Raw genomic sequence first — 111,840 nt, 5'->3', positions numbered from 1 at the left:
AAGCACGCGATGGTCTTTTCGACCGGCTATCAGGCGAACTTGGGCGTCGTGTCCACGCTCGCCGGGCGCGGCGACTATGTCATCCTCGATGCCGACAGCCATGCGTCGATCTACGACGGCTGCGCGATGGGCAACGCCGACATCGTCCGCTTCCGCCACAACTCGGTCGAGGACCTCGACAAGCGCCTCGGCCGCCTGCCGCCAGAGGCCGGCAAGCTCGTCGTCCTCGAAGGCGTCTATTCGATGCTCGGTGACATCGCGCCGCTGGCCGAGATGGTCGCGGTGGCGAAGCGCCACGGCGCGATGGTCCTCGTCGACGAGGCGCACGCGATGGGCTTCTTTGGCGAGCACGGCCGCGGCGTTACCGAGGCGGCAGGGGTCGAGGACCAGGTCGACTTCATCATCGGCACCTTCTCTAAATCGGTCGGCACCGTCGGCGGCTTCTGCGTGTCGAACCATCCGAAATTCGAAGCACTGCGCCTCGTCTGCCGCCCGTACGTCTTCACCGCGTCGCTGCCGCCGTCGATCGTCGCCTCGTCGGCCGTGTCGATCCGCAAGCTGATGCACAACAGCGCCAAGCGCGCGCGGCTGTGGGAGAGCACTCGCGCGATGCACGCCGGGCTCAAGGCGCGCGGCTTCACGCTCGGCACTGCTACGGCCGAAAGCGCGATCCTCGCGGTGATCATGCCCGACCAGATGACGACGCTGGCGATGTGGCAATCGCTGCTCGAGCACGGCGTCTACGTTAATTTCGCGCGCCCCCCGGCGACGCCCACCGGCACCTACCTCCTCCGCTGCTCGCTGTGCGCCGAACACACGCCCGAACAGATCGCCGAAATCCTGCGCCAGTTCGACGCGGCGGCGACGGCGGTCGGATTGAGGTTGCCCGCAGCGGCTTAGCGCCGCACAGGTCCCGCCGAATGAAGTAACGCCGGATCGTCGCCTGAAATCGCGGGTCGCGACGTCGGTAACTGCCGGATCGCAAACGGTGCAAACTAGAAGTTAGGGTTGGCACCGTCTCCGGGACAATGCCCGGTCGGGCTATCCGCGCCCGGCAGCGCCCACCGGTCGGGCTGGTGCCGCGGGCGATCGGGCTTTGGGCACGGGACGTACCCGCGTTGCCGGGCAAGCGAGTCGACGACTTGATACTGCACCACCGGCGCGATCATCGCGGCGACGATACTGACCGCCACGAAGATCATGTAGCGACTGCTCCACTTCATCGTCCGCGCCGACGCGTTCTTCATGTCCTCGGACGTCGCCTGCTTGCCGACGAGCAGAACGAGCCCGACGCTGAACGTCATCGGAGCGAGCAACAAGCTCGCGACGGTATATTGCGCCGAGGTAATGACCTCGTGATGGTTAGAAAACCCGCTCAGCAGGTATAGAAAATCCTGCCCGACCAGAATGACAATCAAACCCGCGATAATGAAGCAGATTGCCGCGACGCCGACGGCCTTCAAGCGCCATGCTGTCGGCGCAATCATATCAATGACTGCAACATGTAACGCGCACTTTCGCCCCCTCCGATCCTCTGACTGAAATCATTGAACCTCTTCTCGATGCTGCGACGGTACTACTGCTGATAAATAGTTGCCAGCCTACATACGCCTGGGTGCCGACTTCCCGCCACCGACATTGAAGTTTGTCCAGTGAGCGTTTGTAGGTGGCGGTCACCTTTTCGATAAGTGATTGCCGCTGCGTATGTCACGATCGGCCGAGACCCGTGTCGCGATGTTTTGGCGGGTGACCGCGACCCTCGTGCCGGTTATATCCCGACTTCGAGGTCGACCGCCCCCGGTCCGACACGAGATTGAGGCACAAGCGGCTTTGCGTTTCCTTACCGGCTTCGACCGCTACCTCGCCCGGCTGATCCTCGTGCCGCTGCTCGCTTGCCTGACGATTGCGGCGATGCTGCTGCTGCTCGACAAGATGCTGAAATTGTTCGACTTCGTGATGAACGAAGGCGGGCCCGTGTCGGTCGTGTGGAAGATGCTCGGCAATCTCGTTCCCGAATATCTGTCGCTCGGCATCCCGATCGGGGTGATGCTCGGCATCCTGCTCGCGTTCCGCAACCTCGCTTTGTCGAGCGAGCTCGATGCGTTGCGCGCTGCGGGGGTGTCGTACAACCGGTTGATGCGCGTGCCGATCCTGCTCGCGATCGTATTCGCCGGCGTTAACTTTGTCATCGTCGGCTTCCTCGAGCCCTATTCGCGCTATGCTTATGAAGGGTTACAATTCGAATTGCGCTCAGGCGCGCTCGGCGCATCGATCAAGGTCGGCGAGTTCGCCAAGCTCGCCAAGAACACGACGCTGCGAGTCGAGGAGAGCCACGCCAAGGGCAGCGACCTGCGCGGGCTGTTCGTGCGAACCGAGGGCAAGAACGGCCAGTCGGTCGCGGTCACCGCCGAGCGCGGCACATTCCTGTCGACCGACGATCCCGACGTCATCCTGCTCCGCCTGACGAACGGGACGATGGTCCACACCGCGTCGAATTTCGTCGTGCCGCGCGTGCTGACGTTCAAGCAGCAGGACCTGCCGGTCAACCTGCCGTCGATCGGTAGTTTTCGCGCCCGTGGCGACGAGAACGCCGAGCTGACGCTCCCCGAACTCGCCCGCGCCGGCAAGGCCGATGTCGCACGTATTCTGCATCAGCAGAGCATCGCCGCGTTGAATCGGCGGCTGGTGCTCGTTCTGGTGATGCTCGTCCTCCCGTTCCTCGCGGTCGCGCTCGCTGTACCGCCAAAGCGGTCGACCTCGGCACTCGGCGTGTTCCTGTCGATCATCCTGCTGGTAACTTTCCACAAGACCAGCCAGTATGGCGAGGCGATGGGCGGTGCCGGGCGGGTCGATCCGGTGCTCGCGCAATGGGTACCGTTCGCCGGCTTCTCGGCATTGTCATTCTGGCTGTACTACGTCCTCGCCTATGTCCCCGGCGGCCAGCCGATCGGCGCGCTCGACCGCTGGTTCGGCAAGCTCGCCAGCATCGTCGCCGGGATGATCAAGCGCCCTGCGCCGTGGCATGAGAGCAAAGCTCCCGCAGCCGCCGCGGGCAGTGAAGTTCCCGCCGAATGACGTTGTTCCCGTCGCGAACGATCGCGCTCTACACCGCCCGGCTGCTGCTGACGCGCACGTTTGCCTTTCTCGGCGGGCTGGTCGTCATCTTGATGACGCTCGACCTGCTGGGTGAATCGAGCAAGATTCTCATCGTCCCGGGCAACACCGACGCCGACCTCTGGCATTACGTTGCGCTGCGAGTACCGCAGATCATCGCACTGTTCCTGCCGTTCGCGGTGTTGCTCGGCACGCTCGTGACGCTAACGACGCTCAACGCCAATTCGGAGGTGGTAATCTTCAAGTCAGCGGGGATTTCGGCGCACCAGATTCTGGCGCCACTGATCGTCGCGGCGCTCGGCATTGCCGCGATCAACTTCGTCTTCAACGAGAGCGTCGTGGTCAAGGCGAACAAGTCGCTCGCCGCGTGGCAGGCGGTCGAATACGGCAAGCTCGCGCCGATCACCACCGCCGCGACCGATGCCTGGGTCAAGGGCGGCGACGACCTGTTCCACGCCGGCTCGGTCAGCGGCGGCGGCGACCAGACCGTGCTTCACGACGTCACGATTTACGACCGGACCAAGGATCGCCTCGTTTCGGTCGTCCGCGCCGCGACCGCGCGGCCGATGCGCGGCGGCTGGGCATTGCGCGACGTTGCCACGTTCGATGTCGCCAAGGGCACCGAGGCGAAGTCGCCGAGCGCCGATTTCCCCAGCCCGGTCATGCCGGCGCAATTCACGACGACCGTCGTCACCGCCGCGTTCACGCCGTTCTGGGACTTGCTCCCCGAGATCAGCCAGCAGCGCGCGGCGGGCAAGCGAGTGACCTCGCTCGTCGCGGCGGCTAACCACAAGATTTCTGGGCCATTGTCGGCAATTCTGATGCCGCTGCTCGGCGCGGTCGCGGCGTTCGGGCTGGCCCGGTCGGGGCGGCTGTTCGTCCGCGCCGTGATCGGCATGTTCCTTGGCTTCGCCTTTTTCGTCGCCGATAACTTCGTCGTCGCGATGGGCAATTTCGGCACGGTGCCGCCGTTGCTAGCGGCATGGTCGGCTTTCCTGCTGTTTTTCCTGATCGGCGAGGCGGTCCTGTTCCGCTCCGAAGAGTGACGCCGCGACATTCAGGCTTGCCCATGCGTCCTAAAAGCGCCGCATTGCGTTCCTACATCGCTTGGCCAAGCATGGAGCACGACCAGTGAAAGCTGTCGCCGATACATCGACCGCAATCTGGAGCCGGTCGCATTACCTCAACAAGATGACGTTGCGCGAGCTCGTCGTTGCCTACTTTCAATATTATACGATCCGCACTTACCTCGTTATCGCCGCGCTCGCGATTGGCGTGGCGCTGTTGCAGCCGACGACGCTGGTCCGCGGTGCTGCCGCCGCCGGGTTCGTCATGCTGGTCTACCCGCTCGTCTGGTATTGCCTCCACCGCTGGGTGCTGCATAGCCAGTGGATGTGGAAGGTGCCGTTCCTCGCGTCAACGTGGAAGCGGATCCATTACGATCACCACCAGGATCCCAACCACCTCGAAATCCTGTTCGGCACGCTCAAGAGCGAGCTGCCGCCGGTGTTCATCATGACGCTGCCGTTCGGTTATGCGATCGGCGGGGTCGGCGGTGCTGCGGTCGCGCTCGCGACCGGAGTGCTAACGACATGCTTCTACGAATTCTGCCACTGCATCCAGCACTTGTCGTACAAGCCGAAGAGCAAGATGCTCGTGGCAATGAAGGCGCGTCACATGGCGCATCACTTCCACGACGAGACCGGCAATTTTGGCATCACCAACTTCGCGTGGGACCGGCTGTTTGGCACGTTCTACGAGCGTATCGAGCGCCCGACGCGCAGCGCGACGGTATTCAACCTCGGATATACCGGGGACGTCGCAGCAGTATATCCGTGGGTCGCCGACCTGTCGGGCGGAGTTGCCGCAGGCCATCCGCGCCAGCGCGATCGCGTCACCACCAAAGAACCGGAGCGTAAAGCAGCATGAGCAAGTCGGGGGGCGAGCTCAAGATCGTCGAAGCAATCACCGCCGCAGATCGCGGCAAGTTCATCGACCTGATTTATACGCTCTACAAGAGCGACCCGAATTGGGTCCCCCCGCTGCGTGGCGAAGCACTCGAACTGATTACCGGTATCGAGAAGAATCCGTGGTTCGGGCACGGCTACGCCAAGTTCTGGATGGCGATGCAGGACGGCAAGATCGTCGGCCGGATTTCGGCGCAGGTCGATAGCCTTGTGCTTGAACACATGGGCAAGGGCATCGGCCATTGGGGCATGTTCGAGTCGATCGACGACCAGCGCGTCGCCGACCTGCTGCTGAACACCGCCGAGACTTGGCTGCGCGGCGAGGGCATGACCAGTGCGATGGGGCCGTTCAGCATCTCGATCTGGGATGAGCCCGGCTTGCTTGTCGACGGCTTCGACCGCCCGCCGACGGTGATGATGGGGCACCATCTCAACTATTACGCCAAGCTGATCGAGGCGCACGGCTATGCCGGGATCAAGGATCTCCACACTTACGAGCTCCAGATCGACAAGCCCTTCCCCGACATCGTCCAGCGGATCGTCGCGGCGAGCGAGAAGAGCGGCAAGATCAAGACCCGCATGGTCGAAAAGTCGAAGTTCGCCGAGGAAGCGGCGATCATCATGGACATTCTTAACGACGCGTGGTCGGCGAATTGGGGCTTCGTGCCGCTGACGCCGCTTGAGGTCGCGCACGTCGGGGTTAAGCTCAAGCCGATCGTCTACAACGACATGATCCGTATCGCCGAGATCGACGGCGAACCGGTGGGCTTCTTGATTTCGCTCCCCGACCTCAACGAATTCACGGCCGACCTTGGCGGCAAGCTGTTCCCGTTCAACTGGGCCAAGCTGCTGTGGCGGCTGCGCAAGCCTAAGGTCCGTCGCATCCGCGTGCCGCTGATGGGGGTCCGCAAGTCGCTTCAGGGCAGCCGGCTGGCGTCGATCATGGTCTTCCAGATGATCGAATATATCCGCCGCACCGCAGTCGAGAATTACGGCGCCAAGCGCGGCGAGATCGGCTGGATTCTCGAGGACAACGGCCCGATGCGCAGCATTGCCGACGTCATTGAGGCCGAGGTGACGAAGACCTACCGGATCTTCGAGCGCTCGCTGGTTTAAGCCGGAAGTCCACGAAGTCCACACGATGTGAGGGTGGTTTTCCTCTCCCATTTGAGGAGGGGAAGTCGGCGAAAGTCTAAGAAGTCCACACGATGTGGGGGTCGTTCAGCCCCGCAATTCGACCCATGCCGGCACGTGGTCCGATGCGCGCTCGCCGCCGCGGACCGCGCGGTCGATGCCCGCGTTGACCAGCCGGTCGGCGGCAGACGGCGAGAGCAACAGGTGGTCAATGCGCAGGCCGCTGTCGCGCGGCCATGCCCCTGCCTGATAGTCCCAGAAGGTATAGGCGCGGCCCGTCGGCTGGACACTGCGGATCGCGTCGGTCCAGCCAGCGTGACACAGCGTGCGGAACGCGGCGCGAGTTTCGGGCTGGGTCAGCGCGTCGTGCGACATCGCGACCTCACTGAAGACATCCTCGGCGGTCGGGATGACGTTGTAGTCGCCCGCGAGCACGACCGGCCGCTCGAGCGCGCTCAACGCCCGCGCACGCTCCGACAGCCGCGCGAACCATGCGAGCTTGTAATCGAATTTCGGACCCGGTTGCGGATTGCCGTTGGGGAGGTAGATCGACGCGATGCGGACACCCTCGACTTCGGCTTCGAGGTAGCGCGAATGGTCGTCGGCGGGGTCGCCGTCGAGGCCGCGCTTGGTCTCGACCGCCTCGGCGCGCGACAGGATCGCAACGCCGTTGAAGCCCTTCTGGCCGTGGACCAATGAGCGGTAGCCCGCAGCGGCAATCTCGGCGACAGGAAATTTCTCGTCGACGGTCTTGATCTCCTGGAGACAGACGACGTCTGGGGTCGCCTCGGCGAGCCAGTCGAGCAGACGCGGCAAGCGAGCGCCAATGCCGTTGATGTTGAAGGTCGCGATCTTCATGCGGGATCGCCTCGCAGTTTCACGAACGGGTTAGACCGAAAACGACGACCCGCAGCCGCAGCCGCTCGCCGCGTTCGGGTTGGTCACCTTGAACGCCGCCGCGCCCATCGTCTCGACATAGTCGACTTGCGCCCCGTCGAGGAACGGCAGGCTGATGGGGTCGACAAGCATCGCGATCCCATCGGTCTCGACGACGAGATCGTCGTCCGCCGCAACGCTTTCGAGACCGAACTTATATTGGAAACCGGCACATCCGCCGCCGTCGACCGCGAGGCGCAGCTTCAACCCGGGCTTGCCCTGCTTCGCGGCGATCGCGGCAACACGGGCGGCGGCGGCGGACGAGAGGAGAACAGTGCTCATCTAGTCGATGTAGGACGTCGCGGCCGCCGGCACAACGCTATCAGAGCGCGGAGGTCACCATCGGTCCGACGGCGACGTTGGTGCCTGCCCCGTGCTGCGCCGCGAGGACATACTCCGACGCGTCGAGATACGGGCGCGGGTTGACTGCGCGGCCGTCGATGCGAACCTCGAAATGAAGGTGGGTACCGGTCGATCGCCCGGTCGAACCCATCCGCGCGATGACCTCGCCCTGCTTCACGACTTCGCCTGGATGGACGAGAATCGCGGACAAGTGGCCGTAGCGGGTGGCCAGGCCCTTGCCGTGGCTGACTTCAACGCAATTTCCGTACGCGCCCGACCGGCCGGCGGTGGTCACCGTCCCGGCGGCGGCGGCGTAGATCGGCTCGCCCATCGATCCCGCCATGTCGAGCCCGGCGTGCATCGCGCTCATGCCGGTGAACGGGTCGTAGCGGACGCCGAAGCCAGACGAATAGCTGTAGCTTTTCACCGGCACGAACGACGGGATCACCGTCAGTGCGGCCTCGAGCGACTGGAGCTTCTTCCAGCTGAGGAACAGGCCCTTGAAGCGCGGCTCGGCATCGACCGGCGCGTGGACCGGAATGTACGGACCGCCCATGCCGCCGATCGCGCTCCCGCCGAAGCCCGCGGGCGCGGCGTCGAATGCCGACGCCGACATCAAGCGGTCGGGATCGAGCCCGAGGCGGCGAATTAACGACTGGGTATCGCGCAACCGCGCGTCGGCGGCGGTGGTCGCCTTGTCGACGAAGGCGAGCTGTTCGGACTCGAGCTTGCGGAACGGCTCGATCACCGCCGCGGCGGGGGCGGCGAGCAGGTCGCTCGCGGTGGCGATATCGCCCGACCGCGGCAGCATCGCGGCGAGCTTGGTCAGGTCGTGGTTCGGCAGGAGCAGCGCGGCGAGGAACGCCTGGCGCTTCTCGATCGCAGCGGCACGGTCAGCGACGACGCCCTTTAGGTTCGAACTGTCCGACTTCATCGCCACCAGCCGCGCCTGCATCCGCGCAAGTTCAGCCGATTTCGCGGCGATTTCGCCGGATTGTCCCGACATCATGTTCATCGTCGCCATGCCGAGCCAGGTCGCCACAAGTGCCGTGCCACCGATTGCCATAAGCTGCGCTGTCGTCCCTACCCGGATGTTGGAGACCCCGCTGGTGCGGTGCCAGACGATGAAATGCTCGGGTAACCAGCGTTGTACGGTCGACACTACCGTGCTGCGGACAGCGTCGAGTCGATTCATGACGGTGGCAACCCCCGAGCTTTTCGCGATTATTCCGGACAAGCACCGCGTCCCCGTGTCCCCCGGTGGCCGCGATCCCGTCCGCTTTGTCCCCAAGGCGGGTTTGACCACCCGGCGCAGCGGCTGCCAAGCGAACGGAACGAGACTCTGGGCCAAGCGGGCTTAAGGCGCGGCGAACCGATCGCCGAAGCGATGAACGACGGCTTAACTTATGTCGGTCGAGCCGTCAGCGCGGCCAGATGCGAACCGAAACCGAATCAGGGGCGCCGGTGTCGCCACCCTCGCAGCGGTCAGGACGGCCAGCGAGAGTGAGGCAGACGCGCACCTCGGTAAGCCACTGATTCTTATCGGTCGCGACGAACAGCGCCTGACGCGGCATCGCCGGATTGGCGGCGACAAACGCATCGCGGATCGAGCCCGCAGTCGCTTCCTTGCCCGGTGCATCGATTTCGGGGAGCGAGATTTTGGCGGCGATACTCCGCGCCTGGGCGAAATATGCGGACGACGTCGCCCAGTTGCAGGTGCCGTGTTTCGCCCATTCGTGCTGGAGCAGCGACGCCGACGGTGTCAGGCAATAGTTGCGCTTGACCTCGAGCAGGTCGAGCGGGGTCGGCGCGCGGCAGAATTGCGGATAGGTCTTGCCCGCGCCGTCGGGCCACAGGCCGTGGACGCGAAACCCGAAGCCGCTCGCGCACCCCTGCGTGCCGGTTGCCTCACCGCGGCGGCATTCCTGCGGCCACCAGTAAAATGCGAGGACGAGCTTGGTCACCGGGACGATCCGGCTCTCCTCCTGCGGCTGCGCCGGAGCGGGGGTAAGGTCGGCGGGGACCGAGCACGCGGTGGTCGCGGCGAGCGCAAGGCTCAGGAACAGGTCAAGCATAGTCGAGCCCTATGTCCGCCGCCGGGGCCGACTGGGTCAGCCGTCCGACCGAAATGAAGGTGACCCCGGTCTGGGCGATCGCGCGGATCGTGTCGAGCCGGACGCCCCCGCTCGCCTCGGTGGGCACGCGTCCGGCGATCAAGGCGACTGCCTCGCGCAGCGTCGGCACGTCCATATTGTCGAGCAGCAGCCTGTCGGCCCCGGCGGCGAGCGCGGGCTCGATCTGGTCGATCCGGTCGACCTCGACGACGATGCCGACGTTATCTGGGCCGACGCTCGCCGGATCGGACGTCCGTCCGAGGCCAGCTGCTTTGGCCGCCGCGACGGCGGGAGTGATGCCCCCGGCAATAGCGACATGGTTGTCCTTGATCATCACGCCATCGTCGAGCCCCAGCCGATGGTTTGTCGCCCCGCCCATCCGCGTCGCGTATTTCTCGAGGAGCCGCAGCCCGGGCAGCGTCTTGCGCGTGTCGAGCAGGATCGCGCCTGTCCCCTCGATCACGTCGACATAGGTCCGCGTCATCGTCGCGATCCCGGTCAGGTGCTGGACGGTGTTGAGCGCCGACCGCTCGGCGGCAAGGAGCGCGCGGGCATTGCCGGTCAGACGCAGCAACGCGGTGCCTGCGGCAACGCGGTCGCCGTCGGCCGCGAGATGCTCGACGACGACGCCCGAATCCAGTGCACGGAAGAATGCCTCAGCGAGCGGCAGCCCGGCGACGACGACCGCGTCGCGGCTCGCCATGATCGCGGTGAGGCGCGCGTCGGCCGGGATGACGGCGGCGGAGGTAATATCACCCCCCTGCCCCAAATCCTCGGCAAGCGTCGCGCGGATGAAGGAGTCGAGGTCGAATTTGGGGAGGGAAAAAGCCACGGCGTTGGCTTAGCGCCTTCCGATTTCACGGCAAGTGGGCATGACACGGCTCAGTGAAGAAACCTGAAGTCTCGATGTACGCGCGGAGCTGCTGGCGCAGGTCGGCTAATCGCCACCTGCTGGCACGGGCTTTGTCCGGCTTGACGTCTTACTGTCGAGCCCATCGAGCCACCGAACTTCGGCAATTCCGGCTGCAGGCGCATAGGCCAAGCCGTGACCTACGCCCGCGAACACCAAGAGAAAGGTCTTGCTCGCCAATGCCAGGCGTTGGCCGTGCGCTATCGGGATGACCTGATCATCGTCGGCATGAAGGACTACGATTGGTATGGTCGATCCGGTCAGCTTCGCAGCGTTGTCGTATTTGTCCCAAATAAGCGGCGCGATCGGCAACCCCGTTGCATCCGCAGCGGCCGCGGGCAGGCTGGTGAAGCCGGAGACGATCATCAGGCCGCCGAGCTTCTCACCGGTTGCGACCTCGGTCGCCGGACCCGAGCCGAGCGAGTTGCCGATGGCGACGATGTCGCCCGAGGCGACGCCCCGCCGGCGAAGGAACGCGGTCGCCGCTCGCGCATCGGCGTAAAGGCCGCTTTCTCTCGGTGACCCCGGATTACCGCCGTAGCCGCGATATTCGGGCACCAGGATGCCATAGCCGGCAGCGGCGATCGCCTGTGTCGCGACTATCGATCCACGCAGACTGTCGCCGTTTCCGTGAAAGAACACGACAGTCCGGCGTCGGTGGCCGGGCCGATATAGTGCGCCGAGGTCGAGGCTATCCGCCGTGTGCAGGACGACCCGGCTAAACCCGGGGGCTGAAATTTCTCCGGTCGCTCTCGGCGCCGGGTAAATGAAGCGACGTTGTGCGACGACTGCGACGACGAGGAACGCGACGGCTAGTCCGACGACCACCGCGCCGATCGCAATCGCGATCCTCAATCCCCCGTCACCGGTACCGGTGTCACTGCGCTCGCCATCTCGAGCATCCGGTCCAGCGGCAGCTTTGCGCGGACCCGGATCGCCTCGGGGACCTCGATCACCGGGGTCAGGTCGCGGAGGCAGAGGTATAATTTCTCGAGCGTGTTCATCGCCATGAACGGACACATGTTGCAGCCGCAGTTACCGTCCGCTCCGGGCGCACCGATGAAGGTCTTGTGCGGCGCGCGGAGTTGCATCTGGTGGATGATGTTCGGCTCGGTGGCGACGATCAGCGTCGGCTCGGGCGACTTGAGCGCGTAATCGAGAATGCCGCTCGTCGCGCCGACATAGTCGGCGAGGTCGAGGATCGCCGCCGGGCATTCGGGATGCGCGAGGACCGGCGCGGCGGGGTTGAGCGCCTTTAATTTGAGCAGCTCGGTCACCGAGAATCGCTCGTGGACGATGCACGTCCCGTCCCACAGCAGCATGTCGCGCCCGGTCTTGCGGTTGAGCCATGCGCCCAAATGCTTGTCCGGGGCGAACAGGATCTTCTGGTCGCGGGGAAGCTGGTTGATGATCTTTTCGGCCGACGACGACGTCACGATGATGTCGCTGTACGCCTTCACTGCCGCCGAGCAATTGATGTACGTCAGGCTGATGTGATCGGGGTGCGCCGCGCGGAACGCGCCGAACTCGTCGGGCGGGCACGAATCCTCGAGGCTGCACCCGGCCTTGAGGTCAGGGAGAACGACGGTTTTCTGCGGCGACAATATCTTCGCCACTTCGGCCATGAACTTGACCCCGCAAAACGCGATGACGTCGGCGTCGGTCGCGGCAGCCTTGCGGCTGAGGTCGAGGCTGTCGCCGACGAAATCGGCGAGATCCTGGAGCACGGGGTCCTGATAATAATGCGCGAGGATGACCGCGTTGCGCTCCTTCCGCAGCCGCGCGATCTCGGCGTGGAGGTCGATGCTTGCGGGGACCGACTGGCTGAACAGGTTGAGGCGGGCGTCCATGCGCGGACTCCTTAGGGGAAACGAACGACGACGGCGGCGTCGAGACCGGCGGCAGCGAGCGGCAGCTTGAAGGTGCGCTCCACGGCAGCGCGCGTCGCATCGCTCGCCATCTGGACGAGTAGCGGGGCCTTCGCTTCTTCGAGCAAAGCCGACTGGACGCGCGCGCGATTCGCGGTGTCGAGCGCCGCCTCGGCATCAGTCAGCGCAAGCAGCAGCGCGCCGTCCTTGAACTCGCGGATACGGGTCAGGTCGATCTCGGGACCGGCGATCGCCGGGCGCGGGATAGTCACCGTCAGCGTCTTGGTCGCGGCGTTCCAGTCGAGGTCGCGGCGCGTCACCCGCTTCCAGTCGAGCTCGTAGCGGACGGTTCCGGGAACGATCAGCGTCTTAGTCGCGTGGAACAGCCCGAGCCGCGTCTGCTGCGAGGTCACCGCGACAGTGAAGCGCGCGGCGAAGGCGGTCAGCTTGTTCTGCGCCTGGACTGCGTTCAACGACACATCGGCGATCGACACCGGGTCGGGACCGCGGAGGAGCATCGCGACGAGCGGCGCGCGGAAGACGCCGACCAGCGCGGCGCTAAACAACAGCCCGGCGATCAGGCCCCACAGGACGGCGTAGCGCTTCACGCGACCAGCGCCCACGCGTCGCCGTCGTTGGCGACGATCCCGCGGGCGCGCAGGTCGATAAGGTGCGCCGTGACCGACAGGCCTGCCGCCGGATGGAGGCGCGGATCGACGCTCGCGTACATCGTCGCGACCATGTCGGGAACCGACTTCGGCCCGTCGCCAAGGCTTTTGACGATCTGGTTCTCGCGCTGCTTGCGGTGGGTGATGAGGCCGCGGACCAGCCGCTGCGGTTCGGTCACCGGCGCGCCGTGGGTCGGGTAATAGACCGCGTCGTCGCGGTCGAGCAGCAGGCGGAGGCTCGCCATGTACGCCGCCATATCACCGTCGGGCGGCGAAACGACGGTCGTCGACCAGCCCATGACGTGGTCGCCGCTAAATAGCGCGCGCGCCTCGGGCAGCGCAAAGCACAGGTGATTCGACGTGTGGCCGGGGGTGTGGAGCGCGGTCAGCGTCCAGCCCGGGCCGCTCACGCTGTCGCCGTCGGCGAGGACCGTGTCGGGATCATAGGTCCGGTCGAACCCGGCATCGGCGCGCGGCCCGGCATCGTCGAGCACCAGCCGCGCGCAGCCGACGACGATCGCCCCGGTCGCGGCTTTGACGGCAGGCGCGGCGGGGGAATGATCGCGGTGGGTGTGGGTGATGACAATGTGGCTGACCGTCTCGCCCGCGACTGCGTCGAGCAATGCGGCGATATGATCGGCGTCGTCGGGGCCGGGATCGATGATCGCGACGGTCCCGGTGCCGACGATGTACGTCCCTGTGCCGGTGTACGTGAACGGCGACGGATTGCGCGCGAGAACCCGGCGCACGAGCGGCGCGAGGGTTTCGACCCGCCCGTAGGGAGCCGCGGCGACTAGTTCGGCGGGATCGCTCATTATTGCTCATGTGGCAGCGCGGTGCGGCGATGTGAAGGGGGCGACGCGCGACCGCCGATCCCGTAGCGTACCGCAAAACCGGTTTGGGGGATGGCAAGATGCTGCGCCAATTGATCTATATCTCGCAGCCGTTCGGCTATGATGCGGCGACGCTCGCGAACATCCTCGTTGCCGCGCGGCGCAACAACAGCCGCGACGGGGTGACCGGCGCGCTGATCTGCCGCCACGATATCTATCTGCAGTTGCTCGAGGGGCCGACCGACGCGGTTGTCGCCGCTTTCGAGCGGATCGTCGCCGACGACCGCCACCTCGATATCACGGCCTTACGGACGACCGACGTCGCGACGCGCATGTTTCCGCGGTGGGACATGCTCGACGATCCGGCGCGGTCGTGGCTATGGTCCCCCGCAGCGGTTGCCGCAGGCGCAGTCGCAGAAGCGGGCGCCGACGGCGTCGCCGCGGTGTTCGCGCGCGTCGCCGCCGAACTCGGGAGTGCGACCACGGCTTGCCCGGACGGCCCGAACGCCTAGACTGGCTCGCGAAGCTCTGGGGAGGGCTCGCATCATGGCCGATAATTTCGACTTCATCATCGTCGGCGCGGGATCGGCGGGGTGCGTTCTCGCCAACCGGCTGTCGGCTGATCCAGCGACACGCGTCCTGCTGCTCGAGGCGGGCGGGCGCGACAATGGGACGATGATCAACATGCCCGGCGGGATCGCGCAGATTATTCCGCCCGACAAGGACAGCCCGCACGACTGGGGCTTCTGGACCGTCCCACAGGCCGAACTCAACGACCGCAGGCTCTACTGGCCGCGCGGCCGTGTGCTCGGTGGGTCGTCGTCGATCAACGGCATGGTCTATATCCGCGGGCATGCGAGCGACTACGATCGCTGGGCGCAGCTCGGCCTGACCGGCTGGGGGTGGAGCGACGTCCTCCCCTATTTCCGCCGCTCCGAGCATAGCGAGCGCGGCGGCGACGATTTCCACGGTGAAGGCGGCCCGCTCCACACGAGCACGCGCTGCCTGCCGCACGTCTTGAACGACGCCTTCATCGATGCGGCAGTCGAGGCGGGCTATCCGCGCACCGACGACTTCAACGGACCTCAGTTCGAGGGCGCCGGGCGCTACGATTGCACAATCAAGAACGGCAGCCGCTGGTCGGCAGCGCGCGCGTATTTGACCCCGGTGATGAAGCGCCCAAATCTCGAGGTCCGTACCGGCGTCCAGGTCGAGCGCGTCACTTTTGCCGGCACCCGCGCGACTGGCATCGCCTATGTCCGCGACGGCAAGGCGCAATCGGTCACGGCACGCGAGGTGATCCTCTGCGGCGGTACGGTCAACTCGCCGCAATTGCTGATGCTGTCGGGGGTCGGTCCAGCCGAGCATCTGCGCGCGACCGGGATCGAGGTCGTCGCGGACCGCGCCGACGTCGGCGGCAATCTCCAGGACCATCTCGACCTTATCGTGCAATGGGCGTGCACCCAGCCGGTCACGCTCAATGCTAATGCGGCAACCTTCAACAAGGTCAAGGCGCTGGCGTCGTGGCTGTTCGCGAAATCGGGACCGGGAAGCTACATCCCGACCCCGACCGGCGCGTTCGTTTCGACCCGCCAGGGGCTGGCCGCGCCCGACATCCAGATCCATTTCATGCCGTTGCGCGGCAATGCCCATGGCCGCGGGACGATGTCGCCCGAGCACGGCTATCAGATGCACGTCTGCCAGCTCCGCCCCGAAAGCCGTGGGACGATCCGCCTCGCCGGTCCCGACCCGCTCGCACCGCCGCTGATCGATCCGCGCTACCTGACCGCGCATGAGGATATCAACACGCTCGTCGCCGGGGTCGCGATCGCCCGCAAGATCGGCGCGGCACCGGCGTTCGATGCGTTTCGCGGCGCCGAGACGTGGCCCGGCGCTTCGCTGCAATCGCGCGATGCGCTCGTCGCGGCAATGCGTGACTGGGGCGAGACGATCTACCACCCAGTCGGCACCTGCCGGATGGGAGCCGACGACGCCTCGGTCGTCGATGGATCTCTGCGCGTGCGCGGAGTCGAGGGGTTGCGCGTCGTCGACGCGTCGGTGATGCCGTATCTCGTCTCGGGCAACACCAACGCGCCGACGATCATGATCGCCGAAAAGGCCGCCGATTTGATCGCCGCGACGGCAAAGCAAAGGCTCGCAGCATGAGCACGATCGAGCCGTTCACGATCCCGGTCAATGCCGACGAAGTGGCGTGGATTCGCGACCGCGTCGCCGGCTACCGCTTCTTCGAGGAGCCCACCGATGCCAAGTGGGATTACGGAGCGAACCGCGCGTACATGGCTCGGCTGCGCGACTATTGGCTCGACGATTTCGACTGGGCGGCAGCGGTTGCCGGGCTCAACCGCCACCCGCATTTCCGCGTCGAAGTCGAGCCCGGGCTAAAGCTTCACTGTATTCACCGCCGGTCGACGCGCCCGAACGCGCGGCCGTTGCTGATCGCGCACGGCTGGCCGGGGTCGATCGTCGAGTTCGACGCGATCGTCGATCGCCTTGCCGAACCTGAGGTGGAGGATGGGCCTGCCTTCCATGTGATCGCTCCTTCGCTGGCGGGGTATGCGTGGTCGGACAAGCCAGCGTCACCGATCGGGCCGCGCGCGATGGCGAGGCTCTACGACCGGCTGATGGCGGTGCTTGGTTACGACGGGTATCTGTATCAGGGCGGCGACTGGGGCTGCGTCATCGGCGGCTGGATCGGGCTCGACAGCACGACAGTCGAGGCGATCCACCTCAGCGGCTACGGGCTGCGCTCGGCCGACATGCACCCCGATACGCCCGCCGAGGTTGCGTGGCTGATGAAGGCGCAGAAGGTGCGTGACCGCGAGACCGCCTATCTCCAGCTCCAGGGAACCAAGCCGCAGAGCCTCGGCTTCGCGATGATGGATTCGCCGATGGGGGTCGCAGCGTGGTTCGCCGAAAAGTTCGTCGGCTGGTCCGACACCGGCGACGGGCGCGACGGTTATGTCGACCCGCCGTTCAGCCTCGACCAGATGCTGACCAACATCATGATCTACCTGACGACGCGCAGCTTCAACACCGCAACATGGATATACAAGGGCATGTTCGAGGAGGGCGGCGCGGCGATCCCGCAAGGGCGGCGGATCGAAGTGCCGACCGCGGTCGCGGCATTCCCCAAGGACCTGCTCGCCTTCCCGCCGCGCGCGATGGTCGAGCGCGGCTATAATGTCGTGCGCTACACCGAGATGCCGCGCGGCGGCCATTTCGCCAGCCTCGAGGAGCCCGAACTGTTCCTCGCCGACGTTCGCGCGTTCGCGGCGTCGCTGTGAGCAAGGCTTGACCGACACCATCGAATGGCGCGTCGAACCGGGGCTGCTCGATTACGCCAAGGCGGTCGCGGTGATGGAGGACCGCGTCGCGGCGATCCGGGCGGGCAACGCGCGTGAATTGATCTGGCTCGTCGAGCATCCGCCGCTCTATACTGCGGGGACCAGTGCCGATGCCGCCGACGTCCTCGATGCGCGCTTCCCGGTTCACGCGACCGGGCGCGGCGGGCGACACACCTATCATGGCCCCGGGCAACGCGTCGTGTATGTCATGCTCGATCTCAACGCGCGCGGGCGCGACGTCCGTCGCTTCATCACCGCACTCGAGGCGTGGGTGATCGACGCACTTGCCCGCGAGGGGGTAGCGGCTTTCACCGATCCGGCGCGTGTGGGCGTTTGGGTTCACACAGATAATCACGACGCCAAGATCGCGGCGATCGGCGTTCGCATCCGCCGTTGGGTTACGTTCCACGGGGTTGCGATCAATATCTCTCCAAATCTCGCGCATTTTGACGGAATCGTGCCGTGCGGCCTCGCGGAATCGGCGGTAACGAGCCTCTTGGCACTGGGCCAACCTTCGACGATGGAAACAATCGATGCTGCGCTGCACACGGAACTGTCGCGGTTCATCGGTCGTTTAACCGTTACGGAGATGCGCAATGACGCTTGAGGGGGAAGAAGTTTCTGTCTAATGTCCACCACGGTTAGGGGATAAGGGCTGAACCGAAACCGCCGCTATCATGCTCGCAAACGATGAACAGGAGTCCAAAGATGGGTGATCTCATGACGAAGATTAAGACGGTTACGCTCGTCGCCGGCCTCGCGCTGGCAGTCGTCGCTTGCGGCGAAAAGAAGGCCGACACGACGTCGACCACGACCACCACCGACACCACGACGCCTGCTTCGGCGCCGATGGCAACCGACACCACGACGATGGCCCCCGCTTCGGGCGCTGCCGACGCGATGGCGACCGCTCCCGCCGCTGGCGATGCGATGGCACCGGCTTCGGGCGGCACCAGCACGACGACGACGGATTCGACGAGCACCACCAAGCCGTAATAGCTTCGGTCGTCACGATCTCGGAAGGGCCGCCAGTCAAATGGCGGCCCTTCTTTTATGGCCGATCGGTTTGCGTGAACTTAGTTCATCGCAGAATGTTCGGTCCGGGCGACACCACGTAATCCGCTGGGGAGAACATCAATGAGCCTTGAACAGATTACCGAGGGCATGCGCACGCGCGTCGGTGCGAGCGCGGGTCTCAAGAAGTCGGTCAAATTCGATTTCGGCGACAATGGTGTCGTCAGGATTGACGATACCGCGACGCCGGCTGTCGTCGACAATCAGAACGTCCCGACCGATTGCACGGTCAAGGTTTCGATGGCCGATTTCATGGACATGGCGAGCGGCAAGCAGAACCCGCAGATGGCGTTCATGATGGGCAAGCTGAAGGTCGATGGCGACATGTCGGTCGCGTTGCAGCTCGGCAGCCTGCTCGGCTAACGACATCTGTCCAGATCGATCACCGTGTGACGGCCCATCCGACGTTATATTACAACAGGATGGTGCCGCACCGCGGTAAGCTGCAGCATTGCGGAAACAGACTCTAGCGGCGCGCGATGTGCGGCGGTAAGGCTGTCGGGCGCCGAGTTCTGCGCCGGAGACAGTCGCAATATGCTAAGACAGGCCTTCATCTCGCTCTCCGTTTTGGGCGTTTGCGGTGTTCCCATCGCAAACGCGGCCGCAGCTCCAGCGAAAAAGCCGGTTCGTGCGCGACCGAAGACCGTAGATGCAGCACCCGCAGCAACTCTGCCTGGCGAGGAAGTCTTTACACGATCGGCAGACGGGATGATGACGCCGAACGCCGTCAAGCTGCGGCCGACAACGCCGGCGGAAGCCGAGGCTAACGCGGTGTGGAGTGTCCGCGCCGCACTCAACATCGCTGCTCTGCAATGTCAGTTCTCGCCGTTCCTTGCGACGGTGCGAAACTATAACGATGTGCTCCGCCAGCATTCGGACGAGCTCGATCGTGCCCGAGCGACGATGGTCGCGCACTTCCGCCGCTATGACGGGGCGCAGGCGCAGAACAGCTTCGATCGCTATACGACGCAGACCTACAACAGCTATTCGACGCTCGATGCTCAATACTCGTTTTGCGAGCGGGCAGCGGTCGCTGGTCGCGCGGCGCTGACGCTACGCAAGGGCGACCTGGGCAAGCGCGCTGCCGCATTACGCGATGATGTTCGTGCCGGGCTAACGCCGGTCTCGCACAAGGCGTTGCTCACCCCGATCGAAGTGACAGGGGTCGACCTCCCGCCTCTTTGACGTCCGGCTGAGATCAGCCGCGACCGGATGATCTTTCATCCCGGCACCAGCGACGCACTTTTTTGAAATATCGTCACCGTCACGTCCGGTTTCTTTCCAGGCCAGGACGACGTGCGCGATCTCGCAAGATGATAAGGACGATCGCGCGCATCGGCGCAAACTGCCTCGGTCTGACAGTCGAACTCATCGCAATCGCGCAAAAAAAGGCCGCCCTTTCGGGCGGCCTTTCCTTTTTCGTGATCCGCTTACTGCGGGGTGCAGGGACCCGCGGAAGCCGGAGCCGGAGCACCACCGAAGGTGATCTCGACGCGGCGGTTCTGCGGTTCGCGAACACCGTCGGCCGTATCGACCAGCGGACGGCTCTCACCGAACGCTTCGGTTGTGATGACGCCAGCGGCGACACCCTTGCCGGTCATGTAAGCCTTGACCGCGTCAGCGCGGCGCTGCGACAGCGCGACGTTGTAGTCCGGCTTACCCGACTTGTCGGCGTGACCGGCGAGCGTGACGCTGGTCTGACCCGTCGAGGCATACTGGTCGGCGGCACGATCGAGGATCGCGGCGGCTTCCGGCGTGATGACCGAACGATCCCAATCGAAGAAGACAAGGAACGGCCCGGGGGTGACAGCAGCCGGCGGGCACGGCGGCAGCGGAGCCGGCGGCGGGGGAGGAACCGGGATCGGAGCCGGCGGCGGCGGCGGCGGAGCCTCGCCACCGAAGTTGTACGTCAGACCAACGAGCAAGCTGTGCGAACGAACGCGGGTGTTTGCCTGGTTCCCGGTGAAGGTCAGCGTGTTGACGTTATCGACGTTGAAGTAACGATACTTCAACGAAACGTCGACGTGGTCGGTCAGCGGCTTGTAAACGCCGGCGAGAAGCTGCCAAGCAACATGCGTGTCGCTATCGTCGAGATACGGAGCACCGCCGGCAGCGAAGCCGTAGCCCTGCTGCTTGACGCGCGCGACGCCGACGCCGCCACCGAGGTAGCCGCCAACGTCACGACCCTTGCCGCCGAAATCGACGAGACCGTTGACCATGAACGACAGGATGTTCTGGTTGCCGGGAGCATTGTTGTAGTTGCCGGTCGCGGGAACACCGGCAACGCCGTTCGCGAGAGTCAGCGGCGGGGTAACGCCGTTGACCTGAACGTAATCGACGTTGTTGCGCTTGTAGCCAACCTCGAACTCGGTACGGAACATACCGAAGTCGTAGCCGAGGATTCCGTCGATGTCGTAGCCGACGTTATAGCTGTTGCGCAGCGGTGCCTTGTAGGCGACGCCAGCGGTCGTCCGCAGGTCGAACGACGAGGCCTGCGAGATGATCCCGCCACCCTCGATGCCGACATAGAACGAGTCGTCTTTCGCCAGCGCCGGGCCGGCAAGCGCGGTCGAACCCAACGCTATTGCTACGGCAAATTTCCGCATCATTATTCCCTTCACGGTTTCGATAGTCCACTGAACTGCTCGAACGCTCTAACGCAGCAGTTATACCAGCGCAAGTCGAGATTCAGATGGTGTGTTGCATAGAAACAACAGCTTTCCATGAAGTAACGTTCGGCATTCGCTACGCAACCGCAACGAGTCCCATGGCACGCATCGCGCTGGTTAGCGCCGCCAATTCCGCCCGCGCTTCGGTGTCGATTATCGTGCCGCCAGCCGCTCCGGCAAGCGCGATCGGCGTCACGGCGAGCATCGTTCGCCCGTTAACCGAAAGTGCCCGCACCGGCCATGCGGCACCGTTCCAGACGCCGCCGACACACACAGCATAGACGCCTTCGTCGCGCACGTAGGCGAGGCAGCCATCGCGCGGCACGACGAACGACCAGCCGCCGGCATCGAGAATGGCGATCTGGCCTGCGCGACCAGACCATGCGCCGGTCGCAACACTGCAGACGATCCAGCTTGCCGGTGACGTCGCTCCTGCGGGCGGTGCCGCAAGGGTCCGGCTTTCGACGGCGAGATGGAGCAGCGCATCGATTGCCGCGATCGCGCTGTTGTGGGTGATTTCCTTCTGCGCCTGCCCGCTTTGGAGCAGCGCAAACGCGTAGCGTGCCGATACCTCAGCCATGATCGTCCTTCCAAAAATGTGAGTTAATGCAAAGTTATATCGCGCATGTCGCTGCACTGCCGGGGCCGACGGCGGCCCCGAGTTGAGCGACGGCGGCGGTTAGCGACCCGGCGGTGTCGCCACCGTCGGCCACGAACGATGCAGCCGGGTAGGTCCACGACGTTCCACCGACCTCGACCGTGCGAACGACAGCTCCGCCGAACGCGATCGTAACCCGATACCGCTCGGCTTCCTCTCCCAGCGGTGCATCTGCCCGGTCGATCCACGCGAACCCTGCCCGGCTGCGGCGGATCCAGCTGATCAGCCGATCGCCATTGGCGAGCGTCGTGACCGTCAGGGCGACCGGCGACAACGGACAGAGCGCAACCCCCACGGGAACGACGGCGATGCCGGGAACCGTGACGATGTCTTCTCCGGGGCCGAACGCCTTGAAGATCAGCGGCGACCCGATCGCGTCGATCGGCGGATCGAACGCCGTGACGCTGCCGGCATCGAGCATGACGAAGCGTTCGCCTGCGGCATGGGTAGCAATCGCCGCCTCGGTTCCGCGCCGTCCTCGCAGAAGTACGCTGAGGCGATAACGCCCGGGCGCGACGGCTTCGGCGCGGGTGAATTGGAACACCTCGTCGCCGGCGAGCGCGAGGTTCGCCCCGGCGAGGACTGCCGCCTCGCTTGCGCTCTCGAGCGTCATCGCGTCTTCGAGCAGGTCGACGTCAATCGTCGATAGCCGGTCCCAGCAGTCGGTCGTTCCGCCCGCGAGCATGCTCGCGGCGACCCCGAGTGTCGCAGCGCCGGCAACCGTCGCGACCGTCGCATAGCTCGCGCCGCCGTCACGGCTGACGACGACGTCGGCGCGCCGCCAGCCGCTGCTTGGTCCTGCCGCGGCGAGCAGCAAGCGAGGCGTCGTCGCGACGCCGTCGAGCGACGGCAGGTCGAGGACGTGGAGGACAGTCGGGCCGTTCGGCACGTCGCCGGGGTCGTAGACGCGCCCCGGATCGACGGTCGGCAACGGAGTTCCAGCTGCGGAGGCGACGCGTTCGACCTCGCACTCTATTACTGCGCCGGTGATCGTCGTCCGGCGGATCCGCCACGGGTCGGAGTCTCCATCGACCATGACGGTGTCGCCCGGACGCAGCGCTGCATAGCGCCACGACATCGCCAGCACCGCAGTCGAGCGCTTGGCGATCGCGCGGCGGAGGAGGCTTTCGGCGAGCTGCTTCGCCGTGGCGGCGGTCACGGCGACGGGGAGATCATGCGCTTCGCTCCGCAGCACCGGGCTGCGCCGGACCGCACGCTGCTGCCCCGGCTGGAAGTCGCGCGCGGAATCGCTGAAACCGAGGACGAGCACGTCGGGGATGCTGTCGCCGGCCTCGCGGCTCGCATGCCATGCCGGAGCCGCCCCTGCTTCACTCGCGCCGAGGGTATCGGCCGGGATCGTCGTCGACGTGCCCGGCCCGAGGACGAGCCCGGCGTCGCCGTCGCGGACGACGAGGTCGCCGATCTCGGCAAGCTGGGTCATCGTCGCGCGGATGCTGCCTGCGCGCGCGGCGGCAAAGCCGAGCAGCAGCGGACCGGCAGTGTCGCCGCCGAGGCCGGGACCGGCAATGTCGCGGGCGATCGCGTCGACCGCAACGCCGGCGTCGTCGGCGACGACCTCGAAGGTCAGGTTCGGGATGCGGTTGCCATAGTCGGCGAGCGGCAGGTCCTCGAACACGACGTGCGCGCGGTCGCGGTAGGCGGGCGCGGCGCCGATCCCCTCGGCGGCGGCGATCAGCGGGTCGACGCCCTGCCCTTCGCCCCCGGTGTACGCGCGGATCGTTGCCGGATAGATCAAAGTGCCGTCGGTCGCGCGGAGCAGCTTGCCGTCGGCTCATATGCGCTCGACGCGGACGATCGCGCGCGCCGCGACGATCACCGCGAACGATGCCGAATAGCTATAGCTGCTCGTCGCCGTGCCGCGCTTGCCGCCGCCCGACGTCGACCGGCTCTCGACGATGCCCGCGGTCCAGACGAGCGCCCCGGCGACGCGCATCCGGCCGTAGATGCGCGGGAGCGGCTCGCCGTACGCCGCGCTCTGGACCGCGAGGTTGGCGACGCGCGGCCCTTCGCGGGTCGAGCCGCTGCCGAAGATGCCGCGGTCGAGCGTGCTGCCGATGACGGTCCCGACGAGGCCGCCGAGCGGGCCGCCGAGCGCACGCCCGACGGTGCCCAAGATCAATGTCGCCATCGGCTCACTCCTGTTCGGGCAGCCGCCACGCGGCGACGATGGTCCAGCCGGGGTCGAGCGGCCCTTCGACGACGCGCCCGAGCCCGGCGTGGGCGTGGACGATGCCGCCCCCGGTGACGACGGCAAGGTGGCGACGGCCGGGCGAGGGCGCGACGGCGAGCAGGTCGCCCGGCGCGGCGACGACGACGCGGCGGCACCCGGCGGCAGCGATCAGGCCATCGAGCGCGGCTTCATGGTCGCCGCCGAGCGCATAGGCGGGCGGCACGAGCGCCACCCCGGCGGCGGCGGCGGCGATGAGCGCGACCCCGACGCAGTCGAGGCCGATCCCGGTCACCCTGCCCTGCGCGCGGAACCGCGTGCCGACGCAGGCGCGCGCGGCGGCGACGATCGCGGCGCTGTGGCGATGCGCGGTCATACGCCGGGGAACCGGGTGAGGACGTCGCCGCCAGGGACGTGCGGCTCGCCGCGAAAGTTGATCGCGTTGGCGAAGCGCGCGCTGCACGTCGCCAGCGTCTTGTCGCAGCCCTCGCGGAGCTCGACCCGCGTTCCCGCCGCGACCGCGAACGGCAGCGCCTCGAACAACAGCAGCGCGTCGCCGTCGACTCCCGCGATCCGCGCGTCGAGCCCGGCGTTCGGCCCCTCGAGCGGGCGCACCCGCCCCTCGGCGAAGCGCTCGATCGCGATCACCGCAACCCCGATCCGGTCGCGCGTCGAGGCGTTGGTGCGCGCGATGGCCGTCAGCGGCGCGAGGTCGACGCGGCAGCGCCGGTCCCCAAGTTCGGCGCGGCAGTCGGGCGAGCAGGTCTCGATCGCGATGGCCTCGAACGCCGCGGTCGGCCCGCGCACCGTCGCGGTGAAGCTGCCGCCGCCCGGCCCGGTGCGCTGCTCGATCGCGCCGATCGTACCGCCCGCCAGCCGCAGCGTGCCCGCCGCCGGATCGTCCCAGTCGGCCATGAACACCGTCAGCGCGGCGGCGTCGTAGCGCCCCGCCGCGAGGTCTTCGCCGGTGATCGCCGCCGCCGACAATGCCCCGGCGAACTCCATCGTATCGACCTCGAGCCCATCGCCGAGGCTGATTGCCGACGGCGTCATCCCCGGGGCGGCGGCATAGCGCAGCCCGCCGATGTCGAGCGGGCGGTCGTGCGTGGTGAAGCCGAGGACGACGCCGTCACTCCGGGCGACGCGCCAGCACAAGGCGATCGTCGTCAGGTCGCGGGCAAGACTGTCGGAGAACGCCATCTAAGCCTCGCGGATTTCGATGAGCGGGACCGACGCGGCGTCGCCCGACCGCCAGCCACCGGGCGAGACGTCGAGCCGGTCGTCAGCGAAACGCACGGGCACGTCGAAGGCGAAGCCCGCAGTGACGATCGCCCCGGCGGGCGGGGGCGCGGCGAGATCGACGACGCCGCCTTCGGCCAGCTGCCAGCCGGTGACGGCGGTCCCGGCGACCGCGACGACGACGCTGCCCGCGACCGGGCGCGTGATCCGGCGGTCGTGCGGATCGTCGGCGGTGCCGTAGCGCTTGGTCAAAGCAAAGCGCGTCGCGATCCCGTCGCCGATGCCGATCGGCTGGTCGAGCGCGGTAATCGTGTCGCCGTCGCCCGAAGAATGGTCGAGCGGGTCGGTGAAGCGGAAGCCGCTCGCCTGCCCGCGCCGCGCGCGGAAGAACGCGAGAAGCAGCCGCAGGTCGGCTTCGGAGCGGACCCCGACCCCGGCGTCGTAGTGGAGCCGCGCCTCGGCCCAGCTGCTGTTGCGCTGTTCATACCCCGAGCTCGACGTCGAGATCTGCGTCGAGAATTCGGGGCCGCCGCTCGCGTGCAGGCCGATCGCGAGCGGAAAGCAGACGTCGTCGAATGCGGCCACGGCCTCGTCTCCCATGATGTCGAATGCGACGAAGCCGTCGCGTGCCACTTCGGGCCATGCCCAGACGAAGACCTCGGCGACGCCGCGATCCTGCGCGGCGGCGGCGGCCTCGGCGATGCGCGGCCATTCCCCGCGATCCTCGGCCCGCTCGACGAACCCGGCGAAATAATGCTGGGCGGCGGGTGGATAGCCGAGTCGGCTCGCGACCACCGCGCGCGCCGCCGCCTGCGCGGCGAAGTTGCCGCTCGTGACGAACTCGTAATCCTCGAGCTGGAGGACATCGAATGCGGGGTACGCCCATGCCGCCGGCAGGTTGGCGCGAACCAGTTCTGGCGAGGCTGAGCGAACCACCTGCGGAGCGTAGAACAACAGGTATGTCGTCACGGTGGGAGCGATCCCGCGTACCGCGTCGCGCAGCACCATCGTCGCCGCGCCGAGCTTTACGCCGAGCCAGTCGGCGAAGGCGCGGTTCGGCGCATCGAACGTCCCGCGCGCATCGAGCACCAGCGGCGGTGGTCCCCCGCCCTCGCTGTGATACGCCGCAGTCGTCGCCGCGTCGTAGAAGCACGGGCGGTGGTCGGGCCCGACCCACCACCACGGCTCGCCGATCTGGAAATGCGGCGCGTGACCGGCCGCGACGGTGATCGCGACGAACGCCCGCGCGACCGCCTGGAGCCACGCCATCGCCGGGGCGCTGCATGGCGACAACACGGTCGACGGCGGCGTGTAACCGGTCAGCGCGGGTGCCCCCGTCGCGTCGCGCTGGTTCCACGTTGCGGGGGCGTGCTGGGCGAGCAGCTCGAACGACTGCGACACGATCAGCGTCAGCCCTGCCACGTTCGCCCGCTCGGCGAAGTCGCGGTGCCACGCCGCCGCCGGGGCGCACAACGGCCGGGAGGGGTCGACCTCGTAGCGCGCCGACGCCGGGTTCCACGCCACCTGGAAGAAGTGGCTCATCCCGACATAATGGTTGAGCCACGTCGTATAGCCGGTCGCGACGATGCCGCGCAGCAGCCGCTCGGGCGTCAGGTTGTAGCTGTCGTCGTAGCCGGTCGCCATCCGCAGCCGGTGCGCGGGAACGACGGTATCGCCGATCGCGATCGTCGAATGCGGCCCGTCGCAGGCAATCTCCGACAGCGTCACCGACGCGTCGACCGCATTCGGCAGCGGCGCATCGACTCCGGTGTAGGCAGCCGGGGCGAGCGAGACGAACAGCCGGTCGATGTCCCCGGCGAACACCGGGTCGGCCTCGCCGGGGAGGAGAAACCCGCTGCTCAGCGCATCGAAGTCGAGCATGACGACCGCGTCGGTCGGACTGCCGACGGCGTAGTTCCACAGCCGGACGTACCAGCCGCGAAAGTTGCCCGCCGCGTCGCGCCCCTCGATCGTCAGCGTCGGGCCGTTGACCGCGTCGAGCGGCATCGTCCCGCTCGACTGCCAGCGGAAGCTGAGCACCAGCCCGCGATAGTCGCGGTCGGTGGCGTAGCTGAGCAACGGGTGGTCGAAGCGATCGGCCGACTCCCAGATCAGCCCGGCGAGGTCGTTGCTCCGCAGGAAATTGAGGTCGACCCGGATCGATCGCGGTGCGGGGGTCGTCGCGGCGGCCATCATCGGACGCGGGAAATCGACCGTCCAGAAGCGCGCGTCGAAGCGCTTGAGCCAGTCGCGGCGCTGCTGGTCGGCGGGGGTGGCGAGCCAGTGGCGCATCATCCGTCGGCCCGATCGAGCGCTTGGCGTACCGCGCGCGCGACCTGCGCCCCGGTCCGCTGCATCATCGCGGGCGCGGCGTCGCGCGGGGCGGCGACATTGACGGTGATGCTGACCGGGCCGCCCTGCCCGCCCCCCGTCCCGATGCGCCCGGCGGTGGTGGGGACGAACAATTCGGGGCCGCGCTCGCCGACGAGATACGCGCTGCCTCCCGTCACCGGGCCGCCGGTCGCGCGCCCGGGGGCACCGCCGAACAGCGACCCCGCCGCGCTGGCGAGCGACGACAGGATGCCCCCTCCGCCGCTTGACGAGCCGCCGAACAGGCCGGTGAGGTCGGTCTTGATCGCACTCGCGGCGATCTCGGCGAGGGTCGACAGCGCAACCTTGCGCAGATCGTCGAAGCCGAGGCTACCGGTCTTGACCGCCCTGGCGAGCGCGGATTCGATCGCCTTGCCGGCGTGGTCGGCCCCGCTGGCGAGCGGGCCGTCGAGCTGGCCCTTGATGTCGGCGACGTCACGGGCGAAGCCGCTGGTGTCGGCGCGGATGCCGATGACGAGACTATCGAGCTGTTGGTCCATCGGGGAAGGTCTCCATCAAGCGGGCGAGATCGGGAGCGGCGGCGGCAGTCGGGGCAAGATCGAGGCCGAGCGCGGCGCGAAGGTCGGCGGGGGTCGCCGCCCAGAACGTCGCCGGGCTCCAGCCGAGCACCGCCGCGACCCGCGCCGCCGTGGTGGCAGCTGAAGCGAAGGTCATCGCCCCTGCAGGACTTGCGTCAGCAGCGTCTTGAGGACCGGCGTGACCGCCGCCAGCCCGATCTCGACGATCGCATCGGCGAACTTTTCGCGCGTCAGCGGCCCGCTGTCGGGGCTGAGCGTGTGCCACAATAAGGCGACCAACTCGTCGAGCTTGAGGTGCCCGGCTGCGGCGCGTTCGACCGCGGCGAACAGCGGCCCGATCTCGCCCTCGGCGGCGACCAACGCGGCGAACGTCGGGCGGAAGATGCGCTCGACCCCGCCCAAAACGAGCGAGGCTTCGCCGCGCAACACATTGGCGACGCTCATGCCGTCACCACGTTGCCCGAGGACTCGAGCGCGACGGTGTAGCTGCGCTCGCCGTTGAAATCGCCGGCATAGTCGAGCCGGGTGACGAGGAATTTCCCAGTCATCCGCTCGCCGCTCTCGAAGCGGACCTGATAGTCGTCGAGGACGCCGCCGAGCGCGTTCGCCTTGATCCGCGCCTCGGCGGCCGAGCCGTTGAATACGCCTGCGCCCGACAGCGAGACCGAGCGGAAGCCCGCGCCCGACAGCAGTTCGCGCCAACCGCCCGAGCCCTTGTTGGTGATGACGACGGTGTCGGAGTTGATCGTCAGCTGCGTCGTCCGCATGCCGGCGATCGTCGTGAAGACCGGCGCGCTCGCGCCGTCGCCGACCTTCAACAGGAATGCGCTGCCCTTTTCGGCGGCCATGATGTGTCTCCTTAAAGTTGTTCGGTGCGGATGCGGAAGTCGATCGCCGCCTGCGTCCAGCCACCGGGGTCCTTGACGAAAACGGTGCGGACGAAGGCGACGCCGGCGATGCGGGTGGCGTCGCGGCTGCCCGCCAGCGCGCGGACCGCGGTTTCGGCGGCGGCGGCGAGCACCTTGACCCGCGCGGTGCCGGGGCGGTCGTCCCACAAGGCGAGGCGAACCGCATGCTCGTGCCCAGTGCCGGTCTGGTGGCTCCAGTCGGCCATGCTGTCGGCGCCGACGGTGAGGTACGGCGCGATCGCATCGGGGGCGACGCCGTCGAACACCCCGGTGAGCGTCGCAAGGCCCGGTGCGCCCCGCAAAGCGGCGACGATCAGCGACTGGACGGCAAGGCTCGCGCTCATCGCGTCCTCCGGGTGAACAGCGCCAGCCACGGGTCGCGCGCGGCGTGGCGGCTGCCCCACGCGCGGGCGAACAGATGCGGCGCGGTCAGGCGGATGCCGTTCGGGTCGATCGAGGCGACGACGCCGGGAAGTTCGGTGACGGCGCGGTCGAGCAGGATCGCGCGGACCTGCGCCTCGGCGATTGCGGCGAGCTGGTCGAGCAGGGTCGCGGCGATCATGTCCGGTCCTCGACGAGCAGCGTCAGCCGGTCGGGGGTGCGCGGATCGGGCTCGACGCGGAGGACGACGAGGATGCGATCGCGCCAGCGGAAGCGGCTCGTCACCCCGGCGCCCGAACCGACGCGCAGCGTGAGGCGGTAGCGCGAGCGGGTGATCCGGCGCTCGCCGACGATGCTGCTGGTGGCGACGACGTCGGTCGGCACGAGCGCGGCCCATGCTGAGCCGGCGGAGCTCCACGCCCCCGCGTCGCCGCCGCTGTCGTCGGGCGCGGGGGTCCAATGCTCGATCGCGACGCTGTCGCGGAGCGAGCCGGTGAATTCGGCGATCATGTCTTTCTCCTCAGCCGAGCCGGAGGCGGCGCCACGGCCGCCACAAGGCAGCGACGGCGGCGGGTGGTCCGCCCGCGTCGGGGGCGTCGCGGTGCGCGTGGAAGTGCGAGACGAGGCGGACGATCCCCAGCCGCAACGGCTCGGGGATGCCGTTCCAGTCGGCGGCGAGCCCCGCCCGGTAGCGGACGGTGACGCGCAATGCGCCGCGCGGGTCGATGACGCGGATCCAGCCGTTGCCCGACAGGTCGATATCGCTCTCGTACGCCGGGCCGGTGGTTGCCCCGCCGACCGCGTCGACGCCGGTGATCGCGACGCACGGCGCGGTCTTGAGGCGTTGCCACGTCGGGGTGATCAATGCGGTCTCGGCGACGTCGCGGACGATCAGCGCCTGGCCGGTGAACGCCTCGGCGAGTCCGCTCGCGGCGCGGATGAAGCCGGCGATCAGCGCGTCCTCGCTCGACCCGTCGACGCGGAGAAACGCCTTCGCTTCCTCGATCGCGACCGGAGCGACGACGGGCGGCAGGATGTCGCCCATCACCGGACCTCGATGCGGACGGCGAGCGCGCGTTCGTCGGCGCGGCCGTCGGTCAGGACGATGCGGTTGGCGATGCGGTAGACGTGCCCCGGCACCCCGCCGTCGAGCGTCGCGCCGGTGCGGGTGGGCGCGGTGACGGTGCTACCGACGGCGACGCCGCCCGGCTCGTCGGGAGTGACGTGCCAGTCGCTCGCCGCGATCGTCGCGCCGTTGAGAACGTTGATCGACCAGTCGACGGCATAGTCGAGCCGCGCGGCCGGATCCTTCAGGAAGATCCCCACGGTCATGTCTCCATCGATGAGAGGCTTCCCTCCCCGACGGGGAGGGAAGAAGCAGGATCAGACCGGCTGGTTGATCTCGATCTGCCAGCTGGCGAGGCTCACCGTGCCGCCCGCAACGAGTGCCTGCGCCGGGCAGGTCGTGACGTAGAGCAACGTCGCACTGACCGGATCGAGCAGCGCGATATGGTCGGCGGTGCCGGGCGCGATGACCGACAGGCCCGACTTGGCGGCGATCGTCACCTTGCGCCCGGAGATATCGCCGGCGGCGAGGGTGAAGTCGGCGGTGGTCAGCGCGGCTTCGGACAGGCGGCCGGTATCGGCGGCGGCGTAGGTCGCGGGCTGGCCGCTGACCGCGATCATGCGGGTGGCGGTGCGGACGACGGCGAGCGCGCCGTCGAGAACCTGGGTGCTCGAGAACTTCATGCGGATATCCTTTTGGCGAAGTGGTGGAGAACTCAGTCGGCGGTGACGATCTCGAGCCGGAAGTCGCCGGAGACGATCAGCGTCCGCTCGGACGGCGCGGCGCTGCCGGGCAACATTATCGGCAGCGTGCGGTCGGTGACGGCGTTGCGGCAGTTGCCGGGGGCGAGCGCGGCGGGCGCGATGACGCCGATGACGACAACACTCGCGGCGGTGACGGACCGGGCGTTGCCGGGAGCGAGGGGCCCGGCCCAGGCGGCGACGCTGCTTATGGCGCGTGTCATCATCGTCACCGACGCGGCGGCCAGAACTGCCGCCCAGCCAGTTGCCGACGGACTCGCGCGCGTCGTCACCGCGGTCGACACCGGGACGACCGCGATCGCGATCCCCAGCGCGGTCACCGACGCGAGGCTGGCCTCGCGCGCAGCGGCGGGGACGAGCGCGACGGCGACCGTGACGTCGTTCTGTACCGCGCCGGTGGCGAACAAGAGCGGGCGGGCAACGCCGCGTTGGTCGACGTCGATGTTTGCCGACAACAACGTCCGGCCGATCAGCGGCGAACCGGCGAGCGGCTTGTAATCGCCACCGCCGGTGTTCGCCGGGTCGTAGCGCGCTCCCGCGATGTCGGTGCCCGACTTGTCGAGCGTGTATTTCGGGTCGGCTGCGACACCGGTGTCGATGGTATAGTTGGGCGTGTTGAGACCCTCGAACTCGTGGAGGAACTCGGGGTTGATGTTGCCGCGCAGGATGACGTTGTCGGTCATGCCGACGCCGTACAGCGCCGACCAGCCGCGGATCGCGTTCGGCCGATAGCCGTGCTGGCGGACCTCGGTCGCGAACCACGCCCAGTGGACGGTGCCGTCGGTGATGTCGGCCGCGGTCCCACTCGGCCCGCTCGTCGTCGCGGTCGTCCCCGCGGTGATGCAGTGGTAGACGTTGCCGCCGGTCGTCAGTTCGGCGCCGACGCCCTTCGCCTTGTTGCGCGAGGTCGCAAGGTCGAAACCATAAAGCGAGGTCCCGCCACGCTGCGAGGCGACATAACCGTCGTTGTAGAAGTCGCATTTAATCGCGTGCTGGTCGTAGGCGTTGTTCGCGACCCGATTGCAGAACATGATGTTGCTGTCGGTGTCGTTCGCCGCGATCGTGCCGAGGTTGAGGTCGTCGTACAGCCAGTTGACCCGGTCCCCGGCGAGCGTATTTCCCTCGACGATCGAATAGGTCGCGACGACGGTGTTATTCTCGCCGGCAACGGTGAACATCGCCGCCGATGCGCCTTAACTCTCGCAGACATTATTGGCGAAGACTTGTCGATTGAACACGCTGTAGGTCGTTCCGAGCGCGGTCGCGCCGGCATTGGCATTGACGGTGAATCCGATCGCCCAGACCGGCGCGCTTTTGACGTAGCGGAAGTCGTTGCCCGCGATGATGATGTCCTGGGTCGCGCCGAGCGGGTCGACGGTCGACCCCGGTGCCGCCGTTCCGCCGCCGCTCGATCCCGGCAGCCGGGCGCAGTTGAGCACGGTGATCCCGGCGATGCCGCTGACGACTTCCGCGTTTCGGCAGAGTTGACCTGAGAAATAGCTGCCGAGCTTCCAAAACCGCAGGTTCGTCCAGAAAGCGTTCGTCGCGTTACCGAAAATCTGGACGGTGTTGGACTCGAAACCGACCGCGCCGCGGACCTCGACATTGTCGAGCCAGCCGTACGTAGTCGCGTTGAACGGAACCGCCGCGGTCGCGCCGACGACGGTCATGTTGCGAAACTGGCATCGCGTCGACCGCGTGCTGCCCCCCGCCCCCTGTGCGACGACGACGTTGACGCGCGGGTTGGCGTCGGCGGGGTCGCCTTCGACGATCTCCCACGTATAGTTCGTCGTGATGCCGCTGGCGACGGCGGTCGCGCCGAGACCGGCGTAGCTGCCCGCCTTGACGCGGATGACCATGCCGTCGGTCGCGCCGATCGCACTCGCCACCTGGCCGTTGCGCGCGGCGACGATGCGGTTCTGGATTTTGAGTGCGTTGCGCGCGGTGGTGTATGCATCGGCGCAGGTGCCGTTCGCGGCGGTCAGGGCGTTGGCGCTGACGGTGACGATGTTGTTGTTCGAGGTGCCGCCGCCCTGAAGCGCGATCGTCGCCACGGCGGCGGTGGTCGAGACGGCCCATGTCGACCCGCTGCCGGAGATCACGGTGCAGCCCGCGGTAACGCCGACGCCGCTGATCTTGGTGCCGATCGCGACCGCGCCCGAGGTCGTCGTCGCAACCGTCAGGACATTCGACGCGATCGAGCCGGTCCCGACCCAGGTGTTCGGCTGGACATAGACGTAGAGGACCGGCAGCCACGTCCCGTTCGGATCATAGGCGATAACGAACGGGGTCTGCGCCGCGGGGGCCATCCCAGCGGTCGTCAGGCTCGCCATCGACAGGGTACCGGTCGACGCCACCGCCGCGAACGCGGTGTCGGTCGTATCGCTCGCGCGCGCTGTGCCGATCCACGGGAAGGCCTTGAAATCGCAGCGAATCAGCCCCTCGGTCAGCGCCGCCGGGGTCGCGGTGCCGCCGTCGATCGTGACGCGGTAGACGCGGGCCGGAACCCCTGTGCCGCCCGCCCCGTATTTCGGCGAGGACGTCAGCGAGGTCGCCCAGCCGGTCGCGGTGTTGATGCCGTCGGTGGCGGTGAACTTGACTCCAGCGATCGGCGCGAAGCCCTTGGGATGGTGCGAGAAAGCGACGACCTCGAGGTCGATCGCGCGGCTGTTCGAGATATGCTGGTACGGCACGTCTGCCCAGCGCACGATCGGCGACGGCGCGGCGATCGTCGAGTTGTTGGTCACGGCAATTGTCGCCGCCGCTTCTCCCGTCCGCCAGCCCGCCAGCGCGGTCAGCGTCAGCCCGGTATCGGTCGCGTAGACGTGCTGCGACAGCGCGATGCGGATCCTAATTTGGCCGCCGCCGAGACTGGCCTCGTCGGGGGTCTTGGCCGATCGCGCGCCTGCCGCGGTCGCTTGGACCGGTAACCGCAGCGGCTTGGTCGCGATCAGACTGCGCGTGGCCGAGACGGCGATTGCGACGCCGCCGCTCAGCGCAAAGCCCGGGGCGGTGGTCGTCACGACGAGCCGCGGCGTGCCGTTCGGATCGAGCAGATATTGCGAGAAGTCACCCGCGGCGCTCGGGCCACCGGTTAGCGTCACGAGCAGCACCCAGCCGTTCGCCTCGATCGAGGCGGAAATGATCGCCATCGGCACGGCTCCTTGTAAATGTCCTGAAACAAAGGCGCCGCACGGAGGGATCGAACCCCCGCGCGGCGCGGTCGCGGCTCAGCCTGGCTGGAGCGTCAGGCGGCGGCGAACTTGAGCAGCTTGATCGCCTCCGAGTTGATCACCGCCCCGCCGACGCGGCGGCTGGCGTAGAATTGGACGTAGGGCTTGTTGCTGTACGGATCGCGGAGCAGGCCCGTCGTATTGCGCTCGGTGATCAGATAGCCCGCCTTGAAGTTGCCGAAGGCGATCGACAGACTGTCGGCGGCGATGTCGGGCATCGCCTCCGCGTCGATCACCGGATAGCCGAGGAGCGTCGCCGGCTGTTCGGCCGACAGCGACGGCTGCCAGATGAACGCCCCGGTGTTGTCCTTCATCTTGCGGACGCGGGCGAGCGTCGTCGAATTCATCACGAAGACCGCGCCCTGGCGATACGGCGGGCGCAGCGCGTGGACGAGGTCGATGATCCGGTCCTGCGGGTTGGTCGCGGCGAAATTGCCCGCGACGCCGGTCGGCAGATACTGGAGCGTCGCGAACGGCCGCGTCGTGTCGTCGGCGGCGGTGGCGGGGTAGCTGAGATAGCCCTTGGGCTGCGCGACGCCGGACCCGGTGACGAAGGCGACGCTCTCGGCGCGGGCGAACTCGGTCGAGATTTCGCTCGCGAGCCACGTCTCGACGTCGAACATCGCGTCGTCGAGCATCGCCTGGCTCGCCGACGGGTTGGCGTACAGCTCGCCCATCGGCGGCACGACTTCGACGAAGTTCGGGGTCCCCGTCGACGGCCGTGCCGCGACCTCGCCCGCCCAGCCCGAGGCGACGCCGCCGACCGCGATCAGCTTGCGGTAGTTCGCCGAGCCGACCTGGACGACCGAGGCGATTCCGCGGATCGGCGAGATCGTCTTCAACGTATCGTCGATGACGGTGTCGATCTCGTTCGGCACCGCGACTCCGCCGTCACCGGGGACGCCGATCGACAGCGACTTCAATTCGGGTGCGCCGGCGTCGAGGCCCTTGCGGAGGTAGCGATCGGTGAACGCGGCGCGCGCGGGATCGGCCTTGGTGCCGGTCAGTGCGCTGCTGAGTGCGGGCCGGGTGAGGCGCGCGCTGAGTTTGTCGATGTCGCTGCGCAGCGCGGCGATTTCGGGATCGGGCACGACCGCGGCGACGGCAGTGAAGCTCGCGTCGAGCGGATCGGCCTTGGTCTCGTAGCTGGTTGTGAAGGTCATGCGAGGTTCTCCTGGTTGGAAAGCGTGCCGGTGCGCGCGGCGGGGGAAATTGCGTGCACACGCGCAAGGCGCTGCATCGGGAAGGTGACGAGGCTGACCTCGATCAGCTCGAGGTCGGTGAGGATGCGGCCGCCGCGCGTCGGGCGGCTGGCGCGGACGCGGTAGCCGAACGACAGGCCGGTCAGTGCGCGAGCGGCCAGCAGCGCGAGCGCATCGCGCCCGGTTCGCGTGTCCTCGACGCTGGCGATGATCCGCAGGCCCCGCGCATCCTCGGCAATGCGGTCGACAAGGCCGATCGGGGTGTTCGCATCGTGCTGCCACAGCAATGGCACGCTCGACCCGATCGCCCGGGCAAACGCACCGCGCTCGACGACGTCCCCCCCGGCATCGGGCACGCCGAAGACACTCGCGTATCCAGCGAGGCGGGTCAGCGGGGCGCTCACCGGAACATCATCCCCGTCATCCCGAGCTTCGCCGCGATCCCCACGAGCAGTGCTGCGACCAGTGCGCGTGCCGCCCATGTCACCACCGCCGACACTGCCGAGCGCTTGGCGTCGCGCCAGCCTTGGATCAGCTGGCGGAGTTCGACGATGTCGGCGACGGCGCGGTCGTCGTGGAGGCAGATGCTCGCCAGCGCGCGCGCCGCCCCGGCCTCGCTGGCCTCCTCGATCAGCGCGCGCAGGGTGACGAGGTCGGCCCCCTGCCCTTCGGCTTGTGCGATCAGTCCAGCGAGCATCGTCATGGCCGTGCCTCCAATCCCAGAAGTGAACGTTTCTCGTCGTCGGTGAGGAAATTCGCCGCCGACACCTGGCTCCACAGCCGCTCGCGGTCGGCCGACAGCGCCGGGATCGCGTCGCGGTCGACGGTCAGGCCCAGCCCCGGCCACCAGTCGCCGAGGTAGGTCGCGATCGAGCCGAGGATGCGCGACGTCAGCGGCAGCAGCGTCAGCCGCCACAGCGCGATGTTCGCCTCGCGGTAATTGGCGAAGGCGTTGTCGCCCGACAGGCCGAGCAGCATCGGCGGCACCCCGAACGCCAGCGCGATCTCGCGGCTGGCGGTGTCGCGGGTGCGAGCGAAGTCCATCTCGGCGGGGGTCATCGACAGGGCCTGCCATTTGAGCCCGCCGTCGAGCAGCATCGGCCGCCCGGCGTTCATCGCCCCGGCGAACCCCGCCTCCATCTCGGCCTTCAACCGGTCGAACTGCTCCGCCGACAGCGTCGCGCCGTCGCCGGGATCGTAGACCAGCGCTCCCGACGGCCGCGCGGCATTGTCGAGCAGCGCCTTGTTCCACGTGCTCGCGGCGTTGTGCGTCTCGACCGCCGCCGCCGACGCGCCGAGGCAGCCGAGGCCGTAATGGTCGTCGAGCGGATGGAAGCTGCGAATATGGAGCAGCCCCGGCCGCCCCTCCTGCGACCCCGCGCCGACCGTCACCGCCGGGAAGCGCTGGAGCGTCGTGCCCGCGCGGTACAGGTAGCCGACCGGCCAGCCGCTCGCGTCGGGCTCGACCGTGACCCGCTCGGGGCGCAGCGAATACAGCGCGACCGGCAGCCCCTTCGCGCCGAGCCCGACCTCGATATACGCATTGCCGTGGAGCAGCAGGTTCGCCGCGACGGTCTCGATCAGGTGCGGCCCCGGCTCGCCACCGTCGAGCAGCGCGATCGCCGGATGCCCGGGCGGTGAGCTCAGCACGGGAGCCCCCGCCGCGCCCTCGGCGACGATCCGCACCGCGCGCTGGGCGATCGGGTTGCGGACATAGGCGTCGCGGGCGAGCGCCTCGTACGACCGCGTCGCGCCGAGATTGGTGCCCCAGCTCGCCCGCGACAGTTCGGGGAAGATTCCCGGCGGGCGTGCGGGGGCCGGACGCGACTGGGCGGACCGCGACTTGCGGCCGAAGGGATTGAGATTCATATGGTTCTCCCTTTTTGCTTCCCTCCCCTTCAGGGGAGGGGTCGGGGGTGGGGCAGTCGCCGCGAGCACCGAGCGTGTGGCTGCCCCACCCCCGGGCCGGCGCAAGCGCGCCGTCTCTCGCCCCTCCCCTGAAGGGGAGGGGCGGTAAGTCAGAGGCTGCGCACGCTCGGCATCCTCGGAGATTTGCCGAGCAGCAGCTCGCTCACCGCCCACACCAATGCATCCGCCCGGTCGGGCGAGCGCCCCGGCCCCGCATAACCGCCGCCGGTCATCAACCCGCACAATTCGTCCTCGAGCTCGGGAAATGCGCCTGCGTGGTGGACCTTGCCCTGGACGTACAGCACCGACACCGGCTCGGCGCGGGCGACCTTGCCGCGCGCGGCGTGGACCGGCTTGATCGGCAGCGTCTTGTCGACCATCCGCAGCACCGATGCGACCATCTCGCCGCCGTTGTTGACCTCGGCGACGATCAGGTCGGCGGTGAAATCGTCCGCCGCCGCGACGACCGCGCGCGCCCACACCTCGGGCGCCGCATGCTCGACCGAGCGGTCGGCAATCACATAGCCGTGGCCGTCCGCCCCCAAAGCGACGACGACGATGCCGCACGCGTCGCCGGTCTGCGACGCCGGCGGGTCGACCGCGATCACCGTCCGCGTCAGCCGCGGCACGATCCCGACACGGCACGCCTCGATCCCGCCGCGCGTCCATAGCGCGCCGTCGAGGTCGTCGATGATCTCGCCCTGCAGTTCCTGCCGCCCGAGCCGCGTCCCGCCATAGTCGCGCATCACTCCGTCAAGGAACGACGGCGCGAGGTTGGCGCGGTTGTCGACCGTCCGCCCGCGCGTCACGACGACCCCGGGGGTCCCCGCAGCCATCGTCTTGAGCCACGGCAGCGGGCGCGGCGTCGTCGTCAGCAGCAGCCGCGGCGACGCTCCCAGCCGCAGCGCCAGCCGGAGATTGCTCAGCGCATCGGCGGCACGGTCCCACTTCGCCGCCTCGTCGCCCCATGCGAAGTGGAACGACGGCCCGCGCAGCGAGTCGGGCTCGGCCGCGCCGAACAACGATGCGGTCGATCCGTTCTTCCACGTCAGCAGCCGCCGCGCCGGCTCGAACTTCGGCCGCCGCCGTGCCACTGCGAGCACCCCGGCATCGCCCTCGACCATTACGGCGCGCGCATCGTTGAGCGTCGCCCCGACCAATGCGATCCGCGCGCCCTTGACCGAGCGTGCGCAGGCGTCGACCCACGCCGCCCCCGCCCATGTCTTGCCGAAGCCGCGCCCGGCGAGGATCAGCCATGTCGTCCAGTCACCGCCGGGCGGCAGCTGCCCCGAGTGGGCGATAAGATGCGGTGCCGAACCCAGCGCGACGAGCTGCTCGATCGGGAGGCGCTCGATCGACTTGGCGGCGTCGACGGGGTCCTGTTCGATAAACTGCCGCCACGGCGATCGGAGATCGTCGGTCATTCCGCGCTCCTTTCAGGATTGGATGCGCCGGTGCCGCTGCGGCGAAACCGGCAGAACAAGTCGTGTCGCTCGCGCGTTGTGTGGAGCATGAAACAGCCGATTGCCGTTGCCGCGCCACTCGCCGCCTCCCTGCTCGGAGCCGCGTTGCTCGGCGCTTCGATGCCGGCCGATGCCGCGTCGGTCGCGGCACTTCGCGACCAGCGCCGCGTTCTCATTGTCGCCGCGCCTGCCGATAGTGATCCGCAACTCGCGCTACAGCGCCGCGCGCTCGCTGGTTGGCAGCAGGGCGCGGTCGATCGCGATATCAGCGTGGTCGAGGTGGTTGGGACGTCGGTGACCGGAGCCGACGACACCGCGAGTGCGCTCGAGCGACGCTATGCGCTGCCGTCCGGGCGGTTCGCGGTGGTGCTGATCGGGAAGGATGGGCATGTCGCGATGCGATCGGCCAAGCCGGTGCCTGCGGCGATGCTCGAAGCGACGATCGACGCGATGCCGATGCGCCGTGCGGGGCAGCGGTAAACGCTAAGCTCTGAGTGGTAAGTTCTGAATGGTGAACGGTGAGGTTGGTGAGCGCGGACCGTCATTCCATCACCGTCGTCCCCGTTAGGCAACTACCCCCTGCCCCCGCATGCGCATCGCGCCCCCGACAAACCCGAAGCCCGCCACCAACAGCACCCACGCCGCCGGTTCCGGCACGCCTCCCGCAACCGCGGTATTGCCGAACCCGGCCTCGGGGGTGATCGTGAAATCGGCCGCCGTCAGTCCGAAGCTCGCCAGCGTGTCGGCGTCGAGTGAAATCGTCGGGTCGATCAGCAGCGAGGCGTGCGCCCCGGCCCCGGCGTTGAGGCTGAAGACTGACTCCATCGTGTAACTGAGTGTGATCGGCGTCCCGAACGGCACAGCGCCGCACGGCCCGGTGGTGCAGATGTACGGATTGAACTGCGCAAGGTCGGTAAACAGCGACGTGTGATATGCGGTCCGCCCGCACTGTGCCCCGACGCCACTGTCGCAATTCACCTCGAAGACGCTTCCGCCGCGGCCTTGCGCGACGGATGCATCTAGATTCGAGCCAAACACCTTCGACGCCGCGAGCGTGATATGCCCGGTCGCCTCGCCGATTTTGACGTGCGACGGGTGGAGCCCGAGGTTGACGAAGAACGCCTGCGCCGCCGCCGTCGTCGGCTGGATCGCGACGTCGAACTGATAAAGATCCTCGATGAAGAAGCCGATCGGGCCACCTTGGACCGCGGTGATCGACAGCGACGGCGACGGCGTGACGCCAAAGCCGAGCGTGACGACGCTGCCGTCGGTGTACGTCTCGACATGCGTGCCGAGCGCCTGGTTGACCGTCCGCGTGTATGCCTGCGGATAATGCTGGACCTCGTAGCGCGTCGAATACGCCGCCGCCGGGGCGCTTGCGCCGAGTATCGCCGCGAGCGCGACGATCGATTTCACTGCAAGGCCCATATAGCGCTCCCGTTGCGAACCCCCAGTGTCCGCATGGGCGTCGTGGCGGGTCGAGGGCGCGGCGTCGATTGCCTATAGAGGCAGGTCTGGGAGAGGGGTTGGGTTGCAGCAACGTGGCATTCGTTGCGCCTTCCCCCTTACTCTCGTGATCCCCGCGCAGGCGGGGATCACGAAAAGAGAGTGGCCGCCTTTAAGCCGCACCCTGCTCCAGTGTATTCTGCTCCAACGCACCCTGCTCGATCGCACGCTGTCTGATCGCGCCCTGCTCGACCGCGCTTTGCTCGATCGTCCGCGGCCGGATCGCGATCGCTGCGAGGAACGCCTCGCGGGTCATCAGCTCGATCGGCTCGGGCGCGTCGGCGGCGTGCCCGGCATATTTCTCCCACAGCAGCGCCACGAGGAATTTGAACGCGAGTGGATCGTTGAAGACGCGGTAGATGTCGACGACCTTGCCCTGGTAGATCGTCCGCCGTTTGACCCCGTTCAGCAGCCGCTTGAACAACGCCTTCTCGAGCTTGACCGGGTCGACCGCGAGCGCGGGCACGCGACCGAGCGCGGTGTCCCACGCGACGGCGAAATCGGGGTGGTGATCGCGCGCCCGGCGGAAGGCGAAGCGCGACGCCCCGGCACGGTCGGCCGCGACGCTGACTGCGCCGCAATCGCGCAACGCGGCGATGAAAAGGTCGCGCCGGTCGGCGTCGATCACCGGGCCGACGCGGCGCGCGACCGGGGTCTCCCGCGCTGTATCTTGCGAGCTTATTACCGGCTGCTTCATCGATCTTCCCTTCGGGTAAAACGCAAAACGCCCACCGGGTTGCCGGTGGGCGGAGTTTTGCAGCATTCCTGAAGACTACACTTCAGCGGTTCGCTTGTCAAGATGTTTTTACCTGTAGGGTTTGTTTCCTACAACCTGTAGGGTTTGTTTCCTACAGGTTGTAGGACTGTTGCGGCGCTATCTTCGTGCGACTGCTGCCTTTCTGCCCCCCGCTACCCTCTCAGCGTCGCCGGGCGAGACGGAGCGGACACTGCCATCACCGCAGCTGATAATGATCCCCCAGCCGGTCGAGTGCGAGGAGGAGTACGACCTTCCCCGCGCGCGCCGGCCAGCCGAGCGCCTTCTCGACCGTCTCGAGCCCGTCGCCGCTGCACACCACCCGCCACAACACGTCGGACAGCCCCCCGCCGACAGCGGTCACCGCCGACTCGAAGCGCGCCTTCGCCGCGATCTGCGCGCTCGACGCGTCGAGCATGTCGGGCGCGCCGCGCGCGCCGCGCGACGATGCCCCGGCGTCCCAGCTCATCGTCGTCCGCGGCGCGAGGCTCGCGCGCATGAAGTCGCCGCGCAGTTTTTCGCCCGCCTCGAACTGGCGCGCGGTGACCATGCCGCGGCGGACGAGCCAGCCGAGCGGCGATTCGGCGAGGTTGACGGTCACCCGCGCGCGGTCGACGATCGCCGACGGCGGTAATCGCGCTTCGGCGAACAGGCGGTTCGGGCCGGGCGCAGGAAGCTGCGACATCGTCCCCAAAGCCTTGGGAGGACGAACCGGCTTGGCGACTTGGCGGCGGGCGGGCTTCGGCATGACATTCTCCCTGCAGCGAGTACGGCGACTCGGGCGAATCAGTCTTGCCATAGCCGTTCATCTGTAGGACAGAGGCAAACCCTACAGGTTCAGGAGATACTCGTGATCACCCGTATCCGCGAGGTCCGCAAAGCCAAGCGCATGACCCTCCACGAAGTCGCCGCCGCGTGCGAGCCGCCGACGACGGCGCAGACGATCGGCCGCCTCGAAACCGGCATGCGAACCGTATCGGTCGGCTGGCTCAACCGTATCGCCGCCGCGCTTGGGGTTGCAGCCGCCGATCTGGTCACGTTGCCCGACCGCGTCGACGTCCCCGTCACCGCCGTCCTCACCGCCGAGGGCGCGATCCCGCCGCGCCGCGCGACCGCGCTGCTGCCCCCCGCGCCGCAGGGCGATTACGTCGGGATGATCGTCGAGATCGCGCAGGGCGATTACCGCAACGGCGATTCGGTCTGGCTCGAAAAGCTCGCGGCGAAGGATTTCGCGTCCGCGCTCAACCGCGACATCCTCGTGCCGCGCGCCGCCGGGCGCTTCGCCTTCGGGCGGCTGGTTGGGACCGAGGGCAAGAAGCTCCAGCTCCTCCCGCTCGAGCCCGGCGCGCGCCAGCTCGTCGTCGGTGATGCGGCATGGATCGGCGTCGTGCGGATACTCGTGCGCGCGCTGTAATCGCGCAGCAGACTGGACTTAACCCTAACCCAAGCCCACTTGGTGCGGATGCTCCCGCTGATCGACCCCTTCGGCCGAACCGTCGACTATCTCCGCATCTCGGTCACCGACCGCTGCGACTTCCGCTGCGTCTATTGCATGTCTGAAAACATGACGTTTTTGCCGAAAAGCGAGGTGCTCAGCCTCGAGGAAATCGACCGGATCGCCACCGCATTCGTCCGTCGCGGCACCCGCAAACTGCGCCTCACCGGCGGCGAGCCGCTCGTCCGCCGCGGTGTCGTCGACCTCATCGCGAGGCTGTCTCGCCACGTCGCCAGCGGTGACCTCGACGAGATCACGCTAACCACCAACGGCTCACAATTACGCAAGTTCGCCAGCGACTTGTTCGCCGCCGGGGTGCGCCGGATCAACGTCAGCCTCGACACATTGGACCCCGCGAAATTCGCCCGGATCACTCGCTGGGGACGCCTTGAGCAGGTCCTCGACGGCATCGCCGCGGCGAAGGAAGCGGGGCTCCACGTCAAGATCAACATGGTCGCGCTGAAGGGTTTGAACGACGACGAAATCGACACGATGTTGGCATGGACCGCCGCCAACGGGCACGACCTCGTCCTCATCGAGACGATGCCGCTCGGTGCGATCGACGAGGACCGCGCCGACCGGTACCTGCCCTTGAAGGCGGTCCGCCGCGACCTCGAAACCCGCCACACGCTGATCGACCTGATCGACCAGACCGGCGGCCCGGCTCGCTACGTCCGCATCGTCGAGACCGGGCAACGCCTTGGTTTCATTACCCCGCTGACGCATAATTTCTGCGAGGGCTGCAACCGCGTCCGCCTCACCGCGACCGGGCAACTGTTCCTTTGCCTCGGTCAGGACGACGCCGCCGACCTTCGCGCGGTGTTGCGGGCGACCGAAGATAACACCGTCCTCGACGCCGCGCTCGACGAGGCGATCTCGCGCAAGCCGAAGGGCCATGATTTCGTCATCGACCGCACCGCCCGCGCCCCCGCCGTCGCCCGCCACATGAGCGTCACCGGCGGATGATCTCGCGGATGGCGCTGCTGGTCTCGCCGACCGCGCAGGCGCACGCCGCGGAAGCGCTGCTCCGCCCGCTGTACGACTGGACTGCGATCCGCGATGCCGAGGTCGTCGTGGCATTGGGCGGCGACGGGTTCCTCCTCCAGGTTCTCCACGCCGCGCTCAACGCCCGCCAGCCGCGCCCGGTGTTCGGCATGAACCTTGGCTCGGTCGGCTTCCTGATGAACGAGTTCCGCGTCGACGACCTGCCGCGTCGCCTGACCGACGCACGCGCCTTCGCGCTGCACCCGCTGTCAATGGAGGCGCGAACCGTCGGCGGCGCGATGACGATCTCGCCTGCGATCAACGAGGTGTCGCTGCTCCGCGAGACGCGGCAGGCGGCCAAACTCGAGATCAGCGTCGACGGCAAAGTGCGGATGCCCGAATTGTCGTGCGACGGCGTCCTTGTCGCGACCCCGGCAGGGTCGACCGCGTACAACCTGTCGGCGAACGGCCCGATCCTCCCGCTTCAGGCCGATTTGCTCGCGCTGACCCCGATCAGCCCGTTCCGCCCGCGGCGCTGGCGCGGCGCGCTGCTGCCGCAAGCATCGCTCATCGAGATCCGCATTCTCGAGAGCGAGAAACGCCCGGTCAGCGCGGTCGCCGACCAGCTCGAGGTCCGCGACGTCGCCTCGGTCCGGATCGTCAGCGACCGCAGCGTCACGCTCGACCTGCTGTTCGACCCCGGCCACGCCCTCGACGACCGCATCTTTACCGAGCAGTTCGAAAACTAACCGCTACCATCGTCCGGCGAAGCGCCGACAGGGGTTGTTACGCCGAACCGGCATCGCTATAGCCGCTGCTCCGTTCCCTGGTAGCTCAGCGGTAGAGCGTTCGACTGTTAATCGAAATGTCGTAGGTTCGAATCCTACCCGGGGAGCCAGTTTCTTCACTGCCGATGTTGGGATCGACCCAATAAGCCTCCGTTCGCGCGGGGGCTTTTGTCGTTTTGGGACGATGCGCACTTCTCCTCCCCTCCCCTTTAGGGGAACGGCCGGGGGTGGGCAGTAACCGCGATCACTGAGCTTGTGAGAGCCCCACCCCCGGCCACGCCAAGCGGCGTGTCTCTCGCCCCTCCCCTGAGGGGGAGGGGATGCAGGGCGCTCGCTACTTCAGATCCAGCATCACCACCGATTTCGGCGGCAGCGTCACGCGCAGCCCATCTCCCGCCAGCGCGGCCCCGGTGAACGCCGCCGGCTTGACCGCGTCCGGGCGGTCGAAGGTGTTGATCGCGGTCATCTCCGGCGCGGTCAGGATGCGCCCGCCGACCGTCGTTGCGGCGAGCCCCGGCAGCCGCACGCTCACCGTCGTTGCGCGATTGGGGTCGAGGTTGGCGAGCCCGACATGGACGACGCCGCTGGTGTCGCGCACCGCCGAAGCGCTGACCGCGGGCATCGTCCAGCGGTCCTTGGCGTACCACGGCGACTTCAACTCGAGCGGCAGCACCGTCGCGCCCATGTACGCCTTGTACATCGCGAAGACATGGTACGTCGGCGTCAGGACCATCTTGTCGTCCTTCGTCATGATCATCGTCTGGAGGACGTTGACCATCTGCGCGATCGCGGTCAGCCGAACGCGGTCGGCATGCTTGGCGAAAATATTGAAGTTGACCGCGGCGACGAGCGCATCACGCAGCGAGTTCTGCTGCTGGAGGAACCCCGGGTTCGTGCCCGGCTCGGGCGCGTACCACGTCCCCCATTCATCGACCGCGAGCCACGTCTTCTTCGCCGGATCGGTCTTGTCCATCTCGGCGCTATGTTTGGTGATCAGCTCGTCCATCCGCCCGGTGTCGGACAGCGTCTCGGCCCAGCCGGCCTCGTCGAATTTGGTCGCCGAGGCCTTCGGCGGCCAGCCGCAGCAGCCGGGGACGGTATAATAATGCAGCGACACCGCATCGACCTGCTTCGCCGCCTCGCGCATCATCACCCCGGTCCACGCATAGTCGTCGGTGTTCGCGCCGCTGGCGATCTTCTGGATCGTCGTGCCGGCAGGGGTCTTGATATACGTCGCGTAGCGCCGGGTGACGTCGGCGGCGTATTCGGGGCGCATGTTGCCGCCGCAGCCCCACAGTTCGTTGCCGATCCCGAAATACGCGACCTTCCACGGGGCCTTGTGGCCGTTGCGCGCGCGTTCGTCGGCGAGGCTGCCGGCGGGCGAGGTCATATATTCGACCCACTCGGCCATTTCCTGCGGCGAGCCGCTGCCGACATTGCCCGAGATATAGACGTCGGCGCCGATCTGTTCGGCGAGGTCCATGAATTCATGCGTGCCGACCGCGTTCGGCTCGGTAACGCCGCCCCAGTTGGTGTTGATCTTGACCGGGCGCTTGGCGCTCGGGCCGACGCCCTCCCGCCAGTGATATTCGTCGGCGAAGCACCCGCCGGGCCAGCGGACGACCGGCACCGCGAGGTCGCGCAGCGCGCCGACGACGTCGTTGCGGAAGCCGCGGGTGTTCTTGATCTTCGACTTCGGCCCGACCCAGAGCCCGCCGTATATGCCGGTGCCGAGATGCTCGGCGAACTGCGAGAAGATCTGGCGGCTGAATACCGGGCCGGGCTGGTCGGCGTGGATCGTCAGCTCGGCGGTCGGCGGCACTGGCTCGGCGGTCTGGGCATGGAAGACCGGCGCGGACGCCGTCGCCAGCATCCCAGCCAATACGCGTAGGATCAGTGCCTTAGTCATCGAATGCCTCGACAATCTGTTGTCTGCCACGAAGGAATGCGTCGGCGACGAGCTGGAGCGGGCGCGTGTCTACCTCCCTGCGGCAGTCGCGGATCAGGTCGACGAAGCGCGCGTATAGCCCGGGATATTCGCGCTCGTCATGTGCGACGATCGCGTCGGGCAGGTGCAGCACCGCGCCGCCCGACGACAAGGTCAGCGTGCCGCCGTCGGTATCGACGGTGATGTCCCAGCTTTGCGGACCGGTCTGGCGGAAATCGAGGTCCATCGTGATCGCGGTGCCGGCGGTGTCGCGGAACACCAGGTCGGCGGCGATCGGCGCGGCGCGATTCGCCGGGATCGACAGCGTCGCGGCGGTCAGGAAGAAGGCGTGCGGCAGGATATGCGTCGCGATCGACAGCGCGTTGATCCCCGGATCGAACACACCGAGACCGCCGGGCTCCCAGATCCACGCCTGTCCCGGATGCCAGACGCGGACATCCTCGCGCCAGACGATCGCAACGCGGTCGAGCCGCTTTCCCGACAGCCATTCGCGCGCCGGCTCGACCCCAGGCGCGAAGCGCGAATGCCAGCCGGCGAACAGCGTCACCCCCGACGCCTGCGCCTGATTGGACAGTGCCGCGACCTCGGCGACCGTCGCGCCGGGAGGCTTTTCGAGGAAGACGTGGAGCCCCCGCGCCAGCGCCTGCGCCGCGAGATCGTAGCGCACCTGCGGCGGGATGCAGATGACGACCGCGTCGATCGCCGGTCCGTCCGCGAGCAGGTCGCCGAGGCTCGCGAAATGCGGCGTCGTGGCGACGCCGCCGTGATGTGGGCTGACCGTCGCCGCGAGGTCGAGCGAGGAATTGGCGGCAATCGCGGGGAGGTGCTGGTCGTGCGCGATCTTGCCGAGGCCGACGACGGCGAGGCGGATCGGCGCACCGGTCACAGCACGTAGACGGCAGTGTCGGCGGCAGTGTCGGCGACCGCAAGGCGGTTACGCAGCGGAAGGGTGAATGGCGGTGCCTCGATCTCGAATGTGTCGCCCGCCTGCGTCCGCATCCCGTCGGCGAACGACAGCGTCGCGGTGCCGAAGAAGTGGACGTGGACGTCGCCAGGGCGGCGGAACAGTGGGTATTTGAAGTGGTGCGCTTCGAGGTTGGCGATGCTGTGCGACATGTTCGCTTCGCCGCTGAGGAACGGCTTTTCCCACAGCACCGCGCCATCGCGGACGATCCGGCTGGTTCCCGCGACGCTGGCGGGGGGTGGGCCGACGAGAAGTTCGGGGCCGAGCGCCGCCGGGCGCAGCTTCGAATGTGCCAGCCACAGGTAATTGTGCCGCTCGGTAACATGGTCGCTGAACTCGTTCGCCAGCGCGATGCCGAGGCGGAACGGGGTGCCGTCGGGGCCGATCAAATAGATCCCCGCAAGCTCGGGCTCCTCGCTGCCGTCCTGCGCGAACGACGGCGAGGTCAGGTCCCCGCCCGGTCCGACGAGGGTCGTGCCGTCGCCCTTGAAGAACCATTCGGGCTGTTGCCCGGTCTCGCCGGGCGCGGGCTTGCCGCCCTCGACGCCTTCGAGGAACATCCGCATAGAATCGGTCTGGGTCGTCGCTGCCGCCGCCGCGCGGTGCATCTGGTCGCGCCCCTCGGCCGAACCGAGATGCGTCAGCCCGGTCCCGGTCATCAGCAGATGCGCCGGGTCGTCATGGTCGATCGGCGCGAGCAACTCGCCAGCCGCGAGCGCCGCAACGATATCGACCGCCGCGCCGGTGCCGCACGTCGCGACCATCGCGGCGAGGTCGACCCCGGCGGCAATCGCCCTCGTCGCCAGCGCGCGCACCGTGTCGACGCCGGTGACGAACGCGGCACCGGCGTCGGTCGCGGCGATCACCGACCGGGTGCCGTTGGCGCTGCGATGCTGGAGGAGGCGCAACGTCATGCGTCTATGCCGCAACGCCGTCGATCAAGCGCGGAAACGCCGCCGCGCCGTCGTCGCGCAACACCGCCGGAAGCAGCTCGGCGGCGAGGTTCTGGTAGCACACCGGGCGGAGGAAGCGGTCGATCGCGAGGCTGCCGACCGAGGTCGTGCGCCCGTCCGACGTCGCCGGGAACGGCCCGCCGTGGACCATCGCGTGGGCAACTTCGACCCCGGTCGGCCAGCCATTGGCGAGGATTCGGCCTGCCTTGCGCTCCAAAACGGGCAAAAGGCGCGCGGCCATCGGCACGTCGTCGGCGTCCATCTGCAGCGTCGCGGTGAGCTGGCCCTCGGTCGTCGCGAGAACCTTCGCGAGTTCAGCCTCGTCGGCGCAGCGGACGACGAGTGATGCTGCGCCGAAGACCTCGTGGCCAAGGCTTTCGTCGCTCAGGAAGTCGGGCGCACCCGTGGCGAACAGCGCCGCACGGCCACGGCTCGCGCCCTCACCCAACGCGCCCTGCGCGAGCGTCTCGACATTGTCGTGGGCGAGCAGGTGCGCGACGCCCTGCTCGTACGCGGCGTGGATGCCGGGGGTGAGCATCGTCGCCGCGCTCGCCGCCGCCATCGCGGTCCGCGCCGCCGCCTCGAACGCGTCTAGGCCGGGTCCGGGGATCGCCAGCACGAGGCCGGGGTTGGTGCAGAACTGCCCCGCGCCCATCGTCAGCGAACCGACGAACGCGGTGCCGAGCGCCGCGCCGCGCGCCGCCAGCGCCGCGGGGAACAGCACGACCGGATTGACGCTGCTCATCTCGGCATAGACCGGGATCGGTACGGTGCGGGCCTGTGCGAGACGGACGAGCGCGAGGCCGCCGGTGCGCGAGCCGGTGAAGCCGACCGCGGCGATGCGCGGGTCCTGGACGAGCGCCGTCCCGAGCGCGGTGCCGGGCCCCTGGAGGTGCGAGAACACGCCCTCGGGCAGGCCGCACGCGGCGACCGCGGCAGCGATCGCGCCCGCGACCATCGCGCCGGTGCCCGGGTGCGCCGGGTGGCCCTTGACGACGACGGTGCAGCCGCTTGCGAGTGCCGACGCGGTGTCGCCGCCCGCGGTTGAGAAGGCGAGCGGGAAGTTGCTCGCGCCGAACACCGCGACGGGGCCGACCGGGATCATGCGGAGGCGTAGGTCGGGGCGCGGCAGCGGCGCGCGGTCGGGGAGCGCGGGGTCGATCCGCAACCCGAGCCAACCGCCGCGCTCGACGACACCGGCGAACAGGCGGAGCTGGCCGACGGTGCGCCCGCGCTCACCCTCGAGCCGGGGACGCGGCAGGCCGCTTTCGAGCATCGCCTGGACGATCAGCGCGTCGCCGAGGCCCTCGATCTCGGTCGCGATGCGGCGGAGGAAGGTGGCGCGCTCGGCGGTGCCGGTCTCGCGGTAGGCGTCGAACGCGGCGTCGGCGACGGCGCACGCGGCGGCGACTTCTGCGGGACCGTCGACGTGATATTCGGGGCCGACGGGCTCACCACTATCGGCGGCGATCGAGCGAAAGGATGCCGAAGCCATATTGTCACCTGACGGATTGAGATTTAATAGTCCGACAATAAGGTCCGCGGCCCGCGAAGGCAAGATTTCTCGCCGCACGGTCGCATCGAAACCTGCCAGCCCGAGCGAAGGGAGCCGATCCGTGGCCAAGCCGCCCGCCGATCTCGCCAGCGACGGCCCTGCCCGCAATGCCCCCGTCAGCACAGTCCCCGCCGACGCGGTCAACGCCGGCACCGACAGCGCGCAGGACCTCAGCATCGGTGATGCTTCGACCAACCTGACCACCGATGATGCTGTCGTCGGAACCGATTTGGCGAGCCCGACTGCCGCCGACGACGCGGTCCGCAGCCCGCGCGGCACCGGGCGCCGCCTGCACGGCGCGATCGCGCACAAGCTCGGCGTCGCCATCGTCTCGGGCCATTACGCCCCCGGCGACCGCCTTCCGGGCGAAGTCGCGTTCTCGGGCGAGCTCGACGTCTCGCGCAGCGCATACCGCGAGGCGGTGCAGGTCCTCACCGCCAAGGGGCTCGTCGAAAGCCGCCCCAAGGCCGGGACGAGCGTCTTGCCGCGCAACCGCTGGAACCTGCTCGACCCCGACGTGCTGGCATGGGCGTTCACCGGCGATCCCGACATGCGCTTCATCCGCAACCTGTTCGAACTCCGCGCGATCGTCGAGCCCGCCGCCGCCGCCCTTGCCGCCGAGCGCCGCGACCGGGGCGACCTCAAGTTGATCAAGGAGGCGCTTGCCGCCATGTCGCGCCACACGCTCGCGAGCGACCTCGGCCGCGCCGCCGACCGCGACTTCCACACCGCCATCCTCGCCGCGACGAAGAACGACGCGCTGATCGTGTTGAGCTCGAGCATCGGCGCGGCGGTCAACTGGACCACGGTCTTCAAACAACGCGCCCGCGCGCTGCCGCGAAACCCGATCCCCGACCACCGCCGGGTGTATGAGGCAATCGCCGCGGGGGATGCGGGCGACGCGAGCAGGGCGATGCGGGTGCTGGTGGATCTGGCGCTCGACGATATCAGCCGGCTGGGGGACGAGGGCTAGCTGCTTCCCCTCCCCTTCAAGGGAGGAGCGAGAGACGCGCCGCTTGGCGTGGCCCGGGGGTGAGGAAGTTACGGCCTGTGGTGTTTGGGGTGACTCCCCCACCCCCGGCCCCTCCCCTGAAGGGGAGGGGAGGATAAGGAGGCTAAACCCCCACCACCGGCTCCGGCAGCGCGGCCGTCACCCGCGCCCCCCACACCGCATAGAACAGCACATACAACTCGCACGCCGCCGTCAGCAGGAACGAGTTCTGCAATCCATATGTATCCGCCAGCCACCCCTGCACGATAACCAGCGCGCCGCCCGCGATCGCCATGATCAGCAGGCCCGAGCCCTCCTCGGTCAGTGGGCCGAGGCCGCGGATGCCGAGGGTGAAGATCGTCGGGAACATGATCGAGTGGAACAGCCCGACCGAGATCAGCGCCCACATCGCGACATGGCCGGTCGTGAAGGTCGCGACGATCATCACGACGAACGCCCCGGTGCTGGCGAAGGCGAGGACCTTTTCGGCGGGGATGGTGCGCATCACCGCGCTGCCGACGAGCCGCCCGACCATCATCCCGCCCCACAGCAGGAACAGGTAGTGCGACGCCTGCTCGTGGGTCAGGTTGCCGATCTCGGGCTGGCTGACGAAGTTGATGAACAGGTTGGCGACGCCGATCTCAGCAATCAGGTAGATGAAGATCGCCGGGATGCCGAAGACGAGGTTGCGGTGCGCCCAGAGCGACTGGCCGCGCCGCGCCTCCTTGCCCGAGCGCTGGGTCGCGGTGCCCATCGCGGGGAGCGGGAAGCGCGCAATAACGACCGCGAGGACGACGAGAATGCCCGCGACGATGAGATACGGCAGCACCACCGCATGCGCATCGGCGATCCGCTCGGCCTGGGTCAGGACCGCGGTGCTCCCCGCCGCGGCGGTGCCCGAAGTCGAGCGCCCGAGGATCAGGTAGCCGCCGAACAACGGGGCGAGCGTCGCCCCCGCCGAGTTGAACGCCTGCACCAGATTAAGCCGCGACGACGCGGTTTCGGGCGGGCCGACGACCGCGACGTACGGGTTCGCCGCGACCTGGAGCAGCGTAATGCCGCTGGCGATGACGAACAGCGCGAACAGCGTCACGCCGTACGAGGGAATCCGCGCGGCGGGGACCATGACGAGTGCGCCCGCCGCCATCATGCCGAGGCCGATGACCATCGCGCGCTGATAGCCGACGCGCTCGATCAGCTTGGCCGACGGGATCGAGGCGAAGAAATAGGCGATGAACCAGACGCTCTCGATCAACGTCGTCTGGGTGTAATTGAGGTCGAACACGGCGCGCAGGTGCGGCAGCAGCGTATTGTTGATGACGGTGATGAAGCCCCACATGAAGAACAGGCTGGCAAGCAATGTCAGGATCGGGCGCGGATTGATCGTCGCGCCGCTCGATGTCGTCATGCCTGACGCCGCGTCGCTCGTCGCGGTTGCGCCCGCCGTGGTGACCGGAAGCGCCATGTCTTTCCCCTCCAAGTTTGCGGGCCTGCGACCTTCTCCGGGTCGATCTTGCCGCTGATCCAATTGTCCGACTATATAGCGTCGGCCAGAGCGTCAACGCCGAACGCTCGCGCCGCGCGGGAGATGATATGCGGAATTTGCAAGCGAAGCACGCCCTCTCGTTTGGGGCCATCGCCGCCGCGCTCTCCCTGTCAGTCGCCGCTGGGGCGGTCGAGGCGCAGCGCGCGCCCGCGGGCACGCTCGCCGACGGCACGCCGATCGAGCTGATCATGCTGACCAATGCCAAGGGCGTCAGCGCGCGGGTGCTGACCTATGGCGCGACGCTCCAGGGGCTGCTCGCGCCAGATCGCAACGGCAAGCTCGCCGACATCGTCCTCGGCTATGACGCGCTCGCATCGTACGTCGACCACCCGAATTACTTCGCGGTGACGGTCGGGCGCTACGCCAACCGGATCGCGGGAGGGCGCTTCGTCCTCGACGGCAAGACGTACCAACTCCCGCTCAACGACAAGACCAACTCGCTCCACGGCGGCGGCAAGGGCTTCGACAAGGTCGCGTGGCACGTCGCAAAGATCACCAGCGGCACAGTCGCGAGCGTCGTCCTGACCCACCGCAGCCCCGACGGTGAGTCGGGATACCCGGGCAACCTCGACGTCACGACGACGTACGCGCTCGACGAGGCGGGGGCGCTGACGATCACCTTCGCCGCGACGACCGACAAGCCAACGATCGTCAACATGACCAACCACGGCATCTTCAACCTTGCGGGCGAAGGCGCGCCGCAGGGAACGTCGCAGCATGTCCTGACGATCCCGGCGTCGGCGATCACTCCGGTCAACGCGAGCCTGATCCCGACCGGCGCACTGATGCCCGTCGCGGGAACGGTGTTCGACTTCCGCAAGCCGCGCCTGATCGCCGAAGGACTGCGCGACGGACGCGACCAGCAGATGCGCTTCGGCCAGGGCTATGACCATAATTTTGCGATCGATGCCGGGCTGACCGCCGAGCCCAAGCTGCTGGCGCGGCTCCACGATCCGGCGTCGGGGCGGACGCTCGACATGCTGAGTACCGAGCCCGGGGTGCAATTCTACACCGGCAATTTCCTCGATGGCACCTATGTCGGCAAGCACGGTCATCTGTACCGGATGGGCGACGGCATCGCGCTCGAGCCGCAGAAGTTTCCCGACGCGCCAAACCAGCCGAAGTTCGTCTCGGCGCGGGTCGATCCGGCTCACCCGTACCGGCACGTCATGGTCTACCGGGTGTCGGTCGACCGCTGAGTTCGCGCCGCCTGCGACGATTTTGCGCTTGGCAGGCGGGCATTGCCGCATGACGATCGCCGCCGTCAGGGGGGCAGGCAATGGGCATGCGCGCGGCGCTCCTCACGGCAAGACGAAGCCTTGGGAGATGTCGATGAACCTGCGCGCACTCATTGCCGGCGGCGTAATGCTCGCCGCCGCCCTGCCCGCCGCGGCGTATGATGTCACCGAGAAGTCGGTCGTCCAGATCGAGGCCGATCTTGCCGCGGGCAAGGTGACGTCGGTCGAGCTGGTGCGGCTGTACCGTGCGCGGATCGTGGCGCTCAATCCCAAGCTGCACGCCGTCATCGCGCTCAACCCGCTCGCCGCGAGCCAGGCACAGGCCGCCGACGCGGCGCGGCGGGCGGGCAAGCCGCAGGGCGCGCTCGCCGGGGTGCCGATCCTGATCAAGGACAACATCGAGAGCGCCGACCCGATGCCGACGACGGCGGGGTCGCTCGCGCTGGCGAAGAACATGCCCGGCCGCGACGCGCCGCTGGTGGCGAAACTGCGCGCGAGCGGGGCGATCATCCTCGGCAAGACCAACCTGTCCGAATGGGCGAACATCCGGTCGACGCACTCGATCAGCGGCTGGAGCGCGGTCGGCGGGCAAGCGCGCAACCCGTATGCGTTCGACCGCAACACCTGCGGGTCGAGCGCGGGATCGGGGGCCGCCGCCGCCGCGAGCCTCGCCGCCGCCGCGGTCGGGACCGAGACCGACGGCTCGGTCACGTGCCCGGCGGCGATCAACGGGCTGGTTGGGTTAAAGCCGACCGTCGGCGCGATCTCGCGGACCTATGTCGTGCCGATCAGCCACAGCCAGGACACGCCCGGTCCGATGGCGCGCAGCGTTACCGACGCGGCGCTGCTGTTCGGCGCGATGGCGGGACGCGACCCCGCCGACCCCGCGACCGCGCGCGCCGACGCGATCGGCACCGACTTCGCAAGCCGCCTGCGCCCCGATGCGCTCAAGGGCGTCCGCGTCGGCGTCCTGCGCTACGCGGCCGGCTTCCACGCGGCGACCGACGTCGCGTTCGACGCAGCGCTGGCGAAGTTGCGCCAAGCGGGTGCGGTCCTCGTCGAAATCACCAAGCCGCTGCACGACAACGACGCGGAAATCGGCCATCTCGAACAGATCGTGCTGATGACCGAATTGAAGGCCGACATGGCGAGCTACCTCGCGTCGACTAAGGCCACCGACGTGCCGAGCCGGGCGCTCGCCGACCTGATCGCATTCAATACCGCGCACGCCGTCGTCGAAATGCCGCTGTTCGGGCAGGAATTGTTCGAGGAGGCGGAGAAGACCAAGGGCCTCGCCGACCCAGAGTACCGCAAGGCCGAGGCCGACGCGCACCGCCTCGCCGGGCCTGAGGGGATCGACAAATTACTCGCCGACAACAAGGTTTCGGTCCTCGTCGCGCCGACGCTCGGGCCGTCATGGCTGATCGACCCGGTGCTCGGCGACCATTTCGCCGGCGGCGGCGCGGGGTCGCCCCCGGCGGTCGCGGGCTATCCGCATCTGACCGTGCCGATGGGGCTGGCGAACGGCCTGCCCGTCGGGCTGTCGTTCATCGGCGCGGCGTGGAGCGACGCGGCGCTGCTCCGCTACGGCTATGCCTATGAGCAGGCTGCGCAGGCACGCCGCCCGCCGCGCTATCTCTCGACAATCGATTACGGCATCAAGGCGCTCAAGTGAGCGGCGATCGAGGGATGATCCAGATGATGTGGCGAAGCCTGGCGGCGCTGTTGCTCGCCGGAACCGCAACCGCCTCGGGCGCGGCGACCTTCACCCTCGATGCGACCCCGCAGACCGTTGCGTGGGGCAATTACGATGCCGCCGCCAAGCCGGTGCTGCGGATCAAGTCGGGCGATACCGTCGTGTTCAAGACACTGCTCACGAGCAGCCCGACCGCGCTCGAAAAGGCCGGGGTCGCCCCCGACGCGGTCGAGCCGAGCCTTCGCAAGGTGTTCGACGAGGTCAAGGACCGCGGCCCCGGCGGCCACATCCTCACCGGCCCGGTCGCGATCGAGGGGGCCGAGCCGGGCGACACGCTCGAAATCCGCATCGACAAGGTCGAGCTCGCGATCCCCTACGCGTACAACGCCTTCCGCTACGGCGCAGGGTTCCTTACGGACGACTTCCCTTACTCGCGGATCAAGATCATCGCGCTCGACAAAAAGCGGATGGTGGCGAACTTCGGCCCCGGCATCGAGGTCCCGCTCCACCCGTTCTTCGGCAGCATGGGCGTCGCCCCGCCGCCCGCGTTCGGCCGCTACGACAGCGCCCCGCCGACGATCAACGGCGGCAACATGGACGACCGTTCGCTCGTCGCGGGGACGACGCTCTACCTCCCGGTCCACGCCAAGGGGGCGCTGTTCGAGATCGGCGACGGCCACGCCGGGCAGGGCAACGGCGAGGTCGACATCACCGCGCTCGAAACCTCGCTCGTCGGCACGCTGACCTTCGTCCTCCACAAGCACGAGCTGTCGCCCTACCCGCGCGCCGAAACGCCGACGCACTACATCGCAATGGGCTTCGACGACGACCTGTCGAACGCGACGCGCAAGGCGCTGCGCAACATGATCGATTTCCTCGTGAGCGCGCGCCACATGAGCCGCGACGATGCGTACATGCTGATCAGCGTCGCGGGCGATGTCGAGGTCACCGAGTTGGTCGACCACAACAAGGGGGTGCATGTCACGCTAGCGAAGGCGTTGTTTACGGGGAAGCCGTAGTGCGGCTGGGGTTGGGAAGCGCATCCGCCCTCAAGAATTCGTCATCCCCGCGAAGGCGGGGACCCATCACCCCAACGTTTAGTGGTGATGGGTCCCCGCCTTCGCGGGGATGACGCATGTGTGCGGAATGGCCGTCCCGATCTGACCTACGGCTCGAACGACCGCAGCCGCGCGACCTCAGCCGCATCGAGCTTCCCGATTACCCCGACGACCAGCGTCACCATCCGATCGAAATCCCCCCGGTCGATAATCCCGTTATGCGCGTGGGTGTAGCGCGCGACGACGACGAGGTTGACCGTCGGCACACCCCCGTTCGTCGCCTGGATCGCCGCCGAATCGTCGCCGTAGCCCTGCACCAGATCGTGCTGGAGCGGGATGTTCGCCTCCGCCGCGACGCGGTCGACCAGCGCCACCAGCCTGCGGTTGGGGATCGTGCTCGAATCATACAGGAACATCCCCGGGCCGCCGCCGAGTACCGCCTGCGTCTCCTCGGGGTTGCGGCCGATGCTGTCGCCGGTGATGCCGCCCTCGATCGCGATGCCGATGTCGGGCTTGATCAGGTCGGCCGCGGTCCGTGCGCCGCGCAAGCCTACCTCCTCCTGCACCGTCGCCGCGACGAACAATTGGTTCGGGTGGCCCTGCGCGCGGAGCCGCCGCAGCGCCTCGATCACCACCGCGCAGCCGACGCGGTCGTCCCACGCCTTGCCGAGATAGCGGTCGCCGCCCGCCATCACCTCGAACGGCGCGTCGGGGACGACGGGGTCGCCGGGGCCGATGCCGAGCGCCGCGACCTCGGCGGCGTTGCGCGCGCCGACGTCGAGGTACAGGCTTTCGCGCGGGAACACCTTGCCGCGTTCGTCGGCGGGGACGACGTGGATATCGCGGATGCCGGTGACCGCCTTGACCGGCCCCTTGCTGCCGATGATCACCCAGCGCTGGTCGACGAGCGCCTGGTCGAGCCAGCCGCCGAGCATCTGCATCGACAGAAAGCCGCCGGGCGTCGCCCGCCGGACGACCCCGCCGAGCTCGTCCATATGCGCGTCGAGCATGATCTTCGGGCCGCTGCTGCCCTGCCTGGCGATGACCGAGCCGATCCCGTCATAGGTGATCGTGTCGCTCAGCGGACGCAGTTCGCGGACCATCACCGCGCGTACCGCCTCCTCGAACCCCGACGGCCCGGGGGCGTCGGCGAGTTCGCCGAGCAGGTGCCCGACGCGGTCGGTCGCGGGCTTCGCGACGGCGGGTCCGGCGATGAGGAGCGCGGCGGTCATAGCCGAGATCAGTCGTTGCATTACCGGCGCGCCTTGTTCGATTACGCGGTCAAAGTTGCAGGTAAGCCGTTGGGCGACAAGGCCGAAAGCGCTCCGTCCCCTCCCCCCTTTTGGGGGGTCACGCCCTCCCTCCTCCCCTCCCCTTCAGGGGAGGGGCGAGAGACGGCGCTCTTGCGCCGGCCCGGGGGTGGGGCTTTTTCGGAAGTACGGCTCGTGGCTACTCCCCCACCCCCGGCCCCTCCCCTGAAGGGGAGGGGAGGAGAAAGCGGCGCCCGTTCACCCCTTCGCTTACAGCCGTTCAAGCAGCGCCTTCGCCGCCGCCGGGGCACGGACCTTCCCGCCGTGGATGAAGTAGACGAACGCGTCGCGCCCGCCCTCACCCCAGTGCCGGGCCTGCTCGGCCCAGCCGTCGAGCGCGGCGTCGGGGTAGCCGAGGGGTTCGTCGTCCTCGCCGTTCTGGAGCCGCGCATAGGTGAAGTCGGCGGTCGCCTCGTCGAACATCGGGTAGGCGTGCGCGTCGGCGAAGACGACCGCCACTCCGGCATCGCGCGCCATCGCAAAGAACGCCGGATCGCGGAAGCTTTCATGGCGCGGTTCGAGCACGTGGCGAAGGCGGCGCGACCCGAGCTTGGCGGGTAACAGCTTGACGAACGCGGCGAAGTCTTCGGCTTCGAAGCGCTTGGTCGCAGCGAACTGCCACAGGATCGGGCCGAGCTTGTCGCCGAGCTCGTCGACCCCGGTGGTGAAGAAGCGCTCGATCGATTCGCCCGCCCCGGCGAGCTCGCGGCGGTTGACCGCGAAGCGCGGGGCCTTGAGAGAAAAGACGAAGTTATCGGGGGTTTCGGCGTGCCACTTGGCGTAGGTCGCGGGCGACATCGAGCCGTAGAAGGTGCCGTTGACCTCGATCGTCGTCAGCGCGCGGCTGGCGAATTCGAGTTCGCGCGAATGCGGCAACCCCTTGGGATAGAACACCCCGCGCCACGGCTCGAAGGTCCAGCCGCCGACTCCCGCGCGGATCGTCATCGCGCTACAGCACCGCGATCAGGATCAGCGCGAGACCCGCGACGCTGACCAGCCAGACCAGCGAACGGACCACCGGCACCCCGAAGGCGTAGAGCGGCAGATAGATCACCCGTCCCCAGAAATAAAGCTCGGCCCCGAGAACGGTCCGCGACGTATGGATTCCGGCGGCGTGCGCGATCAGCACCGCGCCGATGAACAACGGCAATGTTTCGAACAGGTTCGCCTGAGCGCGACCGAGGCGCTCGGCGACCGGGGACAGCGGCGGCATCGCCGCGTCGCGCGGCCCCATATTCCATTTCGTGCCGTACTGACCGGTGCGGACGACGTCGAACGCGATGATGTAAACGACCGCGAGAACGATCGTCCACGCGAGCAGCGTCAGTTCGGTCGTCATGTCGTCATCCCCCCGGTTCGTTCGCCGTTAGCGCAGCGCCGCTTCGACTTCAGCCCATAATTTGTTGAAACCGCGCGCGGCGAGCCCGTTCGGCGCGGTCGCCGCGACTGGGGCCTGGTGGACCGCCATCGCCTCGATCTCGACCGCGTACGGGATCGCGACGCGGTCGGGGAACGCATCGACCGTCGCCTTGTGGAGCGCGCGCCGCCGGTCGACCATCGTCCACACCGGAACCAGCGCGGGCCCCTTGCGGTGATGCTTGCCGAGATGCGCGACGAGCTGGTCGTACGCGCGTTCGGACAACGGCGATGGCAGCAGCGGCACGACGAGCAGGTCGGCGGCGCGGAACGCCTGCTCGGCAAGCTCGGTCAGCCCCGGCGGGCAGTCGAGGATGACGCGGTCGTAATCGCGATCGAAGCTTTTCAACATCTTCTTGAGGCTGCGTGCACCGTCCTCGGCGATCAGCCGGTCGAGGTGGCGCAGCGACTTGTCGGCGGGGAGCACGTCGAGGTTCGGGTACGCGCTTGGTTGGATCAGCGCGTCGAGCTCGGCGTCGGCAGCGAACAGCTTGCGCGCCGAGGTCCCGGGCTTCGCCGCGAGCCGCAGCGTGAAAGTCGCAGCCCCCTGTCCGTCGAGGTCCCACAACAATGTCCGCCGCGCTGATTGCGTCGCGGCGGCATAGGCGAGATTGACCGCACACGCAGTCTTGCCAACTCCGCCCTTGACCGAGAAGACCGCGATGGTTTTCACGAAAACGTCCCCTCCCCTTCAGGGGAGGGGAGGGGAAAGTGTGTGATCAAAGTGCGCGCGCTTCGGCGAGCGCCGCTGCAAGCCGGGCGCGGATCGCAACGAGCAGGCTCGCGTCGCGGGGTTTGCTGGTATCGGAAACCGGTGTCGGAGCTAGCGGCACCGCTACCCGCCGCGCCGCAACCTTCGGTGCCGCGCCCGCATCCGCCACGGGTGCCGCGCCATCGTCGAGCAGCTTCTGCACGCCCTTGATGGTATAGCCGTCGGTATGCAGCAGGCGGTTGATCCGCGTCAGCAGCGCGATGTCCTGCGGGCGATAGTACCGCCGGTTGCCGCCGCGCTTGAGCGGCTGGATCTGCGGGAATCGCGTCTCCCAGAACCGAAGCACGTGTTGCGGGACGCCGATCTGTTCGGCGACCTCGCTGATCGTCCGGTATGCGGGTTCGCTCGACGCCATTAGTCGGCGGGTTCGGCGTCGTCGGCCTCGGGACCCGGATCGACGCCGCCGTTGATCCGCGCGCGGAGGAGTTGACTTGGGCGGAAGGTCAGGACGGTGCGCGGCTCGATCGGCACTTCCTCGCCGGTCTTGGGGTTGCGCCCGATCCGCTGACCTTTGTTCCGCAGCACGAAGCTGCCGAACGACGACACCTTGACGTTGGTCCCGTCGATAAGCGTCTTGCAGATTTGGTCGAGCACCTGTTCGACGAGATCGGACGATTCACTCCGCGCAAGACCGAGCTCGCGGTGAACCGCTTCGCATAGGTCGGCACGGGTAACGCTGCCCGCTGTCGACTTGGCGCGCGCCGCGCCGCGGACCCGGACGCTGGTTTCGCTCGCCGTACTCATCTCCATCATCCCCCTCATGCCCCTGTCACCAACGAACCGCAGCCGCACCCCACGTAAAGCCACCACCCATCGCTTCAAGTATCAGTAAATCACCGCGTTTAATCCGTCCATCACGAACGGCGGCGTCGAGTGCGAGCGGAACCGATGCCGCCGATGTATTTGCATGCCCGTCGACGGTGACGATGACGCGCTCGATCGGCAATCCGAGCTTCTTCGCGGTGCCTTCGAGGATGCGAAGATTGGCCTGGTGCGGGACGACCCACGCGACGTCGGTCGCGGCAAGGCCGGCGGCGGCGAGCGTCTCGGTCATCACGCTGGCGAGATTGGTGACGGCGTGGCGGAAGACCTCGCGCCCCTTCATTCGCAACTTGCCGACGGTGCCAGTCGATCCGGGGCCGCCGTCGACGTAGAGCAGGTCGTTGTAGCGTCCGTCCGAATGGAGCTTCGACGCGAGGATGCCGCGGTCGGCGCTCGTGCCTGGAGCGTTCTCGGCGCGCAGGACGACCGCGCCGGCGCCGTCGCCGAACAGGACGCAGGTGCCGCGGTCCGACCAGTCGAGCAGCCGTGAAAACGTCTCCGCGCCGATGACCAGCGCGGTGTTCGCCGCCCCGGTGACGAGCATCGCGTCGGCGACGCTCAAGGCATACAGGAACCCCGAGCACACCGCAGCGACGTCGAAGGCGACGCCGCGGACCATGCCGAGCTTGTGCTGGATGACCGTCGCGCACGACGGGAAGGTCTGGTCGGGGGTGGCGGTTGCGACGACGATCAGGTCGACGTCGTCGGCAGTCAGCCCGGCGGCGGCAAGGGCGCGGCGGGCGGCGGCGGCGCCGAGATCGGAGGTCAGTTCACCATCGGCGGCGATGTGGCGCTGGCGGATGCCGGTGCGCTCGACGATCCATTCGTCGGTGGTGTCGACGCTCGCAGCGAGGTCGGAGTTGGTCAGGATTCGGTCGGGCAGGTAGCTGCCGGTGCCGAGGATGACCGAGCGACGGATCATCGCGCGAATAGTCCCAACTGCTTGGTCGTCATTCCCGCGAAGGCGGGAACCCATTTTCCAGAGGCTGCCCAGCGTTGCTGCGGGTAGTTGGACGCGCTGAGTTTCACTTCAACCGCCTCCGGAAAATGGGTTCCCGCCTTCGCGGGAATGAAGGCAAGAAAGTAAGACCCAACCCCATCACGCGACCGACGCGTCATGGCCGTCGTTCGCGGCGACGACCGGGCGGTGCGAGCGGAAATTGTCGAGGTCGCTCGCGATACGACGGGTGATATCGCCCGCGACGAGGTCGTGCGCGACGCCGATGGCGTGCGCCATACCGCGAACCGTGGCACTGCCATGGCTTTTGACGACGAGTCCATTGAGGCCGAGAAACACCGCACCATTGTGCGCGTTGGGATCGAGATGCCGCGCGAGCGCCCGAAGGGCTCCACGGGACAGCAGGTAACCGAGCTGGGTCAGCCACGACGTGCGGAAAGATTGCGCGAGCAGCCCGGTGACGAGCCGCCCGGTGCCTTCGGCGGTTTTCAACGCGACATTGCCGGTGAAGCCGTCGGTGACGATGACGTCGACGTCACCCGCGCCGATCTTGTCGCCCTCGACGAAGCCGGTGAAGGTCATCGGCAGGTCGGCGGCGCGGAGCAAGGCGGCAGCCATCTTGAGCTCCTCGGTGCCCTTCAATTCCTCCTCGCCGATGTTGAGCAGCGCGACGCGCGGGCGCTCGACGCCGAGGACGGTACGCGCGAACGCGGCCCCCATCACGGCGAATTGGACGAGGTTTTCGGTATCGCACTCAACGTTCGCGCCGAGGTCGAGGACGACCGAATCGTTCTTGAGCGTCGGCAGCAGCGCGGCGAGCGCGGGGCGGTCGATGCCCTCCATCGTCCGCAGCGTCAGCTTGGCCATTGCCATCAGCGCGCCGGTGTTGCCGGCCGAAACCATCGCCTGCGCCTCGCCTGCCTTGATCGCAGCGATCGCCATGCCCATCGACGTCGTCCGCTGGCGGCGGACCGCTGCCGACGGCTTGTCGGTGCCGAGAATCACGTCAGCACTGTGAACAACGACCGCGTTCGCCGCGACGCGCGGATTGCGCTTGAGCTGGTCGCGGATCGCCTCTTCACCGCCGTACAAGCGGTAAAGCAGTTTCGGATAGCGCTCCTGCGCGATTTCAGCAGCAGCGATCACGACTGCAGGCCCGCCGTCACCACCCATGACGTCGAGCGCGATAACGGGGCGGTCGGTCATTTCCGTCCGATCGGACGACAGGTCAGGGCTGCATCTCGAGGACAGCGCGGTCCTTGTAGAAGCCACACGACGGGCAGAGGTTGTGCGGAAGCTTGAGCTCGCCGCAGTTCGGGCACTCCTGGCTCACCACCGCGGTCAGCGCATGGTGGCTGCGACGCATGTTGCGGCGCGAGGGCGAAGTTTTGCGTTTCGGAACGGCCATCGAGGCACCTGTCTTCTTATGCGAGTCGCGGATATCACCGAACCGCACGCGCGGTCCGAGAAAACCGCCAAGGTTTCAGTCGAGGCGCGGACCATAGAGATTTGTGGCGCAGACGCAATCTCAAATCCGTAACGGATCGCACGCGCCCAGCCGACACGAAAACGGCCGCCCCCTGCGAAGGGGACGGCCGCGTAACGCAACTTGTTAAGGCTTAGGCGTCGCCGCGGATCGCGTCCTTGGCTCCGCCGACCGTGTTCTGCACGGTACCTTCGGCCTTCTTAGCCTTGCCTTCGGCTTCCATCTTGGTGTCGCCGATGAGCTTACCAGCGGCTTCCTTGATGCTGCCGCCCATCTTCTTGAGGGCGCCATCGATGCGGTCTTCGTCCATGTCTAGCTCCTTCGGTTGTCGTGGAGTCTCAACAATGTAAGAAGATTTTGGTTGCACGCCAAAAAGAGCGGTAACGGACACAAAGGGGAAATCACGCTAATGATGATCACACTCGTCACCGCCGGGTTTTGCGGCTTGCTGTATTTCGTTTTGACCCTGCGCGTCGGCCAGTTGCGCCAGTCGGAAAAGGTCATGCTCGGCGACGGCGGCAACGACGTCCTGCTCGGGCGTATCCGCGCGCACGCCAACTTCGCCGAATTCGTCCCGATCATTCTAATCCTAATGGGCGCGATCGAGGCCAGCATCGGCGCGGGCAACGAATTGCTCGCCTCGACCGGCATCCTGCTGTTCCTGCTCCGCATTTCGCACGCGTTCGGCATGACCCGCCCCGCGCCGAACCCGTTCCGCCTCGCCGGAGCGGTGGGAACGTGGATCGTTCTCGTCGGGCTGAGCATCTGGGCGATCGTGCTCGCGTACGGACACGCGGGGTAGCGCCCACTCCTTGTCATCCCCGCGTAGGCGGGGATGACAAAATATTTGGAACGATCGCGCGTATTAAGGCACAATGCCGAGTAATCGAGATCAATCGCGCCGGGTTACGTCCCGGCGACTGAGATCGACCGCGCCCAATCAGGCTCCCGCCAGCACCGTATCCGCGACGTACGGATTCGACCGGCGCTCGGCCGCGAAGGTCGACATCGCGCCGTGTCCCGGGATGAACGCGGTCGCGCCGCCCATCGGCCACAGCCGCGTCGTGATCGCGGCGATCAGGTCGGCGTGATTGCCCTTGGGGAAGTCGGTCCGCCCGATCGATCCCTGGAAGATGACGTCGCCGACGATCGCGAGGTCCGACGCCTTGTGGTGGAACACGACATGCCCTGGCGTGTGCCCCGGGCAGTGGTGGACCTCGAACACCAGTTCGCCGACCGTCACGGTATCGCCCTCCCCGAGCCAGCGGTCGGGCGTAAACGGCGCGGCGAGCGGGACACCATATTGCGGCCCCGACACGGCGTGCATGTCGATCCAGAACTTGTCGTCGGGATGCGGCCCCTCGATCGGCACGCCAAGCCGCTCGCGCAGCACCCCGGTCTCGCCGCAATGATCGATATGGCCGTGCGTCACGAGCAGCTTCTCGATCGTCACATTGTGCTGTTCCGCGACCGTCATCAGCCGGTCGAGATCGCCGCCCGGATCGACGAACGCGCCAAGCATCGTGCGCGTGCACCACAGCAGCGTGCAGTTCTGCTGGAGCGGGGTTACGGGGATTATCACGGCTTGCAGCGGGGGCATCGACATTTCGTGGAGATGAGGGGCCTGCCGGACCGAGTCAACCGCGCCCGAACGGCTCGACGATCTGCTGCGCAGTCGCTTCGGCAATGAGGTCGCCGTCATCGCGGCGGAACTCGACGCGGACCGTGATCAGGCGCTTAGTCACCGCGACGACCCGTGCCTCAATCATCAACGGTGCCGCGCGCCCGATGCGGACGAAGTTGACCGAGAGGTTGATCGTGCGGAACAGGCTGTCGCCCGGCACGACCGTCATCGCTGCGAACGCGAGCATCTGGTCGGCAAGTGCGGCGACATAGCCACCGAACAGCGAACCATCGCTGTTGAGCAGGTCGGGCTTCGGGATCCACGTCTTGCGGACCCATTTTGCGCCCCATTCATCGAGACCGCCGAGTTGCAGCGTCGCGACGACCGGCGGGACTGATACCCCAGCCTTGATCGCATCGAGCCGATCGGTCGCCCACGTCATGCCGCCTCTCCCGCTTTGCGCGATATTAAAGCGCCGCATCGCCGACAACGCCAGCCTGTGCGATGAGCACGATGATGCCCGAGTTCGACCCCGCCCGCCCCTTCGTCCTCCTCGACGACGCCAGTCGCGACGGCAGCGCACGGATTTTCACCGGGCTGCGTGGCGAGATCATTGCAACGACGCCCGCCGATGTCCGCCCCGCGCTCGAGCAGTTGCGTGGGCCCGGCACGTACGCCGGGTTCATCGGCTTCGAGTCGGGCTATGCGCTCGAACCCGTCCTCACCCCGCTCGCGCGAACAGGAGACGACGGGCTGCCTTTGCTGTGGTTCGGCGACTTCGCCGAGTCGGCGGAGGTCGATGCGGCGGCACTGCTTGGCGACGGCGCGGCGCGGATCGGCGCGCTCGCCCCCGCGATCGCCGAGGCCGACTATGCAGCGATGCTCGGCCAAGCCGCCGCGCTGATCGCCGCCGGGGACATCTACCAAGCGAATTTGACTTTCGCCGCGCGGGTCGGGGTCACGGGGCACCCGCTCGCGATCTACCGCCGCCTCCGCGCCGCCGCCGCCGCGCCGTACGCCGCGCTCGTCCACACTGGGCGCGCGTGGCTGCTCAGCCTGTCGCCCGAACTGTTCTTCGCGCTCGACAAGGGCACGCTGACCGCGCGGCCGATGAAGGGGACCGCGCCGCGCGGCGCGACCCGCGCCGCCGACGATGCCGCCGCCGCCGCCCTCGCCGCCGACCCGAAGAACCGCGCCGAAAACCTGATGATCGTCGACCTGTTGCGCAACGACCTGTCGCGCGTCGCCGCGCCGGGTTCGGTCGCGGTGCCGGCGCTGTTCGCGGTCGAGCGTTACCCAACGCTCCTCCAGATGACCTCGACGATCACCGCGACGACGCCGGCACACCCGGTCGACGTGCTGAGCGCGCTGTTCCCGTGCGGCTCGATCACAGGTGCCCCGAAGATCCGCGCGATGCAGATCATCGCCGACCTCGAAGCCGGGCCGCGAGGCCTCTACACCGGCAGCATCGGGCATATCTCAGGCGACAGCGCAGCGTTCAACGTCGCAATCCGCACTTTGGTAATGACTGGCGACGGCACCGCACGGATCGGCCTCGGCGCGGGGATCGTCGCCGACAGCGTCGCCGCCGACGAGTGGCGCGAATGCCTCGCCAAGGGCGCCTTCCTCCACCGCCGCGCCCCGCCCGACATCATCGAGACGATGCGCTGCGACGGCGGCACTGTCGCGCTGCTCGACCGCCACCTCGCGCGTGCCGCGGCGACGGCGGACTATCTCGGCTATGATTTCGACCCGGCCGCCGTCCGTCGCGCGGTGATCGCAGCGGCCGACGGCATCATCGGACGGCTGCGGCTGCTGGTGTCGCCGCGTGGTGCGTTTGCGATCCAGCTGTCGCCGTTCCCCCCTGCCCCCGCCGAGCCGGTAACGGTCGCCCTCGTGCCGCTGCCAGTTGCGCCGACCGATTGGCGGCTGCGGCATAAGACCACCGATCGCGGCTTTTACGATGATGCCCGCATGGCGAGCGGTGTGTTCGAGGTGGTCTTCGCCACGCGAGGCGGCCACCTCACCGAGGGCAGCTTCACCAATGTTTTCGTCGAGCGCGACGGGGTGCTGCTGACCCCGCCGCTTGCCGAGGGGCTCCTCGGCGGCATCCTCCGCGCCGAGCTGATCGCAACCGGCCGCGCGGTCGAGGCTCCCCTCACCCCCGCCGATCTCGCCGGGGAATTCCTCATCGGCAATTCGCTGCGGGGGTTGATCGCGGCACGCCTTCCCTGAGGAACGGGCCAGCCTGAACGAAAGCGGACGGCCCCTGAGGACCGCCCGCTAAGTCGTCGATCGTTCCGAATTGAGCGGCGGAGTGTCCCGCGGGAGTGACCGTGCTCGAGCCCGCTCTATCCCACGATTGCTTGCGCGTCGGCGGGCGGCGCTCGATCAGTGGGCAAAACCGCGCGGGCGGCCCCGCAGGCCGATGCCGACCAAGCCGAAGCCGCCGATCATCATCACCCATGTCGCGGTCTCGGAGACCATCGCGACCGAGTGGCCGGCCGCACTGGCGGCGGCGATGTGGTGCTCGGCGCTGCGGCAGCTCGGGTTGGCAGCGGTCGACTCGCGGGTCGCCGTCGAGCTGTGGTTCGCGTTGCCGATCCAGACATCGCCGGGGAATGCCGCGAAACCGCAGTCGGCGCGATCGTTCGTTGCGACCATCATCGTACCGGCGGATGCGCTCGCGGCGATCGTAGCCAACGCCAGCAATCCGGCAGGAATTACGAACATGGTAAATAAACGCATAATATTTTACCCGGTTACAACTAGACACAACTTACACACGAGCAATAAGTTCATTACGGTTACACAATGAACTGCAATAAATCACACAGCGTTCGCGTCAATTTCTTAAACTAGTTGTTAAGCAATAACTAGGTCTCAAGAATCTAATGCGCTCATTCAATTGGCTCTACAACTTTAATCGGTCGAATTCTACGATTTCACTGGCGAGTTTACTTCGCGCACATCTCGATTGGTCTCAAATAACATCGGCCGTGCCAGCTGTTTTCTTGCACGGTCGAAACGATTGAGCCGCGCGGACGCATGCCCTATCGGTGCGCTGTCTTTCCGGAGCCCGACCATGCCCTTCTTCTCCATCGCCATCGACCGCATCCAGCCTTCGCCGACGCTCGCCGTCACGCGCCGCGCGCTTGAGCTCAAGGCGGCGGGGCACGACGTCATCGGGCTGGGCGCGGGCGAGCCCGACTTCGACACCCCCGACTTCGTCAAGGAGGCGGCGATCGCGGCGATCCGCGCCGGGCAGACCAAGTACACCGCGGTCGACGGCACCCCCGAACTGAAGGACGCGATCCGCGCCAAGTTCCTGCGCGACAACGGCCTGACCTATGGCGCCGACCAGATCACGGTCAATTCGGGCGGCAAGCACACGATCTTCAACGCGATGATCGCGACGCTCGACCCCGGCGACGAGGTCGTCATCCCCGCGCCGTACTGGGTCAGCTATCCCGACATCGTCCTCCTCGCGGGGGCGACTCCGGTGATCGTGCCGTGCGGCAGCGAGGCGGCGTACAAGATGACGCCCGAACAGCTCGACGCCGCGATCACGCCGCAGACCAAGTGGCTGATCTTCAACTCGCCGTCGAATCCGACCGGGGCGGCGTACACCCGCGCCGAACTCCGCGCGATCGCCGACGTTCTCGTCCGCCACCCGCACGTCTGGATCCTCGCCGACGACATGTACGAGCACATCGTCTACGACGGCTTCGAATTCGCCACGCTCGCGCAGGTCGAACCGGCGCTGTACGAGCGCACGCTGACGGTCAACGGCGCGTCGAAGGCGTATGCGATGACCGGCTGGCGGATCGGCTTCGCGGGCGGCCCCGCCCCACTGATCAAGGCGATCGCCAAGATCCAGTCGCAGTCGACGTCGAACCCGTGCTCGATCTCGATGGCGGCGACGGTCGCGGCGCTCAACGGCGACCAGTCGTTCCTGATCGAACGCAACGCCGCGTTCAAGGTCCGCCGCGACCTCGTCGTCGCCGGGCTGAACGCGATTCCCGGGCTCCACTGCCCGACGCCCGAAGGCGCGTTCTACGTCTACCCCGACTGCGCCGGGCTGATCGGGCGCAAGACCCCCGAGGGCAAGGTCCTGACCGACGACGAGGCGGTCACCGCCTACCTCCTCGACAGCGAGGGCGTCGCGGTCGTCCAGGGCGCAGCGTTCGGCGGCTCCCCCGCCTTCCGCATCAGCTACGCTACGAGCGACGCGCTGCTGACCGAGGCGTGCAAGCGGATCGCGCGCGCGGTCGACCGGCTTGGGTAGGTTACGGGATTGTTTCGTCAGACCGGGTTGACTGGAACGGTCGCTTCCGCCCCCCCAGTGGACAGTTTAGTCTGACGGACGACCGCCTGACCGAAGTCCTGGTTTCCTGACTGCCGCCTGCCAGCCGAACCACGTCACGCTAAATCCCGCTAACCGAGCAATAGCTTGCGTTTCGGACGTGGAACGTTAACCGTCGTCGGGACGGGGGCTGCGGACCATGCTCGTCTGGTCACAATCAAAACGATGGCAGACCCGATGTTGCGGTGCCTCTGCCCGCGTGCGCGATCGATGAAACAGACAAGCGCACCTGTGCGCAACGGAGCACGATCATGGCAGTCTTTGGACAGAGCACCAGCACGCCGGTCGATACAGGGCGCATGCGCCGTGCAGCGCGCACCGGCATCATGGTCGGTATCGCGATGTTTGCGACGTCATCGAGTGATGCCGCGACACTGACGACATTGGTCAGCTTCAACGGCGCCAACGGCTCGGGTTCCCGAGCCGCCCTGATCGCCGATGCGGCGGGCGATTTCTATGGCACGACCAGCTCGGGGGGCGCTTCGTCCAAGGGCACTGTGTTCGAGCTGTCGGCCAGCGGCGCGCTGACGACGCTGGCAAGCTTCGACGGCACCAACGGCAGAGCTCCCTATGCCGGTCTGACCGCCGACGCGGCCGGCAACCTCTATGGCACGACCTTCATAGGCGGCGCTGCCAGCTTTGGCGGCACCGTGTTCAAGCTGTCGGCCAGTGGGTCACTAACGACGCTGGCAAATTTCGGCGGTAGCAACGGCCTACGTCCCCAAGCCGGCCTGATCGCCGACGCGGCCGGCAATCTGTATGGCACGACCTCCCAAGGTGGCGCCTCGGGCTATGGCACGGTGTTCAAAATGTCGAACACCGGCGCGCTGACGACGCTAGTCGACTTCGACGGCACGAACGGCTCGGCATCCCAAGCCAGCCTGATCGCTGACGCGGCCGGCAATCTCTATGGCACGACCAATAGCGGCGGCGCTTTTGGTGCAGGCAACGTGTTCAAGCTGTCGGCCAGCGGCACGCTGACGACGCTCGTTAGCTTCGACGACGACTCCAGCGGCGGCTATCCCCTCGCCGGCCTGGTCGCCGATGCGGCGGGCAATCTCTATGGCACGACCAGCGACGCCGGCCCGTCGGGTTACGGCACCGTGTTCAAACTGTCGGCCAGTGGCACGCTGACGACGCTGGCAAGCTTTGACGACGCCGCCAACGGCGCGTTTGCCCAAGGCGGCCTGATCGCCGACGCGGCCGGCAATCTCTATGGCACGACCTCCCAAGGTGGCGCCTCGGGCTGGGGCACCGTGTTCAAGGTGTCGGCCGGCGGCGTGCTGACGACGCTGGTCAGCTTCGACGGCACCAACGGCAAAAGTTCCTTTAGCGGCCTGATCGCCGACGCGGCCGGCAATCTCTATGGCACGACCTACACGGGCGGCGATTCGGACAAAGGCACCGTGTTCAAATTGTCGGACGCCGGCTTTGTCGTGAATGTCGGCGGCGTGCCCGAGCCCGCCTTCTGGGCGATGATGATCGCTGGCTTCGGCCTCGTCGGTACCGCCGCCCGGCGTCGGCGGCTGCCCGTCGCCGCCTGACAGTTTCGGTTGCGCGCTGGCGACGCGGCGGTCGCGCCCGGTCGTAGGACCGGGCGCGGCGGCGTTACCCGTGCATCGCGTTGACCGCTGCGAAGGTCGCCGCATACGCGCCCTTCGCCTCGGCATCGCGCAAGGGGCGGCAGCGGTCGACGACGACCTCGCCGGTCGCGCCGCCGGTGATGATCTTTATCGTCTCGGCGATGAACTCGGGCAGCGGCATCGCCATCGGATCGGTCGCCTGCTGCGCGCCGCCGAGCTCGGTCTGGACATACGGCGGGGCGATCTCGAGCACCTCGATCGACGTCGCCTTGAGCTGTTCGCGCAGCGATTCGGTGTACGAATGGAGCGCCGCCTTGCTCGCGCTGTACGTCGGCGACGACGCGAGCGGCACGAACGCCAGCCCCGACGTCACGGTGAGGATCGTCGCCGACGGCTGGGCGAGCAGGTGCGGCAGCAGCGCTGCAGTGAGCCGGATCGGCCCGAGGACGTTCGTCGCGATCGTCGCCTCGGCATCGGCAACGTCGCCATCGACGACCTTCTCAACCTTCGCGATCCCGGCATTGTGGATCACCGCGTCGAGCGCGGGGAAGTCGCGCAGCAGGGCGGGAACGACCGCCGCGATCGACGCCAGGTCGGCGACGTCGAGCTCGATCGCGGTGATGTTCGGGTTCGCTGCGACGACGTTGTCGAGCGCGCTCCGCCGTCGCCCGGCAACGATGACGGTGTTGCCGTTGGCGGCGAACGCCTCGGCGAGGCCGCGCCCAATACCGCTGCCGCCGCCGGTGATGAGAATGGTGTTGCCGCTGGTCTTCATGGGGACGTTCTCCTTGTCCCGTCCCAGATAGGCACCCACTTGCGAAAGGAAAGAAGGCACCCGAACGCGCCATACTAACCCGAGGGATACCATGACCGAACCCGCCGCCGGCCTCACCGCCAACACCGCCGACAAGTTGATCGGCACCGACCCCGAACTCGACGCGCTGGTCACCGCGATCATCGGGCGCGTCGCCGACAAATGGACGATGCTCGTCATCGAGACGCTCGACGTGAACGGGCGGATGCGCTTCACCCGACTGAGCGACGCGATCGGCGGGATCAGCCAGAAGATGCTGACCAAGACGCTGCGCGCGATGGAGGCCGACGGGCTGGTGACGCGCACCGTCCACCCCGTCGTCCCGCCGCGCGTCGACTACGAACTGACCGAACTCGGGCGCAGCCTGGGGGAAGCGTTTTGCGGGGTGTGGCAATGGGCGGAGGCGAACCGCGCGAAGATCATCGCCGCGCGCGAGGCGTTTTACCGCGAAAACGGGCGACTGAGCGCCGGGCGGAGCGACGCCTAGACGAGCACCTCGACCGCGTGGATCGCAAGCCCGATCAGGCCGCCGATGACGGTGCCGTTGATGCGGATATACTGGAGGTCGCGGCCGACCGCCTGTTCGAGCTTGTCGGTCACCGTGCCCGCGTCCCACGACCGGATCGTGTCGCTGACCAGCCGGACGACGCTTGCGCCATAGGTCGCGACGACGCTGACGACGGCGCGGCGGGCGAGCGTGTTTAGCGCGTCGGCGAGGACCGGGTTGGCGGTGATCACCCCGCCCAGCTCGGCGGCGAAGCGCGAGGTCGTTTCGGCGCGGCGATCACTACCAGGACGCGCACCGTCGGCGAGGAAGCCCTTGATCGTGTCCCACAGTGACGCGAACAGGCCGGCGGTCGCTGGCGAATCGAGCAGGTCGAGCTTCGCCGCCTCGACCTTGCCCGCGACGCTGCTGCCTGAGTTTTGCAGGTCGGTCGACAGCCGCGTCAGCCAGCCCGTGATCGCGATCCGGTCGGGATGCTCGCGGCCGAGCCCGCCGTTCGGCGGCGGCGCAGGGAGCGCGACCGCCTGCGCGCCGAGCCGTGCCGGAGCTTCAATTGCCGCGCGGCGCTCGCGGAAGTCGGACATCACCGCCTCGCGGTCGCGCCGTGCGTGAACCGTCGCGGCGTCGGACATCGCCAGCAGCCGCGCGCGGACCGCGTCGATGATGCCGGTCGAGATCTTCTCGTCGACCCACGCCGGGACCCATTTGCCCGAGCGTTCGGCGACGGCGGCGTGAATATCGGCTTCGTGGGTGTCGAGCAGGTCGAGCCCGGCGATGACGACGCGCTCGATCACCGCTTCGTGGCGGCCATCGGCAACGAGGCTGCCGAGGAAGCGCCCGATCCCGGGAGCGACCGCAGTCGTGCGCAGCTGGTCGGTGACGGTGACCGCGAGCAACTGCGCGACGACCTCGTCGTCGAGCGCGCCGACGAAGCGCGCGACGAGCCCGGTCAGCGCACGCCGCAGCCGCCCGGTCGGGCCGCCCGCCGCGCCGCTCGACGGCGTCGACAGCCAGCGCGCAAACCCGGCAGCGATGTCGAACCCCTCCATCCGCCGCGCCATGACCGCGGGGGTCAGGAAATTATCCTTGAGGAAAGCGGCGAGGCTGTCGCCGATCCGGTCCTTATTGGTCGGGATGATCGCGGTGTGCGGGATCGGCAGCCCCAGCGGGTGGCGGAAGAGCGCAGTCACCGCGAACCAGTCAGCGAGCCCGCCGACGAGCGATGCCTCGGCAAAGGCGCGGAGATAGCCGAGCCCGGCGACGTCGGGATACGCCCCGCGCGCCCAGGTTGCGAAGGCGAAGACCGCCGCCATCGCGACGAGCAACAGCGTCGCCAGCAACCGCATGCGGTGGAACGGCGTCGACGGGAGGACGAACGGCGTGAAGGCCATCCGTCCCCAACTCACTCGGCGGGCTGCGGTGCCACGGGACCGGGTCGAACATGCGGGGCCGCCGGCTCATCGGCGGTGTTGAACACCCCGCCCATCCGCCGCCCCATCCACTTTTCCAAGTCGTCGGCGATGGTGAAGGCGGCCGGCACGATGATCAGCGTCAGGATCGTCGACAGCGTAATGCCGCCGATCACTGCGACGCCCATCGGCTGGCGGAACGAGCCGTCGGTGCCGATCGACAGCGCGACGGGCAGCATGCCGGCGACCATCGCGACCGATGTCATGACGATCGGCTGGGCGCGCTTGCGGCCCGCGTCGAGGATCGCCTCGACGCGGTCGATCCCCATCCGCATCTCCTCGATCGCGAAATCGATCAGCAGGATCGAGTTCTTGGCGACGACGCCGAGAAGCATCAGCAGCCCGATGCAGACCGGCAGCGAGAACGCCATGCCGGTGATCAGCAGCGCGATCACCGCACCGAGCGGGGCGAGGAACAGCGACGCCATGTTGACGAACGGCGGCAGGATGCGGCGATAGAGCAGGATCAGCACCGCGAACACCAGAAGCACCCCGGCGACGAGCGCGGTGATGAAGTTGATGAACAGCTCGCCGATCCACTCCTGGTCGCCGACTGCGACCTGCTTGACGCCCTGCGGCAGGTTCTTGAACGCGGGCAGCGCGTAAATCGCGTTCATCGCGTCGCCGCTCTGGGCACCTGGCGCGAGGCTCGCGACAAGCGCGATGCGGCGCCCTTGGTTGTAGCGGCGGATCTTCACCGCGCCCTCGCCGAAGTCGATATCGGCGAGTACCTTCAACGGCACCGACGGCCCGGTCAGCTGCGCCACCGATGTCGGCACCGGCAGGTTGCGGATCGTCTCGAGATCATTGCGCGCATTGTCGGGGAGCTGGACGCGGATCGGGATCTGCCGGTCGCTCAACGAGAATTTGGCGAGGTTCTGCGGCACGTCGCCGATCGTCGCGATGCGGATCGTCTGGCTGAGCGCCTGGACCGACACGCCCATCTGCGCGGCGAGGTCGAAGTGCGGCTTGATGACGATCTCGGGGCGCTGGAGGTCGGCGTCGATGTGCGAGTCACGCAGCGACGGCAGACGCTTCATCCCCGAGACGACCGACTCCGCCGCCTTGTGGAGCGTGATCGGGTCATCGCCGACGAGCATGACGGTGATGTCGTAACCGCCGAAGCCGCCGGTTTGCGACTGGAAGTTGACCCGCGCGTCGGGCAGCGCGCGTAGAGCCGGGGCCATGTCGCGTTCGAAGCCGACGGTCGACAGCTTGCGCTTGTCACGCGGGACGAGGGTGACCTGGAGGCTGGAGAAGCGAACCTCGTCGCTCTGTCCGACCGATTCGAGAACATCCTGAACCTCGGGCCGCGCGCGGAGCAATCTGGTTGCCTCGCCCGAGACACGCTTGACGTCTTCGAGCCGGACGCCCGGCGCCATCTCGATCGTTACGGTCGACTGGCCGCTATCGCGCGGCGGCTGGAATGCGACCGGCAGCTGCATCCCGAGATAGATCGTCAGGCCGAAGGCGAAGACACCGCCGAGCACGGTCAGCCAGCGATGCCGGATCGACCAGCGCAGGAACGAGATATAGCGGAGCATGATCGGCCCCCGCCCATGCGGCTGTTCACCGTGCGGGCGCAGGAAGTACGCGGCGCACAGCGGCGTAATCAGCCGCGCGACGAGCAGCGACATCAGCACCGCGATGACGACCGTCAGGCCGAACTGCTTGAAATACTGGCCCGAAATGCCGGGCATCAGCGCGACGGGCAGGAACACCGCGACGATCGCCATCGTCGTCGCCACGACCGCGAGGCCGATCTCGTCGGCGGCGTCCATCGATGCCTGCCACGGCGTCTTGCCCATCCGCATGTGCCGGACGATGTTCTCGATCTCGACGATCGCATCGTCGACGAGGATGCCCGCGACGAGGCTCAGGGCGAGCAGGCTGATGCCGTTCAGCGTAAAGCCGAGCGCGTTCATGAAAAAGAACGCCGGGATGCACGACAGCGGGATCGCGATCGCCGAGATCAGCGTCGCGCGCCAGTCGCGCAGGAAGAAGAACACGACGACGACCGCGAGGAACGCGCCTTCGAATAGCGAGCGCATCGCGGCGCGATAGCCTTCGCGGGTGTGCTTGACCTCGTCGTCGACGAGCGTGATGTGCGCCTTGGGGTTTTCCTCGGCGATCTTGGCGATCTCCGCCTCGACCTTGTCCATCGTCTGAACTTCGGAGGCCTGCAGCGCCTTCTGGACGGTGAACAGCGTCGTCTCGCGGCCGTTGTTGCGCGTCAGTGTCCGCTGTTCGGCATTGCCGTCGCGTACCGTCGCGACATCGCCGAGGCGGACGGTGCGGTTGGCCGAGATCGTGATCTGAGTGTTCGCCAGCGACAGCGCGGTCTGCGCGCCGCCGAGGACACGGACCGCCTGCTCGGCGCCGGCAACTTCGGTGCGACCGCCGGTTGCATCGATGTTGAGCGAGCGCAGCGTGCTGTTGATCTGCGCCGCGGTGACGCCGTACGCCTGGAGCTTGACCGGATCGAGGTCGACGCGGATTTCGCGATCGACGCCGCCCGAACGGTTGACACCGCCGACCCCGGGGATCGACAGCAAGCGCTTGGTGACGACGTTGTCGACGAACCAGCTCAACTGCTCGAGCGTCATGTCGGTCGTCGTCACCGACCACGTGCCGTACGGCCCGTTGAACACCTGCCGCTGGACCTGCGGCTCGAGGATGCCGTCGGGCAGGTCGGAGCGGATCTTGGCGACCGCATCGCGGACGTCGTTGACCGCGCGGTCGACCGGCGTGCCGATGGCGAATTCGATGTTAGTGCCGGAAATGCCTTCGACCGCGTACGAGGTGATGTGCTCGGCCCCGGCGACCGAGGCGACCGCGCCCTCGATCTTCTGGGTGATCTGCTTTTCCATCTCGGTCGGCGCCGCGCCGGGCTGGCTGACGGTGACCGAGACGAGCGGAAAGGTGATGTCGGGCTGGTCGTTGATCGCCATGCCGTTGAAGCTGACGACGCCGAGGAACGTCAGGATCAGGAACAGCACGATCGGGAACGTCGGGTTCCGGATCGCCCAGCTTGAGATATTCCGCATCTCAGTTCGCTCCGGTATCCGACGCCACGACCGGCTTGACCTTTTCGCCGGGCTGGAGGAACGCCCCCGCGCTCTCGACGACACGTTCGGTGCCGTTCAGCCCGGACGTGATGCTCATGCCCTCGATCGTCACGCTGCCGACCTTGACCGGCCGCTTCACGACGACGCCGTCGGCCCCGATGACATAGACGAAGCTGCCGGTGTCGTCGACCATCACCGCCGACTGCGGCAGGACGGGACGCGTTGCCGCACCCGCCGCGACCGAGGCATTGGCGAACGCGCCGACGCGGAGGCCCGGCGCGTACGCGAGCGCGATCCGCGCGACGCCCTGGCGGCTGCCGGCGTCGATCACCGGGTCGAGCAGCCAGATGCGGCCGTGATAATCGGTCGACGAGCCGACCGGGCGGACCGTCGCCGGCAACCCGACCTTCAACCGGCCCATGTCCTGTTCGGCGACGAGCGCGCGCATTTCGAGGATGCCGTCCTCGGCGATGCGGAACAGGTTATTCGACCCCGACCCGACGATCTGCCCGGTTTCGACGTTGCGCATCAGTACCAGCCCGGCGGCGGGGGCGCGAACATCGAGCCGCGCCATCCGCGCCTGCATCTCGCCCGCCTGCGCCTCGGCGACACGGACCTTGGCGTTCATGCCGTCGCGCGTCGCAGTCTTCAGATCGATGTCGGCCTTGGAGATGAAGCCCTTATCGACAAGCTTCGCCGCACGGTCGAGGTTCGATTGGGCGAGCGCGGCGTCGGCCTTCGCCGAGCGGACGCCCGCCGTCATCGACGCGACCTGCTGCGCCTGGACCGACGAATCGATCCGCGCGAGGACTTGCCCCTTCCGGACGGTCTGCCCGGCGTCGACGAGCACTGCGGTGACGAGCCCGCCCTCGCCGTTGACCCCGACAACCGAATCATGGCGCGCGGCGATGCTGCCGGTCGCGGTGATCTGGTCGGCGACCGCGCGCTGCCCCGGAATGACGACGGTGACGGTCGGCAGGACGGCGGCGGCGGGTGCGGCGTCGGGCTTCTTGCCGCGTCCCAGCAGCGCCCAGGCGATGCCCGCGACGACGAGGATGGCGACGACGATCAGCAGCGGCCGCAGCCAGCGACGGCGCGGCGAAACGGCATCGTCGAACGACACCGCCATCGTCGTTTCGTCGATCGGCCTGTGCATGTTCATGCCCGTCATCGTCCCCGCCCGGCTAGTGTCACTGTATTACATTTGTATAGCACCTGCGTGCCGCGTCAACCGCCATAGTCGCATTCGGTGTCGTTGCGAAGCCGTCGCGAAATCGCTATCGCGCGGTCATCTTTGGAGAACCACATGCCCGAACATGGCTTTATCGGCTGGATCGTCGTCGGCCTCATCGTCGGTGCGATCGCCAAGATCTTCACCCCGGGACCGTCGGGGTGCATCGCGACGATCCTGATCGGCATAGCCGGATCGCTGTTCGCCGGCTGGGCCGGATCGCACTGGTTTCACCTCTATCGCGACGGCAGCGCACCGGGGTTGATCGCGTCGGTCCTAGGCGCGGTCGTCCTGCTCGCGGTCGCGCGACTGGTGACGGGGCGCAACTGATCGTTGCGGCGGCGTTCATGTTGCCCAGCCTACACCTCGTCGAAATTGAGGACTGACACATGATCCGCCACCTGCTTACCGCCGCCGCCCTGCTCGCCGCCGTTCCCGCGCTGGCCGACGACGGCCCCAAGGTGCCGACGCTGACGGTCAGCGCCGAGGGTCACACCGACCGCGCGCCCGATGTCGCCGACCTGTCGGGCGGGGTCGTCACCACCGCGGCGACTGCGGCAAGCGCGATGGCGGCGAACGCGACGCAGATGAGCGCAGTCGTCGCCGCCGTCCGCAAGGCCGGGATCGCCGAGCGCGACATCCAGACGAGCGGGCTCAGCCTCGCGCCGCAGTACAAGTATCAGGACAACCAGCCCCCCGTGCTGACGGGGTATCAAGCGACCAATTCGGTGTCGCTGCGGGTTCGCAAGCTGAACGACGCCGGGCGACTGGTCGATGCCCTCGTCGCGGCGGGAGCGAACCAGATCAGCGGGCCGAATTTCCGCGTCGACGCCGCCAATGCCGCGCTCGACGAGGCGCGGGTTGCCGCCGTCGTCACCGCCCGCGCCCGCGCCGACCTCTACGCCAAGGCGGCGGGGCTCCACGTCAAGCGCATCGTCTCGATCTCCGAAAGCGGTGGCGAAGGCCCGGTGATCCGCCCGATGGCGATGATGCTGCGCGCGAAGGCGGCGGACTCGACCCCGGTGGTGCCGGGCGAGGTGTCGCTCGCGATCACGGTCAACATCGTGTTCGAGCTCGAATAGCGCTTCGGACACGGGGGCCGGGCTTGCGGCATTAGCGCACTGGCCCCTGCCGGCATGCTTCGGCACTATACCCAGATAACTGGGAAGGCCTGACATGACGGTTGCATCGATCCTGCGCGATAAGGGCAACACCATCATCTCGGTCCATCCGGAGACGCCGTTGATGGAGCTGGTGGCGACCATCGCCTCGCGGCGGATCGGGGCCGTGCTCGTGCTCGACGGCGCGGGCGATCTCGCCGGGATCGTCAGCGAGCGCGACGTCGTCAAGGCGCTCGCGAGCCGGGGACCCGAGCTGCACAAGGTCAACGCCGGCGACGTGATGACCAGCAATGTCACCACCGTCACCCCGGCGACGACGATCAACGAGGCGATGGAGCTGATGGATCACGGCTATTTCCGCCATCTGCCGGTGCTCGACGACGGCGCGCTGGTCGGAATCGTCAGCGTCCGCGACGTCGTGCGCGCCCGCATCGACCATCATGTCGAGGAAAATCAAACGCTGGTGTCGTACATCAACACCCGGGTGTGACGACCGCCGGATGATCCCCGCCGCCCGCGTCGATCGCTACTGGATCAACAGTCCCGGCGGCGGAATGCGCGCGATGAAGTGCCCCAGCACGCCCTTCGGCCATAGGTTGAACGGCACCTCGCCATCGGCGGTCGCGGCATAAGCGGCGGCGAAGGCGAGGATGTCGGGCGCGTCGGCGGCGGCGAATCCGCCCATGACGTAGCCGATCTTGCCGGGCGCGCGGAGCTGGACCGAAGCCCCCGCGCCGCAGCTCCACAGGCACGCCATCCTGTCGACCGCAACGGTGCCATCGAGGTCACGCCCCAGCTCGCGCAACGCCTTGAGTAACGCTGCACCGCCGCCGGTCGCGCCGTCGGGGCCGCGGCAGGTCGAGCAGACGATCAGCGCGGGGCCGGAGGATGCGGGTTTCAGCACCCTGCCCCAATGCCCCAATCGTCGGCCGCGCGAAAGCGGTGCGACCGCGAGGTCAGCCCGCCTTGAGCCGCGCGACTTCCGCTTCGAGCGCGACGATCTTCATCGCCTGCGACACGATGATCTCCTGCAGCGCTGACTTCTGCGCGGCGTCGGGGGTGTCGTGGGTCGGCGGCGTCGGCGTCGACGGGGTGTTCGGGGTGACGTCGATCGGACGGTCGCGGAACAGCCCGGACGCCTTGGCGCGCTCGAACAACGGTGCGGCCCCGGCGAGGAGTGCCATCAGCGCCTCGGAAATCGGCGGGTCTTTACGGTCGGCCATGTCGGGCTCCTGAAGTCATGCGTGTCTTATATGGATAAGACAGTTGGCAGTTCAAGATCCGAGCGCCCTACTCAAACTGTCATCCCCGCGAAAGCGGGGATGACAGTGATAAGACTCGCCCCTTATTCCGCCGCCTCCAGCACCCGCGCATCGACCAGCGGATGCGCCAGCCGCGTCAGCATCTCCTTCGGGCAAACCTGCCAGAAATCCCCGCGGGCACGCTCCCAGTCGAGCAGCAGCTCCGCCGCCCACTTCGACCCGGTCTCGGCCTCATGCTCCTCGATCAGGCCGCGCAGCACGCCGTCCCAATGCGCGCTGGCGATGCGGTTGACGACGATGCTGTCGGGGTTGATCTTCCGCGCGAAATCGCCCGCGCCGTCGTGGACGAACGCCATGCCGCCGGTCATCCCTGCGCCGAAATTCTCGCCCGCCTTGCCGAGGATCACCGCGACCCCGCCGGTCATATATTCGCAGCCGTTCGCGCCGCAGCCCTCGACGACGACGGTCGCGCCCGAGTTTCGCACCGCAAAGCGCTCGCCCGCACGTCCCGCCGCGAACAGCCGCCCCGACGTCGCGCCGTACAGCACGGTGTTGCCGATGATCGTGTTGTCGCGCGCGACGAGCGTCGACGACACCATCGGGCGGACGACGATCGTCGCCCCCGACAGGCCCTTGCCGACATAGTCGTTCGCCTCGCCGAAGACCTCGAGCTTCAACCCCTGGACGCCGAACGCGCCGAGGCTCTGCCCCGCCGACCCGCGCAGCCGGACGTGGAGATGCCCCGGGGCGAGCCCCGTCATGCCGTACTTGCGGACGATCGCCGACGATGCGCGCGTGCCGACGGCGCGGTGGGTGTTGCGGACGGTGTAGGTCAGCTGCATCTTTTCGCCGCGGTCGAATAGAGCCGCGCCGTCGCGCAGGATGTCGAGGTCGAGGCTGTCGGGCACCTCGTTGCGGTGGTTGGCGATGCCGAAGCGGCGCGATTCGTCGGGGGCGTCGACCTTGACGAGGATCGGGTTCAAGTCGAGGTCGTCGAGATGTTCCGCGCCGCGGCTGACCTGCCGCAGCAGTTCGGTCCGGCCGATGACCTCGTTTAATGACTTCGCGCCCAGCTTGGCGAGGATGTCGCGGACTTCCTCGGCGATGAAGCTCATCAAATTGATGACCTTCTCGGGCGTCCCGGTGAACTTGGCGCGCATCGCCTCGTCCTGGCTGCAGATGCCGACCGGGCAGGTGTTCGAGTGGCACTGGCGGACCATGATGCAGCCCATCGCGACAAGCCCCAGCGTACCGATGCCGTATTCCTCGGCGCCGAGGATCGCGGCGATGACGATGTCGCGCCCGGTCTTCAAGCCGCCGTCGGTGCGCAGCTTGACGCGGTGGCGCAGGCCGTTGAGCGTCAGCACCTGGTTGACCTCCGACAGGCCCATTTCCCACGGCGTCCCCGCGTATTTGATCGACGATTGCGGCGACGCGGCGGTGCCGCCGACGTGGCCCGAGATCAGGATGACGTCGGCGTGCGCCTTCGCCACGCCCGCGGCGACGGTGCCGATGCCCGCCGAACTGACCAGCTTGACGCAGACCCGCGCGAACGGATTGATCTGCTTGAGGTCGTAGATCAGCTGCGCGAGGTCCTCGATCGAATAGATATCGTGGTGCGGCGGCGGCGAGATCAGCATCACGCCCGGCGTCGAATGCCGCAGCCGCGCGATCAGCTCGGTGACCTTGAAGCCCGGAAGCTGCCCGCCCTCGCCCGGCTTCGCCCCCTGCGCGACCTTGATCTCGATCTCGCTGCACGCGTTGAGATATTCCGCGGTGACGCCGAAGCGCCCCGACGCGATCTGCTTGACCGCCGAATTGGCGTTGTCGCCGTTGGCGTAGGGGGTGAAGCGCTTGCGGTCCTCGCCGCCCTCGCCGCTGACCGCCTTCGCGCCGATCCGGTTCATCGCGATCGCCAGCGTCTCGTGCGCCTCGGGACCGAGCGCGCCCAATGACATGCCGGGGGTGACGAAGCGCTTGCGGATTTCGGTAATCGATTCGACCGTGTCGATCCGCGCCGGGGTCCTCGCGAAATTGAATTCGAGCAGGTCGCGGAGGTAGATCGGCGGCAGTTCGGCGATGCCGCGGGTGAAGCGGACATAGTCGGAATAGCTGTCGTTGGTCACTGCGGTCTGGAGCAGGTGGATCAGATTCGCCTGATACGCATGGTCCTCAGCCCCGGCGCGGTAGCGGTACAGCCCGCCGACCGGGAGCGCGGCGACGTCCTCGTCCCACGCGCGCTCGTGGCGGAGCTGCGCGTTCAAGTGGATCGAGGCGAAGCCCTCGCCCGAGATCTTCGCGGGCATCCCCGGGAAGAAGTCGTTGACCAGCGCCCGGCTCAGCCCGACCGCCTCGAAGTTATAGCCGCCGCGATACGACGAGATCACGGCGATGCCCATCTTGCCCATGATCTTGAGCAAGCCGTCCTCGACCGCCTTCTTATAGCGCGCGACACACTCGTCGTAGCTCCGCGCGCCGAACAGCCCGCGGGCGTGGCGGTCGGCGATCGCCTCCTGCGCCAGATAGGCGTTGACCGTCGTCGCGCCGACCCCGACCAGCACCGCGAAATAATGCGTGTCGAGGCATTCCGACGACCGCACGTTGATGCTCGAAAACGCCCGCAGCCCGCGCGCAACGAGGTGGGTGTGGACCCCGGCGGCGGCGAGGATCATCGTGATCCCGGCACGGTCGGCCGACTGGTTCTCGTCGGTCAGGAACAGTTGCGACTTGCCCGAGCGGACCGCATGCTCGGCCTCGGCACGGACCCGCGCGATCGCCGCGCGCAGGCCGTCGGGACCGCCGCTGACTTCGAAGGTGCAATCGATCATCGCCGCCTGTGCCGCATAATGCCGCCCGAGCAGGTCCCAGCCGAGGTTCGTCAGGACCGGCGAGTCGAGGACCATCACCCCCTCCTGCCGCGCGTCGTGATCGAGGATGTTGGCGAAGTTCGAGAAGCGCGTCTTGAGCGACATTACCCGCGTCTCGCGCAGCGAATCGATCGGCGGGTTCGTCACTTGGCTGAAATTCTGGCGGAAAAAGTGGCTGAGGCAGCGCGCGCGCGACGATATCACCGCGAGCGGGGTGTCGTCGCCCATACTGCCGACCGCTTCCTTGGCGTCCTCGACCATCGGGCTGAGCAGCAGCTCCATATCCTCCATCGTCAGCCCCGCCGCGACCTGCCGCTGGCGGAGTTCGCTCCGGGTGAAGGCGGGGGCGGGCTGTGCGCCGTCGTGCCCGGGGATGTCGGTGAAGTTGCGGAAATGCTCGACCCAGTCGGCGTACGGCTGCGCGCCGGCGATGCGGTCCTTGATCGCGCGGTCGGAATAGAAGCGCGGTCCCTCCCCCGGCTCGCCGTCGAGGTCGACCGCGATCATCTCGCCCGGACCGAGCGCGCCCTTGGCGGTGATCGACGTCTCGGGAACGACGACCATCCCCGCCTCCGACCCCGTGACGAGCAGCCCGTCGTTGGTCAGCAGATAGCGCATGGGGCGCAGCGCGCTGCGATCGACACCCGCGAGCACCCAGCGCCCGTCGGTCATCGCCAGCGCCGCCGGACCGTCCCACGCCTCCATCACGCTGGCGAAAAACGCGTACATCGCGCGGTGCGCGTCGGGGAGCGTGTCGTCCTTTTGCCACGCCTCGGGGATCATCATCAGCTTCGCGGTCGGCGCGTCGCGGCCCGACCGGACGAACGCCTCGAATACCGCGTCTAACGCGGCGGTGTCGCTCGCGCCGGCGGGGATCAGCGGCTTGATGTCCTCCGAATGCTCGCCGAACGCCGAAGCCGCCATCTTGATCTCGTGGCTTTTCATCCAGTTCTTGTTGCCGCGAACGGTGTTAATCTCGCCGTTGTGCGCAAGGCAGCGGAACGGCTGCGCCAGCCACCATTGCGGGAAGGTGTTGGTCGAATAGCGCTGGTGGTAGATCGCGAAGCGCGACACGAAGCGCTCGTCCATCAGGTCGGGGTAGAAAACGGACAGCTCCTCGGCGAGGAACAGCCCCTTGTAGATGATCGACCGCGCCGACAGCGAGCAGACGTAGAACCCCTGGATTTGCGCCGCGATCACCGCGCGCTCGATCCGGCGGCGGATGAGGTAGAGGTCCTTCTCGAACGCCTCGATCGCCGCCGACCGCCCGGCCGCGTCGCCCGCCGCGGTCGGGAGCGGCCCGGCGATCATGATCTGCTCGATCTCAGGGCGCGACGCCATCGCCTTGGTGCCGATCACGCTGACGTCGACGGGAACCTGCCGCCAGCCGTAGATCGTGTAGCCGAAGCCGATGATCTCGCTCTCGACGATCGTCCGGCACGTCTCCTGCGCGGCAAGGTCGGTGCGGGGGAGGAAGATCTGCCCGACCGCGAGCAGGTTCGGCTTCGGCGCATGCCCGGCGCGGCCGATATGTTCGATGAAGAAATCGCGCGGCAGCTCGACGTGGATGCCAGCTCCGTCGCCGGTCTTACCATCGGCATCGACCGCACCGCGATGCCACACCGCCTTGAGCGCGTCGATCGCCGCGGTGACGACCCGGCGGGAGGGCCTGCCGTCGGTCGCGGCGATGAGCCCAACCCCGCACGCATCGGACTCGAGGTCGGGGCGATACATGCCGAATTCGGCAACACGGGCGCGTTCTTCGGGGGAGGCGGTGGTGGTGGTCATGCGAGCCATCCTCTCTGCTTGAGATAGCCAAGCGCATTGTCAGCGGTTGTCTTGATGAAGTCCGCGGCGTCGTCCGCCTCGATCAGGCGAGCCAGCCGCGACGCGCTGGTCAACGGATAGTCGTGGACCAACTTGTTGCGCAGGCGAACGAGCGACGACCAACGCTCGACGTCATCGACGATTTCGAGCTTGTCCATCATGTCGGCGATATCACGCGCAAAAAGTCCGGTGAGGTCGACGTCGTTGACGACGAGGATCGTGCGGAACAGCCGGGCGAGTTGGTCTTCCAGCTGCTCGATCGTCTTGATGTAGCCCGATGCGACGAGCTTCTTTAACGGCGGCAGACTGGTCAGCGCGTCGCCGTCGACAGGAAGTGGTCGAACCGCCTCCACGCCGGCATCAAGGCTGACCAGCAGGTCGCGCAGCCGCGTCACGATGTCGTCGATGATCTGGCGATCGGCGTCGGTCACAGCACGATCCCGTCGCGATAGGCGATGCGCTCGAACCCGCGTGGCGTCCCACCGCGCTGGCTGACGATCAAGTCGACCTTGCGCGGTTCGATGCGCTCAAACAGTCGATCCTCGAAGCGGCCTTTTGCGCGCCACTCGTCGGGCAAGGGGTCGGACTCGACGTGGAGGTCGACGTCGCCCCCCCGCAGACTGTCGTCGATCCGGCTGCCGAACAGGCGCACGACGGCGGTCTCGCCGAACGCTTCGCGCGCGGCCGCCTTGATCGCGGCGACTTCGTGGTCGGTTAGCCTCACTTCAACGCCCCCGGATGAAGTTCGGGGAGCGCACGGAGTTCCGCATCCATCGCCTGCGTCTCGGTCTGCGCCAAAACTGTCGCATTTGCGAGGATTGCTTGTTGCGCCTCCACCACCTGCGAATTCATAATCATATCGGCCACCAATTTTCCGGTCGGCGTCTGGAAAAAGGTCTTGAGCGTGGCGAGTTCGGTCAGCGTGAACTGCCGTTCATATGCTTTGCCAATTGTATCGTAGAATATGACCATCTGCGCCTGTGCAAAAGTCCTCGCCGTCGCTTGTGCACTGAAGATATAGTTATCGAAAATCCGATCAGCACGTGGGTCTCCGTGCCAATGTCCCGCAAGTTCGGTGCTAGCAACACGTGCACGACTAAGAGCAGCGTCGATCACCCAAATTGCCGGCAGGATCGAACGCTTATCTTGAGGAAACGCTACATCAATTAACTCGCGTGCCGCCGCGAGCCGTGCTGGGTCAGGCACATAAGTCGGCGGCACCGGGCTGATAGCCTGAGCGGGCGCCGAATTCATAGCCAGCGCTAGCACGAGACCGAGAACCATTCGCGCCGTCACGCCGCCACCCGCTCCACCGCAACCTTCGCGCGGAGATACGCGTGCATCGACGTCGCGACATCGCGCCCGTCGCGGATCGCCCAGACGACCAGCGATGCGCCGCGGACGATGTCGCCCGCCGCGAACACCCCGTCGAGGCTCGTGCTCATCGTCTTGCCGTCGCAGCGGAGCGTGCCCCAGCGGGTGACACGGAGGTCGGGGGCGCCGAACATCGCGGGGAGGTCCTCGGCGTCGAAACCGAGTGCCTTAATGACGAGGTCGGCGGGGACGCGGAAGTCGCCGCCGGGGTCGACCTCGGGGGCGCGCCGCCCGCTGCCGTCGGCGGTGCCGAGGCGCATCGCGTTGGCGCGGACGTGGGTGACGGTGTCGCCTTCAAACGCCGCGGGAGCCGAGAGCCAGACGAATTCGACCCCCTCTTCCTCGGCGTTGGCGACTTCGCGGGGGGACCCCGGCATGTTGGTGCGGTCGCGCCTGTACAGGCACTTGACCGACGCCGCGCCTTGGCGGACGGCGGTGCGGACGCAGTCCATCGCGGTGTCGCCGCCGCCGATGACGACGACGTGCTTGCCGCTCGCGTCGAGCGCCTCAGCTCCCGGCACGTCATCGCCGAAGCCGCGCCGGTTGCTCGCGAACAGATAGTCGAGCGCGGGGACGATGCCGTCGACGCCGACTCCCGGGGCCGAGATATCGCGCGCGGCATAGACGCCGGTGGCGATCAGCACCGCGTCGTGGCGGCTCCGCAGGTCGTCGAGAGTGGCGTCGCGCCCGACCTCGAACTCGCGGTGGAAGACGATCCCCGCCTCCTCGAGCCGCGCGACGCGGCGCATCACGACCTCCTTCTCGAGCTTGAAGCCGGGGATGCCGTAGGTCAGCAGCCCGCCCGCGCGGTCGTGGCGGTCATAGATATGGACGTCATAGCCCTTGATCCGCAGCATCTCGGCGGCGGTCAGCCCGGCGGGCCCGGCGCCGATGATCCCGACCGATTGCGAACTGCGGTCGGCGACAATCCGCACCGGGCGGACCCAGCCCATCTCCCACGCGGTGTCGGTGATGAACTTCTCGACCGAGCCGATGGTGACCGACCCGAACCCCGGCTCGATCACGCAATTGCCCTCGCACAATTTGTCCTGCGGGCAGATCCGGCCGCAGATCTCGGGCATCGACGACGTCGCCGACGACGCCTCATACGCTTCCTCGAGCCGCCCCTCGGCGGTCAGGCGGAGCCAGTCGGGGATATTGTTGTGGAGCGGGCAGTGGACCTGGCAGAACGGCACCCCGCACTGCGAACACCGCGACGCCTGCTCCTCGGCCTTGGCGAGAATGTACGGCCGCGCGATCTCGAGGAAATCGTCGGCGCGATCGGCGGCCATCCGCTTCGCCGGATACGCCTGATCGACGCCGATAAAGCGCAGCATCGTTTCGCCCATGACTCGATTCCCTTCAGGCGATGCTTTAGGAGCGTTAAGGGCGGCTGTCGAGCAAGTTTTGTTTGATAGGTCAGGCTTGCTGACCTACCCTGGCGTTTGGCTATGTGAGCAGTCGGCAAATCGTGCTATCAGACCTATTGTAGTACCGTTGCGAGACTACTCGTTTCGACCACGAAAATTTAAGCGTTTGTTTCAATGCTTGGCGGGATCAGCGTCGCGGAATGGCGATGTTAGACGGTGTCTCGTCGCTGGCATCACGCCGCTGCCTGCGAGCAGAACGTCGCCGGACGCCTTTGCCGCCACAACCGCCGCCGACGGGGACGCACCCGATCGTCGACCCCAAGACACCGACCGTCCCGCCGCTCGACGGTACGACCGCAGACGGGAGCGATCACCCTCGTTCAGTCGAGCTCCCACATGATGCCGGGCGTGCTGACGCTGTTCTTGGGGAGGTATTTCGCCCACAGCCCCGAATCCAATTGCCACGGCGGAATGCAGCATACTCCCGCCAGCCAGAACTGGACATGCTCGCGGACCTGCGGAAACACCTTGTTGCGATAGAGCCAGCGCAGTTCGGAATGGGTGATCGTCCGCGTCTTGGCTGTGGCATCCGTGCCATGCGGCGTGTCTTGCCCATGAACCGGGCCGGAGGTGTGGGTCTTGTCGACCACCTCCTTCATATCGATGCCATCAAGCAGGAAATGGACGTGTTTCTTGACGTCCATCGTCGCCCAGTAAAGCGACCCCTTCGACTTGATGCGCCACTCGCGGTTGTTCTTGACCGGCCCGGGCTTGAGTCCGGCGAGCGACGTCGCCCGGATATCCATGTCCGAATCGCTGACGATGCCACCATATTTCGGATGCTTTTCAAGCGAGGCAAGGAACGATCGCTTGTCGGCGTCCTTGCCTTTTCCGTCGAGCGCTTGCGCGCGATCCGTCGCCAGCTCCTGGATCTTGTCCTTGTCCGATGCCCCCTCGTCCTTATGGGCGAGCGCGAACTCGGTGATCACATTGGCGTAGCCGAAGATATAATCGCCGGGAACGAATGCGGTCCGCCAAGGCTGATCCATGGGCATGCGAGACACCTTTCGGCGAGAGAATCAGGAAACTTTGCCAACCGAGCCGTCAACGCTACTTGCTCGCACGTCACACAAAAGCAACTAATCACGCCCGGCAGCACAGTTGACGGACGCCGATCCAAGTCTAGCGAAGTTATTTTTCTGACGCCAGCGAAACAACTTTCCTACACGACGTAAATTTTACATAGACTCGTCGATGAAACACACCCCTCCCCCCTTCGCCCCCGCCACCCTCCGCCCCCGCGACGACGGCTGGACCCCCGATCGTCAGCGCATCTTCATTGAGCGGCTCGGCGATACGGGCAGCGTCAAGAGCGCGTGTCGTTCGGCGGGCATGGACGCATCGAGCGCGTACCGCCTCCGCCAGCACCCGAGCGCATGGGCGTTCGCCGATGCGTGGGAGGCAGCGCGGTCGGCGGGAATGGCGCAGATCACCGATATTGCGATCGAGCGCGCGATGTATGGCCAGAAGCAGGAGGTCTATCAGGGCGGCGGCCTCGTCGGCATGCGGACTATCTACGACAACCGGCTGCTGATGTTCCTGATGCTCAACCGCGGCCGCCTCGCCGACAACCGCTTTCACCAGCCGTTGTATGCCATAAGCGACAGCGACAGCGACGACGACACGACCGAGAGCGCCGACGACGCCTATGCCGAGGCGCTCGTTGCACTCGATGTGGAGCTCGAGGCGGAAGAAGCTGCGCTCGCGGCGGAGGAAGCCGCGCTCGCCGCGGATGAGGCCGCGCGTGATGCCGAAGCAGCGGCGGCGGCCGAAGCAGCGCTCGTTGCGGCCCGCGCAACGACCCCCGCTTCGTGTGGACTTCGTGGACTTCCGGCAGCACCGGACGCCGCTCCCTCACCCGCGGCGGGTCACTCAATCGATAACCGTCATCCCGGCGAAGGCCGGGACCCATTTTCCAGAGACGGTTGTGCTGAGGCAACGCCCGTTGAACAGCCGGGAACAATGCCCGATGGCCTCTGGGAAATGGGTTCCGGCCTTCGCGGGAACGACGGGGTTAGTGCGGGCTGCAACACCGCTCGTGACGACGTGAGCGCGGGTGGCAGCGGCGCGATGGTCGATTTATGCGGCGCAGTCGGAACGCCCGTTTCGTGTGGACTTCGTGGACTTCCGCAAACCGAAGACCGTGCCGCGTCAGCCCGCGTAGATCCAGACCAGCGCGGCGATCCCCGCCACGATCCGGTACCACGCGAACGGGGCGAAGCCGTAGCGGCTAATCACCGCGACGAAGGCGCGGACGACGATCACGGCGACGATGAACGCGACGACGAAGCCGATCGCGATGTCGTGGATTTCGCCCGCGTTGATCAGCGCGCGGTTGCTGACGAGTTCGAGGACGGTCGCGCCGAGCATCGTCGGGATCGCGAGGAAAAAGCTGAACTCGGCGGCGGTGCGGCGCTCGACGCCCATCGTCAGCGCCCCCATGATGGTGGCGCCCGACCGGCTGACCCCGGGGATCATCGCGAGGCACTGGGCGAGGCCGATGCCGAGCGCGGTCCGCACCGGGATCTCGGACACGCCGTTGACCGTGACGCGCTTCGCCATCCGCTCGATGATCAGGATCGCGATGCCGCCGACGATCAGCGCGACCGCGACGACCTCGGCGTGGCCGAGCAGCGCCTCGATCTTCTTGTGGAGGATGAAGCCGATCACCGCGGCGGGGATGAACGCGAGGAGGACGTTGCGGACGAAGCGCAGCGATACGGGATCACGCGAAAGGACGCCGCGGATCACCGTCATGAAGGTCCGCCAGTACAGCACGACGATAGCGAGGATCGCGCCGAACTGGATGACGATGTTGAACAATTTCCAGCTGTCGGGGTCGTAGCCGAGCAATTTCCCCGCGAGGATCAGGTGCCCGGTCGACGACACGGGGAGGAATTCGGTCACGCCCTCGACGATGCCGAGGATGATGATGTCGGTGAGGCTGTGGCCGGTGCCGCTGGCGGCAGCACTTGCGATCTGGACGCTGCTGGCGGCGGCGGCGATCAGGGACAGGGTCAAGCTTGTGTCTCCGGGTCGCGGTGAAAGCGGCCGGCGGTGCGATAGCGTTCGAGATACGCGGGCGCAACAGCCTCGAGCGGGGTCGGCGTGATGCCGATCGCATCGAGCCCCTGCACGCGCGCGACATTGTCCGACTGGAGCATTTCGAACTGCCCCGACGTCATCGGCACGAGCGGGACGATGTCCCCGGCGCGGCCCATCAGCTTCGCCGCGAAAGCGGGAACCTCGGCCATCGACTTGGTGCTGCGGATCTCGCGCATGATCCACGCTATGATGTCGCGGAAGGCATAAACCTTCGGCCCGCCGAGCTCGAAGGTCTTCCCGCCATACGCCGCCGGGTCGGCGAGCGTGGCGACGATCGCCTTCGCCACGTCGACGACGAACACCGGCTGGAAACGGGTATCGCCCGCAACGATCGGCACGACCGGGAGCGGGCCGCTCGCCATCGTGGCGAAGCGGTTGATGAACTGGTCCTCGGGACCGAAGACGATCGACGGGCGGACGATCGTCGCGTGCGGCAGCGCGGCAGTGACCGCCGCCTCGCCCGCGGCCTTGGTCGAGGCGTATTCGGCCTTGCTGCCGGCGTCGGCGCCGATCGCCGAGACCTGGACGAAGGCTGTGACGTTGGCGGCAGCGGCGGCGCGCGCGACGCTCGCGGCACCCTCGGCCTGGACGCCTGCGAACTTCTGCCCGCTGCGCTCGTCGAGGATGCCGACGAGGTTGACCCCGGCGTCGGCGTGGGTGAATGCCGCGGTCATGCTCGCGGCGTTGGTGACGTTCCCGCCGACGATCTCGATCTGGCCGAGCCCGCCCAACGGCTTGAGGAAGTTGGCGTTCTCGGGCGTCCGCACGACGACGCGGACCCGCGCGCCGGTCTTGACCAGCTCCTGGACGAGATACCGCCCAACGAAGCCCGACCCGCCGACGACGACGACGAGCCGGTCGATCAATGCAGAATTATTCCCGGCCATCGTCAGGCGATTCCCCGCTTGCTGCACAGTGGCGGGTCATGGCGCATCGTCCGCGCGTTTACAACGCCGGTGCGCGCGCGGGCCGCGCCGGGGTCGGGCGTTGCCCGCTTGGGCGTTCCGCCGTTGACAAGCCCCGCCCCCCTCTCTACGCCGCGCCACTCGGCTCACCGTGCCCTGGTGGCGGAATTGGTAGACGCGCCAGCTTCAGGTGCTGGTATTGGTAACGATGTGATGGTTCGAGTCCATTCCAGGGCACCAGTGACCCCCCTCCCCCGGGGTCGCGCGCACGCTACCGGCGGCGCGAACGAGGGTCGCTCCGATAGATCGCCAGCTTCCGCCGCGACCGGTCGCCCAACAGCTGCATCGCAACTGCCCATAAGGACAGTTTGAGTATCAGGCCCGGTGCATGCCGCTCGCGTAGCAAAGAACTGGCGTAGCGCAAGACGAGAGGTACACCAGGGCGATGACCGCCGCTGGCTTTCGCCAGTATTTCACGCGTGTGGACGTAGGAGTGGTGGTCGGGGTCGGTAATATTGGGGATGGGTAGGCCGTTCTCCGCCGCGATCGTCTTCAGGTGATGCAGCCTCTCCTTGTGCCGTTGGGCTTCGAGGGCGAATCTGACGGGGTTGAGCTTGCCGTGGTCGGAGAAGTTGGTCGCGTGATAGCGATAGCAGCCAAGCGCCCGGGTGATCTGGCGGACCTCCCCGAGCAACGGCGCGACGAGATAGGGGACGCCGTCGATGCTGTTCTCATAGTCGATGTCGCCGATGTAATCGAAGATGTCGGCACGGTGGACGTTGCCCGTGTTCGGCGGGGCGGCATAGGTCCCCTGCCGCTCGATCAGCTGGAGCAGGTCGGCGCGCGACTGGTCGCCCATCGCCGGCCACGGTTTGCCGACCGGCTCACCCTCCGGCCCAACGGGCAAGAGCTGGAACTGGACCTTGGCGACCCCGGGGGCGCAAACGGCAGCGACCGCGGTCAGGGCTCCGGGGAGGAGGTAGTCGTCGGAGTCGAGGAACAGGATGTAGTCCCCCGTCGTATGGGCGACCGCCCGCAGGCAGGTCCGCGCCTGGCCGAGGTTCTCGTGGAAGACCGGGGTGATCGCGGCCCCATACGATCGGATGATCTCGGGGGAGGCATCGGTCGACCCGTCGTCGACGACGATGACCTCCTTGTCGGCATAGTCCTGCTGCAGCGCGCTATCGATCGCCTGCCCGAGATACGCGGCATAGTTGTACGAGTTGACGATGACCGTCAGTCGTGGGGCCGACGTGCCCCGGTCGGCGACACCCGGCACGTCAGGCGCCGAATGAGTTTAGCGGTCGGGGTCCGGCAGTCAGGCGGCGGGTCAGCGCAAGCTCCTCAGTCTTCATCGGCATCCCGGTCCAGCGTCGCATCGATCAACCAACGCGACACTTCGCAAAACGCGCCACTCGACTGAACCCCCTTAAGACAGGGCCAGCCCCGGCGGCGGCGCTGTTAAGTATGATACTTGCGGCTCCGGCTCGAAACGGGCGTGAATCGTGTTGCCACCTTGCCGGTAACTTGTAGGTAATGGTTGTGAAACGAGTGTTAGCGTGCGTGAGCGAGGATCGTGATGGACATTCCCCTGATTCGCCCCAATCCGCCGAAACTGTCGACGATGGTCGACCGGGTCCGCGAGATCGAAGACTCGGGCATCTATAGTAATTCCGGACCGGTCGTTCAGCGCTTCGAGCAGGCGATCACCCAGCAGCTGTTCGGCGGCCGCGGCGCCTGCCTCGCGGTCAATAACGCGACCCTGGGGCTGATGATTGCCATCAAGAGCCAGACCTACCGCATGGACCCCGCGCGCCGCCTCGCGCTGCTGCCGGCCTTCACCTTCGCCGCGACCGGGCACGCCGCGCATTGGGCCGGATTGACGCCGCTGCTGGTCGACTGCGACGAGGACGAGTGGACGTTGTGCGAGAAGGCCGAGCAGCGGCTGCTGTCGGAGCATCGCGGGCGGATCGCGGCGATCGTCCCGTACGCCACCTTCGGCACCTCGATCGACCTCGAGCGCTACGCCTGGATCGCCCGCCGCCACGACATCGCGGTCGTAATCGATGCCGCCGCCTCGCTCGGTACCCTCGACGAGTCCGGGCGCGGTTTCGGCACCGACTGCCAGTTCCCCGTGGTCTTCTCGATGCACGCAACCAAGACCTTCGCGACGTCGGAGGGCGGGCTGATCTATTGCGCGGCCCCTGCCAAGATCGAGACGATGCGGGCGATGTCGAACTTCGGCTTCGAGTCGGGCCGATCGGCGACGCTGCCCGGGATCAATGCCAAGCTCGCCGAGATCCCTGCCCTTTTGGCCGAGGCGAAGCTGGCCGAGATCGAGGACATCGCCGCGCATCGCTATGCCCTCGCCCAGCGCTATCGGCGCCAGCTGAGCAACTTCGCCTTCCAGCGCGCGCGCGGTCATCGCCAGGCCCCCCAGTTCATGCCGCTGCTCCTGCCCGCGTCGCTCGCCAAGCATCGCGCCGCGATCATCGCCAGCCTGAGCGAATCCGGGATCGGCGCCGGGACGTACTTCAGCCCGCATCTCGGCGAGCAGCCGTGGTTCCGCGAGATCGCGGTCATCGACCCGCTCCCCGTCACCGCCGACATCTCGACCCGCATCCTGTCGCTGCCCATCACCGATTCGATGACCGAAGCCGACGTCGACCGCGTCGCCGAAACGCTGGTCGCGATCTGCGCCCGGCTTCCGCGGTCGATCCCCGCGACGGCGTTGCCCCGCGACCGGGTGCTAAGCACGGTCATCATCGGCGGCGGGCCGGCCGGGACGGCAATCCTGTGCGCGGCGGCACGGTCGGGCAAGCTCGAACAGATGGCGGCGGATGGCATCGCCGTCATCGACCGCAGCGTGGCGATCGGCTCGGGGATGCTCGGGCATTATGCCATCACCTCCGACAGCACCGCCGAGACCTTCCTTAGCGCCAATGCGGCGCTACCCAAGGGAGCCGGGCGCGAGATTGGAGACGCCAGCCGCGCGCTCGAAGACCACAAGGGCGCGTTGGGCGTGCCGCTGACGAAGGTCGGCACCTACCTCGAGAAGTTCGGCGACATTCTGACACGGCGGATGGTGTCGCTCGGCGGCGAGGTCCTGCGCGGGCACGAGGTGATCTCCGCCCAGCGCACCTGCGACGGCCTTTGGTCGGTCCGGGCGCGGTGCATCGCCGACGGCAAGTCGATCGTCCTGACCGCGAGGAACCTCGTCCTTGCCACCGGCGGGCACCAGCCGGCGCGGGTCATCGCCGAGGAGAAGGTTGCCGGGCGAACGCTCGTCGAACGCTGCGGCGACCGGCTGATCCAGTCGGATACCATCCTGAGCGTCGGCGGGCTCGAGCGGGTCGCCGAACTGCTGCCGAAGAACCGCCCGGCGCGAATCGTGATCGTCGGCGGCTCGACCAGCGCCGCGACCTCGGCCGCGCTGATGCTGCGCGACCGGGCAGACAAGCACTTCCAGGTCGAGCGGGTCATGGTCATGTCGCGGCGGCCGTTCCGCCTGTTCTATCCCTCGGCAGATGCCGCGCGCGCCGATGGCTATAGCGACTTCGACGAGGACGATATCTGTCCCCTGTCGGGTTTCGTCTACCGCCTTGCCGGACTGCGCCTCGAAGCGCGTGAGCTGATCATCCATGCGCTTGGCATCGGCGGGCGATCGGGCGATCCGCGGCTACGCCTCCACCGGTTGGCCGGGGCGAGTGATCCCGCTGCCGAAGCGGCGCTCGACACGGCCGATCTCGTCATCGCAGCATTCGGCTACCGCCCCAACGCGCTGCCGCTGTTCGACGAGAATGGCCGCGACATTCGCCTACGGAGCGATGGCCTCGCTGCCGGATCGATGGTTGACGATAGCTGCCGCGTCGTCGACTCAGCCGAGCTGCCGCTCGATGGGGTCTATGGCGTCGGACTGGCCTCGGGGTTCGTCCCCGCCGGCCGCTTCGGCGGGGAGCGGAGCTTCCAAGGTCAGGCGAATGGCCTGTGGACGTGGCAGAATCCCGTAGGCGAGATGATCGTTGATCAGCTCACGGCCTTGCGCGTCGACGAGGTGCCGGGGCTTCGGATCACTGCCTGATCCGCTGTGTCGAACGTCACCGTCGCCACCAGCCCGCCGGTCTCCGCGTTCCGCAGGCTAACGGTGCAGCCGATACGGCGGGCGAGCAGCCGGGCAATCGTCAGCCCTAGTCCCGATCCCTGACCGCTCGACCGCGCCGTATCGAGGCGGCGAAACGGATCGAACACGCGGTCGAGGTCGGCGAACGGGATGCCAGGACCGCGATCGGCGACGTGGATGCTGGTGCCGCGGTCCGCGACGTCGACCCAGATTTCGGCGCTGCCGCCGTAAAGCAGCGCGTTGTCGATCAGGTTGGCGACGATCCGGCGCAAGGCATCGGGCTGCGTCCGCGCGATGATCCGCGACGGCGTCCGTAATGAGACCGGCTGCCCGACGTCCTGCGCGTCCTCGCACAGGCTCGCCACCAGCGCGCCGATGTCGACCGGGACCAGCGCGGCCTCACTGCCGCGCGACAGCCTCGCCAGCTCCAGCCCTTCCTCGATCAGCGCCGTCATCGCCTGTGCGTCGCCAATGAGCTTGTCGCGCAGGACCACATCCTCGATGCCGTCGAGACGCAGCCGCATCCGGGTCAACGGACTGCGCAGGTCGTGCGAGATCGCGGCGAGCATGTACGTCCGCTCTTCCACCGTCCGGCGCAGCTGAACCTGCATGTCGTTGAACGCGATGATCGCCCGTCGAACGTCGCCGGGACCGGTCGCCGCTACCGGCGCGGCATCGAGGTCGGCGGCGATGGCCTGCGCGGCAGCCCCAAGCCGTGCGATCGGCCGCGCCGCCATCCGGGCGACGACCAGCGCGAGCGCCACCACGGCAAGCCCAAGCGCAACAAGGAACGAGGCACTCGCAACCGGCTCGGTCGGCCCCGGGCGGGGCGGCGCATCGACGGCGAGGACAATCGGCCGGCCCGTCCCGAGCGCGAGGCGGACCGCATAACAGATTGGGCGCGGCGGGCGCGGCGGATGGGGGGCGTCAACCGATGGCAAGGACGGGCGCGGCGCGGCGCGGCAGGCCGCCGCCTCGACGATGTTGACGGTGACGTCGTGCGCGTCGGCAACACGCTGGATGATCCGCTGCGCGATCGCGGGTGCCGCTTCGCCAATGGGGAGCCGATCGAGGCGGCGGGTGCCGGGCGGCGGCGGACCTTCGTCGAGGGCCGCGACGATCCGGTCGACGACGCGGTCGGCGCGTTCGGCCGACACTTCGGCGCGACGCTCGAAGACCGCCAGCAGCGACGCGACCAACGCCGCAGCGGCGATGCCGATGATCAGCACCATGAAGATCCGCCCGGCCATCGAATCGACGAAGTGGCGGAGCGTGCTCAGCACTGCTCGACTGCCTCGCTGAAGACATAGCCGCGCCCGCGCACCGTCTTGATGATCGGCGAGCCGTCGAGATCGTCGCCCAGCTTGCCGCGCAGCCGGCTGATCCGCAGGTCGATCGAGCGATCGAGCGCGGCATCGTCCGTGCCGCCGGTCAGGCGGTGGAGAACCTCGCGCGGCAACACCTTGCCGCGGTGTGCGATCAGCGTCGCGAGCAGCCGGTATTCACTGCCCGACAGCGGAACGATCAAGCCGTCCGCCGCGACCAGATGCCGACGGCGGTGGTCGAGCCGCCATATGCCGAAGCGAACCTCGGCGGGTTCGCTCTCGGGCACCGGCTCGCCGAGCGGGATCGCCGCGGTCCGGCGCAGGACGCTGCGGATGCGGGCGAGTAGCTCCCGCGGCTCGAACGGCTTGGCGAGATAGTCGTCGGCACCGATCTCCAGCCCGATCACCCGGTCGATCGGGTCGCCCCGCGCAGTGAGCATGATGATCGGCACGTTGCCGGTCCGGCGCAGCCAGCGGCACACGTCGAGCCCGCCCTCGCCGGGCAGATTGAGGTCGAGGACGACCAGCGCGACGTCGCCGTGCCGGCCGAGCAGCGTCCGCAGCGCCGTGCCGTTCGATGCCTCCGACACGTGATAGCCGTTCGCCCGGAGCATCGCTGCGACCAGCGCGGCAATCTCGCGGTCGTCCTCGACGACGATGATGTGCGGTTCGTCCTGCATCGTTCGCCTCTGCCTTAAATGCCAGATCGGGTCTCCGGCAAATGGTGTCGAACCGCCGTCGCTTCGGCCGACGGGTACACTTCGACGCGCGATTTGCCCGGCTCGATACACTGCGACACGCTTTGCCCGGATCGGGCCGCAGTCTGGCCGGATAGCCCGATCACGCCCTGTCGGCTGATCGGCCAGAGCGGCGCGTCCGGTTCGTTTCCCGCCGCGTACTCATCATCGGGCGCGCACGATGATCGTGTTCCTGCAGCTATCTCACGGCCTTGGGGTCCATCTTCGGGGCTGTGGACCGGGCAATAACTGGCGAGGCAAAACGGATGGCAACAGGGGCAATGGCACAATCTCGTCCGGGAGATGATGCGAGCGAGGTCAAGCGCGCGAAGACTGCGCTTCAGGCGCTCAATTTCTTCATGGCCGACCTGCAGGCGGGGATCGGGCCGTTCCTCGGCGTCTTCCTCCAGCAGCGCGGCTGGGCGACCGGACCGATCGGCACGGTGATGACCGTCGGCGGGATCGCCGGAATGATCATGACCGTGCCGGCCGGTGCGTTCATCGATCACACCGAGAAGAAGCGGCTGGTGGTGATCGTCACCGGCATCTGCACCGTGATGGCGTCGTTCCTGATCCTGCTGTCGCAGTCGGGCTGGGTCGTGACGGTGAGCCAGGTCGCGACCGCGATCGCCGGAGCCGCGATCGGCCCGGCGGTCACGGGCATGACGCTCGGTGTCGTCCGGCAGAACGGCTTCAACGCCCAGAACGGCCGCAACCAGGCGTGGAACCACGCGGGCAACATGGTTGGCGCCGGCCTGTCGGGCTGGCTCGGCTGGAAGTTCGGCATGCCGGCGATCTTCTATCTTGCGGCAGTGTTCGGCGTGCTCGCGATCATCACCGTGATGATGATCCCGGAGGCGGCGATCGATCACCAGGCGGCGCGAGGGCTGGAAAACGAGGGCGGCGGCGAGGACGATGCGGAGGATGGAAAAGCCGAGGGCTTCCGGGCACTGCTCAAGAACAAGCCGATGCTGATCCTCGCGGCGGCGCTGGCGTGCTTCCATCTCGGCAACGGCGCCATGCTGCCGCTCTACGGTCTTGCCGTCGTCGGAGCCGGCAAAGGCAACCCCGCGCTGTTCACCGCGACGACGGTCGTCGTTGCGCAGGCGGTGATGATCGTCGCGTCGCTTGTCGCGATGCGGATGTCCGCCGGAAAGGGATACTGGCTGGTGCTGTTGATCTCGTTCGCGGCCTTGCCGCTACGCGGCTTTCTCGCGGGCACCTTCATCGAGAATTGGGGCGTCTGGCCGGTCCAGGCGCTCGATGGTATCGGCGCCGGACTGCAGAGCGTCGCGGTGCCCGGGCTTGTTGCGTGTCTTCTCGCGGGCACCGGCCGGGTCAACGTCGGCCAGGGCGCGGTGATGACGGTCCAGGGCCTCGGCGCATCGCTGAGCCCGGCGATCGGCGGCTGGATCGCACAGGGACTCGGCTATCACATCGCCTTCTACATCCTCGGCAGCTTCGCGCTGGCCAGCCTCGCGCTGTGGATCGTGTTCGCACGCACCATCGAGGGAGCCTGCGAGAGCGCCGCCAACCCAGACAACGGTGACCCCCAGTCGGCCTGAGTGGCAACAGCATGTCGCCAAAGCGAGAGAGATTTACCCTGATCGCGGGTGACGATCTACGATAAGGGGCGTGGCAGATCGCGCAAATGAGGGTGCAAAATGGTCGAGCCTGCTGACGCCAAGGAAATGATCGACGAGGCGATCGAGCGCGCCGAAACCGAACGGTCGTCGGTCGATTCGGTCGAGCGTGCCAACGAGCGCCGCTTCCGCGACCGGGTCTCGCTCCTCGTCGGCGTCCTCGCGGTATCGCTGGCGATCGTCCACATGGCGGCAGCCGGCGCGGCGCGCAAAAGCCTGCTGAGCGGCATCGCGGCCTCGGATACCTTCAACTACATGCAAGCGAAAATCATCCGCGAGACCGTCGTCAAAGCCGCCGCGAAATCGACCGCGGCGAGCGATGCCGACCGGCAAGCGTGGGTTGCCGAGGCCGCGCGGCTGCGCGGCCCGGACAAGGCCGGGCATGGGATCAACCAACTCGAAGCCACCGGCCAGCGCGAACGGCAGGCAGGTGAACAGGCCGCGACCGCCGGTGAAGGCTACGAACTCGGCGAGACGGCACTGCAGATGGCCATCGTCCTGCTGTCGATTGCGCTGGTCGCGCGCTCGCGGCCGATCGTCGGGGGCGCGGTCATCCTCGCGATTGCCGGCATCGCCCTCGCCGTCATGACCGCTGCGGGCGTGACTATCCTGTAGTCGAGGGAACACCGTCGCCGGTCAGCCCGGCGGATGTTCAGGCTTCCTGTCCTTCTGCTCGGGTTCAGCCTTCGCATGGGCAGGATCGGCCTTCGGCCGCTCCATCGGCCGCGGCTTTGCTGCGGCGTCTTGCTTGCGTTGGGCGTCAGAGGCAGCTCGCGTTCTCCCTGCGGCCGCGGCCTCCTGGCGCTGCGCGTCGACGGCCTGCGCTCTGGCCGCCGCCTGGGCGTGCTGCGAGTCGGCCATCGCGCGAGACTTGTCGCGTTCCGCAGCGGCCGTCTGTTGGCGTTGGGCGGCCGCCTGCTGGTGTCGTACTTCAGCTGCAGCGCGGGCGTTGGACGCTTGCTGATGCTGCGCGTCGGCTGCGGCGCGCGCCTGATCGCGTTCTGCTGCCACCGCCTGCTGACGCTGCGCCGCCGCGGCTTCGGCCAACTGTTTGCGCTGTGCCGCCTGTTGGCTCTGCGCAGCCTGCTGGCGTTGAGCATCGGCAGCGCGTTGTTCGTCGCGGCTAGCGTGCTGGCGTTGGACCTCCGCAGCGCGCTGCTGGCTCTGCAGCGCCTGCTGGCGCTGGACCTCGGCGGCACGTTGCTCGTCGCGGTTGGCCTGCTGAGTGCGCGCAGCTGCTAACCGTGCTTCGGCTTCATCGTGCGCGGCCCCCGCGGCGGAAGCTCGCGCCGCATCGCCCTCGCGGCGCGCCTCGGCCTGACTTCGCGCTGCTCCCGCTGCTGCTGCTGCCGCCTGAGCGCGAGCCGCATCGGCAGCGCGCGCGTCGCCGCCATTACCGGGCCCCGGCTGAAAAGTTGCCGGTCCGCGCGGTGAACCGGGATTATACCCGCCGTTGCCGCCGCCGAAGCGCGTATCGTCGCGGCGGTTATCGCGCTCGCGGGTTATTGCCACCGTGGCGACGGCAACGCCGGCACCGATGGCTGCGGCATAGGCCGTGCGGCGGTTGGCCTCGTCCTGCCAGCGGCGCCGCTCCTCATCCTGATGGGCATCGTGCCATGCCTGCCAGTCGGCGTCGCGGGCGCGCGCATCGTCATACGCCTGCTGCCGCGCGGCGAAGTCGGCGCGACGCTCCTGCCACTCGGCGGCATAAGCGGCCTGGCGCTGATCATACTGCGCGGCGTGATAAAGCGCTCGCGCCCGCGACAGATAGGCGGCTGCCTGCGCCGCGCGCTGCTCGGCATAAAGATCGGCGAGCGGAGCACCATCGGGGCCGTAGACCGCGACCAGCGCGCCGTCCTCATACGCATAGCCGCCCTGCGGATCGGCGACGTAGAACGGCTGCTCCGCACCGGCCTGATAGTAATAATAGCGTTCGCCCTGAGGCAGTTGCTCGGCGACGCGATACGCCCCGTCGTTCGCCCTCCAGACCCAAGGCCGGGTGCCCTGATAGTCGACGGTATAGTCGGGCGGCGTGCTGCCGAACGCTTTGTTGTATTGAACCGCGCGATCGACGTAGCGGTACCGCTCGGCGGGCCGCACAGCCACGCGCACTTTTGTTGCACTCGGCGGCAACACAGCGGGCGCTGCAGCGATCGGCGCGGGCGGCGTTGCGGTCGCCAGCGGCAGCGCGGCAATCGGCGCGGCGGTCGCCGGCTGGGTGCCGCTTGCCGGAGTTGCCGGGGATTGGTTGCAGGCGGCGAGCGCCAGCGAGGCAGCGACGGTCGCGAGTGCAAGGCGCGAAGCGGTAAACCGGGCAGATGTCATCACGTGTCCCCATCAACAACTGCCGTGACGATGGACGGCGCGCGCTGAACGCGGGACGAACAAACCCGTTTCAGCCTGCCATATGGGGGGAGCCGCCAGGTGCGGCGGCTCCCCGCCCAGTCACGCGACCTTTGGCAGGCGGTCGATGAACTTGTCGAGGGTGATCGGGTAGTCGCGAACGCGGACCCCGGTGGCGTTGTAGACCGCGTTGGCGATCGCCGCGCCGACGCCGCAGAGGCCAAGCTCGCCGACACCCTTGGCCTTCATCGGCGACGACAGCACGTCGACTTCATCGAGGAAGACGACCTCCTGATGCGGGATGTCGGCGTGGACCGGCACCTCGTACGTGGCGAGGTCATGATTGACGAAGTAGCCGAAGCGCTTGTCGACCGCGAGTTCCTCCATCAACGCTGCGCCGACGCCCATCGTCATCGCGCCGATGACCTGGCTGCGCGCCGACTTCGGGTTGATGATCCGACCTGCGGCACAGACCGCGAGCATACGCCGGACGCGGGTTTCGCCGGTGTAGGCGTTGACGCCGACCTCGACGAAATGCCCGGCGAAAGTCGACTGCTGGAAGCGCTTATCGAGGTCGCCATATTCGATATGGTCCTCGACGGTCAGGTCGCCGTCCTTCGCCGCGTCGCCGATCGCGACGCTGCGATTGCCCGCGCGGACCTTGCCGCCGCTGAATTCAGCGTCGGCGGAGTTGAAGCCGAGCTTCTGCGCGACTGCCTCGCGAAGCTTGGTACACGCGGCATAAACCCCCGAGGTCGAGTTGTTCGCGCCCCACTGCCCGCCCGATCCAGCCGATGCCGGGAAGTCGGAATCACCGAGCATCACGACGACCTTGTCGAGCGGCAGGCCCATCATCTCGGCCGCAGTCTGCGCGATGATCGTGTAGGTGCCGGTGCCGATATCGGTCATGTCGGTCCGGACGGTGACGACGCCGTGGCGGTCGAGGCTGACCTTCGCACCCGACTTGGTCAGCATATTGTTGCGGAAGCCGGCGGCCATGCCCATGCCGACCAGCCACTGCCCATCGCGCACCTGCCCGGGCTTGGCGTTACGCTCGCTCCAGCCGAAGCGCTCGGCCCCGAGGTGCATGCACTCGACCAACTGGCGCTGCGAGAATTTGCGCTCGGGCTTTTCCGGATCGACCTGCGTGTCGTTCTTGGCGCGGAAGTCGATCGGATCCATGCCGAGCTTCTCGGCCATCTCGTCCATAGCGATCTCGAGCGCCATCAGACCGGGAGCCTCGCCGGGCGCGCGCATCGCGTTCCCCTCGGGCAGGTCCATCACGGCAAGCCGCATCAGTGTCATGCGATTGGCCCCGGCATACAGCAGCTTGGTCTGCGACACCGCAGTCTCGGGCTTGCCGTCGGGCAGGTTGCCCGACGTGCTCTCGTGCGCGATCGCGGTGATCGTGCCATCGCGGTCCGCGCCGATGCGAATGCGCTGGATCGTCGCCGCCCGATGGGTCGAATTGTTGAACATCATCGGCCGCTGCATCGTGACCTTGACCGGCCGCCCCGCCGCCTTGGCCCCGAGCGCCGCCAGCGGAGCATCGGCGCGAACGAACAGCTTCCCGCCAAAACCGCCGCCGATATACGGCGAGTCGATGCGCAGGTTGGCCTCCGGGATGCTCAGCGTCTTGGCGAGGTCCTTCTTGCCCCAGGTGATCATCTGGTTCGATGTCCAGATCGTCAGCTTATCGCCGTTCCACGCGGCGATGCTGGCGAACGGCTCCATCATCGCATGGCTTTCATCGGGCGTCGTGTAGATCGCGTCGAGCTTGACCGGGGCCGAGGTAAACGCGCCTTCGAAATTGCCGACACGGTCGATCTTGGGGGCGCTGCTGCCCTCGCCGCTGCCACCGCCTTCAAGCGGCGCGCTCGGCGCCAGTTCAGCGAGATCGAACCTGCCCTTGCCCCTCGCGTAAGTCACCCGCACGAGATTGGCGGCGGCCCGCGCCTGCTCGAACGTCTCGGCGACGACGAGTGCGATCGCCTGATGATAATGCGCGACATCGGCACCGCCAAACAGGTGAGCGACATTATGCTCCGCCAGCGGCAGCTTCGGCATGTCGAGTGTCGACACGATGGCGATCACGCCCGGAGCGGCCTTTGCCTCAACGAGGTCCATCGCCGTGATGCGTCCCGTGGCGATCGCCGAGCCGACGATATAGCCGTACGCCTGATTGGGTGCGACGTCGTGGCGTTCGTACGCGTACGGCGCAGTGCCGGTCGTCTTGAACTTGCCGTCGATTCGATCGGTGGGCTTGCCGACGAGCTTGAGCTGGTCGATCGGGTTCTGACCCGCGGGAGTGTCGAACTTCATGCTGCCCTCGCTTCGGCCATGACCGCGCCGAGCGTTCGCTCGACGAGTGGCACCTTGAATGCATTATCGTGGGTCGGCTTCGCGTCGGCGAGCAACCGCGTCGCGACCGCATGGGCCCCTTCCGGCAATGCGGCGTCCGCTGCCGCAACCCGCCACGGCTTGGGCGCGATCCCGCCGATTGCGACGCGGCCGCTACCGTCTCGCTGGACGATCGCCGCGACGGAGACGAGTGCGTACGCATAAGACGCGCGGTCGCGGACCTTGTGGTAGATGTGCGTCCCGCCAAGCGGACGCGGCAAAGTCACCGCCGTGATGAGTTCGCCGTGCGCCAACGCGTTGTCGATCTGCGGGGTCTTACCGGGCAGCACGTGGAAGTCGCTGATCGCGATGTTACGCTTCGCACCGTCGGGGCGGATCGTTTCCACCGTCGCGTCGAGCAGCCGCATCGCGACCGCCATGTCGCCCGGGTAGGTGGCGATGCAGGCGTCGCTCGTCCCGATGATCGCGAGCTGGCGGCTGCAACCACCGATCGCGGCGCAACCCGATCCCGGGCGGCGCTTGTTGCACGCCTGGTTGGTGTCGTAAAAATACGGGCATCGCGTGCGCTGGAGCAGGTTGCCGGCGGTCGTCGCCTTGTTGCGCAACTGGCCCGACGCACCCGCGACGATCGCTCGCGTAAGCACGCCGTAATCTCGACGGACCCTGTGGTCGGCGGACAGGTCGGTATTGCTTACAAGGGCACCAATGCGGAGGCCGCCTTCAGCAGTTGCCTCGATGGTGTCGAGCTTGAGCCCGTTGACGTCGACGATGTGCGTGGGTGTTTCAATCTCGAGCTTCATCAGGTCGAGCAGGTTGGTGCCGCCGGCGATGAACTTCGCGTCCGGCTGACGGGCGACTGCCGCAGCGGCTTCGGCCGGGCTCGTGGCCCGCTCATAGGTAAAGGCCTTCATGCCCGCGCTCCCGCGACTTCGGTCATCGCTTCGAGGATGTTGGAATAGGCACCGCAGCGACAGATGTTGCCGCTCATCCGCTCACGCATTTCGTCGTTGGTTACGACTGGCTTCTCGGTCAGGCTTCCGGTGACATGGCTCGGAACACCGGCCGCAATCTCGGCAAGCACGGATACGGCCGAGCAGATCTGGCCCGGGGTGCAATAACCGCACTGATAGCCGTCGTGCTTGATGAATGACGCCTGCATCGGATGCAGATGCTCGGGCGTCCCGATCCCCTCGATCGTCGTGATCTTGTCGCCCTCGTGCATGACCGCAAGGCTCAAGCACGAATTGATCCGCTTGCCGTCGACGATCACGGTGCACGCCCCGCACTGGCCGTGATCGCAGCCTTTCTTGGTCCCGGTGAGCTGAAGATGCTCGCGGAGCGCATCGAGCAGGGTGGTGCGCGTATCGAGCTTGAGGTCGCGACGCGTGCCGTTAACGACGAACGAGACGCCCATCACCGTCGGCGGACTCGACGGCACGACGCCCTGCGCCTCGGCACCCGACACTTGCGTCAGCGCCGCCGTCGCAGCACCCGCCGCGAGGACGCTGCGACGTGAAATTTCGAGGTCGATCGTGGGGGTCATAGAAATCCGATCCGGCAAGCGCGCCAGTGAGTGTACGCGCTTAACGGCCGGAAAGCTGGTTCCGCTCCCATGACCCCGACCAAAAAGACGTCAGGGGCATCAAACCGCACGTGGTCGACCGAGATTAGCGCCGTTCGGAACGGGCCGAGGTGGCGGCTACCGAGAGGTCGGCGGTAACGTTTGTGACGGTGTAGAAGATGTCGGGGATGACATCGACCGCGAGGAACAGCGGCAGCAGGTCGATCGGCAGGTTCGCCGCGAGCAGCGCCGGGGCATAGGCCGCGAAAAAGGTCGTCTGGTTCGGCAGCCCGGCGATGATCAGCGTGCCGAGGATCGATAGCCCGCCGACCGTCGCGAGCGTGGCGGCGGTAAGATGCGCGCCTGTGAGATGCGCGGTCGCGAGCGTCACGATAACAATCGAGGCGGGCGCGGCGAGCCTGAACAGCGCGACCGCTAGCGGGAGAATGGCGGCGGGCGCGCTCGCCGATCCCGCCGGGGTCAACCGGCCGGCGGCGGCAAGCATCGCGGGGAGCGCGGCGAGCGACGATTGGGTGCTCGCGGCGACCGCCTGCGGCTCGAGCGCCGCCCGGGCGAACGACACCACCGGCACGCGCCCGGCCAGCGCCGCGAGCGCATACATCGCGACGCCGAGGACGACGGTGACCGTGATCTGCGTGCCGACGTAGCTCGCAAGCGCTGACCCTGCGCCCAGCCCAAGCCGTGCGCCGAGGGCGAAGCCAAGCGCGGCGACACCGATCGGCGCAAGTGCGAGTACCCAACCAACGATCACAAGGATGATCTCCGCCGCCTGCGCCAGGGCATCGAGGATCGTCCGCGTCCGCTCAGGTGGCAGGCGTGCCGCCGCGACGCCGAACAGCAGAGCGAAGATCGCAAGTGGCGGGATCGCGCCTTCGGCCGCGGCGGCAACGAGGTTTGGGGAAACGAGGCCGAGCAGCGCATCGCCCGATCCGGCAAAGTGCCCCGGGACCGGCGTCCCTGCCCCGCGCAGCGCCGCGAGCGACGCCGGATCCGGCGCCCACGCCGACAGCAACGGCGGCCCGAGCAACATCGCGGCGGCGGCGGAGACGACCAGCAGGAACAGGCCGAGCACCGCCGCACGGCGGATCACGGCGCCGCCGCTCGCCGCCGCGATCGCCCGCGCGGTGCCGGTCGCGGTCAGCGTGACGACGAGCGGCAGGACGGTCATCCGCAGCGCATCGAGCCACAGGGTTCCGACGAGGTTCGCCGCTGCCAGCGCATCGGTCGCGGGCCAGCCGCGGGCAATCGTCAGCGCTCCCGCCGCGATCCCGATAATCAGTCCGGCGAGCGTCGCGAGGGTACGGTTCACGCGGCGTGGCGGAGGTTCGCCGGGATAACCTGCGCGGAGAAGCGCTCCATCTCCTCGATCTGCGGGCTCATCTGGAGAAGGAGGAGATCGAGCCCGGCGGCCTCGAACTCCTCGATCCGCGCGGCAACGTGCTCGGGGGTGCCGACGAGGCCAGGACGGAGGCCGCGGTTGCTCACCGAATACTCGCGGATCTTGAGCTCGCGTTCGAGCTGGGTGCCCGACAACCACTGGTCGAAGTTGTCGAACCCCGGCGGCGGAGTGTCGCCCATATCGGTGATGCGCGCGACCTCGGCGTCGGCTTCGCGCGAGCTGTCGCGGACGATGGCATACGCGGCCATGCCGTAGATCATCGGCTTGAGGCCAAGCCGCTCGCGCCGCGCGCGCATGTCGGCGATCTTGGCGGCAATGATCGTGGGCTCGTCGCCGTGCATCACATAGGCGTCGCACTGCCCGGCGATCAGCGCCTTGGCAGCCTCGGACTCACCGCCCGCATAGCGGATCGGCTTGGCGACCGGCTTGGGCGCGAGGATGGCGTCCTCGGTCCGGTAGATCTTCCCGTCGAAGCTGAAGCGCGGCTCGCTCCAAAGCCCGTCGACGACGCGCAGCCATTCCGACGTCCGCGCATATCGGTCGTCGTGGGCGTCGAACTGGAGGCCGTATTGGCGCGCTTCCTCGGCCCACCACGACGACACGACGTTGAGGCTCAACCGCCCGCCGCTGATGTTCTGAATGTTCGCGGCTTGCTTTGCGAACAGCGCCGGCTGGTGGAAGTTGGGCCGGACCGCGACCATCAATTCGAGCCGCTTGGTCACCGCCGCGAGCGCCGCCGCCGTCGACCAGGCGTCGAGCGCGGGGGCATCGATCCCCTTGATGTCGTTTAGATTGAGCTCGGCAACGAGAGTCAGGTCATAACCGATCTGCTCGGCGCGGACGCAGAGGTCGCGGGTGTATTCCCAGCTCGCCGACATCCGCTCGTCGGCGACGTTGCGCAGCCAGCCGCCGAAGACCGGAGCCCAAAACCCGTAGCGCATGATCAGGTCCTTTTCGCAGCGATGGCCGCTTCGAGATAGTCGACCAGCTGCTCATGCGGGTCCCAGCCGAGGACGTCGAGCGGCTTGGCGACGAAGTTCGACAGCGCGTTGACATCGTAAAACTTCGCGGTGCCGTCGCGGTCGTCGATCATCACCTCAATACCGCCGACGTCGAGCCTTGCGGCACGTGCGATCCGCTCGGCAGCATCGATCAGTTTAGGCGCAGGATCGGCCCGCGTCATCCCGATCGCGCCCGGTCCGCGTCCGATCTCGCAGGCATCGGCGGGGCACAGGTCGAAGCTGTCGGCGGGGCTCTCGATGTCGATCGCGTAGAGGAACTTGCCGTCGAGCGTCTCGATCCGCGTCACGATCCCGTCGCGGGCCGGGATGTACTCCTGCACCAGCAGCACGCGGTCGACGCTTTCGGGGGTCGTCTTATCGGCGATCGACTGGGCTAGCTCGTCGGCGCTCTGATAGCGAACGATGCCCGCGCCCGACCCGCCGATGTTCGCCTTGACGATGAGCGGGAAACCGATCTCCCGCGCCGCGGCGGGCAGGTCGGCCGCCCGGTGGACGATGCGCGTCCGCGGGATACCGAGCCCAAGCCCGGCGATCAGCGACAACTGCCGGGCCTTCGACCGGTCAACTGCAATGACCTCCGCCCCATTGATCACCCGGGCACCGCACGCGGACCAATGCGCGAACAGCGCCTCGGCATAGAATATCGCATGATCGGCCTCGCGCAGGAAACTCGACATCGCGACGCGGCTGAGCACGACGGGGGACGGCGGCTTTGGATCGGCGGGATCGAAGCGGTGGTCGGACAGGTGCAACGCCTCGTAGCGCACCCCTCGCCGGTCGAGCGCGGCGAATAACGGCACGAACCACGCGGGATGCTCGTACAGGATTGTGAGATCGGTTGTCATCGATCACAGATAGCATTCGCAGGCCCGGTGTCATCAGTGATGGTATCGCTATCATGATACTGTCGATCGATCGTTGCCGCGACGGAACCTTCACGCCGCCCGAATGTCCTACTCGGCACACGCATAGGGAACGGCCATGACCGAATTTACTCCGCCGACGACACGGCGGTTGTTCCCGCTTTTCCGCTCGGTATTCGGCTTTGCCTCCGCCTGCTTCGCCGGCGCGCTGGTCACCGACATCGTCTACGCCGACAATGCTGACATGCAGTGGTCGAATTTCTCGATGTGGCTGATCACCGCCGGGCTCATCGTCGCCGCGCTGGCTGCGATTGTCGGCCTCGTGGAACTCGCGACCAGCCGTCCCGGGCATTGGTTTCGGACCGGTTGGGCGCTGCCAGTCGGATCCGCCGCCGCGAGTATCGTCTCGGTGTTCAACGCTTTCGTCCACAGTCGCGACGCCTATGAGTCGGTCGTTCCAACCGGTCTGACGCTCTCGATCGTGGTCGTCGTGATCCTGTTGCTCATTCCCTTCTTTGAGCGCGGCGCGCGCGCCGCCCGTTTCGCATGAAAGCTTATCGCATGACCGCTCTCCGCCCGCTGCTCGTCGGTGCCGGCCTGCTCGCGCTCGCCGCGTGCGGCGACAAGTCGACGATCGATCCGAAAACTCAGATCGGGGCGAACCCGGTTCTTCCCGAGCCGCAGGCGTATCTCCTGCCGCCGATGGATGTGCCGAAAGCGGTCGGGTGGAGCGGCACCCAAACGCCGGTCGTCCCGGCAGGGCTGCATATCGAGGCGCTCGCGACCGGGCTGCTTCATCCTCGGACGATGACCGTCCTGCCCAACGGCGACGTCCTGATCGTCGAAACCAACGGCCCCAAAGCCCCGATCTATCGCCCGAAGGACAAGATCGCGGGCATGATCAAGGCCGAGGGCGGGGCGAGCGCGAAGGGCGGCAACCGCATCACGCTCGTCCGCTACGGCGCCGACGGCAAGCCGACGCTGCGGACGATTTTCCTGTCGGGTCTCCATTCGCCGTACGGTGTCGTACTGGTCGGCAGCGACCTTTACGTCGCCAACACCGATGCGGTCCTGCGCTTCCCGTACCACGACGGCGACACCCAGATCACCACGCCCGGCGTGAAGCTGACCGACCTCCCCGGTGGGCCGATCGACCATCACTGGACCAAGTCGATGGTCGCGAGCGCCGACGGGTCGAAGCTGTATGTCGGCGTCGGGTCGAACAGCAATATCACCGAGAACGGCATGGCCGCCGAGATCGGCCGTGCTGCGGTATGGGAGATCGACCGCGCGACCGGTGCGTCGCGGCTGTACGCGACCGGGCTGCGCAACCCGACCAACCTGACGCTCGCGCCGAGCGGTCAGCTGTGGGCGGTGGTCAACGAGCGCGACGAGCTCGGCCCCGATCTCGTCCCCGACTATATGACGAGCGTCAAGGAAGGCGCGTTCTACGGTTGGCCGTACAGCTATTACGGTCAGCACCTCGATCCGCGCGTCAAGCCGCAGCGCCCTGCACTCGTCGCCACCGCGATAAAGCCCGACTATGCGCTGAGTTCGCACGTCGCCCCGCTCGGCATCACATGGTACGATGCGGCGAGCCTGCCTGCTGCCTATCGCGGCGGGATGTTCGTCGGGGAACACGGCAGCTGGGACCGCAGCCCGGTCAGCGGCTACAAGGTCGTCTTCATCCCGTTCAAGGACGGCAAGCCCGCCGGCATGGCGCAGGACGTCATCACCGGCTTCCTCGGCGACGGCAACACGACACACGGCCGCCCGGTCGGCCTCGCAGTCGACAAGTCGGGGGCGCTGCTCGTTGCCGATGACGTCGGCAATACCGTCTGGCGCGTGACCGGCACAGCGACGCAGACGGCGATGAACGACACGCGGCGCTAACGAGCGGCGGCGTGCTGCGCTAGGGTCGGTGAGCCAACCCGACCGGAGAGCGCGATGTCCGATTACGACCTGTATTACTGGCCGGTGCCGTTCCGCGGCCAGTTCGTCCGCGCGGTCCTCGCTTACGCAGGTAAGACGTGGACCGAAGCTGATGCCGACGCGATCGGCGAGCTGATGAGCGGCGCGGTCTCGGCGATGCCGGTCCCGTTCATGGGGCCGCCGCTGCTGGTTGATAAGGCCGCCGACTTCGCGATCGCCGAGATGCCGGCGATCATCCTGTATCTTGGCGAGACGCTCGACCTGCTACCGTCGACCCCTGCCCTCCGCGCCACGACGATCAAGACCGTCGCCGATGCCAACGATGTGATCGACGAGCTGACCATCGACGGCGGCAAGCAGATGTGGACTCCCGCGCGCTGGGCGGCGCTCGTCCCGCGCCTGAACAAGTGGATGTCGCTGTGGGAGGAAACCGGACACCGCCATGGGCTGGCGGCCGATAGCGGCTTTGTCCTTGGCGGGGCGAAGCCGGGGATCGCCGACGTCGTCACCGCGACCTTGTGGACGACGATGGGCGACCGCTTCCCGACGCTTGCTGCGATGCTCGACGAGACGGCACCGATGACCGCCGCTTTATCGCGCCGCGTCTCCGCGCTGCCACCGCTGGCTAAGCTCGCAACGAAAGCGAGGGAGGACTACGACGACGCATATTGCGGCGGCGAGATCGAGGCGTCGTTGCGTAAGGTGCTCGGCAGCTAACTCGGCAGCCAATACCGACCGTCATCAAAAGCTGTCTGACCTTCGCGTCCTGCTCTTGGGGAGGCGATCGGGCGAAAGTCGTGTATGGTACCGAT

113 protein-coding genes and 2 tRNA genes (1 of these 115 running past the window's edge) are annotated in these 111,840 nt (G+C 67.5%); 36 read left to right on the top strand and 79 right to left on the bottom strand.

The window, feature by feature from the left end:
- A protein-coding gene (locus KZX46_RS12810; protein ID WP_219774324.1) for an aminotransferase class I/II-fold pyridoxal phosphate-dependent enzyme crosses the window boundary here: on the top strand, positions 1–900 show its 3' portion. Its footprint begins 315 nt before the window's first position; 900 of the gene's 1,215 nt are visible here — the last part of the coding sequence; its start codon lies off the left edge, out of view; it ends in the stop codon at positions 898–900.
- Between the two features lie 95 nt (positions 901–995).
- Here the strand turns inward: KZX46_RS12810 and KZX46_RS12805 are convergent, their stop codons facing one another.
- Entirely contained in the window at positions 996–1,463 is a 468-nt protein-coding gene (locus KZX46_RS12805) for a hypothetical protein (RefSeq protein ID WP_219774323.1), read from the bottom strand.
- Between the two features lie 367 nt (positions 1,464–1,830).
- Here KZX46_RS12805 and KZX46_RS12800 point away from each other — a divergent pair, with 367 nt between their 5' ends.
- From KZX46_RS12800 to KZX46_RS12785, 4 genes are all read left to right on the top strand, one after another.
- The gene (locus KZX46_RS12800) at positions 1,831–3,075 is read left to right on the top strand and encodes an LptF/LptG family permease (RefSeq protein ID WP_226895933.1); all 1,245 of its coding nucleotides are present in this window, start codon (positions 1,831–1,833) and stop codon (positions 3,073–3,075) included.
- The gene (gene lptG / locus KZX46_RS12795) at positions 3,072–4,160 is read left to right on the top strand and encodes an LPS export ABC transporter permease LptG (protein WP_219774322.1); all 1,089 of its coding nucleotides are present in this window, start codon (positions 3,072–3,074) and stop codon (positions 4,158–4,160) included. Before KZX46_RS12800 ends, lptG begins: the two co-directional genes overlap by 4 nt.
- 145 nt (positions 4,161–4,305) lie before the next feature.
- Positions 4,306–5,043, top strand: a complete 738-nt coding sequence (locus KZX46_RS12790; protein ID WP_219776989.1) for a sterol desaturase family protein — start codon at positions 4,306–4,308, stop codon at positions 5,041–5,043.
- Complete coding sequence (locus KZX46_RS12785; protein WP_219774321.1) at positions 5,040–6,197, top strand: N-acetyltransferase; 1,158 nt, start codon at positions 5,040–5,042, stop codon at positions 6,195–6,197. Before KZX46_RS12790 ends, KZX46_RS12785 begins: the two co-directional genes overlap by 4 nt.
- 105 nt (positions 6,198–6,302) lie before the next feature.
- Here KZX46_RS12785 and xth read toward each other — a convergent pair whose 3' ends face one another.
- The 9 genes from xth to KZX46_RS12740 all read right to left on the bottom strand — a co-directional run bounded on the left by xth (position 6,303) and on the right by KZX46_RS12740 (position 13,868).
- Positions 6,303–7,073, bottom strand: a complete 771-nt coding sequence (gene xth, locus KZX46_RS12780; RefSeq protein ID WP_219774320.1) for an exodeoxyribonuclease III — start codon at positions 7,071–7,073, stop codon at positions 6,303–6,305.
- Between the two features lie 30 nt (positions 7,074–7,103).
- Positions 7,104–7,433 carry an iron-sulfur cluster insertion protein ErpA gene (erpA, locus tag KZX46_RS12775; RefSeq protein ID WP_219774319.1) on the bottom strand — a complete coding sequence of 110 codons (330 nt, stop codon included), beginning with the start codon at positions 7,431–7,433 and terminating at the stop codon, positions 7,104–7,106.
- 40 nt (positions 7,434–7,473) lie between these two features.
- A complete protein-coding gene (locus KZX46_RS12770; RefSeq protein WP_219774318.1) occupies positions 7,474–8,688 on the bottom strand; it encodes a M23 family metallopeptidase in 1,215 nt (404 codons plus the stop codon).
- 226 nt (positions 8,689–8,914) lie between these two features.
- Positions 8,915–9,568: a ribonuclease T gene (locus tag KZX46_RS12765; RefSeq protein WP_216710803.1), complete on the bottom strand. Its 654-nt coding sequence runs from the start codon at positions 9,566–9,568 to the stop codon at positions 8,915–8,917.
- On the bottom strand, positions 9,561–10,439 hold the full coding sequence (nadC, locus tag KZX46_RS12760; protein WP_219774317.1) for a carboxylating nicotinate-nucleotide diphosphorylase: 879 nt from the start codon (positions 10,437–10,439) through the stop codon (positions 9,561–9,563). The genes KZX46_RS12765 and nadC overlap by 8 nt, the downstream gene beginning before the upstream one ends.
- A 105-nt stretch (positions 10,440–10,544) precedes the next feature.
- Positions 10,545–11,372, bottom strand: a complete 828-nt coding sequence (locus KZX46_RS12755; RefSeq protein WP_219774316.1) for an alpha/beta hydrolase — start codon at positions 11,370–11,372, stop codon at positions 10,545–10,547.
- Entirely contained in the window at positions 11,369–12,367 is a 999-nt protein-coding gene (nadA, locus tag KZX46_RS12750; protein ID WP_219774315.1) for a quinolinate synthase NadA, read from the bottom strand. The genes KZX46_RS12755 and nadA overlap by 4 nt, the downstream gene beginning before the upstream one ends.
- 11 nt (positions 12,368–12,378) lie before the next feature.
- Positions 12,379–12,993, bottom strand: a complete 615-nt coding sequence (locus KZX46_RS12745; protein WP_226895932.1) for a DUF4230 domain-containing protein — start codon at positions 12,991–12,993, stop codon at positions 12,379–12,381.
- The gene (locus KZX46_RS12740; RefSeq protein WP_219774313.1) at positions 12,990–13,868 is read right to left on the bottom strand and encodes an MBL fold metallo-hydrolase; all 879 of its coding nucleotides are present in this window, start codon (positions 13,866–13,868) and stop codon (positions 12,990–12,992) included. Before KZX46_RS12740 ends, KZX46_RS12745 begins: the two co-directional genes overlap by 4 nt.
- A 98-nt stretch (positions 13,869–13,966) precedes the next feature.
- On the opposite strand from KZX46_RS12740, the gene KZX46_RS12735 reads away from it, so the two are divergent.
- The 7 genes from KZX46_RS12735 (at position 13,967) to KZX46_RS12705 (ending at position 19,510) form a co-directional block, all read left to right on the top strand.
- Positions 13,967–14,398 (top strand): BLUF domain-containing protein, encoded by a 432-nt coding sequence (locus KZX46_RS12735; RefSeq protein WP_219774312.1) that lies wholly within the window; start codon positions 13,967–13,969, stop codon positions 14,396–14,398.
- Between the two features lie 34 nt (positions 14,399–14,432).
- Entirely contained in the window at positions 14,433–16,052 is a 1,620-nt protein-coding gene (locus tag KZX46_RS12730; RefSeq protein ID WP_219774311.1) for a GMC family oxidoreductase, read from the top strand.
- Positions 16,049–17,191, top strand: a complete 1,143-nt coding sequence (locus tag KZX46_RS12725) for an epoxide hydrolase family protein (protein WP_219774310.1) — start codon at positions 16,049–16,051, stop codon at positions 17,189–17,191. The genes KZX46_RS12730 and KZX46_RS12725 overlap by 4 nt, the downstream gene beginning before the upstream one ends.
- Before the next feature lie 7 nt (positions 17,192–17,198).
- The gene (lipB, locus tag KZX46_RS12720; RefSeq protein WP_226895931.1) at positions 17,199–17,858 is read left to right on the top strand and encodes a lipoyl(octanoyl) transferase LipB; all 660 of its coding nucleotides are present in this window, start codon (positions 17,199–17,201) and stop codon (positions 17,856–17,858) included.
- A 113-nt stretch (positions 17,859–17,971) separates the two neighbouring features.
- Complete coding sequence (locus KZX46_RS12715) at positions 17,972–18,247, top strand: hypothetical protein (protein WP_219774308.1); 276 nt, start codon at positions 17,972–17,974, stop codon at positions 18,245–18,247.
- Positions 18,248–18,388: 141 nt separating this feature from the next.
- Entirely contained in the window at positions 18,389–18,688 is a 300-nt protein-coding gene (locus KZX46_RS12710) for an SCP2 sterol-binding domain-containing protein (RefSeq protein ID WP_219774307.1), read from the top strand.
- 348 nt (positions 18,689–19,036) lie between these two features.
- A complete protein-coding gene (locus tag KZX46_RS12705) occupies positions 19,037–19,510 on the top strand; it encodes a hypothetical protein (RefSeq protein WP_216710815.1) in 474 nt (157 codons plus the stop codon).
- 245 nt (positions 19,511–19,755) lie between these two features.
- Here the strand turns inward: KZX46_RS12705 and KZX46_RS12700 are convergent, their stop codons facing one another.
- The 24 genes from KZX46_RS12700 to KZX46_RS12585 all read right to left on the bottom strand — a co-directional run bounded on the left by KZX46_RS12700 (position 19,756) and on the right by KZX46_RS12585 (position 38,871).
- Positions 19,756–20,931, bottom strand: a complete 1,176-nt coding sequence (locus KZX46_RS12700; protein ID WP_219774306.1) for an OmpA family protein — start codon at positions 20,929–20,931, stop codon at positions 19,756–19,758.
- Between the two features lie 139 nt (positions 20,932–21,070).
- A complete protein-coding gene (locus KZX46_RS12695; protein WP_219774305.1) occupies positions 21,071–21,574 on the bottom strand; it encodes a DUF2793 domain-containing protein in 504 nt (167 codons plus the stop codon).
- A gap of 34 nt (positions 21,575–21,608) precedes the next feature.
- Positions 21,609–23,408 (bottom strand): phage tail protein, encoded by a 1,800-nt coding sequence (locus KZX46_RS12690; protein ID WP_219774304.1) that lies wholly within the window; start codon positions 23,406–23,408, stop codon positions 21,609–21,611.
- A 36-nt stretch (positions 23,409–23,444) separates the two neighbouring features.
- A complete protein-coding gene (locus tag KZX46_RS12685; RefSeq protein WP_219774303.1) occupies positions 23,445–23,801 on the bottom strand; it encodes a hypothetical protein in 357 nt (118 codons plus the stop codon).
- A 4-nt stretch (positions 23,802–23,805) separates the two neighbouring features.
- On the bottom strand, positions 23,806–24,216 hold the full coding sequence (locus KZX46_RS12680; RefSeq protein WP_219774302.1) for a peptidoglycan endopeptidase: 411 nt from the start codon (positions 24,214–24,216) through the stop codon (positions 23,806–23,808).
- Complete coding sequence (locus KZX46_RS12675) at positions 24,213–25,040, bottom strand: DUF2163 domain-containing protein (RefSeq protein ID WP_219774301.1); 828 nt, start codon at positions 25,038–25,040, stop codon at positions 24,213–24,215. Before KZX46_RS12675 ends, KZX46_RS12680 begins: the two co-directional genes overlap by 4 nt.
- A complete protein-coding gene (locus KZX46_RS12670) occupies positions 25,041–27,374 on the bottom strand; it encodes a DUF2460 domain-containing protein (protein WP_370647451.1) in 2,334 nt (777 codons plus the stop codon).
- On the bottom strand, positions 27,371–27,949 hold the full coding sequence (locus tag KZX46_RS12665) for a tail tape measure protein (protein ID WP_219774300.1): 579 nt from the start codon (positions 27,947–27,949) through the stop codon (positions 27,371–27,373). Before KZX46_RS12665 ends, KZX46_RS12670 begins: the two co-directional genes overlap by 4 nt.
- Positions 27,930–28,124 carry a phage tail assembly chaperone gene (locus tag KZX46_RS12660; RefSeq protein WP_219774299.1) on the bottom strand — a complete coding sequence of 65 codons (195 nt, stop codon included), beginning with the start codon at positions 28,122–28,124 and terminating at the stop codon, positions 27,930–27,932. The genes KZX46_RS12665 and KZX46_RS12660 overlap by 20 nt, the downstream gene beginning before the upstream one ends.
- A complete protein-coding gene (locus tag KZX46_RS12655) occupies positions 28,121–28,432 on the bottom strand; it encodes a gene transfer agent family protein (protein WP_219774298.1) in 312 nt (103 codons plus the stop codon). The genes KZX46_RS12660 and KZX46_RS12655 overlap by 4 nt, the downstream gene beginning before the upstream one ends.
- The gene (locus KZX46_RS12650; RefSeq protein ID WP_219774297.1) at positions 28,429–28,836 is read right to left on the bottom strand and encodes a phage tail tube protein; all 408 of its coding nucleotides are present in this window, start codon (positions 28,834–28,836) and stop codon (positions 28,429–28,431) included. Before KZX46_RS12650 ends, KZX46_RS12655 begins: the two co-directional genes overlap by 4 nt.
- 11 nt (positions 28,837–28,847) lie before the next feature.
- A complete protein-coding gene (locus KZX46_RS12645) occupies positions 28,848–29,240 on the bottom strand; it encodes a DUF3168 domain-containing protein (RefSeq protein WP_219774296.1) in 393 nt (130 codons plus the stop codon).
- The gene (locus tag KZX46_RS12640; protein ID WP_216710826.1) at positions 29,237–29,458 is read right to left on the bottom strand and encodes a hypothetical protein; all 222 of its coding nucleotides are present in this window, start codon (positions 29,456–29,458) and stop codon (positions 29,237–29,239) included. Before KZX46_RS12640 ends, KZX46_RS12645 begins: the two co-directional genes overlap by 4 nt.
- Entirely contained in the window at positions 29,455–29,787 is a 333-nt protein-coding gene (locus KZX46_RS12635) for a head-tail adaptor protein (protein ID WP_216710827.1), read from the bottom strand. Before KZX46_RS12635 ends, KZX46_RS12640 begins: the two co-directional genes overlap by 4 nt.
- Before the next feature lie 10 nt (positions 29,788–29,797).
- The gene (locus tag KZX46_RS12630; RefSeq protein ID WP_219776987.1) at positions 29,798–30,322 is read right to left on the bottom strand and encodes a phage head-tail connector protein; all 525 of its coding nucleotides are present in this window, start codon (positions 30,320–30,322) and stop codon (positions 29,798–29,800) included.
- Positions 30,322–30,609 (bottom strand): hypothetical protein, encoded by a 288-nt coding sequence (locus KZX46_RS12625; RefSeq protein ID WP_226895930.1) that lies wholly within the window; start codon positions 30,607–30,609, stop codon positions 30,322–30,324. The genes KZX46_RS12630 and KZX46_RS12625 overlap by 1 nt, the downstream gene beginning before the upstream one ends.
- 51 nt (positions 30,610–30,660) lie before the next feature.
- A complete protein-coding gene (locus KZX46_RS12620) occupies positions 30,661–31,026 on the bottom strand; it encodes a hypothetical protein (protein WP_219774295.1) in 366 nt (121 codons plus the stop codon).
- A 32-nt stretch (positions 31,027–31,058) separates the two neighbouring features.
- Positions 31,059–32,282, bottom strand: a complete 1,224-nt coding sequence (locus KZX46_RS12615) for a hypothetical protein (protein ID WP_219774294.1) — start codon at positions 32,280–32,282, stop codon at positions 31,059–31,061.
- A 15-nt stretch (positions 32,283–32,297) separates the two neighbouring features.
- Positions 32,298–34,256, bottom strand: coding sequence for a hypothetical protein (locus KZX46_RS12610; protein WP_219774293.1), 1,959 nt, complete (start codon positions 34,254–34,256; stop codon positions 32,298–32,300).
- A 95-nt stretch (positions 34,257–34,351) separates the two neighbouring features.
- Positions 34,352–35,500, bottom strand: coding sequence for a phage major capsid protein (locus KZX46_RS12605; protein WP_219774292.1), 1,149 nt, complete (start codon positions 35,498–35,500; stop codon positions 34,352–34,354).
- Positions 35,497–35,943 carry an HK97 family phage prohead protease gene (locus tag KZX46_RS12600; protein ID WP_226895929.1) on the bottom strand — a complete coding sequence of 149 codons (447 nt, stop codon included), beginning with the start codon at positions 35,941–35,943 and terminating at the stop codon, positions 35,497–35,499. The genes KZX46_RS12605 and KZX46_RS12600 overlap by 4 nt, the downstream gene beginning before the upstream one ends.
- Positions 35,940–36,242: a DUF6127 family protein gene (locus KZX46_RS12595; RefSeq protein WP_216710833.1), complete on the bottom strand. Its 303-nt coding sequence runs from the start codon at positions 36,240–36,242 to the stop codon at positions 35,940–35,942. The genes KZX46_RS12600 and KZX46_RS12595 overlap by 4 nt, the downstream gene beginning before the upstream one ends.
- Complete coding sequence (locus KZX46_RS12590) at positions 36,239–37,408, bottom strand: phage portal protein (protein ID WP_219774290.1); 1,170 nt, start codon at positions 37,406–37,408, stop codon at positions 36,239–36,241. The genes KZX46_RS12595 and KZX46_RS12590 overlap by 4 nt, the downstream gene beginning before the upstream one ends.
- 149 nt (positions 37,409–37,557) lie before the next feature.
- Complete coding sequence (locus KZX46_RS12585; protein WP_219774289.1) at positions 37,558–38,871, bottom strand: DNA-packaging protein; 1,314 nt, start codon at positions 38,869–38,871, stop codon at positions 37,558–37,560.
- Positions 38,872–38,958: 87 nt separating this feature from the next.
- Here KZX46_RS12585 and KZX46_RS12580 point away from each other — a divergent pair, with 87 nt between their 5' ends.
- The gene (locus tag KZX46_RS12580; RefSeq protein ID WP_219774288.1) at positions 38,959–39,390 is read left to right on the top strand and encodes a DUF4174 domain-containing protein; all 432 of its coding nucleotides are present in this window, start codon (positions 38,959–38,961) and stop codon (positions 39,388–39,390) included.
- A gap of 84 nt (positions 39,391–39,474) precedes the next feature.
- On the opposite strand, the gene KZX46_RS22910 is transcribed toward KZX46_RS12580, so the two are convergent.
- The 3 genes from KZX46_RS22910 to KZX46_RS12565 all read right to left on the bottom strand — a co-directional run bounded on the left by KZX46_RS22910 (position 39,475) and on the right by KZX46_RS12565 (position 41,918).
- Positions 39,475–40,338 carry a PEPxxWA-CTERM sorting domain-containing protein gene (locus KZX46_RS22910; protein ID WP_226895928.1) on the bottom strand — a complete coding sequence of 288 codons (864 nt, stop codon included), beginning with the start codon at positions 40,336–40,338 and terminating at the stop codon, positions 39,475–39,477.
- 190 nt (positions 40,339–40,528) lie between these two features.
- Entirely contained in the window at positions 40,529–41,113 is a 585-nt protein-coding gene (locus KZX46_RS12570; RefSeq protein ID WP_219774287.1) for a hypothetical protein, read from the bottom strand.
- Positions 41,114–41,369: 256 nt separating this feature from the next.
- A complete protein-coding gene (locus tag KZX46_RS12565; protein WP_226895927.1) occupies positions 41,370–41,918 on the bottom strand; it encodes a DUF6456 domain-containing protein in 549 nt (182 codons plus the stop codon).
- 102 nt (positions 41,919–42,020) lie between these two features.
- On the opposite strand from KZX46_RS12565, the gene KZX46_RS12560 reads away from it, so the two are divergent.
- The 4 genes from KZX46_RS12560 to KZX46_RS12545 all read left to right on the top strand — a co-directional run bounded on the left by KZX46_RS12560 (position 42,021) and on the right by KZX46_RS12545 (position 44,547).
- On the top strand, positions 42,021–42,584 hold the full coding sequence (locus tag KZX46_RS12560; protein ID WP_216710838.1) for a helix-turn-helix domain-containing protein: 564 nt from the start codon (positions 42,021–42,023) through the stop codon (positions 42,582–42,584).
- A gap of 48 nt (positions 42,585–42,632) precedes the next feature.
- Complete coding sequence (gene moaA / locus KZX46_RS12555; protein ID WP_219776984.1) at positions 42,633–43,631, top strand: GTP 3',8-cyclase MoaA; 999 nt, start codon at positions 42,633–42,635, stop codon at positions 43,629–43,631.
- 8 nt (positions 43,632–43,639) lie between these two features.
- Complete coding sequence (locus KZX46_RS12550; RefSeq protein WP_226895926.1) at positions 43,640–44,398, top strand: NAD kinase; 759 nt, start codon at positions 43,640–43,642, stop codon at positions 44,396–44,398.
- Positions 44,399–44,472: 74 nt separating this feature from the next.
- Positions 44,473–44,547 (top strand) — tRNA-Asn (locus KZX46_RS12545).
- Between the two features lie 224 nt (positions 44,548–44,771).
- Here KZX46_RS12545 and KZX46_RS12540 read toward each other — a convergent pair.
- From KZX46_RS12540 to KZX46_RS12525, 4 genes are read right to left on the bottom strand one after another with little or no spacing between them, the layout of a single operon-like run.
- Positions 44,772–46,346 carry an alpha-N-arabinofuranosidase gene (locus KZX46_RS12540; protein ID WP_219774286.1) on the bottom strand — a complete coding sequence of 525 codons (1,575 nt, stop codon included), beginning with the start codon at positions 46,344–46,346 and terminating at the stop codon, positions 44,772–44,774.
- Positions 46,339–47,271 (bottom strand): Gfo/Idh/MocA family protein, encoded by a 933-nt coding sequence (locus KZX46_RS12535; protein ID WP_219774285.1) that lies wholly within the window; start codon positions 47,269–47,271, stop codon positions 46,339–46,341. The genes KZX46_RS12540 and KZX46_RS12535 overlap by 8 nt, the downstream gene beginning before the upstream one ends.
- On the bottom strand, positions 47,268–48,263 hold the full coding sequence (gene araD1 / locus KZX46_RS12530; RefSeq protein ID WP_219774284.1) for an AraD1 family protein: 996 nt from the start codon (positions 48,261–48,263) through the stop codon (positions 47,268–47,270). The genes KZX46_RS12535 and araD1 overlap by 4 nt, the downstream gene beginning before the upstream one ends.
- A 4-nt stretch (positions 48,264–48,267) precedes the next feature.
- Positions 48,268–49,797 (bottom strand): aldehyde dehydrogenase (NADP(+)), encoded by a 1,530-nt coding sequence (locus KZX46_RS12525; protein WP_219774283.1) that lies wholly within the window; start codon positions 49,795–49,797, stop codon positions 48,268–48,270.
- A 289-nt stretch (positions 49,798–50,086) separates the two neighbouring features.
- Between KZX46_RS12525 and KZX46_RS12520 the strand changes: the two genes are divergently transcribed.
- On the top strand, positions 50,087–50,830 hold the full coding sequence (locus KZX46_RS12520) for a FadR/GntR family transcriptional regulator (RefSeq protein WP_226896281.1): 744 nt from the start codon (positions 50,087–50,089) through the stop codon (positions 50,828–50,830).
- Between the two features lie 142 nt (positions 50,831–50,972).
- On the opposite strand, the gene KZX46_RS12515 is transcribed toward KZX46_RS12520, so the two are convergent.
- Positions 50,973–52,256 carry a sugar MFS transporter gene (locus KZX46_RS12515; RefSeq protein ID WP_226896280.1) on the bottom strand — a complete coding sequence of 428 codons (1,284 nt, stop codon included), beginning with the start codon at positions 52,254–52,256 and terminating at the stop codon, positions 50,973–50,975.
- 185 nt (positions 52,257–52,441) lie between these two features.
- Between KZX46_RS12515 and KZX46_RS12510 the strand changes: the two genes are divergently transcribed.
- The 3 genes from KZX46_RS12510 (at position 52,442) to KZX46_RS12500 (ending at position 56,347) form a co-directional block, all read left to right on the top strand.
- Entirely contained in the window at positions 52,442–53,593 is a 1,152-nt protein-coding gene (locus KZX46_RS12510) for an aldose epimerase family protein (protein ID WP_219774281.1), read from the top strand.
- Positions 53,594–53,726: 133 nt separating this feature from the next.
- Positions 53,727–55,307 (top strand): amidase, encoded by a 1,581-nt coding sequence (locus KZX46_RS12505; RefSeq protein ID WP_219776982.1) that lies wholly within the window; start codon positions 53,727–53,729, stop codon positions 55,305–55,307.
- Positions 55,304–56,347, top strand: coding sequence for an acetamidase/formamidase family protein (locus KZX46_RS12500; protein ID WP_226895925.1), 1,044 nt, complete (start codon positions 55,304–55,306; stop codon positions 56,345–56,347). Before KZX46_RS12505 ends, KZX46_RS12500 begins: the two co-directional genes overlap by 4 nt.
- Before the next feature lie 146 nt (positions 56,348–56,493).
- Here KZX46_RS12500 and KZX46_RS12495 read toward each other — a convergent pair whose 3' ends face one another.
- The 10 genes from KZX46_RS12495 to KZX46_RS12450 form a co-directional block, all read right to left on the bottom strand.
- A complete protein-coding gene (locus KZX46_RS12495; protein ID WP_219774280.1) occupies positions 56,494–57,639 on the bottom strand; it encodes a M42 family metallopeptidase in 1,146 nt (381 codons plus the stop codon).
- A 267-nt stretch (positions 57,640–57,906) separates the two neighbouring features.
- Entirely contained in the window at positions 57,907–58,641 is a 735-nt protein-coding gene (locus KZX46_RS12490; protein WP_219774279.1) for a DUF72 domain-containing protein, read from the bottom strand.
- A gap of 4 nt (positions 58,642–58,645) precedes the next feature.
- Positions 58,646–59,035: an MAPEG family protein gene (locus tag KZX46_RS12485; protein WP_219774278.1), complete on the bottom strand. Its 390-nt coding sequence runs from the start codon at positions 59,033–59,035 to the stop codon at positions 58,646–58,648.
- Positions 59,036–59,062: 27 nt separating this feature from the next.
- Complete coding sequence (locus KZX46_RS12480) at positions 59,063–59,785, bottom strand: ParA family protein (RefSeq protein WP_219774277.1); 723 nt, start codon at positions 59,783–59,785, stop codon at positions 59,063–59,065.
- Positions 59,786–59,831: 46 nt separating this feature from the next.
- Positions 59,832–60,239: a MerR family transcriptional regulator gene (locus KZX46_RS12475; protein WP_219774276.1), complete on the bottom strand. Its 408-nt coding sequence runs from the start codon at positions 60,237–60,239 to the stop codon at positions 59,832–59,834.
- On the bottom strand, positions 60,239–60,628 hold the full coding sequence (locus KZX46_RS12470) for an integration host factor subunit alpha (protein ID WP_219774275.1): 390 nt from the start codon (positions 60,626–60,628) through the stop codon (positions 60,239–60,241). The genes KZX46_RS12475 and KZX46_RS12470 overlap by 1 nt, the downstream gene beginning before the upstream one ends.
- A gap of 25 nt (positions 60,629–60,653) precedes the next feature.
- Entirely contained in the window at positions 60,654–61,628 is a 975-nt protein-coding gene (locus KZX46_RS12465) for a beta-ketoacyl-ACP synthase III (RefSeq protein ID WP_219774274.1), read from the bottom strand.
- Positions 61,629–61,805: 177 nt separating this feature from the next.
- On the bottom strand, positions 61,806–62,870 hold the full coding sequence (gene plsX, locus KZX46_RS12460) for a phosphate acyltransferase PlsX (protein WP_216708821.1): 1,065 nt from the start codon (positions 62,868–62,870) through the stop codon (positions 61,806–61,808).
- A gap of 22 nt (positions 62,871–62,892) precedes the next feature.
- Complete coding sequence (rpmF, locus tag KZX46_RS12455; RefSeq protein ID WP_216708820.1) at positions 62,893–63,072, bottom strand: 50S ribosomal protein L32; 180 nt, start codon at positions 63,070–63,072, stop codon at positions 62,893–62,895.
- Positions 63,073–63,283: 211 nt separating this feature from the next.
- Positions 63,284–63,460, bottom strand: coding sequence for a CsbD family protein (locus tag KZX46_RS12450; protein WP_216708819.1), 177 nt, complete (start codon positions 63,458–63,460; stop codon positions 63,284–63,286).
- A gap of 99 nt (positions 63,461–63,559) precedes the next feature.
- Between KZX46_RS12450 and KZX46_RS12445 the strand changes: the two genes are divergently transcribed.
- Positions 63,560–63,952, top strand: a complete 393-nt coding sequence (locus tag KZX46_RS12445; RefSeq protein ID WP_219774273.1) for an MAPEG family protein — start codon at positions 63,560–63,562, stop codon at positions 63,950–63,952.
- Positions 63,953–64,090: 138 nt separating this feature from the next.
- Here the strand turns inward: KZX46_RS12445 and KZX46_RS12440 are convergent, their stop codons facing one another.
- Both KZX46_RS12440 and KZX46_RS12435 read right to left on the bottom strand, forming a co-directional pair.
- Entirely contained in the window at positions 64,091–64,756 is a 666-nt protein-coding gene (locus KZX46_RS12440; protein ID WP_219774272.1) for an MBL fold metallo-hydrolase, read from the bottom strand.
- A gap of 31 nt (positions 64,757–64,787) precedes the next feature.
- Positions 64,788–65,216 (bottom strand): PaaI family thioesterase, encoded by a 429-nt coding sequence (locus tag KZX46_RS12435; protein WP_219774271.1) that lies wholly within the window; start codon positions 65,214–65,216, stop codon positions 64,788–64,790.
- Positions 65,217–65,278: 62 nt separating this feature from the next.
- On the opposite strand from KZX46_RS12435, the gene pabB reads away from it, so the two are divergent.
- Positions 65,279–67,009 (top strand): aminodeoxychorismate synthase component I, encoded by a 1,731-nt coding sequence (pabB, locus tag KZX46_RS12430; protein WP_226895924.1) that lies wholly within the window; start codon positions 65,279–65,281, stop codon positions 67,007–67,009.
- A 156-nt stretch (positions 67,010–67,165) separates the two neighbouring features.
- Here the strand turns inward: pabB and KZX46_RS12425 are convergent, their stop codons facing one another.
- Positions 67,166–67,522 (bottom strand): hypothetical protein, encoded by a 357-nt coding sequence (locus KZX46_RS12425; protein ID WP_219774270.1) that lies wholly within the window; start codon positions 67,520–67,522, stop codon positions 67,166–67,168.
- Between the two features lie 337 nt (positions 67,523–67,859).
- Here KZX46_RS12425 and KZX46_RS12420 point away from each other — a divergent pair, with 337 nt between their 5' ends.
- Both KZX46_RS12420 and KZX46_RS12415 read left to right on the top strand, forming a co-directional pair.
- A complete protein-coding gene (locus KZX46_RS12420) occupies positions 67,860–69,062 on the top strand; it encodes a pyridoxal phosphate-dependent aminotransferase (RefSeq protein ID WP_219776831.1) in 1,203 nt (400 codons plus the stop codon).
- A 263-nt stretch (positions 69,063–69,325) separates the two neighbouring features.
- Positions 69,326–70,684, top strand: a complete 1,359-nt coding sequence (locus tag KZX46_RS12415; RefSeq protein WP_219776830.1) for a choice-of-anchor tandem repeat GloVer-containing protein — start codon at positions 69,326–69,328, stop codon at positions 70,682–70,684.
- Between the two features lie 64 nt (positions 70,685–70,748).
- On the opposite strand, the gene KZX46_RS12410 is transcribed toward KZX46_RS12415, so the two are convergent.
- A complete protein-coding gene (locus KZX46_RS12410; RefSeq protein ID WP_219776829.1) occupies positions 70,749–71,498 on the bottom strand; it encodes an SDR family oxidoreductase in 750 nt (249 codons plus the stop codon).
- Positions 71,499–71,589: 91 nt separating this feature from the next.
- Here KZX46_RS12410 and KZX46_RS12405 point away from each other — a divergent pair, with 91 nt between their 5' ends.
- On the top strand, positions 71,590–72,024 hold the full coding sequence (locus KZX46_RS12405; protein WP_219776828.1) for a helix-turn-helix domain-containing protein: 435 nt from the start codon (positions 71,590–71,592) through the stop codon (positions 72,022–72,024).
- On the opposite strand, the gene KZX46_RS12400 is transcribed toward KZX46_RS12405, so the two are convergent.
- Genes KZX46_RS12400 through KZX46_RS12390 form a run of 3 tightly spaced genes read right to left on the bottom strand, consistent with a single transcriptional unit; the run spans position 72,021 to position 77,741 of the window.
- A complete protein-coding gene (locus KZX46_RS12400) occupies positions 72,021–73,433 on the bottom strand; it encodes a DUF445 domain-containing protein (protein WP_219776827.1) in 1,413 nt (470 codons plus the stop codon). The genes KZX46_RS12405 and KZX46_RS12400 overlap by 4 nt on opposite strands.
- A gap of 11 nt (positions 73,434–73,444) precedes the next feature.
- Positions 73,445–76,558, bottom strand: coding sequence for an efflux RND transporter permease subunit (locus KZX46_RS12395; protein ID WP_219776826.1), 3,114 nt, complete (start codon positions 76,556–76,558; stop codon positions 73,445–73,447).
- A gap of 1 nt (position 76,559) precedes the next feature.
- Positions 76,560–77,741 (bottom strand): efflux RND transporter periplasmic adaptor subunit, encoded by a 1,182-nt coding sequence (locus KZX46_RS12390; RefSeq protein ID WP_219776825.1) that lies wholly within the window; start codon positions 77,739–77,741, stop codon positions 76,560–76,562.
- A gap of 144 nt (positions 77,742–77,885) precedes the next feature.
- Here KZX46_RS12390 and KZX46_RS12385 point away from each other — a divergent pair, with 144 nt between their 5' ends.
- The 3 genes from KZX46_RS12385 to KZX46_RS12375 all read left to right on the top strand — a co-directional run bounded on the left by KZX46_RS12385 (position 77,886) and on the right by KZX46_RS12375 (position 79,421).
- Positions 77,886–78,140, top strand: coding sequence for a GlsB/YeaQ/YmgE family stress response membrane protein (locus KZX46_RS12385; protein WP_216708806.1), 255 nt, complete (start codon positions 77,886–77,888; stop codon positions 78,138–78,140).
- 59 nt (positions 78,141–78,199) lie between these two features.
- On the top strand, positions 78,200–78,892 hold the full coding sequence (locus KZX46_RS12380; RefSeq protein WP_219776824.1) for an SIMPL domain-containing protein: 693 nt from the start codon (positions 78,200–78,202) through the stop codon (positions 78,890–78,892).
- Between the two features lie 94 nt (positions 78,893–78,986).
- A complete protein-coding gene (locus KZX46_RS12375) occupies positions 78,987–79,421 on the top strand; it encodes a CBS domain-containing protein (protein ID WP_216708804.1) in 435 nt (144 codons plus the stop codon).
- A 36-nt stretch (positions 79,422–79,457) separates the two neighbouring features.
- On the opposite strand, the gene KZX46_RS12370 is transcribed toward KZX46_RS12375, so the two are convergent.
- From KZX46_RS12370 to KZX46_RS12325, 10 genes are all read right to left on the bottom strand, one after another.
- A complete protein-coding gene (locus KZX46_RS12370; protein WP_219776823.1) occupies positions 79,458–79,835 on the bottom strand; it encodes a DUF1636 domain-containing protein in 378 nt (125 codons plus the stop codon).
- 52 nt (positions 79,836–79,887) lie between these two features.
- On the bottom strand, positions 79,888–80,154 hold the full coding sequence (locus KZX46_RS12365) for a hypothetical protein (protein ID WP_219776822.1): 267 nt from the start codon (positions 80,152–80,154) through the stop codon (positions 79,888–79,890).
- 122 nt (positions 80,155–80,276) lie between these two features.
- Complete coding sequence (gene gltB / locus KZX46_RS12360) at positions 80,277–84,848, bottom strand: glutamate synthase large subunit (RefSeq protein ID WP_219776821.1); 4,572 nt, start codon at positions 84,846–84,848, stop codon at positions 80,277–80,279.
- Complete coding sequence (locus tag KZX46_RS12355) at positions 84,845–85,318, bottom strand: hypothetical protein (RefSeq protein ID WP_219776820.1); 474 nt, start codon at positions 85,316–85,318, stop codon at positions 84,845–84,847. Before KZX46_RS12355 ends, gltB begins: the two co-directional genes overlap by 4 nt.
- A complete protein-coding gene (locus tag KZX46_RS12350; protein ID WP_219776819.1) occupies positions 85,315–85,611 on the bottom strand; it encodes a hypothetical protein in 297 nt (98 codons plus the stop codon). Before KZX46_RS12350 ends, KZX46_RS12355 begins: the two co-directional genes overlap by 4 nt.
- Entirely contained in the window at positions 85,608–86,171 is a 564-nt protein-coding gene (locus KZX46_RS12345; protein ID WP_219776818.1) for a hypothetical protein, read from the bottom strand. Before KZX46_RS12345 ends, KZX46_RS12350 begins: the two co-directional genes overlap by 4 nt.
- 8 nt (positions 86,172–86,179) lie before the next feature.
- A complete protein-coding gene (locus tag KZX46_RS12340) occupies positions 86,180–87,610 on the bottom strand; it encodes an NAD(P)-dependent oxidoreductase (protein WP_226896252.1) in 1,431 nt (476 codons plus the stop codon).
- 401 nt (positions 87,611–88,011) lie between these two features.
- A complete protein-coding gene (locus tag KZX46_RS12335; protein WP_219776817.1) occupies positions 88,012–88,686 on the bottom strand; it encodes a hypothetical protein in 675 nt (224 codons plus the stop codon).
- 1,156 nt (positions 88,687–89,842) lie between these two features.
- Positions 89,843–90,670: an undecaprenyl-diphosphate phosphatase gene (locus KZX46_RS12330; protein ID WP_219776978.1), complete on the bottom strand. Its 828-nt coding sequence runs from the start codon at positions 90,668–90,670 to the stop codon at positions 89,843–89,845.
- A gap of 38 nt (positions 90,671–90,708) precedes the next feature.
- Positions 90,709–91,683, bottom strand: coding sequence for a complex I NDUFA9 subunit family protein (locus KZX46_RS12325; protein WP_219776816.1), 975 nt, complete (start codon positions 91,681–91,683; stop codon positions 90,709–90,711).
- A gap of 171 nt (positions 91,684–91,854) precedes the next feature.
- Between KZX46_RS12325 and KZX46_RS12320 the strand changes: the two genes are divergently transcribed.
- Positions 91,855–91,941 (top strand) — tRNA-Leu (locus KZX46_RS12320).
- Positions 91,942–91,972: 31 nt separating this feature from the next.
- On the opposite strand, the gene KZX46_RS12315 is transcribed toward KZX46_RS12320, so the two are convergent.
- Positions 91,973–92,980, bottom strand: coding sequence for a glycosyltransferase family 2 protein (locus KZX46_RS12315; RefSeq protein ID WP_219776815.1), 1,008 nt, complete (start codon positions 92,978–92,980; stop codon positions 91,973–91,975).
- A gap of 300 nt (positions 92,981–93,280) precedes the next feature.
- Here KZX46_RS12315 and KZX46_RS12310 point away from each other — a divergent pair, with 300 nt between their 5' ends.
- On the top strand, positions 93,281–95,782 hold the full coding sequence (locus tag KZX46_RS12310; protein WP_219776814.1) for a DegT/DnrJ/EryC1/StrS family aminotransferase: 2,502 nt from the start codon (positions 93,281–93,283) through the stop codon (positions 95,780–95,782).
- Here KZX46_RS12310 and KZX46_RS12305 read toward each other — a convergent pair.
- Positions 95,728–97,104: a sensor histidine kinase KdpD gene (locus tag KZX46_RS12305; protein WP_219776813.1), complete on the bottom strand. Its 1,377-nt coding sequence runs from the start codon at positions 97,102–97,104 to the stop codon at positions 95,728–95,730. The genes KZX46_RS12310 and KZX46_RS12305 overlap by 55 nt on opposite strands.
- The gene (locus KZX46_RS12300; RefSeq protein ID WP_219776812.1) at positions 97,098–97,826 is read right to left on the bottom strand and encodes a response regulator; all 729 of its coding nucleotides are present in this window, start codon (positions 97,824–97,826) and stop codon (positions 97,098–97,100) included. The genes KZX46_RS12305 and KZX46_RS12300 overlap by 7 nt, the downstream gene beginning before the upstream one ends.
- 338 nt (positions 97,827–98,164) lie before the next feature.
- Here KZX46_RS12300 and KZX46_RS12295 point away from each other — a divergent pair, with 338 nt between their 5' ends.
- Positions 98,165–99,448: an MFS transporter gene (locus KZX46_RS12295; protein ID WP_219776811.1), complete on the top strand. Its 1,284-nt coding sequence runs from the start codon at positions 98,165–98,167 to the stop codon at positions 99,446–99,448.
- Between the two features lie 99 nt (positions 99,449–99,547).
- A complete protein-coding gene (locus KZX46_RS12290; protein ID WP_219776810.1) occupies positions 99,548–100,141 on the top strand; it encodes a DUF4337 family protein in 594 nt (197 codons plus the stop codon).
- A 21-nt stretch (positions 100,142–100,162) separates the two neighbouring features.
- On the opposite strand, the gene KZX46_RS12285 is transcribed toward KZX46_RS12290, so the two are convergent.
- From KZX46_RS12285 to KZX46_RS12255, 7 genes are all read right to left on the bottom strand, one after another.
- On the bottom strand, positions 100,163–101,851 hold the full coding sequence (locus KZX46_RS12285) for a hypothetical protein (RefSeq protein ID WP_219776809.1): 1,689 nt from the start codon (positions 101,849–101,851) through the stop codon (positions 100,163–100,165).
- 120 nt (positions 101,852–101,971) lie between these two features.
- Positions 101,972–104,191, bottom strand: a complete 2,220-nt coding sequence (gene paoC / locus KZX46_RS12280; protein WP_219776808.1) for an aldehyde oxidoreductase molybdenum-binding subunit PaoC — start codon at positions 104,189–104,191, stop codon at positions 101,972–101,974.
- Positions 104,188–105,141, bottom strand: a complete 954-nt coding sequence (locus KZX46_RS12275) for a xanthine dehydrogenase family protein subunit M (protein WP_219776807.1) — start codon at positions 105,139–105,141, stop codon at positions 104,188–104,190. The genes paoC and KZX46_RS12275 overlap by 4 nt, the downstream gene beginning before the upstream one ends.
- Entirely contained in the window at positions 105,138–105,773 is a 636-nt protein-coding gene (gene paoA / locus KZX46_RS12270; RefSeq protein ID WP_219776806.1) for an aldehyde dehydrogenase iron-sulfur subunit PaoA, read from the bottom strand. The genes KZX46_RS12275 and paoA overlap by 4 nt, the downstream gene beginning before the upstream one ends.
- Positions 105,774–105,897: 124 nt before the next feature.
- On the bottom strand, positions 105,898–107,121 hold the full coding sequence (locus KZX46_RS12265) for a dicarboxylate/amino acid:cation symporter (protein ID WP_219776805.1): 1,224 nt from the start codon (positions 107,119–107,121) through the stop codon (positions 105,898–105,900).
- On the bottom strand, positions 107,118–108,152 hold the full coding sequence (locus KZX46_RS12260) for an LLM class flavin-dependent oxidoreductase (protein WP_219776804.1): 1,035 nt from the start codon (positions 108,150–108,152) through the stop codon (positions 107,118–107,120). Before KZX46_RS12260 ends, KZX46_RS12265 begins: the two co-directional genes overlap by 4 nt.
- A gap of 2 nt (positions 108,153–108,154) precedes the next feature.
- A complete protein-coding gene (locus tag KZX46_RS12255; protein ID WP_219776803.1) occupies positions 108,155–109,078 on the bottom strand; it encodes a RimK family alpha-L-glutamate ligase in 924 nt (307 codons plus the stop codon).
- 136 nt (positions 109,079–109,214) lie between these two features.
- On the opposite strand from KZX46_RS12255, the gene KZX46_RS12250 reads away from it, so the two are divergent.
- The 3 genes from KZX46_RS12250 to KZX46_RS12240 are packed head-to-tail and all read left to right on the top strand — an operon-like array spanning position 109,215 to position 111,745.
- Positions 109,215–109,646, top strand: a complete 432-nt coding sequence (locus KZX46_RS12250; RefSeq protein WP_216708784.1) for a DUF2231 domain-containing protein — start codon at positions 109,215–109,217, stop codon at positions 109,644–109,646.
- An 11-nt stretch (positions 109,647–109,657) separates the two neighbouring features.
- Positions 109,658–110,989 (top strand): sorbosone dehydrogenase family protein, encoded by a 1,332-nt coding sequence (locus KZX46_RS12245; protein WP_216708783.1) that lies wholly within the window; start codon positions 109,658–109,660, stop codon positions 110,987–110,989.
- 54 nt (positions 110,990–111,043) lie between these two features.
- Complete coding sequence (locus KZX46_RS12240; RefSeq protein WP_219776802.1) at positions 111,044–111,745, top strand: glutathione S-transferase; 702 nt, start codon at positions 111,044–111,046, stop codon at positions 111,743–111,745.
- The last annotated feature ends 95 nt before the right edge of the window (positions 111,746–111,840 follow it).

Origin of the sequence: Polymorphobacter sp. PAMC 29334, from assembly GCF_019431245.1 — a bacterium.
GTDB classification, from domain to species: domain Bacteria; phylum Pseudomonadota; class Alphaproteobacteria; order Sphingomonadales; family Sphingomonadaceae; genus Polymorphobacter_B; species Polymorphobacter_B megasporae.
The sequence above is the reverse complement of the archived record's forward strand: the minus strand, read 5'-3'. Positions and strand labels throughout refer to the sequence as shown.

Coding starts and splice junctions, on each gene's coding strand:
- lptG (WP_219774322.1), top strand. CDS start 3,072: ATGACGTTGTTCCCGTCGCGAACGATCGCGCTCTACACCGCCCGGCTG.
- KZX46_RS12345 (WP_219776818.1), bottom strand. CDS start 86,171: ATGGTTCTCGGTCTCGTGCTAGCGCTGGCTATGAATTCGGCGCCCGCT.
- KZX46_RS12675 (WP_219774301.1), bottom strand. CDS start 25,040: ATGGCGTTCTCCGACAGTCTTGCCCGCGACCTGACGACGATCGCCTTG.
- KZX46_RS12620 (WP_219774295.1), bottom strand. CDS start 31,026: ATGAAGTTCTCGAGCACCCAGGTTCTCGACGGCGCGCTCGCCGTCGTC.
- KZX46_RS12725 (WP_219774310.1), top strand. CDS start 16,049: ATGAGCACGATCGAGCCGTTCACGATCCCGGTCAATGCCGACGAAGTG.
- KZX46_RS12565 (WP_226895927.1), bottom strand. CDS start 41,918: ATGCCGAAGCCCGCCCGCCGCCAAGTCGCCAAGCCGGTTCGTCCTCCC.
- KZX46_RS12670 (WP_370647451.1), bottom strand. CDS start 27,374: ATGATGCGCCACTGGCTCGCCACCCCCGCCGACCAGCAGCGCCGCGAC.
- KZX46_RS12475 (WP_219774276.1), bottom strand. CDS start 60,239: ATGGCGTCGAGCGAACCCGCATACCGGACGATCAGCGAGGTCGCCGAA.
- KZX46_RS12665 (WP_219774300.1), bottom strand. CDS start 27,949: ATGGACCAACAGCTCGATAGTCTCGTCATCGGCATCCGCGCCGACACC.
- KZX46_RS12765 (WP_216710803.1), bottom strand. CDS start 9,568: ATGCTTGACCTGTTCCTGAGCCTTGCGCTCGCCGCGACCACCGCGTGC.
- KZX46_RS12450 (WP_216708819.1), bottom strand. CDS start 63,460: ATGGACGAAGACCGCATCGATGGCGCCCTCAAGAAGATGGGCGGCAGC.
- KZX46_RS12730 (WP_219774311.1), top strand. CDS start 14,433: ATGGCCGATAATTTCGACTTCATCATCGTCGGCGCGGGATCGGCGGGG.
- KZX46_RS12740 (WP_219774313.1), bottom strand. CDS start 13,868: ATGAGCGATCCCGCCGAACTAGTCGCCGCGGCTCCCTACGGGCGGGTC.
- KZX46_RS12525 (WP_219774283.1), bottom strand. CDS start 49,797: ATGGCTTCGGCATCCTTTCGCTCGATCGCCGCCGATAGTGGTGAGCCC.
- KZX46_RS12715 (WP_219774308.1), top strand. CDS start 17,972: ATGACGAAGATTAAGACGGTTACGCTCGTCGCCGGCCTCGCGCTGGCA.
- KZX46_RS12625 (WP_226895930.1), bottom strand. CDS start 30,609: ATGACCGTGGGGATCTTCCTGAAGGATCCGGCCGCGCGGCTCGACTAT.
- araD1 (WP_219774284.1), bottom strand. CDS start 48,263: ATGACGTTGCGCCTCCTCCAGCATCGCAGCGCCAACGGCACCCGGTCG.
- KZX46_RS12790 (WP_219776989.1), top strand. CDS start 4,306: ATGACGTTGCGCGAGCTCGTCGTTGCCTACTTTCAATATTATACGATC.
- KZX46_RS12650 (WP_219774297.1), bottom strand. CDS start 28,836: ATGGCCGCCGAAAAGGGCAGCGCATTCCTGTTGAAGGTCGGCGACGGC.
- KZX46_RS12260 (WP_219776804.1), bottom strand. CDS start 108,152: ATGCGCTACGGGTTTTGGGCTCCGGTCTTCGGCGGCTGGCTGCGCAAC.
- KZX46_RS12580 (WP_219774288.1), top strand. CDS start 38,959: ATGAAACAGCCGATTGCCGTTGCCGCGCCACTCGCCGCCTCCCTGCTC.
- KZX46_RS12290 (WP_219776810.1), top strand. CDS start 99,548: ATGGTCGAGCCTGCTGACGCCAAGGAAATGATCGACGAGGCGATCGAG.
- KZX46_RS12685 (WP_219774303.1), bottom strand. CDS start 23,801: ATGGCGACATTGATCTTGGGCACCGTCGGGCGTGCGCTCGGCGGCCCG.
- KZX46_RS12785 (WP_219774321.1), top strand. CDS start 5,040: ATGAGCAAGTCGGGGGGCGAGCTCAAGATCGTCGAAGCAATCACCGCC.
- KZX46_RS12655 (WP_219774298.1), bottom strand. CDS start 28,432: ATGAGCGTCGCCAATGTGTTGCGCGGCGAAGCCTCGCTCGTTTTGGGC.
- KZX46_RS12640 (WP_216710826.1), bottom strand. CDS start 29,458: ATGATCGCCGCGACCCTGCTCGACCAGCTCGCCGCAATCGCCGAGGCG.
- KZX46_RS12570 (WP_219774287.1), bottom strand. CDS start 41,113: ATGAAGCAGCCGGTAATAAGCTCGCAAGATACAGCGCGGGAGACCCCG.
- KZX46_RS12710 (WP_219774307.1), top strand. CDS start 18,389: ATGAGCCTTGAACAGATTACCGAGGGCATGCGCACGCGCGTCGGTGCG.
- KZX46_RS12385 (WP_216708806.1), top strand. CDS start 77,886: ATGCCCGAACATGGCTTTATCGGCTGGATCGTCGTCGGCCTCATCGTC.
- KZX46_RS12695 (WP_219774305.1), bottom strand. CDS start 21,574: ATGGCTGAGGTATCGGCACGCTACGCGTTTGCGCTGCTCCAAAGCGGG.
- xth (WP_219774320.1), bottom strand. CDS start 7,073: ATGAAGATCGCGACCTTCAACATCAACGGCATTGGCGCTCGCTTGCCG.
- KZX46_RS12705 (WP_216710815.1), top strand. CDS start 19,037: ATGACGCCGAACGCCGTCAAGCTGCGGCCGACAACGCCGGCGGAAGCC.
- KZX46_RS12515 (WP_226896280.1), bottom strand. CDS start 52,256: ATGACGACATCGAGCGGCGCGACGATCAATCCGCGCCCGATCCTGACA.
- KZX46_RS12645 (WP_219774296.1), bottom strand. CDS start 29,240: ATGAGCGCGAGCCTTGCCGTCCAGTCGCTGATCGTCGCCGCTTTGCGG.
- KZX46_RS12390 (WP_219776825.1), bottom strand. CDS start 77,741: ATGAACATGCACAGGCCGATCGACGAAACGACGATGGCGGTGTCGTTC.
- KZX46_RS12510 (WP_219774281.1), top strand. CDS start 52,442: ATGCGGAATTTGCAAGCGAAGCACGCCCTCTCGTTTGGGGCCATCGCC.
- KZX46_RS12470 (WP_219774275.1), bottom strand. CDS start 60,628: ATGAGTACGGCGAGCGAAACCAGCGTCCGGGTCCGCGGCGCGGCGCGC.
- KZX46_RS12300 (WP_219776812.1), bottom strand. CDS start 97,826: ATGCAGGACGAACCGCACATCATCGTCGTCGAGGACGACCGCGAGATT.
- KZX46_RS12490 (WP_219774279.1), bottom strand. CDS start 58,641: ATGACGATCCGCGCGGGAGTCGGCGGCTGGACCTTCGAGCCGTGGCGC.
- KZX46_RS12410 (WP_219776829.1), bottom strand. CDS start 71,498: ATGAAGACCAGCGGCAACACCATTCTCATCACCGGCGGCGGCAGCGGT.
- rpmF (WP_216708820.1), bottom strand. CDS start 63,072: ATGGCCGTTCCGAAACGCAAAACTTCGCCCTCGCGCCGCAACATGCGT.
- KZX46_RS12310 (WP_219776814.1), top strand. CDS start 93,281: ATGGACATTCCCCTGATTCGCCCCAATCCGCCGAAACTGTCGACGATG.
- KZX46_RS12240 (WP_219776802.1), top strand. CDS start 111,044: ATGTCCGATTACGACCTGTATTACTGGCCGGTGCCGTTCCGCGGCCAG.
- KZX46_RS12380 (WP_219776824.1), top strand. CDS start 78,200: ATGATCCGCCACCTGCTTACCGCCGCCGCCCTGCTCGCCGCCGTTCCC.
- KZX46_RS12540 (WP_219774286.1), bottom strand. CDS start 46,346: ATGACTAAGGCACTGATCCTACGCGTATTGGCTGGGATGCTGGCGACG.
- KZX46_RS12400 (WP_219776827.1), bottom strand. CDS start 73,433: ATGGCCTTCACGCCGTTCGTCCTCCCGTCGACGCCGTTCCACCGCATG.
- KZX46_RS12420 (WP_219776831.1), top strand. CDS start 67,860: ATGCCCTTCTTCTCCATCGCCATCGACCGCATCCAGCCTTCGCCGACG.
- KZX46_RS12465 (WP_219774274.1), bottom strand. CDS start 61,628: ATGATCCGTCGCTCGGTCATCCTCGGCACCGGCAGCTACCTGCCCGAC.
- KZX46_RS12255 (WP_219776803.1), bottom strand. CDS start 109,078: ATGACAACCGATCTCACAATCCTGTACGAGCATCCCGCGTGGTTCGTG.
- KZX46_RS22910 (WP_226895928.1), bottom strand. CDS start 40,338: ATGGGCCTTGCAGTGAAATCGATCGTCGCGCTCGCGGCGATACTCGGC.
- KZX46_RS12630 (WP_219776987.1), bottom strand. CDS start 30,322: ATGGGCGACATCCTGCCGCCCGTCGTCGCTCCGGTCGCGATCGAGGAA.
- KZX46_RS12680 (WP_219774302.1), bottom strand. CDS start 24,216: ATGACCGCGCATCGCCACAGCGCCGCGATCGTCGCCGCCGCGCGCGCC.
- KZX46_RS12615 (WP_219774294.1), bottom strand. CDS start 32,282: ATGTTCACCGTTGCCGGCGAGAATAACACCGTCGTCGCGACCTATTCG.
- KZX46_RS12485 (WP_219774278.1), bottom strand. CDS start 59,035: ATGACGACCGAACTGACGCTGCTCGCGTGGACGATCGTTCTCGCGGTC.
- KZX46_RS12700 (WP_219774306.1), bottom strand. CDS start 20,931: ATGCGGAAATTTGCCGTAGCAATAGCGTTGGGTTCGACCGCGCTTGCC.
- KZX46_RS12250 (WP_216708784.1), top strand. CDS start 109,215: ATGACCGAATTTACTCCGCCGACGACACGGCGGTTGTTCCCGCTTTTC.
- KZX46_RS12285 (WP_219776809.1), bottom strand. CDS start 101,851: ATGACATCTGCCCGGTTTACCGCTTCGCGCCTTGCACTCGCGACCGTC.
- KZX46_RS12335 (WP_219776817.1), bottom strand. CDS start 88,686: ATGCCCATGGATCAGCCTTGGCGGACCGCATTCGTTCCCGGCGATTAT.
- KZX46_RS12660 (WP_219774299.1), bottom strand. CDS start 28,124: ATGACCTTCGCTTCAGCTGCCACCACGGCGGCGCGGGTCGCGGCGGTG.
- KZX46_RS12610 (WP_219774293.1), bottom strand. CDS start 34,256: ATGGCGATCATTTCCGCCTCGATCGAGGCGAACGGCTGGGTGCTGCTC.
- KZX46_RS12435 (WP_219774271.1), bottom strand. CDS start 65,216: ATGACGTGGGCGACCGATCGGCTCGATGCGATCAAGGCTGGGGTATCA.
- nadA (WP_219774315.1), bottom strand. CDS start 12,367: ATGGACGCCCGCCTCAACCTGTTCAGCCAGTCGGTCCCCGCAAGCATC.
- KZX46_RS12445 (WP_219774273.1), top strand. CDS start 63,560: ATGATGATCACACTCGTCACCGCCGGGTTTTGCGGCTTGCTGTATTTC.
- KZX46_RS12245 (WP_216708783.1), top strand. CDS start 109,658: ATGACCGCTCTCCGCCCGCTGCTCGTCGGTGCCGGCCTGCTCGCGCTC.
- KZX46_RS12550 (WP_226895926.1), top strand. CDS start 43,640: ATGGCGCTGCTGGTCTCGCCGACCGCGCAGGCGCACGCCGCGGAAGCG.
- KZX46_RS12595 (WP_216710833.1), bottom strand. CDS start 36,242: ATGACGATGCTCGCTGGACTGATCGCACAAGCCGAAGGGCAGGGGGCC.
- KZX46_RS12340 (WP_226896252.1), bottom strand. CDS start 87,610: ATGGGCGAAACGATGCTGCGCTTTATCGGCGTCGATCAGGCGTATCCG.
- KZX46_RS12425 (WP_219774270.1), bottom strand. CDS start 67,522: ATGCGTTTATTTACCATGTTCGTAATTCCTGCCGGATTGCTGGCGTTG.
- erpA (WP_219774319.1), bottom strand. CDS start 7,433: ATGAGCACTGTTCTCCTCTCGTCCGCCGCCGCCGCCCGTGTTGCCGCG.
- KZX46_RS12375 (WP_216708804.1), top strand. CDS start 78,987: ATGACGGTTGCATCGATCCTGCGCGATAAGGGCAACACCATCATCTCG.
- KZX46_RS12605 (WP_219774292.1), bottom strand. CDS start 35,500: ATGACCTTCACAACCAGCTACGAGACCAAGGCCGATCCGCTCGACGCG.
- KZX46_RS12325 (WP_219776816.1), bottom strand. CDS start 91,683: ATGGCCGGGAATAATTCTGCATTGATCGACCGGCTCGTCGTCGTCGTC.
- plsX (WP_216708821.1), bottom strand. CDS start 62,870: ATGACCGACCGCCCCGTTATCGCGCTCGACGTCATGGGTGGTGACGGC.
- KZX46_RS12585 (WP_219774289.1), bottom strand. CDS start 38,871: ATGACCGACGATCTCCGATCGCCGTGGCGGCAGTTTATCGAACAGGAC.
- KZX46_RS12505 (WP_219776982.1), top strand. CDS start 53,727: ATGAACCTGCGCGCACTCATTGCCGGCGGCGTAATGCTCGCCGCCGCC.
- moaA (WP_219776984.1), top strand. CDS start 42,633: ATGCTCCCGCTGATCGACCCCTTCGGCCGAACCGTCGACTATCTCCGC.
- gltB (WP_219776821.1), bottom strand. CDS start 84,848: ATGACCACCACCACCGCCTCCCCCGAAGAACGCGCCCGTGTTGCCGAA.
- KZX46_RS12440 (WP_219774272.1), bottom strand. CDS start 64,756: ATGTCGATGCCCCCGCTGCAAGCCGTGATAATCCCCGTAACCCCGCTC.
- paoC (WP_219776808.1), bottom strand. CDS start 104,191: ATGAAGTTCGACACTCCCGCGGGTCAGAACCCGATCGACCAGCTCAAG.
- KZX46_RS12770 (WP_219774318.1), bottom strand. CDS start 8,688: ATGAATCGACTCGACGCTGTCCGCAGCACGGTAGTGTCGACCGTACAA.
- paoA (WP_219776806.1), bottom strand. CDS start 105,773: ATGACCCCCACGATCGACCTCGAAATTTCACGTCGCAGCGTCCTCGCG.
- KZX46_RS12275 (WP_219776807.1), bottom strand. CDS start 105,141: ATGAAGGCCTTTACCTATGAGCGGGCCACGAGCCCGGCCGAAGCCGCT.
- KZX46_RS12635 (WP_216710827.1), bottom strand. CDS start 29,787: ATGATCGCCGAATTCACCGGCTCGCTCCGCGACAGCGTCGCGATCGAG.
- KZX46_RS12735 (WP_219774312.1), top strand. CDS start 13,967: ATGCTGCGCCAATTGATCTATATCTCGCAGCCGTTCGGCTATGATGCG.
- KZX46_RS12495 (WP_219774280.1), bottom strand. CDS start 57,639: ATGCAACGACTGATCTCGGCTATGACCGCCGCGCTCCTCATCGCCGGA.
- KZX46_RS12395 (WP_219776826.1), bottom strand. CDS start 76,558: ATGCGGAATATCTCAAGCTGGGCGATCCGGAACCCGACGTTCCCGATC.
- KZX46_RS12590 (WP_219774290.1), bottom strand. CDS start 37,408: ATGAATCTCAATCCCTTCGGCCGCAAGTCGCGGTCCGCCCAGTCGCGT.
- KZX46_RS12295 (WP_219776811.1), top strand. CDS start 98,165: ATGGCACAATCTCGTCCGGGAGATGATGCGAGCGAGGTCAAGCGCGCG.
- pabB (WP_226895924.1), top strand. CDS start 65,279: ATGAGCACGATGATGCCCGAGTTCGACCCCGCCCGCCCCTTCGTCCTC.
- KZX46_RS12405 (WP_219776828.1), top strand. CDS start 71,590: ATGACCGAACCCGCCGCCGGCCTCACCGCCAACACCGCCGACAAGTTG.
- KZX46_RS12365 (WP_219776822.1), bottom strand. CDS start 80,154: ATGGCCGACCGTAAAGACCCGCCGATTTCCGAGGCGCTGATGGCACTC.